Genomic DNA, 110,178 nt, shown 5'->3' with positions numbered 1-110,178 from the left:
GTTTGTGCATATCACCTTGAGCCAGGGCCGCAAGGTTGGCATGTTCGGCTGCCGGACCCAGCGAGGGTTGCGGCCCTGGCTCAAGGTGATCGCGCCGGTGTCAGGCGACGGGATGACCACCCAGCTTCGTTGGGTTCAAAGACAACCGCCGCTTTCAGCGGCCTAGGTAGCCGCCCATCTTCGTGAAGTACTCGGTGGCCGCCAGCTCTGTGCCGTCTTCCAGGCGGACCTGTTCGATGACCAGGCCGTGGTTCTTGCCGAACCTGGCATCCGCGCCGGCGACGATCACCACTCCGTCGCCTTCGGGGATGAAGATCCGGCCGGGTGTGCCGCCGTACCGTCCCTTCGAGACGGACGCCTTGGTGATCCGGATGGTCTGTCCCTTGTGGGTGGTGAAGGCGTTCGGGTACGGGTCGGACTGGGCGCGGACCAGGCGGTCGATGTCCTCGGCAGGCCAGGTCCAGTCGATGCGACTGTCCTCGATGGACCGCTTGTGGAAGAAGCTCGCCTTGGAAAGGTCCTGGGGTACCGGCTCGTAATTTCCTGATTCGAGCTTCGCCAGGGCTTCCGAGACGACCGGTTCGATGAGGTCCACCGTGCGGTGGAACAGGTCCGTCACCGTGTCACGAGGGCCGACCTCGACGGATCGTTGCAGGATGATGTCGCCCGCGTCCAGCTCGTCGTTCATCATGTGCGCGGTCACGCCCACCTCCTTCTCCCCGTTGATCAGCGCCCAGATCAACGGCGAGAAACCGGCGTATGCGGGCAACAGCGAATCGTGCACGTTGAGGGTGCCCCGGGGCGGCAGGTTGAAGATTTCCGGCGGCAGCCAGGTGCGCCAGTTGTTCGCGACGATGATCTCCGGGCCGGCCTCCTTGAGCGCGGCCGTCACGTCGTTGTCGGGGCGGTTGCGTTCGATCACCGGAACACCGTTCTGCCTGGCGAGATCCGCGACCGAGTCGGACCAGATCTTTTCGTAGGCGTGGTCGCTCTTCGGGTGTGTCACGACGAGCACCACCTCGTGACCGGCGTCCAGCAGTGCACGCAGCGTGCGGTGCCCCCACGTCTGGTAGCCGAACATCGCGACCCGCATCGGTCCTCCTCGTTCCGGGATCAACATCACGCCCGAATGTAGTAGTTAAGCCTCCCCTAACTTAGGTTAGGGTTGCCTCGGTTGTACATCTACGGATAGGACGGGCATGCCAGAACCGCAGGAAGTTCCGGTCTACGACCTGGTCGGGGTCGGCTTCGGCCCTTCGAATCTCGCACTGGCGATCGCCGTCACCGAGCACAACGCCGGCGGCGGGGAGGCGGTCACCGCGCACTTCCTCGAGCGTCAGCCGCGGTTCGGCTGGCACCGGGGGATGTTGCTGGACAACGCCACGATGCAGGTGTCGTTCCTCAAGGACCTCGTCACCATGCGCAATCCGGCCAGCGAGTTCAGCTTCCTGTCCTACCTGCACAGTCAGGGGCGCCTCGTCGACTTCATCAACCACAAGAACCTCTTCCCGCTGCGGATCGAGTTCCACGACTACCTGGAGTGGTCGGCGGCGAAGGTCGATGACCTCGTCTCCTACGACCGCGAGGTCGCCGGGATCACGCCGGTTCCGGGCGAGGAATCGTTGTTCGACGTGCGGACCACGGACGGGCAGGTGCTGCGCGCCCGCAACGTCGTGTTCGGCACCGGGCTGCGGCCCAACCTCCCGGAGGGTGTCACGGTCAGTGACCGGATCTGGCACAACCACCAGCTGCTGCACCGCATCGACAAGGTGTCCGACCCCGAGCGGTGCATCGTCGTCGGCGCCGGGCAGAGCGCCGCGGAGGTCACCGCGTTCCTGCACGACAAGTTCCCGCGCGCCGAGGTGTGCTCGGTGTTCGCCCGCTACGGCTACAGCCCGTCGGACGACAGCTCGTTCGCGAACCGGATCTTCGACCCGGAAGCGGTCGACGCGTTCTACACCGCGCCGGAGGACGTCAAGCGCCGCCTGATGGACTACCACGGCAACACCAACTACTCGGCCGTCGACCTCGACCTCATCGACGACCTGTACCGCCGCGTCTACCGCGAGAAGGTGCAGGGCGTCCAGCGGCTGCGGATCTTCAACGCGTGCCGCCCCATCGACGTCACCGAAACCGAGTCCGGCGTCCGGATGGCGATCGAATCCCTGACCACCGGCGAGAAGACCGTGCTGGACGCGGACCTCGTCGTCTACTCCACCGGATACCGTCCGGCCGATCCGACGTCGCTGCTCGGCGAGCTGGCCGCCAAGTGCCGCCGCGACGAGCACGGCCGCCTGCGGATCGAGCGCGACTACCGGCTCGTCACCCCGGACGTGAAGGCCGGGCTCTACCTGCAGGGCGGGACCGAGCACTCGCACGGCATCACCTCGTCCCTGCTCTCGAACACCGCGGTGCGGGTCGGCGAAATCCTGCGCTCGATCCTCGACCGCAGGGAACCGTCGTTGGACTGGCCTGCCGAGTACGCGGTCAGTGGTGTGAAAGCCGAGGAGTGGGCGTGACCGAGTACGACGTCGAGGAAACCGGCTCAGTGGCTGAGCCACTTAGCCTTGTGACCAGACTGGCGCGCGCCGGGTTCGACGACTACGTCGTCTACGAACGCGACGGCGTGTGGACGTTCGCCGGCGGTGCCCTCGCGACGGTGTCGCTCGACGCCGAGCGAGTGCGCATCTCGTACGGCGACGAGGTGACCGATCGTGCGTGGACCGGGTCGCCGGGCGAGGCGATGCGGTCGGCGCTCGCGGAGCTGCCGGTGACGGGGTGGAACGCCTACGGTCGCGTGCACTTCTCGTTCGCCGGGCTGGTGCCGGGGCTCGGGCTGCGCGGCGCCGTGCCGCCGCCCGGTGAGGTGGTGCGGGTGATCGTGCCGCGCACCGAGGTGCGGCTGGACGGGCAGTCGGTCCGCATCCGCGGTGTCGACGCGGGGGAGCGCGCACGGGTGCGGGAGATCCTCGAAGCGTCCATCGAGGCCGACACGCCACGTGCCGCCGAGGTGGACGTCCGCGCGGGCGGCGAGAGCTACCGCGAGCGGGTCGCCCAGGCGGTCAAGGAGATCCGGCAGGGGCAGTACCAGAAGGTGATCCTGTCGCGGGTCGTGCGGATCCCGTTCCCGGCGGACCTGGTCGCGACCTACGAACTGGGGCGGCGCGGCAACACCCCCGCCCGGTCGTTCCTGTTGCGGTTGAACGGCGCCGAGGCGGCCGGGTTCAGCCCGGAGATCGTCGTGTCGGTCGACGGGAGCGGGCGGGTCACGACGCAGCCGCTGGCCGGGACGCGTGCGTTCGGGCGGGGCAGCGAGGCGGACGCGGCCGCGCGGGCCGAGCTCGAATCGGACCCCAAGGAGGTGTTCGAGCACGCCGTGTCCGTGCGGACCGCGCAGGAGGAGATGCGGCGGGTGTGCGTGCCGGAATCGGTGCGGGTCGGGGATTTCATGGGCATCAAGGAGCGGGGCAGCGTGCAGCACCTGGCTTCGCTGGTGAACGGGGACCTCGCGGACGGCCGGTCGGCGTGGGACGCGCTGGAGGCGGTGTTCCCGGCGGTGACGGCGTCCGGCATTCCCAAGCGCGAGTCGCTCGACGCGATCTCCCGGATGGACGACCCGCGCGGGTTGTACAGCGGCGCGGTGATAGCGCTTTCCGAGGACGGATCACTGGACGCGGCGCTGGTGCTGCGGGCGGTGTACCAGGAGGGCGCGCAGGCGTGGCTGCGCGCGGGCGCGGGGATCGTCGCGGACTCCACGCCGGAACGTGAGTTCGAGGAGACGTGCGAGAAGCTGGGCTCGGTGGCGCCGTTCGTGGTGCGAGCCTGAGCTGGTTTTCGACGGCCCCGGGCGGCGCCCGGGGCCGTCGCGCGTTCAGCGGCGGCGCCAGAGGAGCCAGCCGAGGTAGGCGCCACCGAGTGCGGCGGTCGCCACGCCCACCGGGAGCGTCGACGCCCCGGCGACCCGCTGGGCGGCGAAGTCCGCGACCAGCACCAGCAACGCGCCCATCCACGCGGCCGGGAGGATGCCCGCCCCGGCGGCCCGGGTGAGCCGTTTCGCCAGCTGGGGCGCGGTGAGGGACACGAAGGCGATCGGCCCGGCGGCGGCGGTCGCGATGGCGCACGCCGCGGTGCCGACGATCAGCAGGTACACGCGGCTGCGCTCGACCCGCACGCCGAGCGCGGCCGCGGCGTCGTCGCCCATCTCGAGCATGTCGAGGCGGCGGGCGCCCGCGAGCAGCAGCGGGATCAACACGACCAGGGCGATCACCAGCGGCCAGAACTGGGTCCAGCCGAGGTTGTTGAGGCTGCCGGTGAGCCAGACGGTCGCGCGGGCGACGTCGGCGATCTGGGCGTTGACGATCAGGTAGAAGTTGATCGCCTGGAGGATCGCGCTGATGCCGATGCCGACCAGGACCAGCCGGGAGCCGCGGACGCCGCGCTGCCAGGCGAGGACGTACACGGCGATGGCGGTGACCAGCCCGCCGGCGAGCGCGCCGCCGGAGACGGCCAGGGTGCCGCCGCCGGAGAGCAGGATGACCAGCAGGCCGCCGGTGGTGGCGCCGTAGTTGAAGCCGATGATGTCGGGGCTGCCGAGCGGGTTGCGGGACAGGCTCTGGAACACGGCGCCGCTCATGCCGAGCGCGGCGCCGACGGCCAGCGCGATGAGCACCCGGGGCAGCCGGAGGTCGAGCACGGCGAAGTTCGTGATGCGGCTGCCGTTGCCGAGCAGGGTGCGGACGACGTCGAGCGGCGCGACGGAGATCGACCCGGTGCCCAGGGCGAGCACCCCGAAGCCGAGGATCGCGACCGCGAGCCCGACGCAGACGAGCACCGAGCGGCGTGCTGCCGTGCGGGTCCTGGTGAGTGTCTTCGTCATGAGCGGGCCGCCTTCGTGCGGCGCACCAGTGCGATGAACAGCGGCGCCCCGAGCAGGGCGGTCACCACCCCGACGTCGATCTCCTCCTTGGCGATCACCCGTCCCAGCACGTCGGCCAGCAACAGCAGCGCCGGGGCCAGCAGGGCGCAGTAGGGCAGCACCCAACGCTGGTCCGGCCCGGTGATCGCGCGGACCATGTGCGGCACCGCCAGCCCGACGAACACCAGCGGCCCCACCGCCGCCGTCGCGGCGCCGGCCAGCAGCGTGACAGCCAGGAGGGTCAGTCCGCGTGTCCGGCCGAGGTGGGCGCCCAGTGACTTGCCGGCCTCGTCGCCGAGGGCGAGCGCGTTCAGCGGCCGAGCCAGGAACAACGCGAGCACCACGCCGACCGCCAGGAACGGCAGCACCCGCACCAGGGTGCCGCCGTCGGCGCGCTCCAGCGAACCGACCGTCCAGAACCGCATCTGGTCCAGCGTCTGGGTGTCGAGCAGCGTCATCGCCTGGGTCAGACCGGTCAGCGCGGCCGACACCGCGGTCCCGGCGAGCGCGAGCCGCACCGGTGACGTGCCGCCCCGGCCGGCGATCACGTACAACACGAAACCCGCGACGGCCGCGCCCAGGAACGCGAACCAGACGAACGCCCGCAGGTCGGTCACGCCGAGCACGCCAACGGACAACGCGGCCGCCGTCGCCGCGCCCGCGTTGATGCCCAGCAGCCCCGGGTCGGCGAGGGGGTTGCGGGTCAGCGCCTGCATCAGCGCCCCCGCCACGCCGAGCGACGCGCCGACCGCGATGCCGATCAACGTCCGCGGCACCCGGATCGACCAGACCACATAGGACGAATCGGAGCCGTCGCGGTGGAACAACGCGTCGACGACCGTCCCGAGTGGAATGGACCGCGCGCCGACCGCGATGCTCAGCAACGCGATCGCCACGAGGACCACCAGCGCGACGACCAGGCCGGCCGCCCGGGACGGCGCCGCCAGGCGCGGGGCAGGCGCTTGACGGGGCGTCGCCCGGGAGGCGGCTCGGGTGGATCCACCGGTGCTCACGGGTGTTCTCCAGGTGCGGGGCGGGCAAAGTGCTTGTGGCGGCCGGCGCTCACGCGGCGTGGGCCGGCGCCGCAGCTGCTGGTGCGGACCCGGCGGGGGCCGGTGTTGGCGCGGCTGCTGGTGCTGACGTGGTCTGGGTCGGCGTGGGTGCGGCGGCTGCTGGTGCTGGTGCGGTGGGGGCTGGCGTGGGCGGCGCTGGTGATCCGGCGCGGCCGGACCCCGGCGCCGCGATTGCCGGTGCTTGCCGGGTGTGGGTCGGCGTGGGCGGCGTGGCTGCTGGTGCTGGTGCGGTGGGGGTTGGCGTGGGCGGCGCTGGTGATCCGGCGCGGCCGGACCCCAGCACCGCGATTGCCGGTGCTCACCGGGTGTGGGTCGGCGTGGGTGCCGCGGCTGTTGGTTCCCACCAGGCGCGTGCCGCCGTCGGTACCGCTGTCGGCGGTGGTCAGCCGGCGTGGGTGGGCGTCGGCGCCGCGATTGCCGGTGCTCACGCGGCGCGGGTCAACCGCGACACCGCGTTCGCCCGTGCTCACCCGGCGCGGGCCAACCTCGGCACCGCGAACGCCAGCGCTCACCTGGCACGAGTCAACCTCGGCGCCCCGATCGCCAGCGCTCACCCGGCTATCCGCTTGGCGAGCGCGGCCTTCGACACCTTCCCGACCTTCGTCAGCGGGAAGCTGTCCAGCACCTCCAGCCGGTCGGGCAGCTTGTACGCCGCCACGCCTCGCTCCCTCAGGAAGGCCGTCACCTCGCGCAAGGTCGGCGCCTCCCCGCGCACCACCAGGAACGCGCACGTCCGCTCGCCCATCACCTCGTCCGGCATCCCGACCACCGCGGCGTCGTGCACGGCCGGGTGCGCCAGCAGGTGGTTCTCCAGCTCCTCGGCCGGGATCTTCTCGCCACCGCGGTTGATCTGGTCCTTGATCCGCCCCTCGACGACCAGGTGTCCGGACGGCAGCGCACGCACCACATCCCCGCTGCGGTAGAACCCGTCGGGCGTGAACGAGCGCGCGTTGTGCTGCTCCGCCCGGTAGTAGCCACGCAGCGTGTACGGCCCGCGGGTCAGCAGCTCGCCGCTTTCGCCGGGTGCCACCGGGTCGCCCTCCTCGTCGACCACGAGCACTTCGTCCGCCGGGCACAGCGGGCGGCCCTGCGTGGTGATCTTCAGCTCGTCCGGATCGTCCAGCCGGGTGAAGTTCAGCAGTCCCTCGGCCATCCCGAAGACCTGCTGCAGATCGCAGCCGAGCGTCGACCGCACCCGCGAAGCGGGCTCCGCGTTGAACTTCGCGCCACCCACTTGGAGCAATTGCAGGCTGGACAGGTCCTCATCCATGAACTCGGTCGCGTCCATCCACAACAGTGCGACCGGCGGCACCACCGCGGCCACCGTGACGCGCTCCCGCTCGATCAGCTCGAACGCCGTGTCCGCACTGGGATCCGGCGCCAGCACGACCGTGCCACCGGCGGCCATCGCGCCGAGCAGGCCCGGCGAAGCCAGCGCGAAGTTGTGCGCCGCGGGCAACGCCACCAGGTACCGCGTGTCCGCCGAGAACCCGGACACCGAAGCGCTCGCCCGCGCGTTGTAGAGGTAGTCCTGGTGCGTCCGCGGGATCAGCTTGGGCGTGCCGGTCGTCCCGCCGGAGAGCAGGAACAACGCCACGTCGGAAGGATCTGGCGAAGGCAACGGGACCGGCGCGGCGGTCGGCAGCGGCTGGAACTCCGCGGGCTCGCCGACCACGAACACCTGCCGCACCGACGGCACCGCCTTCTGCACTGTCCGCGCCAGCTCGCGGTAGTCGTACCCGGCGTCGTCGGTGTCCGCGACCACGTACGCGACCGCTTCGCTCAGCTCGCACAGCGGCACGATCTCGCTCTCCCGGTGCGCGGGCAGCGCCAGCACCGGCAGCACCCCGGCACGCAGGAAAGCGAAGAACAGAGCCACGAACTCGGGCACGTTCGGCAGCTGCACCACGACGCGCTCGCCGGGCCGCAGCCCCGCCGACACCAGCCCGGCCGCCAGGCGCGAGGCCCACGCGTCGAGTTCGGCGTGGGTCCAGCGCGCGCCATCGGCGGCGACGAGCGCGACCCGGTCGCCGTGCGCCGCGGCGCCCTCGGTCAGCAGGACGTCGAGCGACTGTCCGGTCCAGTAGCCTTCGGCGCGGTACTTCGCCGCCAGTTCCTCGGGCCAGGGCACACAGCCGTGCAACATCGTCAGCTCCCTCGATCGCGCGAACTTAGGTTAGGCTAGCCGACGTTACGAAGGGAAGGTGCTCGTGCGGCTCGGGGAAATGGTCATCGACGTCACGCCGCTACGGAGCGCATCCGCGTACCGGCTCGTCTTCGCCGCGCAGACACTCACCGTGCTGACGACGGCGCTCACCAACGTCGCCATCAACCTGCACGTCTACCAGGTGACCGGGTCGTCGGTCCAGGTCGGACTGGTCAGTCTGGTGTTCGGCATCGCGTTGCTGGGCGGGTTGCTCGCGGGCGGGGTGATGGCCGACCGGGTCGACCGGCGCCGCCTCATCCTCACCACGCGGGCGGTCGTCGCGGTCGTGCTCGGCGGGCTGGCGGTCAACGCCGCGATCCCGCACCCGATGCTGTGGTTCGTCTACGTCGCCGCGATCCTCGCCGGCGCGATCAACGGTCTCGGCGGATCGGCGCTGATGGCGGCGATCCCGTCGCTGGTCAAGCCGGAACACCTGACCGCGGCCGGCGCCCTGATCACGGTCACCAGCCAGTTCGGCGCGATGGTCGGCCCGACGGTCGCCGGTGTGATCGCGGCCGGTCCCGGCGTCGCCGCGTGCTTCGCGATCGACGCGCTCGGCTACGTCGCCGCGGTCCTGCTCATGTGGCGGCTGCCCGAGCTGCGGGCAGGCAAGCCGGACGAGGACCACCAGCACCCGTTCCACGCGATCGCCGAGGGTTTCCGCTTCCTGCGGCACAACGCGGTCGTACGCGGGCTGCTCGTGATCGACCTCTGGGCCATGCTCTTCGCGATGCCGTACGCGCTCTTCCCGCAGATGGGCACGGAAGTCTTCGGCGGCGGCCCGTCCGCGGTCGGCCTGCTCTACACCGCACCCGCCGTCGGCGCGTTCGTCGGCGCGCTGGTCAGCGGCTGGACCGGCCGGATCCGGCACAGCGGCCGCGCGTTGATCGGGTCGGTCCTGTTGTGGGGCTTGGGGGTCACGGCGTTCGGCCTGTCCGGCGAGCTGTGGCTGGGGTTGTTGTTCCTGGCGATCGCGGGCGTCGGCGACACGACCTCGGAGATCCTGCGCCGCGCGCTGCTGCAGCACCACACGCCCGACCACCTGCAGGGCCGGGTCAGCAGCCTGTGGCTCGCGCAGGCCACGACGGGCCCGGCCGTCGGCAACGCCGAAGCGGGCCTGGCCGCGCGGCTGCTCGGTCCGGCGGGCGGAATCGTGGCCGGCGGGATCGTGTGCGTGCTCGGCGTCTGCCTGGTCGCGGTGACCATGCCCGGACTGCGCCGGGCCAGCCTGCAAGGAGAACCATGCCACTCGCCGACGTCAACGGCATGAAGATCAACTACGACGACCTCGGCTCGGGCGATCCGGTGGTGCTGGTGATGGGCACCGCGGCGAACGGCCGGGTGTGGCACCTGCACCAGGTGCCCGCGCTCGTCGACGCCGGCTACCGCGCGATCACCTTCGACAACCGCGGGATCTCACCCGCCGAGCCGGGTTTCACGATCGACGACCTGGTCGCCGACACCGCGGGCCTGATCGAGCACCTCGGCCTCGGCCCGTGCCGCCTGGTCGGCACGTCGATGGGTGCGCAGGTGGTCACCGAGCTGATGCTCGCGCGCCCCGAACTGGTCAGCCAGGCCGTGCTGATGGCCACCCGCGGCCGTCCGGACGCGATGCGCGCGGCGATGGGCGCGGCGGAGAAGGAGTTGCGGGACAGCGAGATCGCGCTGCCCGCGAAGTACGAGGCCGTCACGCGGGCAGTGCAGAATCTCTCACCCCGCACGCTGAACGACGACGCGGCGGTCGCGGACTGGCTGGACATCTTCGAGATGTCGCCGACCCTGTGGACGCCCGGCCTGCGCGCGCAGCTGGACCTCGACATCACCGAGAGCCGCCTGGACGCCTACCGCGCGATCGACGTCCCCTGCCTGGTCATCGGGTTCGCCGACGACCTCCGCCTGCCCGCGTACCTCGCGCGCGAGGTCGCCGACGCGATCCCGTCCGCGCGGTACCTGGAAATCGCGGACGCCGGGCACTACGGATATCTGGAGCGCCCGGACGTGGTCAACGACGCTCTTGTCACCTTTTTCGCCGCTGGACACTCTTAGTATCGCCTTACTAAGGTAAGCCTCAGTTGACCTGACGGTACTGGAGGCTTGTGGTGACGAACCCCTTCGACGACGACAACGGGCGCTTCTACGCGCTGGTCAACGACGAGGGCCAGTACTCGCTGTGGCCCACCTTCGCCGAGGTGCCCGCGGGCTGGCGGATCGTCTTCGGGGAGGACAGCCGCCAGGCGTGCCTGGACCACATCGAGGCCAACTGGACCGACATGCGACCGCGCAGCCTGGTCGAGAGCGAGTCCTGAGGGTGGCGTCGAGCGTCGAGGACGTCCTCCCGCTCACCCCGTTGCAGCAGGGCATGATCTTCCACGCCCTGCTCGACGAGCGTGCGGACGTCTACACGGTGCAAACCGTCCTGCGGCTGGCCGGCGAGGTCGACGGCGAGCGGCTCCGGGAGGCCGCGGAGCAGCTGGTGCGGCGGCACGCCAACCTGCGGGCCGGGTTCCGCACGCAGGCGTCGGGCCAGTTCGTGCAGGTCGTGCGCCGGTCGGTCCAGGTGCCGTGGCGGGTCGTGGACTGCCCTGGCGATGCGGAGTTCCAGCGCCTGCTGGACGACGACCGCGCCGAGCCGTTCGACCTCGCGCGACCGCCGTTGCTGCGGTTCACCTTGGTGCGCCGCGGTTCCGACCACGTGCTCGTGTTGTCGTCGCACCACCTGCTGTGGGACGGCTGGTCGGCGCCGATCCTGGTGCGTGAGCTGCTCTCGTTGTACGGCGGGCAAGCGCTTCCGCCGGTGCGGCCGTTCCGGGACTACCTGACCTGGTTGTCCAAACAGGACACGAAGGCGGCCGAGCGGGCGTGGGCCGGCGCACTCGCCGACCTCGACGGCCCGACGCTCGTGGCTGACGGCTCGTCGGACGGACTGCCGCGGCGTGCTGAGTTCTCGTTGCCGGGACAGCCGTTGACGCAGGCCGCCCGCGAGTACGGCGTGACCGTGAACGCGCTGGTGCAGTCCGCGTGGGCGCTCGTGCTCGCCGGGCTGACCGGCCGGGACGACGTGGTGTTCGGCGCGACGGTGTCCGGCCGGAACCCCGAGGTGCCGGGCGTCGAGTCGATGGTCGGCATGCTGATCAACACCGTGCCGGTGCGGGTGCGCCTCGCGCCGGACGAGCCGCTGGCCGCGCTGGCCGCGCGGGTGCAGAACGAGCAGGCGCGGTTGCTGGAGCACCAGCACCTCGGGCTCGCCGACATCCAGCGCGCCGCCGGGCAGCCCACGCTGTTCGACACGCTCGTGGTCTTCGAAAGCTATCCGGGCACCGACCTGGCCGGCTCGCCGCTGGCCGGGGTCGAGGTGCGGGACGCCACGCACTACCCGCTCGCGTTGCTGGTCGTGCCGGGCGAGGAGTTCGTGCTGCGCATCGACCACGACCCGGCGCGCTTCGACGACGCCGCGGTCGCCCGCATGGCGGAGCGGGTGCAGGACGTGCTCGGCTGGTTCGTCGCCGCGCCGGGCACGCCGGTCGCGCGGCTCGAACCGTTGCCCGCCGACGAGTGGCAGCAGGTCGTGGTGGCGCCCAACGAAACCGCCGCCGAGGTGCCGGAGATGACGCTGCCGGAGCTGTTCGCCGAGCAGGTGGCGCGCACGCCGGATGCGACCGCGGTGGTCTTCGAAGGCGCTGAACTCACGTACGCGGAGCTGGACGCCCGCGCCACTGAGCTGGCGCGGCGGTTGGCGGGCGCGGGGGTGGGGCCGGAGCACATTGTCGGGGTGCGGCAGGACCGTTCGCTGGATCTGATCGTTTCGCTGCTGGCGGTGTTGAAGGCGGGTGGGGCGTATCTGCCGCTGGATCCGTCGTATCCCGCGGAGCGGTTGAGCATGATGATCGAGGATGCTCAGCCCACGGTCGTGCTGCCTGCCGAGCTCCATGATGAAGGGGAGTTGCGGGCGGCGGGGCCGGACAACCCGGCGTACGTCATCTACACCTCGGGTTCGACTGGCCGCCCGAAGGGTGTGGTGGTCTCGCACCGGGCGATCGTGAATCGTCTGTTGTGGATGCAGCACGAGTACGGTCTGACGGCCGAGGATCGGGTGCTGCAGAAGACGCCGTCGAGCTTCGACGTGTCGGTGTGGGAGTTCTTCTGGCCGCTGATCACCGGCGCGACGCTGGTGTTCGCGAAGCCGGGCGGGCACAAGGACCCGCGTTACCTGGCCGAACTGGTCGAACGCGAGCGCATCACCACCGCGCACTTCGTGCCGTCGATGCTGGCGCAGTACGTCGAGACCGGCCGGGGGCCGCAGCGGATCATCTGCAGCGGCGAGGCCCTGCCGCCGGAGCTGGCGCGGCAGGCGGGTGAATTCGCCCAGGTGCACAACCTCTACGGCCCGACCGAGGCCGCCGTCGACGTCACCTACTGGCCGGTGCCTGCGGATGCCACGACCGTCCCCATCGGACGTCCGGTGTGGAACACGCAGACCTACGTGCTGGACCGGTTCCTGCGGCCGGTGGCGCCGGGCGCGCCGGGCGAGCTGTATCTCGGGGGAGTACAGCTCGCCCGGGGGTACCTCAACCGGCCCGGGCTGACCTCCTCGCGGTTCGTCGCCAACCCGTTCGGCGAGCCCGGCTCGCGGCTCTACCGCACCGGCGACGTCGTGCGGTGGAACGCCGACGGTGCCCTGGAGTACCTGGGCCGCGCCGACGACCAGGTCAAGATCCGCGGCTTCCGCGTCGAGCTGGGCGAGGTCGAGGCGGCCCTGCTCGCGCTGGACGGGGTCGCCGCCGCGGCGGCCACCGTGCACGCCGGCCGTCAGCAGCTGGTCGGGTACGTCGTCGGCGACGGGCTGGACCCGGCGGCGCTGCGGCGGAGCCTCGCGGAGTCGGTGCCCGAACAGCTGGTGCCGTCCGCGATCGTCGTGCTGGACGAACTCCCGCTCAGCCCGAGCGGCAAGCTGGACCGGCGGGCGCTACCTGAGCCGCAGCTCGCCGAGACCGGCAGCGCCGAGGCCCGCGACCCGCGTGAGGAGATTCTGGCCGAGCTGTTCGCCGAGGTCCTCGGCGTCGACCGGGTCGGTCGCGACGACGACTTCTTCGCACTCGGCGGGCATTCCCTGCTCGCGACCCGCCTGGCCAGCCGGATCCGCCGCACGTTCGGCGTCGACCTGCAGATCCGGGCGATCTTCGACGCCCCGACGGTGGCACGCCTGGCGCGGCACTTGGACGGCGGTGCCGCACGCCCGCCGCTGACCCGCCGCGACCACGACGGCCTCGTGCCGCTGTCCCCGGCGCAGCGCAGCCTGTGGTTCCTGCACGAGCTGGACGGCCCGTCGCCGGTCTACAACATCCCGTTCGCCGCGCGGCTGACCGGCCCGCTCGACCTGGACGTGCTCGACGCCGCGCTCACCGACGTGGTGAACCGCCACGACACGCTGCGCACCCTGCTCACCGCGGACGGCCAGCACGTGCTGCCGCCGTTCGAGCGGTTCCCCGTGCACCGGCACGACGGCCCGGCCGAGGGGTTCGTGGAACGGGCGAGCCGGTACGCGTTCCGCCTCGGCGAGGAGCCGCCGATCCGGGCCGAAGTGCTGAACACCGGCCAGGACGAGCACCTGTTGGTGCTGGTCGTGCACCACGTCGCGGGCGACGAGTGGTCGGCGCGACCGCTGCTGCGTGACCTGGGCGCGGCCTACGCCGCCCGCCGCGCAGGCCGCGCGCCGGAGTGGACACCGCTGCCGGTCCAATACGCCGACTACACCCAGTGGCTGCAGGACATCCCGGTCGACGACCAGCGCGACTTCTGGCTCAAGCGGCTGGAAGGCCTGCCCGAGGAACTGCCGCTGCCGACGGACCGGCCGCGCCCGCAGCACCCGACGCGCGAGGGCGGCAACGTCACCGTGGAATTCCCCGCCGCGCTGACCGCGTCGCTGGCGAAGCTGGCCCGCAAACTCGGCGTGACGGACCTGATGATCGCCCAGGCCGCGACCGCGGTGCTGCTGTCCCGCCTCGGCGCGGGCGAGGACATCCCGCTCGGCACGCCGGTCGCCGGCCGCACCGACGAAGCCCTCGACGACCTGGTCGGCTACTTCGTCAACACGGTCGTGCTGCGCACCGACCTGTCCGGCAACCCGACGTTCCGCGACCTGCTCGCGCGCGTCCGCGAGGCGAACCTGGACGCCTACTCGAACCAGGACCTGCCGTTCGAGCGGGTCGTCGAGGCGGTCAACCCGCCGCGCTCGCCGGGGCGGCACCCGCTGTTCCAGATCATGGTGTCGCACCGCGATCCGGCGACGGCGGAACTGGACCTGCCGGACGTGGTGGCCGAGCCGCTGGAACCCGGGTTCACCGGCGCGAAGTTCGACCTGGCCTTCCACTTCGGCCCGGAAGACTGCCTGATCAGCTACTCCGCCGACCTGTTCGACGAATCCACTGTGGACACGCTCGCGCGCAGGCTGGTGCGGCTGCTGACCGCGCTGGTCGCGAAGCCGGAGCAGCCGGTCGGCCTCGCCGAGATCCTCGGCGACGACGAGCGCGCCCAGCTCGCGGCCTTCAACGACACCGCCGAGGAGCGGCCGCACACGACCTTGACCGAGATGGTCGAGGAGCAGGCCGCCCGCACCCCGGACGCGGTGGCCGTCGAGTTCCACGACCGCAGCCTCACCTACGCCGAGCTGAACGCGAAGGCGAACCACCTGGCCCGGCGGCTCGTCACGGCCGGGGTCGGGCCGGAGCGCACCGTCGGCATGCACTGGGAGCGGTCGCTCGAACTGGTCGTCGGCCTGCTCGCGGTCGAGAAGGCCGGTGGCGCGTTCGTGCCGCTGGAGCCGTCGTGGCCGGATCGGCGCATCGCCGAGGTGGCGGAGAGCTCCCGGTTCACCGCGATCCTCAGTGGACCGGAGCACGACGGGCCGGTGCGGGATCTGGGTGTGCCGGTCGTGCACGTCGACCTCGCGGGCGAGGACCCGGAGAACCTCGGCGTGCGGGTGCCGCCGGAAGGCCTGGCCTACGTCATCTACACGTCCGGCTCGACCGGCACGCCGAAGGGCGCGATGATCCGGCACCGCGCGATCACGCACCGCCTGCTGTGGCAGCGCGAGATGCTCGGTTTCGGGGCCGGCGACGCGGCGCTGTTCAAGGCGCCGATGGGCTTCGACATCTCGATCAACGAGGTGTTCCTGCCGCTGGTCACCGGCGGCAAGCTGGTGATCGCCGAACCCCGCGGCGAGCGGGACATCGAGTACCTGCTGGGCCTGATCGAGCGGCACCGGGTGACGTTCACCTACCTGCCGTCGTCGATCCTGGACCTGCTGGTCGGCCTCGACGGGTTCGCCGAGCGGGGCCGGTCGCTCAAGCACGTCTGGTGCGGCGGCGAGGTGCTCACACCCGAGCTGTTCGCCCGGTTCCGCGCGGTCAGCGACGCGATCATGTACCACGGGTACGGCCCGGCTGAGGCGACGATCGGCGTCAGCCACGTCGTCTACCGCGACGCGAGCGCGGTCCGCAAGGCCGTCTCGATCGGGCACCCCAACGGCAACACCCGCCTCTACGTGCTGGACCGGCACCTGCGGCAGGTGCCGGTCGGCGTGCCCGGCGAGCTGTACGCCGGTGGCGTCTACCTGGGCCGCGGCTACATCAACGACCCCAAGCGGACGGCGGACCACTTCGTCGCCGACCCGTTTGGCCCGCCCGGTTCCCGGCTCTACCGCACCGGTGACCTGGCCCGCTGGCAGCCGGACGGCACGCTGGAGTTCCTCGGCCGCGCCGACAACCAGGTCAAGATCCGCGGCATGCGGGTCGAGCTGGAGGAGATCGAGGCGGTCCTGGAGCAGCACGAGGGCGTGCGGCGGGCGGTCGTGCTGGTGCGCGACGAGCCGAAACGGCTGGTCGGCTACTGCCTGGGGGCCGAAGTGGACGGTCTGAGCGACTGGCTGCGCACCCGCCTGCCCGAGCACATGGTGCCGCGCCGGTTCGTGTTCCTCGACGAGTTCCCGCTGATGCCCTCGGGCAAGGTGAACCGCAAGGCGCTGCCCGACCCCGGCCCGGAGCCGACGTCCGGCAGCCGCGCGGCGGCGACCGAGGCCGAGCGCATCCTGTGCCGCGTGATGGCCGAGGTGCTGCGGGTGCCCGGGGTCGGCGCGGAGGACAACTTCTTCGGCCTGGGCGGCGACAGCATCCTGTCCATCCGGTTCGTGAGCAAGGTGCGGGCGGCCGGGCTGCGGATCTCGCCGCGGCAGGTGTTCGAGCACCAGACCGCGGCGGCGCTCGCCCGCGCCGTCGACACCGACGTGGTGGTCCCCGACGAGGACCGCGCGCAGGGGGTCGGCGAGGTGCCGCTCACCCCGGTCATGCGGTGGTGGCGGGAAACCGGTGACCGCACAATGGCCCAGGCCGCGTTGCTGCGGGTGCCGCCCGCGGACGGGCCGGAGATCTTCGCCGGGGTGCTGCAGGACGTGCTCGACCACCACGACCTGCTGCGTGCCCGGTTGCGGGGAGACGTGCTCGACGTCCGCCCGCCGGGCGCGGTCACGGACGTCCTCGAACACGTACCCGGGAACACGCCGGTGGCGGAGAAGTACGCCGAGGCGGTCGGCGGGCTCGACCCCGAGGCGGGCGTGCTGGTGCGGGCCGTGTGGTTCGACCACGGGTCCGAGCCCGGCCGGCTGCTGCTCGTGCTGCACCACCTGGTCGTGGACGGGGTGTCGTGGCGCATCCTCGCCGGGGACCTGGCGCAGGCCTGGGAGGCGCGCTCGTCCGGCCACCCGGCCAAGCTCGACCCGGTGCCCACTTCGTTCCGCTGGTGGGCGCGGCACCTGCCGACCGCGAGCACCGAGCAGTGGAAGTCCTTGCCGCGCACCGGATCGGCGGACGTCCGGCCCGCCCGCACGGCCGGCCGCCGGGAGCTGACGCTCGGCGCGGAACTGGTCGCCGAGGTGCCCGGCAAGTTCCGCACCGGCGTGCAGGAGGTGCTGCTCAGCGCGCTCGGGCACGCCTTCGGCGAGCCGCGGCTGGTCGCGCTGGAGGGCCACGGCCGCGAGGAGCACCTGGTGCCCGGCGCGGACCTGTCCCGCACGGTCGGTTGGTTCACCAGCGTCTACCCGGTCGAACTGCCCGCCGCCGCGACTCCGCCGGAGATCCAGGAGCGGCTGCGGGCGGTGCCGGACAACGGCATCGGGTTCGGCATCCTCCGCTGGCTGCATGGCGAGCTCACCGACGCTCCGGAGCCGGAGGTCGGCTTCAACTACCTCGGCCGGTTCGACGTCAGCGAGGGGTTCTGGGTCCCGGACGCGGAGAAGCTGCCGCAGCCGGAGGTCCAGCACCGGCCGCTGGAGATCAATGTCGTGACCGAGGACGGTCCGGACGGCCCGGTGCTGACCGCGACCTGGTCGTGGACCGACCGGTTCACCGAGTCCGAAGTGGACGGCCTGATCGCGAAGTGGCAGGACGCCCTGCGCGACCTCACCGCCGCCGAGGAGCCGGAGGAAGTCCTGCCGCTGTCCCCGCTGCAGCAGGGCATGCTCTTCCACGCGCTCTACGACGAAAGCGCGGACGACGTCTACACCGTCCAGTTCGTGCTGGGCCTGACCGGGGAGGTCGACGCGGCGCGGCTGCGCCGGGCCGCGCAGGGCCTGCTGGATCGGCACCCGAACCTGCGCGCGGCCTTCGTGCACGACGACGAGCCGAAGCAGGTCATCCGCCGCGAGGCCGAGCTGCCATGGGCCGAGCTGACGCTCAGCCACGAGGAGTTCGACGAGTTCCTGGCCAGGGACCGGACCGGGCGGTTCGCGCTCGACGAACCGCCGCTGCTGCGCATGACGCTGGTGAAGCTGGGCGAGCGGGACCACCGGCTGGTCCTGTCCAACCACCACATCCTGCTCGACGGCTGGTCGCTGCCGCTGCTGGTGCGGGACCTGCTCGCGCTCTACGCCGGCACCGAGCCGCCGTCGCCGCGGCCGTACCGCGACTACCTGACCTGGCTCGCCGGGCGGGACCGGGACGCCTCCGCCGAGGCGTGGCTGGCCGCGCTGGACGACGTCGAGGAGCCGACGCTGCTGGCCCCGGCCGCGTCCCGGGTGCCGATGCGCCCCGGCAAGCTGCGCCTCGACCTGCCCGCCGAGATCACGGAACGGCTCTACGCGGTCGCCCGGGAGCACGGCCTGACCGTCAACACGGTCGTTCAGGGGCTGTGGGGTCTCGTGCTGGCCCGGCTGACCGGCCGCGACGACGTCCTGTTCGGCGCCACCGTCTCCGGGCGTCCCGCGGATCTGTCCGGTGTGGACGGCATGGTCGGCCTGTTCATCAACACCGTGCCGGTGCGGGTCCGCCTGCGCGGTTCGCTGCTGGACGTTCTGCGGGGCGTGCAGGACGAGCAGGCGCGGCTGATGGACCACCAGTACCTCGGCCTCACCGACATCCAGCGGGCGGCCGGGCACGGCGATCTGTTCGACACGCTGGTCGTGTTCGAGAGTTACCCGATCGACTCGGACGCGGTGAGCGCGAGCGAGCGGGCCGCCGGGATCACGATCGACCGGGTCGAGGTCGAGGACTCGACGCACTACCCGCTGACCCTGGCGGTCGCCGCCGAGGAGCGGTTGTCAGTCGTCTTCGAGTACCGGCCGGACACGTTCGACGAGGCGTGGGCGGAGTCGCTGAGCGGCTGGTTCCGCCGGGCCGCGGAGGCCTTCGCGGCTGCCCCTGCGCAAAACGTGACGGGCGTCGACCTGCTCGGCGAGGAGACCCTGGCCGAGCTGCGCCGCATCGGCACCGGCAAGGTCCTGGACGCCCCGGCGACGACGCTGCCGGAGGTCCTGCGCGATCAGGCTCGGGCGACGCCGGACGCCGTGGCGATCGTGGCGGGGGAGACCCGGCTGACCTTCGCCGAGTTCAACGCCCGCGCCAACCGGGTCGCGCGGGTGCTCATCGAGCAGGGCGTCGGCCCGGAGGACGTGGTGGCGCTGCGCATGCCGGCCGGGCCGGACATGCTGGTCGCGCTGCTGGCGGTGTTCAAGGCGGGCGGCGCGTACCTGCCGCTCGACCCGGACTGGCCTGCCGAGCGGATCGACTTCATGCTCGCCGACGCCGCCCCGAAGCTGGTCCTGACCGAACTGCCGGAAGCGACGGGCTCGACGGACGACCTGCCGCCGCGGGCGAAACCGCAGCACCCGGCGTACGTCATCTACACGTCCGGCTCGACCGGCACGCCGAAGGCCGTCGTGGTGCCGCACAGCTCGATCGCGAACCTGCTGGTCAGCCACCGCACCGACCTGTTCGACCCGGCACGCGAGCGGGTCGGCCGCCCGCTGCGGGTCGCGCACGCGTGGCCGATGGCGTTCGACGCGTCCTGGCAGCCGATGCTGTGGATGTTCGCCGGGCACGAGCTGCACCTGGTGCCGCCGGACACCCGCCGCGACGCGGACCTGCTGCGGGCGTTCCTGCGGGACCACGAGATCGAGTTCGTCGAGCTGTCCCCGTCGCTGCTCGCGCAGGTCGCGACCGAACCGGGCTGGCGCGGCGCGCTCAAGGTGCTCGGCGTCGGCGGCGAGGCGGTGCCCGCGCAGCTGTGGCGGTCGCTGCGGGACGAGCCGGACCTGGCCGTGTGGAACCTCTACGGCCCGACCGAGTGCACTGTGGACTGCGCGGCGTGCGACTTCGACCGCACCGAGAACCCGTGCATCGGCTCGCCGGTCGGCAACGCGCGCGCCTACATCCTCGACCGGCACCTGCGGCCCTGCCCGCCGGGCGTGGAGGGTGAGCTGTACCTGTCCGGCGCCGGTCTCGCCCGCGGCTACCTGCGGCGGCCGGGCACGACGGCCGAGCGGTTCGTGGCCGACCCGTTCGGCGAGCCCGGCACCCGCATGTACCGGACCGGCGACGTGGCGCGTTGGAACGCCGAGGGGCTGATCGAGCTGCTCGGCCGCGTCGACGACCAGGTCAAGATCCGCGGGTTCCGCATCGAGCCCGGCGAGATCGAGGCCGCGCTGCTGCGGGACGAGCGGGTCGAACGGGCGGTCGTGGTGCCGCGCGAGGACACGCCCGGCGTGAAGCGGCTGGTCGCCTACGTCGTCGCGAGCGGCACGGACGGCCTGCGCGAGCAGGTCGCCGCCGCCCTGCCGGAGTACATGGTCCCGGCCGCGATCGTCGCGGTCGACGGCTTCCCGTTGACGCGCAACGACAAGCTCGACGTCAAGGCGCTGCCCGCGCCGGACTACACGAGCACCACGTCCCGGGCACCCGCGACGGAACTGGAGAAGCGCATCGCCGGCCTGTTCGCCGATGTCCTCGGCCTGCCCGAGGTCGGCGCGGACGACAGCTTCTTCGCGCTCGGCGGCGACAGCATCGTGTCGATGCGGCTGGTCAGCAAGGCCCGTGGCGCCGGGCTGGCGTTCACCCCGCGGGACGTGTTCGAGCAGCGCACGGTCGCGGCGCTGGCGCAGGTCGCCGGGGAGGCCGTGCACCGTGCGGACGCCGACGCGGGCATCGGCGAGGTGCCGCTGACGCCGATGCTCCACTGGCTCAACCGCAACCAGCCGTACGGTCAGCTCAGCCAGGCCCGGATGCTCTGCACCCCGGCCGGGCTCGACCTGGACCGGCTGCGTGAGCTGGTGCAACTCCTGCTGGACCGGCACGACGTGCTGCGCGCGACCTTCGACGGCACGTTCGTCGTCCGCCCGCGCGGGGCGGTGGACGCAAGCGCTTGCGTCACCCGGATCGACGCCGGCGACCTGGCGTACGGGGACATCGCGGAGCGGCTGCCCGACCTGATGCGGGAGATCCGGCTCGACCCGCCGTCCGGCGACATGGTGCGGTTCGTCTGGTTCGACACCGGCCCGGACCGCTCCGGCCGCCTGCTGATCGTGCTGCACCACCTCGTCGTGGACGGTGCGTCGTGGGGCGTGCTGGTGCCCGAGCTGGCCGAGTTGTGGGCTGGCCGCGAGCTGCCGCCGGTCGGCACGTCGTACCGGGAGTGGGCGCAGGCGCTGCCCGAGGTGGCGCGGGCCAAGGCGAGCGAGATGCCGCTGTGGCGGGAGATCCTGTCCGGCCCGGACCCGGTGCTCGGCGCCCGCCGCCTCGACCCGGCCACCGACACCCGCGCATCCATGCGAGCCACGCGGACGTTCCTCGACCCCGCGGTCACCGGCAAGCTCCTCACGGAGGTGCCCGAGCGGCACGGCGTCACGATCAACGACGTCCTGCTGGCCGGGCTCGCGCACGCGGTGTCCCGCTGGCGCGGCGGCGACGACACGTCGCTCCTGCTCGCGCTGGAAGGCCACGGGCGTGAGGAGCAGATCGTCCCCGGCGCGGACCTGTCCGGCACGGTCGGGTGGTTCACCAGCGTGTTCCCGGTCCGCATCGACCCCGGCGACCTCGCGAGCGGCGTGCACCAGGGGCTCACGCGGGTCAGCGAGCAGCTCGCTCTGCCGGACAAGGGCATCGGCCACGGCCTGCTGCGGTACCTCAACCCGGACACCGCCGCCGAGCTGGAAGCGCTGCCCGAGCCGCAGCTGGAGTTCAACTACCTCGGCAGGCTCACGGTGGGCGAGCGCGACGGCGAGCCGTGGTCCGGCGCGCCCGAGGTGGGCGCGATGGGCGGTGGCGTGGACGATGACATGCCCGCGCCGTACTGCCTGGTCCTCAACGTGCTGGTCCGCGGCTCGACGCTGGAGGCCGACTGGCAGTGGCCGTCCGCGTTGTTCACCGAAGACCGCATCCACCAGCTGTCCCGTGAGTGGTTCGCCGCGCTGACCCTGATCGCGCAAGGAGGCCCCTGGTGAGTGACCTCGCCGCCCGCAAGCGTGAGCTGCTGCGCCGACGGCTGGCCCAGGCCGGCCTGGCCAGCACGACGTCGATCCCGAAGCGGGACTCCGACGACGACTTGCCGTTGTCGTACGCCCAGTCCCGCATGTGGTTCCTGCAGCAGCTCGACCCGGCGAGCCCGGCCTACAACGTGTGCCTGGCGATCACGCTGCGCGGCGCGCTGGACAAGGCCGCGCTGCACCGGTCGTTCCAGCGGCTCGTGGAGCGGCACGAGATCCTGCGCACCCGGTACGTGGCCGGGCCGGACGGCGAGCCGCGGCAGATCGTCGACCCGTACGCCGTGGTGACGATGCCGGAGTCGGACCTGCGTGGCCTGTCCGAAGAGGACCGGGACCGGACCGTCCAGCGGGTGGCGCGGGAGGAGTCGGCGCACGCGTTCGACCTCGCCAAGGAGCACTCGCTGCGCCTGCGCCTGCTGCGCCGCGGCGACGACGACCACGTGCTGGTGCTGACCGTGCACCACATCGCGTGGGACGGCTACACGTTCAACACGCTGTCGCGGGACCTGTCCGCCCTGTACCGGGAGGACACCACCGGGCAACCGTCCGGTTTGGACCCGCTGCCGGTGCAGTACGCCGACTTCGCGGTGTGGCAGCGGAAGACGCTGACCGACGAGAAGCTCGCCGGCGATCTCGACTACTGGCGCCGCGAGCTGACCCCGGCGCCGGAGAACCTGCCGCTGCCCACCGACCTGCCGCGCCCGCCCGCGCGGTCGGACCGCGGGGACCGGCGGTTCCACACCTTCGACCGGGCCGTGACCGACCGGATCGGCGAGTTCGCGCAGGCCCGCGGGGTCACGCCGTTCATGGTGGTGTTCGCCGGGTACGCGGCGCTGCTGTCGCGCTGGACCGGTGCGACGGACGTGCCGATCGGGTCGGCGTCGATGAACCGCGACGCCGGCGAGGTCGAGCGGCTGATCGGCAACTTCGGCAACACGCTCGTGCTGCGCGCCGACCTGTCCGGCGACCCGTCGTTCGCCGAGCTGGTGGACCGGGTGCGGCGCGTGTGCACCGACGGCTACGCGCACCAGGACCTCCCGTTCGACCTGCTCGTCGAGCGCCTGCGGCCGCCGCGGGTGCCGGGTCGGTCGGTGCTGTTCGACGTGATGCTGCTGTTCCTGACCCAGGGGTTGCAGGGCTTCGACCTGCCCGGTGTCGAGGCGAGCTGGGAGACGGTGCACAACGACACCACCCAGTTCGACCTGGCGCTGGAGGCGTTCCTGGTCGACGGCGAGATGCGGGTCGAGGCCACGTACTCGACGGAGCTGTTCACCGCCGCGACCGTCGAACGGTTCCTGGCGCACCTGGAATCGCTGCTCGCGGCCGCGGTGGGTGCGCCGGACCGCCCGGTGAGCCGGCTGGAGTTCTTCGAGGACACTGCCCTGATCGGCGACGCGCGCGAGGTGCCGGAGACGACGCTGCCGGAGCTGTTCGCCGAGCAGGTGGCGCGCACGCCGGATGCGACCGCGGTGGTCTACGAGGGCGTGGCCCTGACCTACGCCGAGCTGGACGCCCGCGCCACTGAGCTGGCGCGGCGGTTGGCGGGCGCGGGGGTGGGGCCGGAGCACATTGTCGGGGTGCGGCAGGACCGTTCGCTGGATCTGATCGTTTCGCTGCTGGCGGTGTTGAAGGCGGGTGGGGCGTATCTGCCGCTGGATCCGTCGTATCCCGCGGAGCGGTTGAGCATGATGATCGAGGATGCTCAGCCCACGGTCGTGCTGCCTGCCGAGCTCCATGATGAAGGGGAGTTGCGGGCGGCGGGGCCGGACAACCCGGCGTACGTCATCTACACCTCGGGTTCGACTGGCCGCCCGAAGGGTGTGGTGGTCTCGCACCGGGCGATCGTGAACCGTCTGTTGTGGATGCAGCACGAGTACGGTCTGACGGCCGAGGATCGGGTGCTGCAGAAGACGCCGTCGAGCTTCGACGTGTCGGTGTGGGAGTTCTTCTGGCCGCTGATCACCGGCGCGACGCTGGTGTTCGCCAAGCCGGGCGGGCACAAGGACCCGCGTTACCTGAGCGAACTGATCGCGCGGGAGCGGGTCACCACCGTCCACTTCGTCCCGTCGATGCTGCGGGCGTTCGTCGAGTCGGGCGCGCGGCCGAGCACGCTGCGCCGCGTGATCTGCAGTGGCGAGGCGCTGCCGTCGGACCTCGCGCGCGAACTGCCGCACGTGCACAACCTGTACGGCCCCACCGAAGCCGCGGTCGACGTGAGCCACTGGCCCGTGACCGAGGGCGCCGGCACCGGGACCGTGCCGATCGGGCGGCCGGTGTGGAACACGCAACTGCACGTGCTGGACCGGCACCTGCAGCCGGTCGCGCCCGGCGCCGTCGGCGAGCTGTACCTGGGCGGGGTCCAGCTCGCGCGGGGCTACCTGAACCGGCCCGGGCTCACTGCGTCGCGGTTCGTGGCCGGGCCAAACGGGGAGCGGCTGTACCGCACCGGCGACCTGGTGCGCCGCACCGGCGACGCCCTGGAGTTCCTCGGCCGCGCCGACGACCAGGTCAAGATCCGCGGGTTCCGCGTCGAACTGGGCGAGGTCGAGGCCGCGCTGACCGCGTTGCCCGAGGTCGTCAGCGCCGGTGTGGTCGCGCGGCCGGAGCGGCAGCAGCTCCTCGGCTACGTGGTCGCCAAGCCGGGCACGGACGCGGCCGGCATCCGGCGGCAGCTCGGCGCCACGCTGCCCGAGCACCTGGTGCCGTCGGTCATCACGTTCCTCGACGAGCTGCCGCTGAGCCCGAGCGGCAAGCTGGACCGCAAGGCGCTGCCCGAGCCGGAGGCGGCGACCGCGGTCGCGGAGCCGGAAACCGAGCGCGAGCGGGCGCTCGCCGCGTTGTTCGCGGACTTGCTCGGCGTCGAGCGCGTCGGCCGGGACGACGACTTCTTCGCCCTCGGCGGGCATTCCCTGCTGGCGACCAAGCTCGTCGGCCGCATCCGCGCGGACCTCGGCGTCGACCTGGCGATCGGCACCGTCTTCGACGCGCCGACCGTCGCCCGCCTGGCCACGGCGCTCGACGGCGGCACGCAGAAACGGCCGGCGCTCACGCCGATGCCGCGCCCGCGCCGCATCCCGCTGTCGTCGGCGCAGCAGCGGTTGTGGTTCCTGTACCGGCTGGAAGGCCCGAGCGCGACCTACAACGTGCCGTTCGCGGTGCGCCTGGACGGCCCGCTCGACGTGGACGCGCTGCGGGCCGCGCTCGCCGACGTCGTGAGCAGGCACGAGGTGCTGCGCACGATCTACCCGGAGTTCGAGGGCAAGCCCTACCAGCAGGTCCTCGACACGATCCCGCCGCTGATCGTCGGCGACGGCTCGCCACGCGAGGCCGCGCAACGCGCGTTCGAGCTGGACCGCGAGCCGCCGTTCGAGGCGCGGCTGTTCCGCGACGGCGACTCGCACGTGCTGTCCCTGCTGACGCACCACATCGCGAGCGATGGCTGGTCCGCCGAGCGGCTGCTGGCCGACCTGACCACCGCCTACACCGCCCGCCTGCAGGGCCGCGGCCCCGGGTGGGCGCCGCTGCCGGTGCAGTACGCGGACTACGCGCTCTGGCAGCGGGACCTGCTGGGCAACGACGCCGACCCGAACAGTCTCGCGTCCACCCAGCTCGCCTACTGGACGCGGCAGCTCGCCGACCTGCCGGAGGAGATCAGCCTGCCGGCCGACCGGCCACGTCCGGCCGATCCGTCGTTCCGTGGGGACGCGGTGCGGTTCCAGCTGCCGCCGGAGACGCACCGGGCGCTGGCGGAGCTGGCGCGGCAGACCGGCGCCACGACGTTCATGGTCGTCCAGGCCGCCGTCGCCGCGCTGCTCGGCCAGATGGGCGCGGGGGAGGACGTGCCGATCGGCGCGCCGGTCGCCGGCCGCACCGACGACGCCCTGGACGGCCTGGTCGGGTTCTTCGTCAACAACCTGGTGCTGCGCACGGATCTGACCGGCGACCCGACGTTCCGGCAGCTCGTCGAGCGGGTGCGGCGCACCGACCTGGACGCGTTCGCGCACCAGGACCTGCCGTTCGAGCGGCTGGTCGAGGCGCTGAACCCGGCCCGGTCGATGGGGCGGCACCCGCTGTTCCAGGTCATGCTGGCCTACCAGCGCGCGCCCGGCGGGCCGGTGCCGTTCGGGCACGCGTCGCTGCGCGAGGAGCACGTCGACTTCTACGCGGCGCGGCTCGACCTGTCGTTCCACCTGTTCGAGCAGGACGCGGGCATCGACGGCTGGCTCGTCTACAGCGAAGACCTCTTCGACCGGTCCACTGTGGACGACCTGGTGGCCCGGTTCACGCGGCTGGTCGGCGATCTGCTGGCGGACCCGGACCGGCGGCTCTCGGCCACGTCGGTGCTCACGCCCGAGGACGTGCTCCCGGCCGGTGAGACGCGTGAGGTTCCTCCGGCGACCTTGGCGGAGCTGTTCGCCGCCCAGGTGGCTCGCACGCCGGACGCCACCGCGGTGGTCTTCGAGGGCGAGTCGCTGACCTATGCCGAGCTGGACGCCCGTGCGAGCGCGCTGGCGCGGCGGCTGGCGGGTGCGGGTGTCGGGCCCGAGCACATCGTCGGGGTGCGGCAGGATCGTTCGCTGGACCTGATCGTCTCCCTGCTGGCGGTGCACAAGGCGGGCGGTGCCTACCTGCCGCTGGATCCGTCGTACCCGGCGGAGCGGTTGAGCATGATGATCGAGGACGCCCAGCCCACCGTGGTTCTTCCCGCCTCCTTGGAAGGTGAGCGGGAGCTGCGCCCGGCGGGGCCGGATCACCCGGCCTACGTCATCTACACCTCGGGCTCCACCGGCAGGCCCAAGGGCGTCGTGGTCAGCCACCGCGCGATCGTGAACCGTCTACTGTGGATGCAGCACGAGTACGGTCTCACGCCGGAGGACCGGGTGCTGCAGAAGACTCCGTCGAGCTTCGACGTGTCGGTGTGGGAGTTCTTCTGGCCCCTGATCACCGGTGGGACGCTGGTGTTCGCCAGGCCGGACGGGCACAAGGACCCGGAGCACCTGGCCGGCCTCATCGCCCGCGAGCGGATCACCACCGCGCACTTCGTGCCGTCGATGCTGCGGGCGTTCGTCTCCTCGGGCGGCGACCTGTCGGTGCTGACGCGGGTGATCTGCAGCGGCGAGGCCCTGCCGTCCGATCTGGCGGGCCCGAACGTGCACAACCTCTACGGCCCCACCGAAGCCGCGGTCGACGTCACCTACTGGCCGTGCGCCGACGGCGCGGGCGAGGGCACGGTGCCGATCGGGCGGCCGGTGTGGAACACGCAGGTCCACGTGCTCGACCGGTACCTGCGGCCGGTGCCGCCGGGCGTTACCGGCGAGCTGTACCTGGGCGGCGTCCAGCTTGCCCGCGGCTACCTGAACCGGCCGGGGCTCACGGCTTCCAGGTTCGTGGCCGCGCCGAACGGGGAACGGCTCTACCGGACCGGGGACCTGGTGCGGCACCGCGACGGCGTGCTCGAGTTCCTCGGCCGCGCCGACGACCAGGTCAAGCTGCGGGGGTTCCGGATCGAGCTGGGCGAGGTCGAGGTCGCCCTCACCCGCGCGGGCGCGCGCAGCGCCGTCGCGGTGGTGCGCGACGACCGCCTGATCGCCTACGTCCTCGGCGAGGCCGACGCGAACAGCCTGGCCCGCGAACTGCCCGACCACATGATCCCGTCCGCGATCGTCCAGCTGGACGAGTTCCCGCTGACGCCCAGCGGCAAGCTCGACCGCAAGGCCCTGCCCGCGCCCGACTTCGCCGCGCTGGCGGGCAAGGCCGAGCCCGCGACCGAGCGGGAAGCGTTGCTGTGCAAGCTGTTCGCCGAGGTCCTCGGCCTGGCCGAGGTCGGAGCGCAGGACAGCTTCTTCGCCCTCGGCGGCGACAGCATCGTGTCCGTCCAGCTGGTCAGCCGCGCACGCAAGGCCGGGCTGAACATCACGCCGCGGCAGGTGTTCGAGCAGCGCACCCCGGCCGGGCTCGCCGCGGTCGCCGGAGCCGCCGTCACGGAGGCCGACGACGGCACCGGCCGCATCGAGCCGACGCCGATCATGCGCTGGAGCGAACGCGGCCTCGCGCAGGCGATGCTCCTGGTCGCCCCCGACGGCCTGACCCGCGACGGCCTGGTCCGGGTGGTGCAGGCGATCCTCGACCGGCACGACGTGCTCCGCGCCCGCTGGGACGGCGCGCTGGTGGTCCCGGCCGAATCCTTCGACGCGGCCGAGATCGTCCGGGACGCCACCGGCGAGCTGGACGCGGAGCTGCGGGCCGCGCGTGAGCGGCTGACCGACGAGCGGATGCTGCAGGTGGTCCGCTTCCCCGACCGGGTGCTGATCGTCGCCGACCACCTCGTCGTGGACGGCGTCTCGTGGCGGATCATCATGGACGACCTCGCCGAGGCCTGGGCAGGCAAGGAACTCGTGCGCACCGGCACGTCGTTCCGGCGCTGGAGCGAACTGCTCGCCACGCAGGACCGCAGCGCGGAAACCGGACTGTGGCGCGAAATCCTGGACGGCGCCGACCCGGTGCTCGAACCCGGCGGCGAACGGCACGAGACCGGGTTCACCGTGCCGCTGCCCGAGAGCGCCGAACAGGCCGGGGTGCAGGAGCTGCTGATCAGCGCGTTCGCCGAGGCGCTGGAAACCTGGCGTGGTCGCGGTGACGCGGTGATCGCCGTCGAGGGGCACGGCCGGGAGGAACAGCTCGGGGCCGACCTGTCGGCCACGGTCGGCTGGTTCACGATGATCTTCCCGCTCCGGCTGCGGCCGGGCACGCGGCTGCGGGACGTGCGTGAGCAGCTGGACAGCCTGCCCGACCACGGCCTCGGCTACGGGCTGCTCCGCCCGCTGGGCCTGCCGGAGCCGACGATCGTCGTCAACTACCTCGGCCGCCTGCCGAGCGGGACCGGCGAGCCGTGGTCGGTCGCGCCGGAGGCCCCGATGCTGCGGGTGCCGCCGCGCACTCCGCAGTGGGCGATGGAGGTCAACGCGGTCAGCGTCGACGGGCAGTTGCGCGTCGCGATCACCGGGCCCGCGGTGCCCGAGCTGACCGAGCTGTTCCGCAAGGCGCTGAGCAGCGCGCCGACCGCGGCGGACACCGCGCTCGCGGACGTTTCCGAAGAAGACATCGACGAGTTCGAAGAGGAGCTGGGCACGTGGTGAGTCAGCAGCCGACGGTGGGAGAGCTCCTGCGCGAGGTCACCGACCTGCTGGGGCCCGAGGCGGCGGAGCTGTCCGAGAACGACAGCCTCATCGAGTGGGGCCTCGACTCGATCCAGCTCATGCAGGTCGCGAACAAGTGGCGCAAGCAGGGCATCAAGGTCGGCTTCGCCAAGCTGGCCAAGAACCCGACCCTGGCCGGGTGGCGGGAAATCCTGGCCACCGCGGCCGGGGTCGCGCCCGAGCCCGAGGTGACCGTCGAGGTCGACGAGACCGAGCCGTTTCCGCTCGCGTTGATGCAGCACGCGTACTGGATCGGCCGCGACGAGGAGACCACGCTCGGCTCGGTCGCCGCGCACCTCTACGTCGAGTTCGACGGCCCCGACCTGGACCCGCAACGCCTCGACGTCGCGGTGCGGAAGCTCGTCGCCCGGCACGGTATGCTGCGCGCCGCCTTCCTCGACGACGGCCGCCAACGGATCCTGCCCGAGCGCGCCCAGCCGTCGCTGCTGGTGCACGACCTGCGTGACCTGGACGAAGACGCTGAGCAGCGTCGCCTTGCCGACCTGCGGGACGCGTCTTCGCACGCGCGCTTGGACGTGGCGAACGGCGAGGTGTTCAAGATCCAGCTCAGCCGGCGGCCCGGTGACCGGGCGCGGCTGCACGTCGACGTGGACATGCTCGCCGCGGACGCGTTGAGCTACCGCGTCCTGCTGTCGGACCTCGCGCGGTTCTACGACGAGCCGGACGCCGAGCCGGAGCCGATCAACTACAGCTACCCGCGCTACCTGGCCGAACGCGAGGTGACCCGCCAAGCCGAGCAGGAGAAGGCCCGCGAGTGGTGGCAGCGGCGGATTCCCGAGCTGCCCGGCGCGCCCGACCTGCCGCTGGTGCCGGAAACCGAGCGCGCCGACGCCACCCGCGTCACCCGTCGGCACCACTGGCTGGCGCCGGAGGACCGCAAGCGCCTCGGCGCCCGCGCACACGAACACGGGCTGACCCCGGCGATGGTCGTCGCGGCCGCGTTCGCGGAGACCCTGTCGTCGTGGAGCGCACAGCCGCGGTTCCTGATGAACCTGCCGATGTTCGACCGGCAGAGCACCCACCCGGACGTCGACAAGCTGGTCGGCGACTTCACCAGCTCGGTGCTGCTGGAAGTCGACTTCTCGACCGAGGCGTCCTTCGTGGAGCACGCGAAGGCGTTGCAGGACCGGATGCACGCCGACGCCGAGCACGCCGCGTACTCGGGTGTCGAGGTGCTGCGGGACCTGTCCCGGCACCACGGTGAGCAGGTGCTCGCGCCGGTGGTGTTCACCAGCGCGCTCAACCTGGGCGAGCTGTTCGACGCACGCGTGCGGCGCTGCTTCGGCGAGGCGGTGTGGATCATCTCGCAGGGCCCGCAGGTGCTGCTGGACGCGCAGGTCACCGAGGTCAACGAGGGCCTGCTGATCAACTGGGACGTGCGGGAGAACGCGTTCCCGGCCGGGATGATCGACGCGATGTTCGCCGCGTTCCAGGACCTGATCACGCGGCTCGGGCAGCGGGACGACGCGTGGGAGCAGCCGGTCGGCGGCGCGTTGCCGCGGGAGCAGGCCGAGGTGCGGGCGCGGGTCAACGCGACGCAGGGGCCGCGCAGCGGGCGGTTGCTGCAGGACGGGTTCTTCGAGCGTGCCGTCGCGCAGCCCGACGCGCCGGCGCTGCTGTGGGGCGCCGATGGGGTGCTCAGCTACGGCGCTTTGCGTGACCGCGCGCTGCGGATCGCGAAGTCGTTGCAGGACAAGGGTGTCGTCGCGGGTGATCTGGTCGGGGTGAGCCTGCCGAAGGGCCCGGACCAGATCGCGGCGGTGCTCGGTGTGCTGGCCGCGGGCGCCGGGTACGTGCCGATCGGTGTCGACCAGCCGGCGGCGCGGGCGGAGCGGATCCGGCGGATCGCCGGGTTCTCGCACGTGCTGACGTCCGCGGAGGAGGCGGCCGAGCCGCTCGCCGAGCCGGTGCGGGTGGACGAGGAGCAGATCGCGTACGTGCTGTTCACGTCCGGTTCGACGGGGGAGCCGAAGGGCGTGGAGGTGCCGCACCGGGCGGCGATGAACACGATCGACGACCTCAACGAGCGGTTCTCGGTGGGGGCCGACGACCGGTGCCTCGCGGTGTCCGCGCTGGACTTCGACCTGTCGGTGTACGACGTCTTCGGCCTGCTGTCCGCGGGTGGCGCGGTCGTGCTGGTCGAGGAGGGCGACCGCAAGGAGGCGCGGCAGTGGGTCGAGCTGGCCGCCTCGCGCCGCGTCACGCTGGTCAACTGCGTGCCTGCGTTGCTGGACATGCTGTTGTCCGCGGCCCGGCCGGGGGAGTTGAGCGGGTTGCGGACGGTGCTGCTGGGCGGTGACTGGGTGGGCACGGACCTGCCCGGCCGGGTGGCGGAGCAGGCGCCGCGGTGCCGGTTCGCCGGGCTCGGCGGCACCACGGAGACGGCGATCCATTCGACGGTGTGCGAGGTGCACGGGGTGCCGTCGTCGTGGCGTTCGGTGCCGTACGGGACGCCGCTGCGCAACGTCCTGTGCCGCGTGGTGGACGTGCGCGGCCGGGACTGCCCGGACTGGGTCGCCGGGGAGCTGTGGATCGGCGGCGACGGGGTCGCCCACGGGTACCGGGCGGATCCGGAGCGGACCGCGGACCGGTTCGTGGAGCACGAGGGCCGCCGCTGGTACCGCACGGGCGATTTGGCGCGGTACTGGCCGGACGGCACGCTGGAGTTCCTGGGGCGCCGGGACTTCCAGGTGAAGGTGCGCGGTGTGCGGATCGAGCTGGGCGAGGTCGAGGCGGCGCTGGCCGAGTTCCCCGGGGTGCACCGGGGCGTCGCGGGCGTGGCGGGCAACCAGCTCGTGGCGGCCGTCGGTGGTGCGGTGGACGGCGACGAGGTCCGGGAGTTCGTCCAGACGTTGTTGCCGCCGCACATGGTCCCGGCGCGCGTGGTGGTGCTGGACGCCCTGCCGCTGACGGCGAACGGCAAGGTGGACCGCCGCGCGGTGGCGGTGCACTGGCAGGCGTCGGCGGACAGTTATGTCGCGCCGGAGACTCCGTTGGAGCAGGTGCTGGCCAAGGTGTGGGCCGAGGTGCTCGGAGTGGAACGCGTCGGCCGCGACGACCCGTTCTTCGCGCTCGGCGGAGACTCCGTGCTGGCGACGATGATCGTCGGCCGCCTGCGGGAGGCGCTGGACACGTCGGAAGTGACGGTGCGGACGCTGTTCTCGGCGCTGACGGTGGGCGCGATGGCGGCGCGCCTGGTGGCCGACCAATCGGTGCCCGGGCGGCTGGAGCAGGTGGCGGAGATCTACCTGGAGGTGGACGCACTCTCCGAGGAGGACTTGAACGCGCAGTTGTGATTCGGGCCTGGGCGGCTGGCTGCACGACGTGAGCCGGCAACGCAAAGCACCCACCCGGCCGTCCAGCCCTCCCCCCGCTCCCGATCCACAGCCCAGTTCTGCGGCCGACCAGGGGTTGTCAAGGTACTCTTTCCAGCCTTGACAACCCCTGCTCGGCCGCAGAAACAATGAAAATCGGGGCGGCGGCTCAATCGGGGCGTAGCGAAGCGAAGCCGGCGCCGTTCAAATACCCGCGTAGCGGCAACGCAAAAGGAGCCCTCCCCAAGCAAGTGGGGAGGGCTCCTTCAGGCCAAAATCAACCCAACTTAGCCAACCCGGGCTTCAACTTCTCCAGAACCCAAGGAATGTCCAGCACGGTAGGAGCACGCAGCGCCGAGATCGTCTCCATGTCCACCACCAGGTAGTTGCCGGCCTTGATGGGGGCCACCAGCTGGTTGCTCTCGAACGCCGTCCGGTAGTCGGGCGAGGTGTAGGCGACGATCACCAGGTCCGCGGCGAGCTTGTCGTACTGCTCCGGGGTCAGCGAGCCGGTCGGGCTGCCCGCGTCGGTCTGCGCGGCGTCCGTCACCGTCGGGCTCAGCTTCAGTCCGAGCGACTCCACGAGCTGCACCGCGAAGTCCTTCTGCGACACCAGCGTGAACATCTTGCCCGCGGTGTTGCCGACGGACGCGGTGAATGTCTTGCCGGCCGCGTTCGGGTACTGCGCCTTCAGCTGGTCGATCGCGCCCTGGGTGCTCGTCTCGACCTGCTTGGCGTCGGCGGTCTTGCCGAGCGCCTGCGCGACCACGTTGAGGTGTTCCTGCCAGCTCTGTGAACCCCACTCGGTCGCGTAGCCGACCGTCGGCGCGATCCGGGACAGGTTCGCGTACTCCTCTTCGAGACCGTAGTCCGCGGTCGCCAGGATCAGGTCCGGCGTGAGCGCCCCGACCTGCTCGGCGTTGACACCGCTCGCCGCGTTGACGATCTGCGTCTTGGCCGGGTCGACTTTGCCCTGCAGCCAGGACGGCACACCGTCCATCCCGGACTTGTTGAAGAACGCGACCGGCGTGACGCCGAGCGCGACGGCCGCGTCGAGGTCGTCGGTCGACGTGCCGATCACGACGACGCGCTGCGGCGCCTTCTCGATCGTCGTGGTGCCGAACTTGTGCGTGATGCTCACCGGGAAGGCCGACGCGTCGGCGCTCGCTGAGGACGCCGACTGCGTCGACGAATCCTGCACATTGCCACACGCCACGAGCCCGAGGCCGAGCACACCCGCGACCGAAGCGGCCACGAGTGAGCGGAGTCCGGGCAGGCGAACCCTGCGAGACATGGCAACACCCTTTCGAAGGAACTGCGACAAATTGCGCCAAGTCAAGCAAGGCTAACCTAAGGAATCAACCCCGCAGTGTGCGACGCGGATCACCCCCGAACGCCGTTCACCCAGCTAGACGCAGGTCCCAGCCCTCCGGCAGCCCCCGAACCTTGGCCACTTCGTGATCTGCCTCGACGTGCACGGTCAGCTCACCGAGCCGCAGGTCCGACAACCGCACCCGCCCCCACTGCCCCGGCAGGTGCGGGCGGACCACCAGCCGCTGCTGCGGCACGTGTGGTTCGAGCCCGAGGAACGACCGCACCAGCAGCAACGGCGCCGCGCTCGCCCAGGCCTGCGGCGAACACGACGTCGGGTACGGGATCGGCGGGCTGAACTCCGACCGCGAGAACCCGCAGAACAGCTCGGGCAGCCGCCCGCCGAACGAGGCCGCCGCGTCGAGCAGCCCGGTCGCCAGCCGCTGCGCCAGGTCCACCGCGCCCGGCAGGTGCGCGTACCGCAGCAGCCCGGCCACCGCGATCGCCGTGTCGTGCGGCCACACCGAGCCGTTGTGGTAGCTCATCGGGTTGTACGCGCCCATCGCCGAGGACAGCGTCCGCAGCCCGTAGCCGCTGTCCATCTCCGGGCGGCTGAGCCGCTCGATCAGCACCGCGGCGTGCTCGTCGGTCGCGATGCCCGACCACAGGCAGTGCGCGGTGTTGCTGGTCAGCGCGTCCAGCGGCTGCTTGCGCCCGTCCAGCGCGACGGCGTACCAGCCCTGCTCCGGCAGCCAGAACGCCTCGGCGAACCGCTCCCGCAACCGCTCGGCCCGCTCCCGGCAGCGCGCCGAGGTGGCCGGGTCGTTGAACGCGTCGGCCAGTTCGGCGCGCGCCAGCCAGGCCGCGTAGGCGTAGCCCTGCACCTCGCACAACGCGATCGGCGTGGTCGCCAGCCGCCCGGCCGCGTCGTTGATGCCGTCGAAGCTGTCCTTCCAGCCCTGGTTGAGCAGGCCCCGGTCGGTCGCGCGCCGGTACTCGACGAACCCGTCGCCGTCGCGGTCGCCGTAGCGCTCCAGCCACTCCAGCGCCGCGTCGGCGGCCGGGAGCAGTGCCCGCACCGCCGTCTCGCCCGCGCCCCAGCGCCAGCACTCGGCCAGCAGCATGACGAACAGCGGCGACGCGTCCACCGTGCCGTAGTAGTGGCTGCCGCCGAGCACCTGATCGCTGTCCGGCCCGAGCCGCAGCTCGTGCAGGATCCGGCCGGGTTCCTCCTCGGTCAGCGGGTCGACGCGCTTGCCCTGCAGCTCCGCCAGCGTCTCCAGCGTGCCCAGCGCGAGACCGACGTCCAGTGGCAGCGCCATCCACGCGGTGAGCAGGCTGTCCCGGCCGAACAACGTCATGAACCAGGGCGCGCCCGCCGCGACGAACGGCCGGCCGTCCTGGCTGCTGTCGTGGATCTGCAACGCCCCGAGGTCGCTTTCGGTGCGCTGCAACACCTGCGTGAGCACCGGGTCGTCGGCCGCGATCATCGTGCTCACGTCGCGCCACGCGCGGATCTTGCGCGCCGGGCCGCTCGCCTCGACCTCCTCGCCGCGGTCGAACTGCGGCCGCACCCGCCGGTTCCCGACGGTCGGCTGCACCACGATCTCGGTCGACCACTCGCCGCGGGCGGGCACGACGACCCGCCAGTTCAGCACACCGGGCGCGGCCAGCGGGTCCGCGGTGGCGCTCACCGACAGGCCGCGCGAGCCGTCGGTCCGGTCGCGCAGCAACAGTTCCGAGCCGGCCACGGTGGCGTCCGCCCCACCGTGCGCGGGGCGGCCCTCCTTGACCGCGAACAGGTCCGAGAAGTCCGCGTCGACGTGCAGGGTCAGCGTCGCGACGGTGTTCTCCCGCCCCAGGTTCCGCAGCGTGATCGTCTCCCGCAGGCCGTCGCCGACCAGCCGCTCCCGCACCAGCAGCAGCGTGCTGTCGGCCTGGCCCGGCTTGGGGTTGCGGCGCAGCACGAACTGCGCCGCGAAGGCCTCTGGCGAGATGACCGACAGCGGGTGCGGCGACTGTCCGTCCAGCCGCAGCTCCCACCGCGAGATCAGCCGCGCGTCCCGGAAGAACAGGCCGTGCGAGGTGCCCGGCTGGATGTCGCCGTTCGTGCCGGACAGGCAGAACGTGCTGCCTTCGACGAGCGTGACCGTGCCGCCCGCGCTGGTCACGGGCACCGGCTCGCCCGCGTTGAACGCCTCCGGCGTCATGGCCGTCCTCCGGATGGCTGCAGGGTGGGGCCGTCGTTGTCCATCTGGTCGTAGGCGCGGTCGAGCGCCGAGTCGAGGGCGGCGTAGTCGCGCCGCAGCCTGCTGACCTCGACCGCCCGCCGGTACGCGGCCTCGTAACCGGCGCCCAGCCCGCCGACGTCGAAGTGCTCGGCGACGTGCGCGCGGCACTTGGCCGGGTCGAGGTGGCGGACGTCGTGCAGGGCCTGCACCAGGTCGGCCGGGTCGTCGCGCACCAGGCCGGTGACGCCGTCCACGACGACCTCCGGCACCGCGCCGGACCGCAACGCCACCACCGGCGTGCCGCACGCCATCGCCTCGATCATGACCATGCCGAACGGCTCCTCCCACTGGATGGGGAAGAGCAGGCAGCGGGCCTTGGCGAGCAGCTCACGCTTCGCGGTCGCGTCGGCGACGCCGAACACGTGGTCGTTGTCGGTCAGGCGCGGCCGGACCTCCCGCTCGAAGTACTCCTTCTCGATCGGCTCGGCGCACTTTCCGGCCAGGACCAGCCGCAGCCCGGCCCGGTGCGCGGCCTCCAGCGCCAGGTGCGGCGCCTTGTCCGGGTGGAACCGGCCGAGGAACAACGCGTAGTCGTCCTTTTCGGACTCGAACGGCCAGTCGGCCAGCCGCAGTGCGTTGTGGACGGTGCCGATCCAGTTCAGGCCGGGCGCCAGCTCGCGCTGCCGGTCGCTGATCGCCACCAGGTGCACGTCGTCGCCCAGTTCGGTGTAGTAGCGCGCCATGTCCTCGCCGACCGGGCCGTGCACGGTCACCACGGTCGGCACGCCGTAGGCGGGGGCGTTGAGCGGGCCGGCCAGCGAGTGGTCGTGCACCACGTCGACGCCCTCGGTCGCCGCGAGCCGCTGCACGGCCCGGCGCGCGGCGATGGCGTGCATGACCTCCGGGTAGGGCTCGCCGAGCAGCTCCGGCACGGTGCGGTCCCACACCGGGACGAACCGCGCCTTCGTGCCGGGACGCCCCGCGCCGATCAGGGTGACGTGGTGCCCGCGGTCGACGAGAGCGTCCGCGAGGTCGGCCACCACCGCCTCCACCCCGCCGTAGGCCTTCGGAGGAACGTCGAAGTAGGGCGGGACGACCATCGCCACGCGGAGCGGGCGGTCGGGATCGTCCCGTCGCACGGCGGCGTGCGAAACAGATCGGGCTTTCCACGCGGGGCGGTGCGCGCTGCTCAAGCTGCCTCCTCGGACCGTCTATGCAATTAGCACTCTCCTCCTAAGAGTGCTAATACAGCGGTGATCGCCTCGGCAAGCTCCGGGCGGGGGAGATCTGTGTCACACGGCGATCCGCCGTGCCGCCACGACGCCCGCGAGGCCGAGTGCCGCGGTGCCGGCGAAGACCGCGAGGAACGCCGCCGGTGCCGCGCCTTCGGCGGCGATGAGCGCGCCGCCGAGTCCACTCGCGACAGCGGTGGCGAGGGTCTGCGCCAGCTGGAGCGCCGCGCTGACCGAGCCCTGCTGCCCGTCCGCGGCGCGGCCGAGGGTTTCGGTGGTGGCGGCGTTGAACGCCACACCCATGCCGGCCCCACCGATCACCCAGCCGAGCACCGCGACCAGCCCGGGGCCGACGAGCACGCCGTAGGCCAGCACCGCCACCCCGGCCACCAGGACCGCGAAACCCAGAGCCACCGCCGCCCGCCGGTTGCGGTCCCACTTCGCCTGCGCCGCCGATCCGGCCACCCAGCTCAGCGCCCCGGCCGACAGCCCCAGCCCGGCCTCGAACGCGCTCACGTGCCGCAGTTCGGTCAACCCCAGCGGCAGGAACGCCTCGGTGCCGAAGTACACCGCGCACAGCAGGAACCGCACGACCACCCCGGCAGGCACCCCGCGCCGGACGACGAGCGTCCCGGCCGGGGTGACCTGCCGCAGCGCCAGCACGGCGAGGACGAACCCGGCGGCGGCGAGCGGAACCAGCACCGCGACCGTGTGGAGTTCCAATGCGGCCAACAGGATCGCGGTGCCTGCGGCGAGCGCGACGCTGCTGACGAGCGGCCGCCACCGAGAGGACTCCGAGGTTGTGGCGGCCGGCCGTGCCAGTCCGGGGAGCGTGCACCCTGCCGCGACCCCGGTGAGCGGGATCATGGCGAGGAACACCCACCGCCAGCCTGCCGAGCTCGCCACCGCCGCCGCGACGACCGGCCCGACCAGCGACGGGATCGTCCAGGCCGAGGACAGCAGTGCGAACATGCGGGCGCGCAACCGTTCCGGGTAGACCAGCCCGATCAGCGTGTAGGCCATCGCCATCACCGCGCCGACCCCGAGGCCCTGCGTGAACCGGCTGAGCAGGAACAGCGGCCACGACGGGGCGAGACCGGCCAGCGCGCTGCCCAGCGCGAACGCGACCAGCCCGGCGGCCAGCGGACGGGCCGCTCCACCCCGGTCGGCGGCGTGACCGGCGAGGACGGTGCCGACGATGTTGGCGAGCATCAGCGCGGCCAGCGCCCAGCCGTAGGAGCCGAGGCCGCCGAGCAGGCGGGAGATGTCCGGGAGGATGGTCGCCACCCCGAGGGATTCGAGCGCGACCAGTCCGACGGTGAGCACGATGCCGACGGTGCGGGCCCGGTAGCGGGCCGAGAGCACACCCTCGGCAGCCGAGGAGAGGGTCATGACGGCAATTATGTTCCGTACCGGAACGAAATGGAAGTGCTAGGGTGACGCTGTGACGGGCACCCGGGCCGGACGGCCACGCGACGAGCGCATCGACGGAGCCGTCCGCGAAGTGACGGTGGACCTGCTGAACGAGGTGGGCTACGCGGCGCTCACCCTGGAGGCGGTGGCGAGCAGGGCGGGCACGAGCAAACCCGCGCTACGCCGCCGCTGGCGAGGACGGCAACACTTGGTCGTCGACGCGCTGGTGGCCACGGTGGGCGCGGTACCCACGCCGGACACCGGGTGCACCCGCTGCGATCTGATCGCGGGGATCGGGACGCTCAGCGAGGCCTTCACCACCAGGATCGGACGGCGCGTGCTGCCCGCGCTGGTCGCCGACCTCGCCGACGATCCGGAACTCGCCGAGGTGTTCCTGCGCGACTACTTCCACACGCGACGGACGTCCACCGCAGAGGCGTTGCGCCGGGGCATCGAGCGCGGCGACCTCGACCCGGACCTCGACTTCGACCTCGTGCTCGACATGCTCGCCTCGACCACCTACTACCGGGTCCTCTTCGGACACCTGCCGGTCACCGATCGCCTGGCGGAGCAGGTGGTGGACGTGGTGCTGACCGGAGTCGCCGCGCCGGGGTGGCGCGGCTGCGGTCACCGGCCGGGGTCGCCGGGGCGGACCAGGCCGGACTCGTAGGCGATGTGCACCAGCTGGGCGCGGTCGCGCGCGTCCAGTTTGGACAGCAGGCGGCTCACGTAGGTGCGGGTGGTGGCCGGGCTCAGGAACAGCCGCCCGGCGATCTCGTCGTTGGACCGGCCCGCGGCGACCTCGGCGAGCAGTTCCCGTTCCCGCTCGGTCAGGCGCGCCAGCCGCGCCGGGTCGGTGCGGTGCCCGTGCGCCACCGCCGCCATCACGCGCCGGGTGACCGACGGCGACAGCAGCGCGTCACCGGCGGCGACCGTCCGCACCGCGGCCCGCAGGTCGTCCGGCTCGGTGTTCTTCAGCAGGAACCCCGAGGCGCCGGCGCGGATCGCGTCCAGGATGTGCTCGTCGGTGTCGAAGGTGGTCAGCACGACGACCCGCACGGCGCGCAACCGCGGGTCGGCGACGATGCGCCGCGTGGCCTCGATGCCGTCCACGCCGGGCATGCGGATGTCCATCAGCACGACGTCCGGCCGCGCGGTGAGCGCGAGCGTCACCGCCTCCGCGCCGTCGGCGGCCTCGCCCACGACGGTGATGTCGTCGGCGCGGGCGAGCAGCGCGGACAGGCCGGCCCGCATCAGGTGCTGGTCGTCGGCGAGCGCGACGCGGATCATCGCCGCTCCACGGGCAGGCTCGCGTCGATCCGGAAACCCGCGCCAGGGCGGGACTCCAGCGTCACCGAACCGCCGAGCAGCTCGGCCCGGTCCCGCATGCCGTCCAGGCCGCGGCCACCACGGGCGGGCAGTTCGGCGCCGGCGCCGTCGTCGCAGACCTGGATCCGCAGCCGGCCCGGTTCGAAGCGCAGCCGCACCTCCGCCTTGCTCGCCCGGGCGTGACGGAGGCAGTTGGTCAGCGCCTCCTGCACGATCCGGTACGCCGTGGTGTCCACGGCGGCGGGCAACGCGACCGGCTCGCCCTCGGTCGACACGGTCACCTCCAGACCACTTCGGACGGTGGCGGTCACCAGCGCGTCGAGGTGGCGCAGGCTGCCTGCCGGGGCGCGGCCGGTGTCGTCGGTCAGCAAGCCGAGCGTGGTCCGTAGGTCGTGCACGGCTTCGTCGGCGGCCAGCCGGAGGGTCGCCAGCGCGGACCGGGCCGCGTCCGGGTCGTCGTCGAGGGCCTCGGCGGCGACACTGGCCTGCACCGACACCACCGCCAGCGTGTGCCCGACGGCGTCGTGCAGGTCCCGCGCGATCCGCAGGCGTTCCTCCTCGACCCGCCGCCTGGCCTCCCACTCCCGCTCCACGGCGGCCTGCCGCGCGGTGCGGCGTTGCTCGGCGCGCAACGCCCCCAGCGCGATCGCGCTCAGCATCAGCCCCACTGTCGAGGCGAGCTCGAACCCGAGCAGGTAGTCCGGATCCTCCCCCTGCCGCAACCGGAAGAACGTGCTGACCAGCACCAACCCTGCCGCCGTCACCGCCGCGACGCGTGCCCGGCCGGCTTCGGCCGCGGAGAACAGGGCGGCCGCGACGGGCAGCGCGAGCCCGACCGGCGGGTAGCCGGCCGCGTGGTAGGCGAGCAGCCCGGCCGCGGTCGCGGCCAGCGCCAGCACCGGGAACCGGCGGCGCACGAGCATCAGCGCGCCGAGGCACACCGCGAACAGATACGCCACCGGATCGGGCGCCCGTGCGCCGCCGAGGTCCATCGCGATGGCGACGGCCACCACGGTGGAGGTCGCGACCCCCAGAGCGGCGTCGGCGAGCACCCGCTTTCGCTCGCTCACGTCCCGAGAATAGCCAGGTCCCGGCCCGCGCACAGTCGCCGGATGTTGACTGTGCGATCGCCTGCGGACGGACGACGGGTGGCGCGGACCTGCCTAGTTTCGGCTCGCATGAGAACCCTGGGTGTCGCCATCCTCGGCCTGTTCGCGGGCCTCGCGGTGGGATTTCTGGTCTTCAGCGAACTCGTCGGACGGCTGGCCGCGCGGGACGGCCAGGTCGACGCGCCCTGGACGTTCGTGATCGGGTTCGGGCCGCAACTGCTCGCCGTCGCGGGCGCCGTCGCCGCCGTGTTGATCGACCAGCGGAGGCGGAACCGGTGAACCTGTCCCGGCGTGACCTGTTCCGCGTCACCGCGGCCGGCCTGCTCGTGGCGGGCTGTTCGAGCGGCGGCGCGAACACCGAGACCGAGTCCAGCGCGGGCACCCTGTTGCGCAGCGCGGCGAGACTGCCCGAGCCGTTCACCGTGCCGCTGCCGGTGCCGCCGGTGCTGCGGCCGGTCCGCCCCGGCCACTACGAGATCACCCAGCGCGCCGCCGAGGTGGAGATCCTGCCCGGGCTGCGCACGACGGTCTGGGGGTACGACGGGATCTTCCCCGGCCCCACGATCGAGTCCCGCCGCGGCGAGACCACCGTCGTCCGGCACCGCAACGAGCTCGGCGTGCCGGTGGTGGTGCACCTGCACGGCGGCCGCACCCCGCCCGAGCACGACGGCTACCCGCTCGACCTGGTCGCGCCCGGCGCGGTCCGGGAGTACGTGTACCCGCTGGACCAGCCCGCGGCCACGCTCTGGTACCACGACCACCGGGCCGACTTCACCGGCCCGCAGGTCTACCGCGGTCTGGCGGGGTTCCACCTGGTGCGTGACGACGAGGAGGACGCGCTGCCCCTGCCGCGCGGCGAGCGCGAGGTGCCGTTGATGATCACCGACCGGTCGTTCGCCGCGGACGGCTCGTTCGCCTACCCGTCGGTCGACCCGTCACTGCTCGGGCAGCCGGGCGTGACCAGCGACTTCGTCAGCGGTGTGCTCGGCGACTGCATCCTGGTCAACGGCGCGCCGTGGCCGGTGATGGAGGTCGAGGCCGCGCGTTACCGGTTCCGGATCCTCAACGCCTCCAACGCCCGCCGCTACCGGCTCGCGCTGGACCCGCCGGGGCCCGGGTTCACGCAGATCGGCGGCGACCAGGGGTTGCTGGCCGCGCCGGTCCGGCACGAGCGGATGCAGATCGCGCAGGCCGAACGGTACGACGTGGTGATCGACTTCTCGGCGTACTCGCCCGGCCAGGAGGTGACGCTGGTGAACCGGCTCGGCGACGACGGCACGGCGCGGGTGATGCGGTTCGTGGTGACCCGCCGGGCGCGCGACGACAGCGCCATCCCGGACCGGTTGGCCGACGTGCGGCCGCTGTCCCGCTCGGATGCCGTGGCGGAACGCGAGTTCACGTTCCGCCGCGGCGGGGCCGAGCACCACGGGATGACACTGTGGACGGTCAACGGGATGCCGTTCAGCGCGGACGGCGTCGTGGCCGAGCCGGCCCTGGGCACGGTGGAGCTGTGGCGGTTGCGGGCGCAGAACGTGCCGCACCCGATCCACATCCACCTCGCGCCGTTCCAGGTGCCGGGCACGGCGCACGGCTGGAAGGACACGGTCGACCTGGGCAACGGCGACCAGGCCGAGGTGCTCGTCCGGTTCGAGGGTTATCGCGGGAAGTACGTCCTGCACTGCCACAACCTCGAACACGAGGACATGATGATGATGGCGAACTTCCTGGTGCGGTGAATGTGCTGGTGCGGTGACTCACTCCTCGCCGTCGAACTCGAAGGCCTCTTCCAGCATCTCGCCCATGATCATGCCGCCGACGACACCGGCCGCCGCGCCGGCCACCATGCCGCCGACGCCCATGCCGCGGCCGTGACCGTGGTGGCCGTGGTGGCCCGGGTGGTGGCCGCCGAAGGCCGGGTTGCCGAACGCGGAGTGCCCGCCGCGCTGGGCGGCTTCGGTCAGCCACTGCCCGATGAGCGCGGCCCAGTCGGCGTTCTCCGCGTCCTGGTGCGACATCTGGAAGCGGCCGAACGAGTCGCCGCCGGCCTGCATGAAGCGGCCCCGCCGGTCGGCTTCGAGTACGACGGCGAGATCGTGCGGCCCGGCGACGAAGGTCAGCTCGACCTCGTTGATCCGCCCGGCGAACTCGGCCGGCGGGAAGAACTCGAGCTCCTGGTAGAAGCCCAGCTCCTGGCGCACGCCGTAGAGGCGGCCCGCTTCCACGTCGGCGTTGCGGAACCGGAACCCGAGCTGCCCGAACGCGTCGAGCACCCGGTCCTGGGAGGGCAGCGGGTGCACGTGGACCGGGTCGAGGTCACCCTTGTCGGGCGCGCCCGAGATCACCAGCTCGGTCCGCACGCCGACCGCCATGCCGTGCAGGAGCGAGTCACCGACCGCGGTGATGGGCGTCTCCCACGGCAGGCGCAGCTCGAACGGCACGGTGACCAGCTGACCGGACGGCACCCGCACGCCCTGCTGCACGAGCTGGCGGTGGAACTCCCCGGTGGCCGCGGACTCGTGCCCGCCGTGCTCGATCTCGACCCGCGTGACCAGCGACAGGACGACCTGGTCGATGGCCGCGTCGGCGCTGCCGCCCTGGATCCGGACCTGCCCCGTGACCACCTGACCGGGCGCCGAGTGGCCCGAGTCGAGCACGGTGTCGACCGACGGCCCACCGACGCCGAAGGCGCTGAGCATCCGCTTGAACATGGACAGTTCCTCCTGGGGATCCGGACAAAACAGGCTCAAGATCGAGACTACCGGCAGCAAAACCCCGCTCACCACCAGGAACCCGGCAACGAAAGCCCGTCACCCCCCACGAGCCGCACCGCGCACCCGCCTGAGCGTCATCCGGCAGCGCCCGGAAACGCACCGCGCGAAGCCACCCGTCACCCGACGAGCCGCACCGCCCGCCCGCCCGAGTGTCATCCGGCAGCGCCCGGAAACGCACCGCGCGAAGCCATCCGTCACCCGACGAGTCGCACCGCCCGCCCGCCCGAGCGTCGTCCGGCAGCGCCCGGAAACCCACCGCGCGAAGCCACCCGTCACCCCATGAGTCGCACCGCGCACCCGCGCGAGCGTCATCCGGCAGCGCCCGGAAACCCACCGCGCGAAGCCACCCGTCACCCCCACCCAACAGCCACCCGGCAACCCCACGCACCAACCCCTCCGAGCCACCCCCCTCCCGCAACCCGATCCCCAGCCAAATCGGTTGCCGAGCCACCGGGTCAAGCCACGCTTTCCCGGCTTGACGCGGTGTCTCGGCAACCGAACACTGAAAGATCGGGTTCGGAAGGGGCAGATCCGGGCGTAGCGAAGCGAAGCCGGCGCTTCCAGCCGCGCGCAGCGCAGATACGCGCGTAGCGCCCCCTAAGAGCCCAGATACCGCAAAACAGCCAGCACCCGCCGGCTGTACCCGGAGGTATGACTCAACCGCAGCTTGTCGAAGATCGCGTTCACGTGCTTCTCCACCGCGGACTGCGACACGTACAGCTCGGCCGCGATGCCGGCGTTCGTGTGCCCCTCGGCCATCTTCGCCAGCACCTCGCGTTCCCGGGCGGTCAGCGTCGCGAGCGGGTCGGCGTGCGTGGTGCGCGCCAGCAGCCGCCGGACGACCTCGGGGTCGAACGCCGCCCCGCCGGACCCGACCCGCTCCAGCGCGTCGAGGAACTCGCCGACCTGCATCACCCGGTCCTTGAGCAGGTACCCGACCCGCCCGCCGTCGTCGGTGATCAGTTCCGTCGCGTACCGCTTCTCCACGTACTGCGACAGCACCAGCACCCCGACGTCCGGCCAGCGCCGCCGGATCTCCAGCGCCGCCCGCAGGCCCTCGTCGGTGTGGTCGGGCGGCATCCGGATGTCCGTCACCACCACGTCCGGCTGCTCCCGGGACACCTCGTCGAGCAGCTCCGTCGCGTTGCCGACCGCGGCGAGCACCTCGTGGCCCTCCTCGGCGAGCAGCCGGATCAGGCCTTCCCGCAGCAACGTCGAATCCTCGGCCAGGATCACGCGCACGGCAGCTCCGCCCGCACGACCGTCGGCCCGCCGGCCGGACTGTCCACAGTGAATACGCCATCGGCCGCGCCGACCCGCCTGGCCAAGCCGGACAGCCCGTTGCCCGCGACCCGAGCGCCGCCGACGCCGTCGTCGGTGATCGTCACGCCGACCATCCTGCCCGTCCGCGCCACCGCGATCTCGATGCGGCTCGCCGCCGCGTGCTTGATCGCGTTCGTCACCGCCTCCGACGCCACGAAGTACGCCACCGTCTCGGTCGCCGGATCCAACCGCTCCTCCAGCGTGTACGAGAGCGCGACCGGCAGGCTCGACCGCTCGGCCAGCGCCTCCAGCGCCGTGCCCAGCCCGCCTTCGTCCAGCGCGATCGGGTACACGCGCCACGCCACGTCCCGCAGTTCCTGTAGCGCCAGCTGCGTCTCCTCGTGCGCCTGCCGCAGCAGCGCCTCCGCCCGCTCCGGGTCCTTCGCGCGGCGGGCGCGGCCGAGCAGCATGCCCAGCGACACGATCCGCTGCTGCACCCCGTCGTGGATGTCGCGTTCGATCCGCCGCCGCTCGTCGTTCACCGCCTCGACGACCTCGGCGCGGCTGTGAGTCAGCGCGTCGACCCGCCGCTGCAACCGTTCCTGCTTGGTGGGACCGAAGAAGTGGTGCGCCAGCGTGCGTTCCAGCGCGCCGACCCCGATGAGCCCCTGCACCGCGAGGAACACCAGCAACGCGCCCATCAGCAGCAGCCCGGGCACGTCGTACCAGTCCTGGTCGTCGCCGAGCGGCTGCCCGCTCACCAGCCGCCACACCGTGATCACGGCCGTCGCCAGGCCGAGCCCGATCAACGCGAAGACCCCCGCGCCGAGGCCACCCGCGACGCTGCGGGACGCCAGGTACCGCAGCGCCCGCGAGTCGCGGTAGTCGTCCGAGGTGGGGTAGTCGAGGTAGCGCCGCAGCCGCGACCGTTCCCGCTCGGCGAACCAGCGCGTGGCCCGGAACACGGCGGGGCGCGCGGCGGGCACGGCGAGGGCGAGGGTCGCGAAGACGACGAAGGCCACCTCGGCGAAGGCGCTCAGCGCGCCGAGCGCCAGCCCCGCCGTCACCCGCATCGCGCGGCGCAGGTCCACTGTGGGCACAACCCGAGGTTAGCGGGGTTCCGGCAGGCCGGTACTGAGGTTTTCCGCAGGATGATCGGGTGCCGCGCCCCATGTTTGGACGCCGCCCGAAAACCTAGCTTCGAAGTATGGATCTCCAACTCGCACAGGCCGAACCGCTCGGGGGACTCGCCGGCTGGGCCGTCTCGCTCATGGAATCGCTCGGCGGACCGGGCGCGGCCATCATCGTCGGCCTGGACAACCTCTTCCCGCCCATCCCGAGCGAGCTGGTGCTGCCGCTCGCCGGGTTCTCCGCGGGCCAGGGCACGTTCAGCCTGCTCGAAGCGCTGGCCTGGACCACCTTCGGCTCGGTGGCCGGCGCCGTCGTCGTCTACTGGCTGGGCGCGCTGCTCGGCCGCGACCGGACCCGCGCGCTGCTGCTGCGCATCCCGCTGGTCAAGGCCTCCGACTTCGACCGCACCGAGGCGTGGTTCGCCAAGCACGGCACGAAGGCGGTGTTCTTCGGCCGGATGGTGCCGATCTTCCGCAGCCTGATCTCACTGCCCGCCGGGATCGAGCGGATGCCGTTCGGCCGGTTCCTCGTGCTCACCACGCTGGGCAGCTTGATCTGGAACACGATCTTCGTCGTCGCCGGCTACCTGCTCGGCGCGAACTGGCACGTGGTGGACCGCTACGCCGGCTTCTTCCAGTACGCGGTGATCGGCGCCGTCGCGATCGCGCTCGCCGTGTTCGTCATCACCCGGCTGCGTGACCGCGTCCGGACGTGAACACGGAGCCGCCCTCCCTGGGGGCAGGGGAGGGCGGCTCCGCTCGGGGGCGTCAGGCGGCCTGGGCCACGGGGGTGGTGGCCGGCGCCAGCGCCAGGTCGAGGACCTCACGGACGTTCGACACCGGGTGCACGTCGAGCTGGGCCAGCACGTCCGCGGGGACGTCGTCGAGGTCCGGCTCGTTGCGCTGCGGGATAATCACGGTCTTGATCCCGGCCCGGTGCGCGGCCAGCAGCTTCTGCTTGACCCCGCCGATCGGCAGGACGCGGCCGGTCAGCGACACCTCGCCGGTCATCGCCACGTCGGACCGCACCACGCGGCCGGACAGCAGCGACGCCAGCGCCGTGGTCATCGTGATCCCGGCGCTCGGGCCGTCCTTCGGCACCGCGCCCGCTGGGACGTGGACGTGCACGCCCCGGTCCTTCAGGTCGCCAACCGGGAGTTCCAGCTCGGCGCCGCGGGACCGCAGGTAGGACAGCGCGATCTGCACCGACTCCTTCATCACGTCACCCAGCTGCCCGGTGACCGTGAGCCCGGAGCTGCCCGACTCGGGATCGGCCAGCGACGCCTCGATGTAGAGGACGTCCCCGCCCGCGCCCGTGACGGCCAGGCCGGTCGCCACGCCCGGGGTCGCGGTCCGCTGCGTCGACGCGGGCAGCGCCGACTCCGGCAGGTGCCGCGGACGGCCGAGGTAGCCCTCCAGATCCGCCGCGTCGACGGTCACCGGCAGCGTCGCCTCGTCCAGCGCGACCCTGGTCGCGATCTTGCGCAGCACCTTCGCGATGGTCCGGTTCGCGTTGCGCACGCCCGCCTCGCGGGTGTACTCGGCGGCGATCCGGCTCAGCGCCGCGTCGGTGAACCGCACGTCGTCCCGGCCCAGGCCGGCCCGCTCCAGCTCACGCGGCAGCAGGTGGTCGCGGCCGATGACGACCTTCTCGTGCTCGGTGTAGCCGTCCAGCGTCACCAGCTCCATCCGGTCCAGCAGCGGGCCGGGGATGGTCTCCAGCGCGTTGGCCGTGGCGAGGAACACCACGTCCGACAGGTCCAGCTCCACCTCGAGGTAGTGGTCGCGGAACGTGTGGTTCTGCTCGGGGTCGAGGACCTCCAGCAGCGCCGCGGTCGGGTCGCCGCGGTAGTCGGCGCCCACCTTGTCCACCTCGTCCAGCAGCACGACCGGGTTCATCGAGCCGGCCTCCTTGATGGCGCGGACGATGCGGCCGGGCAGCGCGCCGACGTAGGTGCGCCGGTGGCCGCGGATCTCCGCCTCGTCCCGGACACCGCCGAGCGCGACGCGGACGAACTTCCGGCCCATCGCCTTCGCGACCGACTCGCCGAGCGAGGTCTTGCCCACACCGGGAGGGCCGACCAGCGCCAGCACGGCTCCGGAGTGACGGCCGCCCACCTGCCCCTGGCCGGTCTCGGCGCGACGGGCGCGCACGGCCAGGTACTCGATGATGCGTTCCTTCACGTCGTCCAGGCCCGCGTGGTCGGCGTCGAGCACCGCTCGCGCCGCGGCGATGTCGTGGACGTCGGTGGTCCGGTCGTTCCAGGGGATTTCCAGGACGGTGTCCAGCCAGGTGCGGATCCAGCCGCCCTCCGGCGAGGCGTCGGAGGTGCGCTCCAGCTTGTCCACCTCGGCCAGCGCGGCCGTGCGGACGTGCTCGGGCAGGTCGGCCTGCTCCACGCGGGCGCGGTAGTCGTCCTGGTCGGCGGTGCCGTCGAGCTCACCGAGCTCCTTGCGGATCGCCTCCAGCTGGCGGCGCAGCAGGAACTCCTTCTGCTGCTTCTCCATGCCCTCGGCGACGTCCTTGCGGATGGTGTCGGTCACCTCGAGCTCGGCCAGGTACTCCCGGCTCCACTCCAGCGCCTTCTCCAGCCGCGCCGCGACGTCGAGCGTGGCCAGCAGCTCCAGCTTCTGGTCGGTGCTCAGGAACGGCGAGTTGCCCGCGAGGTCGGCGACCGCGGACGGGTTCTCGACCTGCTGCACCGCGTCGATCATCTGCCAGCCGCCGCGCTGCTGGAGGATCGAGATCACGACGGTCTTGTACTCGGCGGCCAGCGCGCGCGCCTGCTCGCCGACGACTTCGGCGACCGGCTCGGCGTACACCCAGCGGGCGGCGCCGGGGCCGTCGCCGTTCTCGCCGACGCGGGCGCGCCGGGTGGCGCGCAGCAGGACGGCGGCCTTGCCACCGGGGATCCGGCCGACGCGCTCGATGGTCGCGACGGCGCCCAGCTCGGCGTACTCCCCGTGCACCCGCGGGACGATCAGGACTTCGGCCTGCGTGGACGGCAGCGACCGGATGCCCGGGAACGACGGCGTGCTCGGCACTCGTGACGTTCCGCTCTGCGCGGAGTCGACCGCGGCGCGAGTTTCGGCGTCGTCGAGCTCGAGCGGGACGATCATGCCGGGCAGCACGACGTCGTCGTCGAGGGGCAGTACGGGGAGGAGCCTGGTGTCGGTCATCTTGTTGCTCCCTACCTGGTTGAGTCTGCCTAGCTCAACTTTCTGGCGGCCGGGTTTGTTTCCGCAGGTAGTTCGCTTGGAGCGGACGGCTTCCGGGAATAAACCGGGGCACGTCCGGCAGCGGTTCCAGGTGCCGGGACTGAGATGATCGTCGCATTGCCGGGAACGTTTTCCCGGGTGTAACCGGGGAAACCACGCTCAGTCATCGCTTCCGGTAATCCCGATCTCGATTGAATCGCGATCAATGCGGAGGAGTGCAGCGCGACGGCTCGCGGGGAACTCGTCGTAGCCGGGCGTGACGCTTAACGCCGACTACCGGGAGCGATCGCCGGAAAGATCTCGCTCACCCGTAAGTCTCCGCTGGTCACCGTAGTTGGCACGTTGTTAACTATGGGGTGATGTCATGGCGGCCGGAAAGAGGCTGAAGTACGCCCTCCGGGGTACAGTGATCCCCTCATTCGCACCGAGATCACCGTCTCGTGCGCGAGTGGGTGCAGGCGTGCGCGCTGGGGCGAATGGGTGGAAGGAGGTTGCATGCCGGACTCCGATGGCAGGCCCGACGGCCCCATCCCGGCGGCAGCCGCCGGTTCTGGTGGTGCCGAGGCGCGGGCGGACGAGCGCCGCTTCCGGGTCTACACGCTGACCGTGTTCTCCGTCGGCGTGCTGACCGCCGCCGCCGTGTCGCTGTGGCTGCCGTTCCACGGCTCGGCGAAGCTGTGGTGGATCGGCCCGGTGCTGGCCCTGTCGTTCCTGCTCGCCGAGCAGCTCGGCATCAACGTCGACGTCCGGTCCGGCATCTCCTGGACCATCTCGTTCACCGAGATCCCGCTGGTCATCGGCTTCTTCGTGGCGCCGTTCGAAGTGGTGCTCGCGGCGCACCTGGTCGCCGGGATCAGCACGCTCGTGGTCCGCCGCGTCTCCGGGCGCGTGCTCTACAACGCAGGCGCGTTCCTGCTGGAGATCACCAGCGCGTTCGCCGTGGCCGGCCTGGTCGAGCGGATCATGGGCACCACCGAGATGACGTGGCCTGCCGCCCTCGCCGGCACCCTGACCGCGCCGCTGACCAGCACGCTGCTGGCGCTGGCCGCCGTCCGGGTGCTGCGCCGCCGGATGCGGATCGGCACCGCGCTGCGGCTCACCGGCCGCATCCTGGTCGTCGGGTTCGTCAACGCCTCGGTCGGCCTGAGCGGCTACCTGGTGATCGCCGGCACGGCCAACGCGTGGCCGCTGGTGCTCGCCGTCTTCGCCGGGCTGTCCGCGCTCTACTGGGCCTACTCCGACCTGCTGCGCGAGCAGCGGGACATGGAAGCGCTCTCCGACGTCAGCCTGATGGTCGCGCGCTCCGGCCAGCAGGCCGCCGCGCGCCCGGCCAGCGGCGCCGACGACCTCGCCGCAGGCGTGAACGTCAGCGAGTGGGAGACCATCGCCGAGCGGATCAAGGACCAGCTCTCCGCGGGTCGCGTGGTGCTGCGGCTGCGCCTGGAGCCGACCGCGGACATGCGCGCGGTCGTCGCGGGGGAGCCGATGCCGTCGGCCGAACTGCCCGCCGACGACCCGATGCTGCGGCTGCCCGGCTCGCACGTGCGGCACTTCCGCATCACCGAGGCCAACAGCGACATCGCGGGCGGACTGCTCAACCGCGGCGCGCAGGAGGCGCTGGTGGTGCCGCTGCGCAGCGCGAACCAGTTGCTCGGCGTGGTCGAGGCGCACGACCGGCTGTCCCGCTGGCGCGGCTTCGGCAAGTACGACGTCCAGCTGCTCGGCACCATGGCCAGCCACCTGGCGACCGCGCTGGACAACCGCCGCCTGCTCGCCACCCTGCGCCACGACGCCTACCACGACCCGCTCACCGGCCTGCTGAACCGGCCCGGCTTCCGGCAGGTCGCGCGCGAGCCGCTGGCCGAGCACAGCGCCTCCGCCGACGCCGCGGTGCTGCGCATCGACCTGGACGTGTTCTCCGCGGTCAGCGACGCGCTGGGCTACGCGTGGGCGGACCGGATGGTGGTCGCCGCCGGCCGCCGCCTGCGTGACGCGCTCGGCCCGGACGTGCCGCTGGCCCGCCTGGAGGGCGCGTCGTTCGCGGCGCTGCTCACCGGCGTGCGTGGCCAGGGGGTGCACGAAGCGGCCGAGCGGCTGCGCTCGCAGCTGTCCGTGCCGTACCCGGTCGACCGGCTGACGGTCGAGGCGAACGCGATGGTCGGCTACGCCTCCACGGCCGACGACGACACCCTCGACCCGGGCGACGTGGACGCGCTGCTGCAGCGGGCCGACGTCGCCGTGCGGGCCACCCGCGGCGGCGAGGAGGTCCGCGGGTACGTGCCCAGCATGGGCCAGATCTTCCTGCGCCGGTTCCAGATGGTCACCCAGTTCCGGCAGGCCATCGAGGAGGGCCAGGTCAGCGTCCACTACCAGCCGAAGGTGTCGCTGCCGAGCAAGCAGGTCCTCGGCGTGGAGGCGCTGGTGCGCTGGCAGCACCCCGAGTTCGGCCGGCTCGACCCGGACGAGTTCGTGCCCGCGGTCGAGGCCGCCGGCCTGGTCGGCGTGCTGACCGGGTTCGTGCTGGAGCAGTCCCTGATCCGGGTCCGCAAGTGGATGGACGAGGGGCTGCGGATCTCCGTCGCGGTCAACCTGTCGGTGCGCAACCTGGCCGACGAGGACTTCCCGGCGAAGGTCGTGGAGGCGCTGCGGAAGTTCGACGTGCCGCCCGAGCTGCTCACGTTCGAGCTGACCGAGTCCGGCGTGATGGCCGATCCGCAGAAGGCGCTGCCGATCCTGCGCGAGCTGCACGCGCACGGCATCGTGCTGGCGGTCGACGACTTCGGCACCGGCTACTCGTCGCTGGCCTACCTGCGGCAGCTGCCGGTGGACGAGGTCAAGATCGACAAGAGCTTCGTCCTCGGCATGGGCACGGACCTCGGCGACCTGGCGGTCGTCCGGTCGATCGTCGAGCTCGGCCACTCGCTGGGCCTCGCGGTCGTCGCGGAGGGCGTCGAGGAGGACGTCGCGCGGGACCAGCTGGAGGCGATGGGCTGCGACGTCGCCCAGGGCTACCTGATCTCTCGCCCGCTGGCCGAGGACCGCCTGGAGGCCTGGTTGCAGGCCCGGACGGCCCGGTCGGTGGGGCGCAAGATGGAGACGGTGCTGACGCTCCTGACGTAAAAGGGACCCCCCCTGCGCGACCTCTCCGGCGGACGATGTAATCTCTTCGAGGCTTCAACGTTCAGACGTTGGAACTCGCCCCAATAGCTCAGTCGGCAGAGCGTCTCCATGGTAAGGAGAAGGTCTACGGTTCGATTCCGTATTGGGGCTCGGTGGTCAGCAGGCCGCTCCGCTTCGGCGGGGGAGCCTGAAGGCCGGTCAAGGCGGTGTAGCTCAGTCGGTAGAGCAAGCGGCTCATAATCGCTGTGTCGCCGGTTCAAGTCCGGCCACCGCTACGCGGATGGGCGAGCTATGCTCACAGACTGCGTGAGCCGAGTCCGCTTCGCCATTGCACCGGGGGTCGGACCCCCGGACCCCCGCCAGGGGGCTAGCCCCCTGGACCCCCACGCCGGGCGACTTGAGATCTTAAGTCGCCTTTGTGGGGGGTTCGTTGTGTAGAGAAAGGCTTTGCTGTGGCTGCCACCGACGTGCGACCGAAGATCACGCTGGCGTGCGAGGTCTGCAAGCACCGCAACTACATCACCAAGAAGAACCGGCGCAACGACCCGGATCGCCTGGAGATGAAGAAGTTCTGCCCGAACTGCGGTACGCACCGGGTTCACAAGGAAACCCGCTGACGCCAGCACCCCAGGTTTCGACGAAGGCCGCTCCGGTTCGCCGGAGCGGCCTTCGTGCTTTCCGGGGCCCGGCCAGGTAGAGCCCGCCGGACAGCATCACGGCGCCGAAGATCGCGTGCCCCAGCGCCGTCGGCCCGGCGGCAGCGCCGGGTCAGCCAGCTCGACCTCGCGCTGCTCGCGGGTCCTCGACCGGGCTGCTGCGCCAGGTCCAGATCACCGGCGAAGCGGGACTGCGGTCCCTCCGCGAGGAGGTCAGCGGCTGTCCCCTGCCCGACGGCGCGGGGCCGTCACGCACCGGCAACCCGACGGCGCTGTCCACGCTCGCCGGGTGGGTAGGCTGCTCGGGTGCCTTTGGACCCCTCGTTCGTCGGGCGGACGTACCCGCCGGACTCAACCTACGAAGTCGGCCGCGAGAAGATCCGCGAGTTCGCCACCGCGATCGGTGACGCCAACCCGCTCTACACGGACCCGGAGGCGGCCCGCGCGGTCGGCTACCCGGACGTCATCGCGCCGCCCACTTTCCTCACGGTGATCAACCTCGACGCGATCAACGCCATCGCGAACGACCCGGAGCTGGGGCTGGACTACAGCCGGATGGTGCACGGCGACCAGGCCTTCGGCTACACGCGCCCGGTGCACGCCGGCGACCGGCTCCGCATCACCACGACGGTCGAGGACATCATGGCCAGGGCTGGCAACGACTTCCTGACCGTGCGCGGCGAGGTCGTCGACGCCGACGGTCAGCTCGTGTGCACGACGCGCGCGCAGCTCGTCGTGCGGGGAGAGGGGGCCTGATGACGTACGAGAAGGGCACCGAGCTGCCGCCGCTGCAGGTGCACGTCACACGCGACCAGCTGGTCCGGTACGCGGGCGCGTCGCTGGACTTCAACCCGATCCACTGGAACGAGCGGTTCGCCAAGGAGGTCGGGCTCCCGGACGTGATCGCGCACGGGATGCTGACGATGGCGCTGGGCGGCCGGCTCGTCACGGACTGGCTCGGCGACCCGGGCAAGCTGGTCGAGTACAGCGTCCGCTTCACCAGGCCCGTCGTGGTCTCGCCGGAGGGCGCGGACGTCGAGTTCACCGGCAAGGTCGCGGAGGTCCGCGAGGACGGCACCGCCCGCGTGGACATCACGGCCAAGTTCGACGGCAAGACGGTGCTCGGGAAGGCCCAGGCCGTCGTCCGCTGACGTGCATCCCAAACTGGTACCGTAGTGGTATGACGAAGCAGATCGCCGTTCGTCTCCCCGACGACCTGGTGTCCTTCATCGACCACGTGGTGGAGGAGGGCGGCGCCGCGAGCCGTGCCGAGCTGGTGTTCCGCGCCTTGGAGCGGGAGCGCCGGCGCCTGCTCGCGGAGCGCGACATCGCCCTGCTGACGGGCGGCGTGCCGGACGATCTCGCCGGGATCGAGGAGCACGCCGCCCCGCTGGACGACCTGGACTGATGCGCCCGATCCACCTCGCCCGGCTCGACAAGGTCCGGCCGGTGCTGGTGCTGACCCGCGAGCTGGTCCGCCCGCACCTGACCCGCGTCACGATCGCCCCCGTGACGAGCACGATCCGCGGCCTGTCCACCGAGGTGCGGGTCGGCAGCCGCAACGGCCTGGACCACGAAAGCGTCGTCAGCTGCGACAACATCCAGACGATCCGCAAGTCGGCGCTGGGCAAGCAGATCGGCCGCCTGATGCCCGACCAGGAGCGCGAGCTGACGGAAGCGATCCGCCTGGCCTTCGACCTCGACTGAGGCCCGCAGCGCGGCGCCTGAACACGGTAGCTGGGTGGTCATCCCGTCGCCTGCCACCGGAACGATCACTTTGAGCCAGGCCCGCAACCCAGGCCGCCAGCGCGCGGCCGGCAACGCGCCCTTGCGGGCCTGGCTCAAAGTGATAAGCACAAACCGCAGACGACGGGATGACCACCCAGCCACCCACCCAAGGTGAGACGAGGCACCGCTAGGTCGTCCCGGAGCCTGCCCGTCCGGCGAGGACAATCTTTTGATCTTTGAAGCCGCACTCAGGCACACGAGCCGCCGCAGCCGCGTCAATCCACCAGATCCAGCACCACGTCCGCCATCCCACGCTCCCCGACCGCGTTGGGATGCAGCTCCATCGCCGGCGAGGACGGCACCACGTCTTCGACCCACTTGACCCGCGCCTTGGCGCACATGTCCTTCCCCTTGGACGGCGTCGCCGTGTCCGCGTACCCGGCCTGGCCCGCCTTCGCCTCCGCGGCCAGCATCGAGTTCAGCCGGGCGAGCGAGGTCCGCAGGTAGGCCACGTCCTCGGGCCCGATGGGCAGGAACGGCCAGCACCCGTTGCCGTCCGGCAGCGCCGTCGGGTAGCCCACCACGATCACCTGCGCCCGCGGCGCCCGCTCGTGGATCGCGGCCAGCGCGGCCCGCACCTTCGGCGCCGTCGCCTCGATCCGCTCCGCCAGCTGGTCCCGCCCGCCCGCGGTCAGCCGCGGCTTGCACAGCGACACCGTGCGGTTCGTCGTGAGGCAGTCGCGGGCGAGGCTCACCAACCCGATGTCGTTGCCGCCGATTCCGAGCGTCACCAGCGTCGTGTCCGGGGTGACCGCGTCCAGCTGCGGCGGGTTCACCCCGTCCGGCGTGGTCTGCGGCTCCGACAGGTGCTGCGTCGTCGCCCCGCCGCAGCTCACGTCGGCGAACGACACCGGCCGCAGCTCGGCGGCGACGAGGTGCGGGTAGTTGTTGTCCGACCGCCCGCAGCCCGGCGGCGTGCCGGCCGGCGCTCCCGTCCGCGGCGCCGACGTGTAGGAGTCGCCCAGCGCGACGTACCGGCCGGTGCCGGGGCCGATCACCGAACCAGGGGGCTTCGGTGGCGCGGTGGACTCGCCGCGGTCGCTGCGCCAGTACACGACACCGGCGATCGCCGCCCCGACGAGCGCGGCCACCACCACCCCGATCAGCACCTTCTTCCCCACCCGCTACGGCTACCCCGAAAACGCCGAAGCGCCACTTCCGGCATGCGGAAGTGGCGCTTCGGTTGACTCGATCGGGTTACTTCGCCTCGGACAGCAGGGCGGCGATCCGCTCCACGCCCTCCACGAGGTCCGACTCGGCCAGCGCGTAGGAGAACCGGAAGTAGCCCGGCGTGCCGAACGCCTCGCCCGGCACCGCGGCCACGTCGGCCTCGCGCAGCATCAGGTCGGCCAGCTCCAGCGTGTCGGCCGGCTTCTCGCCGCGGATCTCCTTGCCGAGGAGCTCCTTGAACGACGGGTACGCGTAGAACGCGCCCTCCGGGGTCGGGCAGGTGACGCCCGGGATGTCCGACAGCAGCGAGACGATCTTCTTGCGGCGGGCGTCGAACGCGGCGCGCATCTCGGCGACCACGTCCAGCGGCCCCGCGACGGCGGCCAGCGCGGCCCGCTGTGCGACGTTCGACACGTTGCCGCACAGGTGCGACTGGTAGCTCGTCGCGGCCTTGATCACGTCCTTGGGGCCGGCGATCCAGCCGACGCGCCAGCCGGTCATCGAGTAGGTCTTGGCGACGCCGTTGAGCACCAGGGTCCGGTCGGCCAGCTCGGGCACCACGACCGGCATCGAGTGGTTCTGCACGCCGTCGTAGGTCAGGTGCTCGTAGATCTCGTCGGTGATCACCCAGATGCCGTGCTCGAGGGCCCACTTGCCGATGGCCTCGATCTGCTCGCGGCTGTAGACCGCGCCGGTCGGGTTGGACGGCGAGTTGAACAGCAGCACCTTGGTGCGGTCGGTGCGCGCGGCCTCCAGCTGCTCGACGGTGACCCGGTATCCGGTCGACTCGTCGGCCGTGACCTGCACCGGCACACCGCCGGCGAGCTTGATCGACTCGGGGTAGGTGGTCCAGTACGGCGCGAGCAGCAGGACCTCGTCGCCCGGGTCGCACAGCGTGGCGAAGGCGGAGTAGACGGCCTGCTTGCCGCCGTTGGTGACCAGGACCTGGCTGGGCTCGATGGCGAAGCCGGTGTCGCGCAGGGTCTTCGCCGCGATGGCCTCCTTCAGCTCGGGCAGGCCGCCGGCCGCGGTGTAACCGTGGTTGGCCCGGTCGTGGACGGCCTTCGCGGCCGCCTCCACGACGTAGTCGGGGGTGGGGAAGTCCGGCTGCCCCGCACCGAAGCCGATCACCGGGCGGCCCTGCGCCTTCAGCTCCTTCGCCTTCGCGTCCACGGCGAGGGTGGCCGACGGCGTGATGCCGGCGATCCGGGCCGAAATGCGGGAGCTGGCGGTGACGGTTGCGGGTGCGCTCATGGCCTTCATGTTCGCACGTCGCGTGTGTCGAGGAGCACGCGGGAGCCGTTCTGCGCCCCTCGGTTGCGGGCCCCTTCCGGGCTTGCCGTAGACTTCCGAACTTGGAACGTCCGGCGCCTGACCCCGCAGGGCATGCGGGGAGGGTCAAGGGCGTCCAGCGAGCGGCTGGATTGCTCGAAGGGGTGTAGCTCAATTGGCAGAGCAGCGGTCTCCAAAACCGCAGGTTGCAGGTTCAAGTCCTGTCACCCCTGCGTCGATGTAGGTGCCTTAGCGGAGGAGTGGTCGTGAGCGACAACGACGCCGGCGGCAAGGGCCAGGAGCAGGAGCCCAAGCGGGCTGCGCGTCCGGTCACGGCTGCGGCGCGGCGCGAACGTCGCGCCTCCGCGCGCCCTGCCGGCAAGGCGGCCAAGGACGGCGACAAGGCGCGTCCGTCGGGCAAGGCTTCGGCCGCTAGCCCGGTCACCGACGGCAAGGCCAAGGCGGGCGAGGTCAAGAAGGGTCGCGCGACCCCGAAGCGGACTCGCAAGGACAAGAAGCCGTCGCTGTTCGCGAGGCTGGTGCGGTTCATCCGCGAGGTGTGGGCCGAGCTGCGCAAGGTCATCTGGCCGACGCGCAAGCAGATGGTCACCTACACCACGGTCGTGCTGGTCTTCGTGGCCTTCATGGTCGCGCTGGTCTCGTTGCTGGACTTCGCGTTCCGCAAGGGCGTGTTCTGGCTGTTCGGCTGAGCGCGTCCCGCGGGCCGGCACGGACACGACAAGCGATCAAGTGAGAGGACGGAACGTGACCTCCGAGAACGGCGTCGCAGCCGGCGACGAGTACGACGAGCCGGTCGAGGCGGTGGCTGAGGACGAGGCCGTCGAGTCCGACCAGGACGCCGACGGCGCGGTCGCCGAACTCGACGCCGAGCCGGAAGAGGCCGCGGCCGACGACGAGCAGGCGGGCGACGAGGTGGCCGAGCCGGCCGCCGAGGCCGCGCCCGCCGAGGACGACGACGAGGACCCGGTCGAGAAGCTGCGCAAGGAGCTGCGCTCGCTCCCGGGCGACTGGTACGTCGTGCACTCCTACGCCGGGTACGAGAACAAGGTCAAGAACAACCTCGAGACCCGTACCCAGACGCTGGACGTCGAGGACTACATCTTCCAGATCGAGGTCCCGACCGAAGAGGTCACGCAGATCAAGAACGGCCAGCGCAAGGTGGTGCAGCAGAAGGTGCTGCCCGGCTACATCCTGGTCCGGATGGAGCTGAACGACGCCTCGTGGAGCGCGGTGCGCAACACGCCGGGTGTCACCGGGTTCGTCGGCGCGACCTCGAAGCCGTCGCCGCTGAGCATCGACGACGTGCTGAAGTTCCTGGCCCCGAAGGTCGAAAAGCCCGCCCCGGCGAAGGCCAAGGGCGAGGCCGCCTCGGCGGAGGCCGCGCTGGGCGCGCCCGCGGTCGAGGTCGACTTCGAGGTGGGCGAGTCGGTCACCGTCATGGACGGCCCGTTCGCGACGCTGCCCGCGACGATCAGCGAGGTCAACGCGGACGCGCAGAAGTTGAAGGTCCTGGTTTCGATCTTCGGCCGCGAGACGCCGGTCGAGCTGTCGTTCAACCAGGTCTCCAAGATCTGACGACCCAGTACACTGGATCGTTGGCCCTCGCGCGCAGGCAGGCGCGCGGGGTACTCGGTACTGAATAGGAACTAGGAATGCCACCCAAGAAGAAGAAGCTTGCAGCGATCATCAAGCTGCAGATTCAGGCGGGTGCCGCGAACCCGGCTCCGCCGGTCGGCCCCGCGCTGGGTCAGCACGGCGTCAACATCATGGAGTTCTGCAAGGCCTACAACGCCGCGACCGAGTCGCAGCGCGGCAACGTGGTGCCGGTCGAGATCTCCGTGTACGAAGACCGGTCGTTCGACTTCAAGCTGAAGACGCCGCCGGCCGCTCGGCTGCTGCTGAAGGCCGCTGGCATCGACAAGGGTTCGGCCGAGCCGCACAAGACCAAGGTCGCCAAGGTGACCTGGGACCAGGTGCGCGAGATCGCCGAGACCAAGAAGTCGGACCTGAACGCCAACGACATCGAGCAGGCGGCGAAGATCATCGCCGGCACCGCCCGGTCGATGGGCATCACGGTCGAGTAGGTTCCGCACCGCGACTGCCAACGACATCGAGCAGGCGGCACAGTGCTGGTCAAAAGCAGCATCGCCGGCACCGCCCGGTCGATGGGCATCACGGTCGAGTAAATCCGGTTTTCCCGGATGTGGGAGAGCCAGGCGCTGGCTCGTACCACAACTGATCCACTTTCTAGCTAAGGACAGACATGGCAAAGCGCAGCAAGGCTTACCGCCAGACGGCTGAGCAGATCGACCGCGAGCGGCTCTACGCCCCGCTCGAGGCCGTCAAGCTGGCGAAGGAGCTCTCCAAGTCCAAGATGGACGAGACGGTCGAGGTCGCGATGCGCCTCGGCGTCGACCCCCGCAAGGCCGACCAGATGGTCCGCGGCACCGTGAACCTGCCGCACGGTACCGGTAAGACCGTCCGCGTCATCGCGTTCGCCGTCGGCGACAAGGCCGCGCAGGCCGAGGCCGCCGGTGCGGACGCCGTCGGCAGCGACGACCTGATCGAGCGAATCCAGGGTGGCTGGCTCGACTTCGACGCCGCTGTCGCGACGCCGGACCAGATGGCGAAGGTCGGGCGCATCGCCCGCATCCTGGGCCCGCGTGGCCTGATGCCGAACCCGAAGAGCGGCACCGTGACGCCCGACGTGGCGAAGGCGGTCACCGAGATCAAGGGCGGCAAGATCGACTTCCGCGTCGACAAGCAGGCCAACCTGCACCTGGTGATCGGCAAGTCGTCGTTCGACGTCGAGAAGCTGGTGGAGAACTACGCGGCCGCGCTGGACGAGATCCTGCGGGCGAAGCCGTCCGCCGCGAAGGGCCGCTACATCAAGAAGGTGGTCGTCTCGACCACCATGGGGCGCGGCATCCCGGTCGACCCCGCCCGGACGCGCAACCTCCTCGCCGAGGACGCGACCGTCTGACGGTAGTTTCGAGAGAAGGGCCCCGGCGCTGCTGCGCCGGGGCCCTTCTTCTATCGGCTGGTGGGAGTGACCGCCGTGCTCGGCGCGGGGCACACCGTGGGGCCCGGCTCGTGGCCCACGACGAGCCACTGGTTGGTGTTGACCTCCCTGACGACGAAGACACCGAGCGCCGGGCCGCCGGTGATCTCGTATTCGCAGGAGTCGATGCGCACCTCGGTGGCTCCCTGGGGAGGGGCGCCACCGAACGGCAGTGAACTGGCCCAGCTGATCCGGTTCGTCACCTGCTTGTAGATCTCGGCCGACGCCTGCTCACAGGTCGCGTACCCGAGGTCGTTCGCGAACTTCTGACGCACCTCCGGTGCGATCAGGCCGCAGGCGCGGTCCGGCAGGTTCTGACCGATCTGCTGGTAGATCTGGCGAGCCGCTTCGTACGGGTTGGCCGAGTAGAGCACGTTGGTGTGGTACGTGCCACCGCCGGTCTGGGCGGCGGGTAGATCCGGATCGTCCTCGGGGAAGAAGTGGTTGTACGCCAGCTTGCCGGCCACGATCAGGACGATCAGGAACAGCAGTGCGGACAGCAGCTTCCCCGCCAGCCGTTTCGCCCACTTCGGTGCCCTGATCTTCGGGCCGGGCTGGGGGAGAGGCTGGAGCTGGCCGTACGGCGGTGGCGGAACGGGCGGTCCACCGTGCCCAGGCTGTGTGGGCGGGCCGTACCCGGGCGCACTCTGCACCGGCGCGTGCGGGGCCGGGACGTTCTGCACCGGCGCGTTCTGCGTCGGCACCAGGTCTCCGTTGCTCTGCCGCTGCGCCTCGGTGTAGCGGAGGAAGTCCTGGAACTGCTGGAACTGCTGGAACTGCCGCAGCTGCTCCGGATCGAGCTGCGGCTGGGCCGGTTCCACGGCCGAGCCACCCGCCGGCGGCTCGCCGCTGGGGTCCCGGGAAGGCTCGTCGGGCTGTTGGCCTGGTCGCTGCTCCACCACGCGCCCATGATGCCTGCCACCGGGTGGCCGAGTCATCACGGACCGCGTAACCAGGGGGCCGGCAAGCCGCCCGCGCAGGCCAGGTACTATGGACGACGGTTCTACCGAAGACCGCTGGTTCTTCACGCCGTCAGGCGCGAAGCGAAGTGCCCCGGAACAAGGAGGGGCGGCCCGCGCAGGAAGAACGAGGCTGCACACCCCTGGTGTGCCACACGCCCCGTGCTTGCTGCGCGTGGGCGTTTTCTTCTTCCCGGGACTCCTCGCACAAGGCGGTCAAACCAGCCAAGAGAGGAGGCGACCCATGGCGAAGCCGGACAAGGTGGCGGCCGTCGCCGAGATCGCGGACCACTTCCGCAGCAGCTCGGCCACCGTCATCACCCAGTACAACGGCCTCTCCGTGTCCCAGCTCAGCGAGCTGCGCCGCGCTCTCGGCACCAGTGCCAAGTACCGGGTTGCGAAGAACACCCTCGTGCAGCGGGCCGCGGAAGAGGCCGGCATCGAGGGTCTCCAGGATCTCTTCGTCGGCCCGACCGCGATCGCCTTCGTGCAGGGTGAGCCGGTCGACGCCGCGAAGGCCCTGAAGAACTTCGCCAAGGACAACGCCGCCCTGGTCATCAAGGGCGGCTACATGGACGGCCGCCCGCTGTCCGTCGACGAGGTCAACCAGATCGCCGACCTCGACAGCCGCGAGGTTCTCCTCGCCAAGGCGGCAGGCGCGTTCAAGGCCAAGCTGTCCCAGGCCGCGGCTCTGTTCCAGGCCCCGGCGTCCCAGGTCGCCCGCCTTGCGCAGGCCCTCGCGGACAAGCAGCAGGGCGACGAGGCACCCGCCGAGAGCTGAAGTAACCACCCACCCCGTACCACCCGTTAGGAAAGGAACGCCATCATGGCGAAGCTGAGCACCGACGAACTGCTCGACGCGTTCAAGGAGCTGACCCTGCTGGAGCTCTCGGACTTCGTGAAGAAGTTCGAGGAGACCTTCGACGTCACCGCCGCCGCGCCGGTCGCCGTCGCGGCCGCCGCCCCGGGTGCCGCCGCTGCCGGTGCCCCGGCCGAGGAGGAGAAGGACGAGTTCGACGTCATCCTCGAGGGTGCCGGCGACAAGAAGATCCAGGTCATCAAGGTCGTCCGCGAGGTCGTCTCCGGCCTGGGCCTGAAGGAGGCCAAGGAGCTCGTCGAGGGCGCCCCGAAGCCGCTCCTGGAGAAGGTCGACAAGGACGCCGCCAACGCGGCCAAGGAGAAGCTCGAGGCTGCCGGCGCCAAGGTCAGCGTCAAGTAGTCGCGAATTCCGCATCTCGAAAAAGGCGGGTCACCCGGTGGGTGGCCCGCCTTTTTCTCTTCACCTGGATTGTGGCTTGAAAAACTCATGAGTAACCTGCTCGGGACTTGACTCGTTGCACCTTGTTGACGCCGGGCAGGCGTGTGCCAGGGTGTTGATCCACGGCGTCGGAGCTGCGGGAGGTTCGATGGGTGCCGAGGTGGTCATCGAGGGTCTGACCAAGTCCTTCGGGCGGCAGACCATTTGGCGGGACGTGACCTTGACACTGCCTCCGGGTGAGGTGTCGGTCATGCTGGGCCCGTCGGGCACCGGAAAGTCGGTGTTCCTGAAGTCCATGATCGGGCTGCTCAAGCCCGACCGGGGCAGCTGCATGATCAACGGTGTCGACATCGTGCGGTGCAGCGAGCACAAGCTGTACGAAACGCGAAAATTGTTCGGAGTGCTGTTCCAGGACGGCGCGCTGTTCGGTTCCATGAACCTCTACGACAACGTCGCGTTCCCGCTGCGCGAGCACACCAAGAAATCCGAGACCGAGATCCGCCGGATCGTCCTGGAAAAGCTCGAGATGACCGGTCTGGCCGGTGCCGAGAAGAAGCTGCCCGGCGAGATTTCCGGCGGTATGCGCAAGCGCGCCGGCCTGGCCCGCGCCCTGGTGCTGGACCCGGAGATCATCCTGGTCGACGAGCCGGACTCCGGTCTGGACCCGGTCCGCACCACCTACATCTCGCAGCTGTTCATTGACGTGAACGCGCAGATCGACGCGACGTTCCTGATCGTCACGCACAACATCAACCTGGCCCGCACCGTGCCGGACAACCTGGGCATGCTGTTCCGCAAGGAGCTGGTCATGTTCGGCCCCCGCGAGGTGCTGCTGACCAGCGAGGAGCCGGTCGTCAAGCAGTTCCTCAACGGCCGCATGGACGGCCCGATCGGCATGTCCGAGGAGAAGGACACCGCCCAGATGGCCGCCGAGCGCGCCATGTTCGAAGCCGGCCACCACGCGGGCGGTGTCGAGGACGTCACCGGCATCCCGGCGCAGATGCAGCCGACCCCGGGCGTGCCGACCCGGCAGGGCGCGATCCGCCGCAAGGACCGGGTCATGAAGATCCTGCACACGCTGCCGCCCGCCGCGCAGGAGGGGATCATCGAGTCCCTGTCCCCCGAGGAGCAGCGCCACTACGGCGTCACGCCGCGCCGCGCGGTGCACACCGGCAGCCGCCACGCCGCCCCGACCATGCCGCTGCCGACGCACCACCAGGGGCAGCTCTCCGACGAGGAAATCGCGCGCATGCCGCAGTCCGGGTGGCCCAGCAGAACCGAGACCACCGACCGGTTGCGTGGCCCGGGGGCCGGTGAGGCATGAGCTCGACGGCCTCCTCGGCCAAGGTTCCCGGGATCGGAATGCTGCGTGAGACCGGGAAGCTGTTCGCCCTCGGGCTGGACATCATCCGCGGGTTCTTCCAGCGGCCGTTCCAGTTGCGGGAGTTCATCCAGCAGTCGTGGTTCATCGCGAGCGTCACGATCCTGCCTACGGCCCTCGTCGCGATCCCGTTCGGCGCGGTCATCTCGCTGCAGTTCGGGTCCCTCGCGCGCCAGCTCGGCGCGCAGTCCTACACCGGCGCCGGCAGCGTGCTCGCCACCGTGCAGCAGGCCGCCCCGCTGGTGACCGCGCTGCTCGTCGCGGGCGCGGGCGGCAGCGCGATCTGCGCGGACATCGGCGCGCGCACCATCCGCGAGGAGATCGACGCGATGGAGGTGCTCGGCGTCTCCGCGGTGCAGCGGCTGATCGTGCCGCGGGTGCTCGCGTCGATGCTCGTCGCGCTGCTGCTCAACGGCATGGTCAGCGTCATCGGCGTGCTCGGCGGTTACTTCTTCAACGTGGTGCTGCAGGGCGGCACGCCGGGCGCGTACCTGGCGAGCTTCTCGGCGCTGGCGCAGCTGCCCGACCTGTGGGTCGGCGAGATCAAGGCGCTCATCTTCGGCTTCATCGCGGCCGTGGTCGCCGCCTACCGCGGGCTGAACCCCGCGGGCGGCCCGAAGGGCGTGGGTGACGCGGTGAACCAGTCCGTCGTCATCACGTTCCTGCTGCTCTTCGTCGTGAACTTCGTGATCACGCTCATCTACCTGCAGATCGTCCCCGGAAAGCTGAGCTGATCATGGCGAACATCGGTCAGACGGCGAAGCGGATCGCCCACCGTCCACTGGAGATCCTGGACAATTTCGGCGACCAGATGTCGTTCTACATCCGGGCGCTGGCGTGGACGCCACGCACGATCCGCCGCTACACCAAGGAAGTGCTGCGGCTGCTGGCCGAGGTCAGCTTCGGCTCGGGCTCGCTGGCGGTCATCGGCGGCACGGTCGGCGTGATGATCGGCCTCACCCTGTTCACCGGTGTCCTGGTCGGCCTCCAGGGCTACTCGGCCCTGAACTCGATCGGCACGTCGGCGTTCACCGGCTTCCTGACGGCGTTCTTCAACACCCGCGAGATCGCCCCGCTGGTCGCGGGCCTCGCGTTGTCGGCGACCGTCGGCGCCGGGTTCACCGCGCAGCTGGGCGCGATGCGGATCTCGGAGGAGATCGACGCGCTCGAGGTGATGGGCGTGCCGAGCCTGCCGTACCTGGTGACCACCCGGATCATCGCCGGGTTCGTCGCGGTCATCCCGCTGTACGTGATCGGCCTGCTGTCGTCGTACCTGGCGTCACGGCTGGTGGTCATCTACATCTACGGGCAGTCCGAAGGCACGTACGACCACTACTTCAACCTGTTCTTACCTCCCGAGGACGTCTTCTACTCGTTCATCAAGGTGCTGATATTCAGCGTCGTGATCATCCTGACCCACTGCTACTTCGGGTACCGCGCCTCCGGCGGCCCGGCGGGCGTGGGTGTGGCGGTGGGCCGCGCGGTGCGGCTGAGCATCGTCACGGTCGCCATCATCAACTTCTTCATCGGGTTCGCCATCTGGGGGACCTCGGTGACGGTCCGGATCGCGGGGTGACATCACTGTGGTGACCTTGCGCCGCAGGCTGCTCGGCCTGCTCCTGATCGTGGTGCTCGCGGCGGGCGTCACGCTGTCGATCGCCATGTACAACAAGGCGTTCACGCCGACCGTCGAGGTGAAGCTGCAGGCAGGCGAGGTCGGCAACCAGCTGCTGCCGCAGTCCGACGTGAAGGTGCGCGGGCTGATCGTCGGGTCGGTGAAGTCGATCGACGCGAGCGCCGAGGGCGCCACGCTGACGCTCGCGCTGGACCCGGAGTCGGCGAAGCTGATCCCGGAGAACGTGAGCGCCCGGTTCCTGCCGAAGACGTTGTTCGGCGAGCGGTACGTGTCGCTGGAGATCCCGGAGCAGCCGTCGGCGCGCACGATCGCCGCGGGCGACGTGATCCCGGAGGACCGCACGCAGAACGCGGTCCAGCTGTCGCAGGCCCTGGACAACCTGCTGCCGGTGCTGCAGGCCGTGCAGCCGGAGAAGCTGTCCACCACGCTGACCGCGATCTCGACCGCCCTGCAGGGCCGCGGCGAGACGCTCGGGCAGACCCTGTCGGAGCTGGGCACCTACTTCGGCGACCTGAACCCGCACCTGCCGCAGCTGCAGGAGAACCTGCGCGAGCTGGCGAAGTTCTCCGACAACCTCAACGAGGCCGCGCCGGATCTCGTGCAGACGCTGGACAACCTGTCGACCACGACGAAGACGGTGTTCGACGAGCAGCAGAACCTGCAGGCCCTCTACGCCAACGTGACGGCCGCGTCGCAGACCCTGGAATCGTTCGTGAGCGCGAACGCGAGCAACCTGATCAGCCTCGCCGAGAACTCCCGGCCGACGGCCGAGCTGCTGGCGAAGTACGCGCCGGAGTACCCGTGCCTGTTCGGCTCGATGGCCGAGCTGGTGCCCTACGTGGACGAGGCGCTGGGCAAGGGCACGAACCAGCCCGGCCTGCACGCGACGATCGAGATCGTCACCACCCGCGGGCCGTACGTGGCAGGCCGCGACGAGCCGCGCTTCGAGGACAAGCGGGGCCCGCGCTGCTACAACGTCAAGGACTTCCCGCAGCCGTTCCCGCAGTACCCGCCGGAGGGCCCGATCAAGGACGGCGCACAGCCGACGCCGGGCTCGCGTCCGGCCAGTGACGGGCTCCAGCCCGCCAACACCATCGCGGACGCCGGCGGCTACAACGGCGGCGGCGCGGCGGGCGGCAACCCGGCCAACAGCCGGGCCGAGCTCGACTTCCTGTCCCAGCTCGTCGGCCCGCAGGTCGGCCTCGACCCGGCGGCCATGCCAGGCTGGTCCGGCCTGCTCGTGGGCCCGCTCTACCGGGGTGCGGAGGTGACGGTCAAGTGAGGGGACTGGTCGCGCCGCTGGTCAAGCTGACCATCTTCATCGTGATCACCGTGTTGTTCACGGCGATCCTCGGCATCAGCATCGCCAACATCAACACCCAGGACACCACCGGCTACAGCGCCCGCTTCACCGACGCGACGCTGGTGCTGCCCGGCGACGACGTCCGCATCGCGGGCGTGAAGGTCGGGCAGGTCACCGACGTCAAGATCGTCGACCGGCGCCAGGCCCAGATCGACTTCGAGGTCGACCAGGGCCGAACCCTGCCCGCCGGGGTCACGGTGCAGATCAAGTACCGCAACCTGGTCGGCCAGCGGTACCTCTCGCTCGGCCAGGGCGCCGGGGACGACAAGGAGACGCTCAAGCCGGGCAGCACGATCCCGCTGGAGCGCACCACGCCGGCGCTCGACCTGGACGAGCTGTTCAACGGGTTCAAGCCGCTGTTCCGCGCGCTCAACCCGGAGGACGTCAACAAGCTGTCCTACGAGCTGATCCAGGTCCTGCAGGGCGAGGGCGGCACGATCGACAGCCTGCTCGCCCACACCGCGTCGCTGACCACCACGATCGCGCAGAAGGACCAGGTGATCGGCCAGGTGGTGACCAACCTGAACACGGTGCTGGACGCGGTCAACGCGCACACCCCGCAGCTGACCGACCTGATCGACAAGCTGCAGCAGCTCACCACCGGCCTGGCCCAGGACCGCGACTCGATCGGTGACGCGATCGACGCGCTCGGCGGGCTGGCCAACACGACCGCGGGCTTCCTCGACGAGGCACGCGAACCGCTCAAGAACGACATCTCGGCGCTGGGCGGGCTCGCCCAGAACCTCAACGACAGCGAGCCACTGGTGGAGCACTTCATCCAGTTCCTGCCGGAGAAGGTCACGACGCTGGCGCGCACGGCCGACTACGGTTCCTGGTTCAACTTCTACCTCTGCTCGGCGAGCGGGAGCGTGTCGCTGCCGCCGCTGATCAACCAGGAGATCAACCTCCCGATCATGCCGGCGACCCAGGCGCGGTGCGGATCATGAGGAGCTTCCAGTCGCGCAACCCGGTGCCCATCGCGGCCGTCGGCCTCGTGCTGATGCTGCTGGGCTTCATCGCCGCGCTCAACGCCGACGACCTGCCGATCATCGGCGCCGGGACCAGCTACGAGGCGGAGTTCACCGAGGCGGCCGGCCTGAAGGCCGACGACGAGGTGCGCGTGGCAGGCGTGAAGGTCGGCAAGGTCACCGACGTTGCGCTGGACGGCGCGTCGGTGAAGGTCACGTTCAAGGTCAAGGACACCTGGCTCGGTGACAAGACCGCGGCGGCGATCAAGATCAAGACGCTGCTCGGCCAGAAGTACCTCGCGCTCGACCCGGTCGGCGAGAAGGCGCTCGACCCGGGCACGCCGATCCCGAAGGAACGGACGCTGGCGCCCTACGACGTGCTGGACGCGTTCCGGGACCTGTCCTCGACGGTGAACGACATCGACACGGACCAGCTGGCCCAATCCTTCGACGTGCTGTCCCAGACGCTCTCCGGCACCTCCGACAACGTGCGCGGCGCGCTCAACGGCCTGTCGCAGCTGTCCGACACGATCGCCAAGCGGGACACCGAGCTGGCGCAGCTGCTGCAGAACACCAACCAGATCTCGCAGACGCTGGCCGACCGCGACCAGCAGCTCACCCGGCTGCTGCAGGACGGCAACCTCGTCCTGCAGGAGGTCGCGGCGCGTGAGCAGGCGATCTCCACGCTGCTGGCCGGCTCGCAGGAGCTGTCCCGGCAGCTGCAGGGGCTGGTGAGCGACAACGACGCCCAGCTGACGCCGGTGCTGACCTCGCTGGACCAGCTCACCGCGATGCTGCAGCGCAACCAGGACAACCTGGCGCAGGGCATCGCCCGGTTCGCGCCTTACATCCGCGTGTTCACCAACACCGTCGGTAACGGGCACTGGTTCGACAACTACATCTGCGGTCTGATCCTGCCTTCGATCGGCCCCCTGAACGAAGAGGGGTGCAACCAGAAATGACGGAGACCCGCTTCGGCCGATCCCTCGCGCGCGGCGTCGCCGCGGCGTGCGTGCTCGGCCTCGTCGTGGCCGGCGTGCTCTGGTGGACCCTCAAGGACGCCGACAAGAAACACCTCACCGCCTACTTCACCAGCGCGACCGGTCTCTACGTCGGCAACAGCGTGCGGGTGCTCGGCGTGGACATGGGCAAGGTGACCTCGGTCGAGCCGATGGGCGACCGGGTCAAGGTCGTGATGGAGTACGACCGCACGGTGCGGGTGCCCGCCGACGCGCAGGCCGCGATCGTCGCGCCGTCGCTGGTCAGCGACCGGTACGTGCAGCTCGCCCCGGCCTACACCGGCGGCGACGTGATCAGCGAGGGCGCCACCATCCCGCTGGAGAAGACCGCGGTGCCGATCGAGGTCGACCAGCTCTACGAGAGCCTGGACAAGATCAGCCGCTCGCTCGGCCCGAACGGGGTCAACTCCAACGGCTCGCTGTCGGACCTGCTGACCACGCTGGCGCAGAACCTGGACGGCAACGGCCAGGCCCTGCACGACACGATCACCAAGCTGAGCCAGGCGTCGAAGACGTTGTCCGGCAACGAGGACGACCTGTTCGGCACGATCTCCAACCTGGCCGACTTCACCACCACCCTGGCCAACAGCGACAACCAGGTGCGCCAGTTCGAGCAGCGGCTGGCCGACGTCTCCGGCTACCTGGCGGGGGAGAAGGACAACCTGGCCGCCACGGTGCAGCAGCTCGGCACCACGCTCGCCACCGTGCAGCAGTTCATCAACAACCACTCCGACCGGCTGAAGTCCAATGTGGACAAGCTGGCCAGCGTGACCCAGGTGCTGGTGGACCAGCGCAGCGCGCTCGCCGAGATCCTCGACGTCGCGCCGGTCGGCCTGAACAACGTGATCAACGCCTACAACGGCTCGTCGGGCACGCTCGACGCGCGGGCCAACCTCAACGAGCTGACCCAGCCGCCGATCGTGATGATCTGCAACCTGCTCAAGCAGACCCCGTCCGCGCTGGACGCGATCGGCGACCTGTGCAGCTCGGTCGCGCCGCTGCTGGACGGCGCGGTGCCGCTGCCGTCGGTCGCGCAGACGGTGCACGCGCTGCAGAACGGCGAGCTGCCGCCGCTGCCGCTCCCGCTGGCGCAGACGGTCTACGGAACGGGGGCGTCGCGATGAGGAAGACGATCGCGCTCGTCGCCGCCGGCGTGGCCGGCGCGCTGACCCTGTCCAGTTGCTCGTTCGGCGGCATCTACGACGTGCCGCTGCCCGGCGGCGCCGACCTCGGCGACCACCCGTACACGGTCAAGGTCCAGTTCAACGACGTGCTCGACCTCGTGCCGCAGGCTGGCGTCAAGGTCAACGAGGTCCCGGTCGGCCGGGTCGAGGCGATCGGCCTGACGCCGGACGGCTGGCACGCCGAGGTCACCGTGAAGCTCAACGGCGACGTCAAGCTGCCGGCCAACTCGCTCGCCAACATCCGGCAGTCCAGCCTCCTCGGCGAGAAGTACGTCGAGCTGGCCTCGCCCGGCGACGACCTGGCGCAGGGCACGCTCACCGACGGCGCGGAGATCCCGCTGGCGCGCACCAACCGCAGCGTCGAGGTGGAGGAGGTGCTCGGCGCGCTGTCCATGCTGCTCAACGGCGGCGGGGTCGAGCAGCTCAACACCATCACCAAGGAGCTCAACGCCGCCACCGAGGGCCGCGAGCCGGACATCCGGCGCCTGCTGGACAACGCCAACCAGCTGGTGTCCACACTGGACGCCCAGTCCGGCGACATCACCCGCGCGCTGGACGGCCTCAACCGGCTCGCCAGCACGCTGGCCGGGCAGAAGGACCAGATCGTCAACGCCATCGACGACCTCGGCCCCGGCATCGGCGTCCTGGAGCAGCAGCGCACCCAGCTGGTCACCATGCTGCAGGCGCTGCAGAACCTCTCCGGCGTCACCGTCGACACGCTGAACAAGAGCCAGGAGAACCTGGTCGCCGACCTGCGGGCGCTGCTGCCGACGCTGCAGAAGCTCGGCGAGGCCGGCGCCGACCTGCCCAAGTCGCTGGAGATCCTGCTGACCTACCCGTTCACCGACGCGGCGGTCGACGGCGTGAAGGGCGACTACTTCAACCTCTACGCCAAGATCGACCTCAACCTGCAGAACGTGCTGCAGAACCTGAGCCGCAGCAGGCAGAACCCGCTCGGCGGCGTGCTGCCGGACAGCCTGGCCGGGCTCACCGGCGGCGTCGAGGGCGAACAGGCCAACCAGCCGCCGCCGCTGCCGTTGCCGCAGGATCTGGCGCCGCAGAGCACGGCTGCGACCGGCGCGACCGGGGCGCAGCCGCAACAGACCGGGGTCGCGGGCATCTTCGGCCTGCTGGCGGGGGGTGTGTGATGCTGGTCCGCAAGACCAAGATCCAACTGATCGCGTTCCTGGTCATCTCCGTGGTGGCCGTGGTGTACGCGCTGATCCGGTTCGCCGGGCTCGGGCAGGTGTTCGGCCAGACCGGCTACACGGTCAAGCTGGAGCTGACCCAGTCCGGCGGCATCTTCACCGGGGCCGAGGTCACCTACCGCGGCTACAACATCGGCAAGGTCGGCCAGCTGCGGCTCACCGCCGAGGGGCTGGAAGCGGACCTGGAGATCGCGCCGGACACCCCGCAGGTGCCGGCGAACCTGCAGGCCGTCATCGCCAACCGGTCGGCCGTCGGCGAGCAGTTCGTGGACCTGCGGCCGGTCGCCGACGGCGGTCCGTACCTCGCGGGCGGCTCGGTCATCCCGGCCGCGAAGACCCAGGTGCCGATCGGCACCGACCAGATCATCACCGACCTGGACAGCCTGGCGTCCTCGGTGCCGAAGGACGCGCTGCGGACCGTCGTCGACGAGTCCTACGACGCGTTCAACGGCACCGGGCCGGGCCTGCAGCAGCTGCTGGACACCGCGCGCGACTTCACCGCCACCGCGCAGCAGTACCTGCCGCAGACCGTGCAGCTGCTCGACTCCGGCGAGCGGGTGCTGCAGACGCAGAACCAGCAGGCGGGCAACCTGAAGGAGTTCAGCGCCAACCTCAACGAGCTGTCGGCGACGCTGAAGGGCTCCGACGCCGACATCCGGCGACTGATCGAGGTCGCCCCCGGCGCGGCGCAGACGCTCAACCAGTTCGTCACCGACCTCGGGCCCGGTCTCGGTGAGCTGACCGCGAACCTGCTGACCACGTCGAACCTGCTGCTGACCCGGCAGGACGGCATCCAGCAGGTGCTCGTCAGCTACCCGGTGCTGGCGGTCGGCGCCCGCAGCGTGGCGCCCGGTGACGGCACCGCGCACCTCGGGCTCGCGCTCAACCTGTTCGACCCGCCGGTGTGCACCAAGGGCTACATGAGCCCGGAGGAGTACCGCACGGGCGCGGAGACGACCCCGCGCGACCCGAACCTGAACTCGTACTGCGCGGAGCCCGCGGGCAGCCCGATCGGCGTGCGCGGCGCCCAGAACGCGCCGTACAACGGCGTGCCGGTCGCGCCGACGCCGCAGGACGTGCAGCAGAACTCGACCCGCGACGAGGAGCAGCTGGCGTACATGCGGGGCACCCCCGGCGTCGTCGGCTCGCCGGGCGTGTCGATCACCAGCCTGTCCGCCCTGCTGGGGCTGCCCGGCTGACGCCGCCCACACCCGACCTACCTACTCTGGAGTGTTATGAGTTCGGACGAGGCACGGACCGAGGACGCCGGCTTCCCGGAGCCGCCTGCCGCGGACCCGGCGGCCGGGGACAAGCTGGGCCGGTACCTGGTGCTGGGCACGGCCGCGCTGGCCGCGGCGACGCTGATCGTGGCCGGGATCTTCGGCGTCCAGTGGTGGGTCGCCTCCGCCGACGACAACCTGGACCTGGCCCAGGCCCGCGACGACGTGGTCAAGGCGGGCACCACGGCGGTCAAGGCGTACACCGAGCTGGACTACACCAACCCGGACGCCTACTTCGCGCAGCAGAAGGCCGTCTCGACCCAGGAGCTGGTCGACCAGATCACCGCGAGCGAGCAGAACTACCGCCAGGCGATGGCCGACGCCAAGACCAAGGTGACCACCACGGTGCAGGACATCGGCGTGGAGGAGCTGGACCTGCACGGCGGGAAGGCGAGCTTCCTGGCCGCGATCAGCACGCTGGTCACCAAGGAGGGCGCGCAGCCCGCCGCCAAGCCGTTGCGGCTGGAGGTGCAGATGACCCGGGTCGGTGACGAGTGGAAGGTGTCCGGGATCGGGTCGGTGCCGCTCGTGAGCGGGCAGTAGCCGTCGCCCCAGGCGTACGAGGAGAGGACCAGTCATGCCACCGTCTCGCCGGCAGCCGCCGCCGGTGCGCCGCCGCCCCAAGGTCGCAGGCGCCGGGATCCGGCGCCCCTCGCCGAGGCCCCGCGACGAGGAGTACACCGAGACCGACGAGGTCAGCGCGCCCGAGGTCGAGGAGGCTTCGGCGCCGGCCGAGCCCGCTTCGGTTGAGCCCGCTTCGGCTGAGCCCGCATCGGCTGAGGCTGCGGAAGCCCCGGCCGAGCCCCGGCGGCCGAGCCCGCGGCCGAAGGCCCGCGACGCGGGGGAGCCGAAGCCGCGGAGCTACGCCGAGGCCGAGGCCGCCGCGGCGGAGGAGGAGCCCGCGGAGCCCGGCCCGCGGCGCAAGACCAGCCCGTACGTCCTGGCCGGCGCGCTGTTCGGCCTGGCGCTGGTGCTGGCCGGGTTCGCGGTGTGGTTCAAGATCGAGGGCAACCGCGTCGACGCGATGACCTCGAACACCGCCCTGCTGGACACCGCTCGTACCGCGGACGTCAGCAAGGCCGCGTCGAACGCCGTGGAGTCGCTGTTCTCCTACGACTTCAACAACATCGCGAAGACCCAGGACGCGGCCAAGGACCTGCTCCTCAACGACGAGGTGAAGGCCACGTACAACCGCATCTTCGGCGAGGTCGAGCGGCTGGCCCCGCAGCAGAAGATCGTGGTCACGGTGAAGGCGACCCGCAGCGCGGTGATCATGCTGGACGGGGACCGCGCGAAGGTCATGGTGTTCGTCGACCAGACCTCGACGCGCACGGACCAGAACCAGACCGCGAGCGGCAGCGCCCAGCTGTGGCTGAACATGCAGTACGTGGACGGGAAGTGGAAGGTCTCGGCGCTCGACACGTACGCGGCAGACCAGCCGACGCCCACGCCCGCGCCGTCCAGCGCGCCCCCGGCGTCGCCGGCGCCGTCCCGCTGACCCAACGGCACCACGGCCCGCCGAGCCCCCGGCGTCGCCGGCGCCGTCCCGCTGACCCCGACGGCACCACGGCCCGCCGAGCCCCCGGCCCGGCGGGCCGTTCCGCTGTCCGGGCGAGGCCGGCCCGCCGGCGGCAGGGCGCGCGACTGGCCGGTGGCGGCGGTGCCCCCGGTGCCCGCCCGCCGAGGTGCGCCGTTCTGCTTACTGAGGGGAGGCCGGCCCGGCCGCGCGACCGACCGCCGGACGCGGCGCCGCCGCCCGCCCGATCCCGACTCGGGCGGGGGAGTCCGCGGGACGCGGCCACGGCGGAGCCGCCACGGGCACCAGAAGCAGCCGCCGCCCGTTCCAGAGGCCTGCACGCCGCGGCGCACTCACCCCGTCGCCACTCCCCGAGCCGACTCCAGGGCCTACCGGGGCGCGCGACACGACACCCTCCGGCACGTGAAGCGCGCCACTAAAACCAGCCGCGATCGGTCCTCCACGGCGGCCGGACCGGGGCCGCCGCGCCGCTCCGCGGGGCCCCGCCACAACACCCGAGGACGATCTTGGACCGGCGTGAGCCGAGCCGCAACCCCTGGTGACCACAACCGTCCCAGCGCGCCTCCGCGCGCACGAATCCCCAGGTCGAAGCCGTGTACGGACCGCGATGGCGTTGCGCCAACCGGCGGGTTCGCCGCGTGGCATCTTGACTCTTCGGCGCCGGGGGTTCACGCTTATCGCCAACGGCAGCACCCTGCGGGAGGGTCTGCCGGGAGGCGATGCCTGAGGACGTCGTGATCGAGGTGCGGGCCCCATCGAGAGGTCCCCTCGACAGAACGCGTCGTTCGGGCTAGACTGCTTCTTTGCGCTGCCCTCTTTCAGGCTGCCCGGAGACGGAAGCTAGGATAGTGGGCACACGGCACCCTTGACAGTCGCTTTAGCTGTTGCTAACGCGGCTGCGCACCGCTCATTGTCCCCGGAAGGACGCATCTTGGCAGTCTCTCCCGCGAACCAGGCCACTGCTGCGACCACCTCGGCTGTAACGGAGCCGAACCCGACGGGAATTCCCGGAGCCCCCAAGCGGGTCTCGTTCGCGAAGATCCGCGAGCCCCTCCCCACCCCCAACCTGCTGGACGTGCAGATCCAGTCCTTCCAGTGGTTCACCGGTGACGAGAAGTGGTTCGAGCGCCGCGTGAACGAGGGCGAGGAGAACCCCGTCGGCGGCCTCGAAGAGGTCCTCAACGAGATCTCGCCGATCGAGGACTTCTCCGGTTCGATGTCCCTGTCCTTCTCCGACCCGCGCTTCGACGAGGTCAAGGCCTCCGTCGAGGAGTGCAAGGACAAGGACATGACGTACGCGGCCCCGCTGTTCGTGACCGCCGAGTTCGTCAACAACAACACCGGCGAGATCAAGTCCCAGACGGTCTTCATGGGCGACTTCCCCGTGATGACCGAGAAGGGCACCTTCATCATCAACGGCACCGAGCGTGTCGTGGTGTCCCAGCTGGTCCGGTCGCCCGGTGTCTACTTCGACACCAGCGTCGACAAGACCACCGACAAGGACGTCTTCAGCGTCAAGATCATCCCGAGCCGCGGCGCGTGGCTCGAGTTCGACGTGGACAAGCGCGACACCGTCGGCGTCCGCATCGACCGCAAGCGCCGCCAGCCGGTGACCGTGCTGCTGAAGGCCCTCGGCTGGACGACCGAGCAGATCCGCGAGCGGTTCCACTTCTCGGAGACCCTGCTCGCGACGCTCGAGAAGGACCACACGGCAGGCACCGACGAGGCGCTGCTCGACATCTACCGCAAGCTGCGCCCGGGCGAGCCGCCGACCAAGGAGAGCGCCCAGACGCTCCTGGAGAACCTGTTCTTCAAGGAGAAGCGCTACGACCTGGCCAAGGTCGGCCGCTACAAGCTGAACAAGAAGCTGGGCCTGAACCTGCCGTACGAGACCGGCACCCTCACCGAAGAGGACATCGTCTCGACCATCGAGTACCTGGTCCGCCTGCACGCGGGTGAGACCAAGATGGGCGAGGGCGAGAACGAGGTCCCGGTCGAGGTCGACGACATCGACCACTTCGGCAACCGCCGCATCCGCACCGTGGGCGAGCTGATCCAGAACCAGATCCGGGTCGGCCTGTCCCGCATGGAGCGCGTCGTCCGCGAGCGGATGACCACGCAGGACGTCGAGGCGATCACGCCGCAGACCCTGATCAACATCCGCCCGGTCGTGGCGGCGATCAAGGAGTTCTTCGGCACCTCGCAGCTGTCGCAGTTCATGGACCAGAACAACCCGCTGTCGGGCCTGACCCACAAGCGCCGCCTCAACGCGCTGGGCCCGGGTGGTCTGTCCCGTGAGCGCGCCGGCATGGAGGTCCGCGACGTCCACCCGTCGCACTACGGCCGCATGTGCCCGATCGAGACGCCGGAAGGCCCGAACATCGGCCTGATCGGCTCGCTGTGCTCCTACGCGCGGGTCAACCCGTTCGGCTTCATCGAGACGCCGTACCGGAAGGTCGTCGAGGGCCGGGTCACCGACCAGGTCGACTACCTGACCGCCGACGAGGAGGACCGCTACGTCAAGGCGCAGGCCAACGCGCCGCTGACCGAGGACGGTCACTTCGCCGAGGCCCAGGTCCTTGGCCGACGCAAGGGCGGCGAGGTCGAGCTGCTCGACCCGCTGGAGATCGACTACATGGACGTGTCGCCGCGTCAGATGGTGTCGGTCGCCACCGCGATGATCCCGTTCCTCGAGCACGACGACGCCAACCGCGCGCTGATGGGCGCCAACATGCAGCGCCAGGCCGTGCCGCTGCTGCGCGCCGAGTCGCCGCTGGTCGGCACCGGCATGGAGCTGCGTGCCGCGGTCGACGCCGGTGACGTGCTCGTCGCCGAGCAGGCCGGTGTCGTCGAGGAGCTCTCGGCGGACCTCGTGACGATCATGCACGACGACGGCACCCGCAAGAGCTACGGACTGCACAAGTTCCGCCGCACCAACGCGGGCACCTGCTTCAACCACCGCCCGATCGTGTCGGAGGGCGACCGCGTCGAGGCCGGCCAGGTCATCGCCGACGGCCCGTCCACCGACCAGGGCGAGATGGCGCTCGGCAAGAACCTGCTCGTGGCGATCATGCCGTGGGAGGGCCACAACTACGAGGACGCGATCATCCTCTCCGAGCGCCTGGTGCAGGACGACGTGCTCACCTCGATCCACATCGAGGAGCACGAGATCGACGCCCGCGACACCAAGCTCGGCGCCGAGGAGATCACCCGGGACATCCCGAACGTCTCCGAGGAGGTCCTGGCGGACCTGGACGAGCGCGGCATCGTGCGCATCGGCGCGGAGGTCCGCGACGGCGACATCCTGGTCGGGAAGGTCACGCCGAAGGGCGAGACCGAGCTGACCCCGGAGGAGCGCCTGCTCCGCGCGATCTTCGGCGAGAAGGCCCGCGAGGTCCGCGACACGTCGCTGAAGGTGCCGCACGGCGAGACCGGCAAGGTCATCGGCGTCCGCGTGTTCTCCCGCGAGGAGGACGACGAGCTGCCCCCGGGCGTGAACGAGCTCGTCCGCGTCTACGTCGCGCAGAAGCGGAAGATCCAGCCGGGCGACAAGCTCGCCGGCCGCCACGGCAACAAGGGTGTCATCGGCAAGATCCTGCCGGTCGAGGACATGCCGTTCATGGAGGACGGCACCCCGGTCGACATCATCCTGAACACCCACGGTGTGCCGCGACGGATGAACATCGGCCAGATCCTCGAGCTGCACCTGGGCTGGCTCGCCTCGCAGGGCTGGAAGATCGAGGGCAACCCGGAGTGGGCGCAGAACCTCTCCGAGGAGCTCTACGACGTCGAGCCCGGCACGAACACCGCGACCCCGGTGTTCGACGGCGCGCAGGAAGAGGAGCTCACCGGCCTGCTCGCGTCGACCCGGCCCAACCGGGACGGCGAGCGCATGGTCAAGGAGAACGGCAAGGCGACGCTGCTGGACGGCCGTTCCGGCGAGCCGTTCCCGTACCCGGTGGCCGTCGGCTACATGTACATCCTCAAGCTGCACCACCTGGTGGACGACAAGATCCACGCCCGCTCCACCGGCCCGTACTCGATGATCACCCAGCAGCCGCTGGGTGGTAAGGCGCAGTTCGGTGGCCAGCGCTTCGGTGAGATGGAGTGCTGGGCGATGCAGGCCTACGGCGCGGCCTACACGCTGCAGGAGCTGCTGACGATCAAGTCGGACGACGTGGTCGGCCGCGTGAAGGTGTACGAGGCGATCGTCAAGGGCGAGAACATCCCCGACCCGGGCATCCCGGAGTCGTTCAAGGTTCTCCTCAAGGAGCTGCAGTCGCTCTGCCTGAACGTGGAGGTCCTCTCCAGCGACGGCGCGGCGATCGAGATGCGCGACTCCGACGACGAGGACCTGGAGCGCGCCGCCGCCAACCTCGGCATCAACCTGTCCCGCAACGAGTCGCCCTCGGTGGACGACGTCGTGCAATGACGTAGCGACCGGGAGCGGGGCCACCTCCCGCGGCCCCGCTCCCGGTAGCCGACTCCTCTAGCCGAATCAACCCCAAAGGGGATGCAACGACGTGCTGGACGTCAACTTCTTCGATGAGCTCCGGATCGGCCTGGCGACCGCCGATGACATCCGTCAGTGGTCCTTCGGCGAGGTCAAGAAGCCGGAGACCATCAACTACCGCACCCTGAAGCCGGAGAAGGACGGGCTCTTCTGCGAGAAGATCTTCGGCCCCACCCGGGACTGGGAGTGCTACTGCGGTAAGTACAAGCGGGTCCGCTTCAAGGGCATCATCTGCGAGCGCTGTGGCGTCGAGGTGACCCGCGCCAAGGTGCGCCGTGAGCGGATGGGCCACATCGAGCTGGCCGCGCCCGTCACGCACATCTGGTACTTCAAGGGTGTTCCCTCGCGTCTGGGCTACCTGCTCGACCTGGCGCCGAAGGACCTCGAGAAGATCATCTACTTCGCGGCCTACGTGATCACCGGTGTGAACACCGAGCTGCGGCACAACGACCTGCCGACGCTGGAGAACGAGATCAGCGTCGAGCGGAAGAACATCGAGGCGAAGCGCGACGCCGACATCGAGGCGCGCGCGCAGAAGCTCGAGGCCGACCTCGCCCAGCTCGAGGCCGAAGGCGCCAAGTCCGACGTGCGCCGGAAGGTCAAGGAGGGCGGCGAGCGGGAGATGAAGCAGCTCCGCGACCGCGCCCAGCGCGAGCTGGACCGGCTCGAGGAGATCTGGACCACCTTCACCAAGCTCGAGCCGCGTCAGCTGATCGCGGACGAGACCCTGTACCGCGAGCTGTACGACCGCTACGGCGAGTACTTCACCGGCGGCATGGGCGCGGAGGCCATCCAGAAGCTGGCCACCGAGTTCGACGTCAACGCCGAGGCCGAGAAGCTGCGCGACACCATCCGCAACGGCAAGGGGCAGAAGAAGCTCCGCGCCCTGAAGCGGCTCAAGGTCGTCGCGGCCTTCCAGGCCACCGGCAACGACCCGCGCGGCATGGTCCTCGACGCGGTCCCGGTGATCCCGCCGGACCTGCGCCCGATGGTGCAGCTCGACGGTGGCCGCTTCGCCACCTCGGACCTCAACGACCTGTACCGCCGGGTCATCAACCGGAACAACCGCCTCAAGCGGCTGATCGACCTCGGCGCGCCCGAGATCATCGTCAACAACGAGAAGCGGATGCTGCAGGAGGCCGTCGACGCGCTGTTCGACAACGGCCGCCGCGGCCGTCCGGTCACCGGTCCGGGCAACCGGCCGCTGAAGTCGCTGTCCGACCTGCTCAAGGGCAAGCAGGGCCGGTTCCGCCAGAACCTGCTCGGCAAGCGCGTCGACTACTCGGGCCGTTCGGTCATCATCGTCGGCCCGCAGCTGAAGCTGCACCAGTGCGGTCTGCCCAAGGACATGGCGCTGGAGCTGTTCAAGCCGTTCGTCATGAAGCGGCTGGTCGACCTGAACCACGCGCAGAACATCAAGTCCGCGAAGCGGATGGTGGAGCGGGCCCGCCCGCAGGTGTGGGACGTGCTGGAAGAGGTCATCACCGGTCACCCGGTGCTCCTCAACCGTGCGCCGACCCTGCACCGGCTGGGCATCCAGGCCTTCGAGCCGCAGCTGGTCGAGGGCAAGGCCATCCAGCTGCACCCGCTGGTCTGCGAGGCGTTCAACGCGGACTTCGACGGTGACCAGATGGCGGTGCACCTGCCGCTGTCGGCCGAGGCGCAGGCCGAGGCCCGGATCCTGATGCTGTCGGCGAACAACATCCTGTCGCCGGCGTCGGGCCGCCCGCTGGCCATGCCGCGTCTGGACATGGTCACCGGCCTGTTCCACCTGACCCGTCTCGACGAGAACGCGGTCGGCGCAGGCCAGGCGTTCAGCTCGCCGGCCGAGGCCATCATGGCCTTCGACCGCAAGACGCTGGGCCTGCACGCGCCGATCAAGATCCGCGTCAAGGACCGTCAGCCGAACAAGGCCCAGGTCGCCGAGCTCACCGAGAAGGGCTGGGAGCCCGGTCAGCCGTGGCTGGCCGAGACCACCCTGGGCCGGGTGCTGTTCAACGACCTGCTGCCTGCGGACTACCCGTTCATCAACGAGCCGCTGCCGAAGAAGCGCCAGGCGGCGATCGTGAACGACCTCGCCGAGCGGTACTCGATGACGCAGGTCGCGCAGGTCCTGGACCGGCTCAAGGACGCCGGCTTCTACTGGGCCACCCGCTCGGGTGTCACGGTGTCGATGTTCGACGTCATCGTGCCGCCGGAGAAGAAGGAGATCCTCGACCGGTACGAGGCCAAGGCCGCGCAGGTGGAGAAGCGCTACCAGCGTGGTCAGCTCTCGCACGCCGAGCGCAACAACGAGCTGGTCAAGGTGTGGACCCAGGCGACCGACGAGGTCGCGGAGATCATGGAGGACGCCTTCCCCGAGGACAACCCGATCTCGATGATCGTGAAGTCCGGGGCGGCGGGCAACATGACCCAGGTCCGGTCGCTGGCCGGTATGCGTGGTCTGGTGTCGAACCCGAAGGGTGAGTACATCCCGCGGCCGATCAAGTCGAACTTCCGCGAGGGCCTGTCGGTGGCGGAGTACTTCATCGCCACCCACGGTGCGCGGAAGGGTCTGGCCGACACCGCGCTGCGGACCGCCGACTCGGGTTACCTGACCCGTCGTCTGGTGGACGTGTCGCAGGACGTCATCGTCCGGGAGACCGACTGCGGCACCAGCCGCGGCGTGACCCGGCCGATCGGCGAGAAGCAGCCGGACGGCACCGTGCTGCGCGGCGCGCACGTGGAGACCAGCGTGTACGCCCGGACGCTCGCCCAGGACGTCACCGACGAGCAGGGCAACGTCGTGCTCAACGCGGGCGACGACCTGTCCGACCCGGCCATGGAGAAGCTGATCGCCTTCGGCGTCACCAAGGTCAAGGTCCGCTCGGTGCTGACCTGCGAGTCGGCCGTCGGTGTCTGCGCGATGTGCTACGGCCGCTCGATGGCGACCGGCAAGCTGGTCGACGTGGGTGAGGCCGTCGGTATCGTCGCCGCCCAGTCGATCGGTGAGCCGGGCACGCAGCTGACGATGCGTACCTTCCACCAGGGTGGTGTCGCCGGTGACGACATCACGACCGGTCTGCCCCGTGTCACCGAGCTGTTCGAGGCCCGGGTCCCGAAGGGCAAGGCGCCGATCGCCGACGTCGATGGCCGCGTGCGCATCGAGGAGAGCGAGCGGTTCTGGAAGATCACGCTCATCCCGGACGACGGTGGCGAGGAGATCGTCTTCGACAAGCTGTCGAAGCGTCAGCGCCTGGCCAACACGCCGAACGGGCCGCTGCAGGACGGCGACCACGTGAACGTCGGCCAGCTGCTGCTCGAGGGCACGCCGGACCCGCACGAGGTGCTGCGTGTCATGGGCCCGCGCGAGGCGCAGATGCACCTCGTCGAAGAGGTCCAGAAGGTGTACCGGGCCCAGGGTGTGTCGATCCACGACAAGCACATCGAGGTCATCGTCCGGCAGATGCTGCGCCGGGTGACGATCATCGACTCCGGTTCGACGGACTTCCTGCCGGGCGAGCTGCCCGAGCGGACCAAGTTCGAGAGCACGAACCGGTCGGTCGTGGCCGAGGGCGGCGAGCCGGCCTCGGGCCGCCCGGTGCTGATGGGTATCACGAAGGCCTCGCTGACCACGGACTCGTGGCTGTCGGCGGCGTCGTTCCAGGAGACCACGCGTGTCCTGACCGACGCGGCGATCAACGGCCGCAGCGACAAGCTCGTGGGCCTCAAGGAGAACGTGATCATCGGTAAGCTGATCCCGGCGGGCACCGGCATCAACCGGTACCGGAACATCCAGGTGCAGCCGACGGAAGAGGCCCGGGTGGCGGCGTACGCCATCCCGTCCTACGACGACGGCTACTACACTCCGGACGTCTTCGGCACCGGCACCGGCGCCGCGGTTCCGCTGGACGACTACGACTTCGGTCGCGACTTCCGCTGACCTGAGTTGTCCCGAAGCCCCCGGCTCCCTTCGCGGAGCCGGGGGCTTCGTCGTGTCCGCGGCGGGGCGCGGAGGTAGCGTGAGGCGCGAGTTCACACGAGCGACACGAGGAGGGCGTTGTGAACGCAGAGCAGACCCCGGAGGAGGCGCCGTCGAGAGGGCGGCACGCAGCGCCCGAGGGCGCCCCGACGCACCCGGCGATCGACCTGTCGAGGGACCCCAACCCGGGCAAGCCGGACCACGCCAAGCCCGACGAGGACGACTAGGTCTTTGCACGTGAAAGGGGCCCCAGGCGCGTGCCTGGGGCCCCTTTTCGCGCGGCTCAGAAGTCGAGCTTGCCGCTGATCTCGGCGTCGTCCATGTCCGGATCCCCAGCGACGCCCCGCCGCTCGACGGCGTCTTTGAACGGCTGAACGGTCTCGCTGGCCGCCTTGGCGGTGCCCGCCAGGTCCGGGACCTTGATCTCCTCGCCGCGTCCGTCCTTCGCGACGTTGTCGTAGGTCGAGAACACCTTCTCCTTGGCGGCCTCGACCGCCGAGTCCCGGATCGTCTTGCCTGCCCGCTCGCGGATCGCGCCGCCGAGGGTCTCGGTGCCGTCCTTGAGCTTGCCGACGAGTTCGTCGCCGAGCTTCTCGGTCAGCGTGCCGTCGACGAGCTTGCCGACCCGGCTGTCCGCGGTGCCCAGGCCGTCGGCGAGCTTCCGGAACCCGGGGATCTTCGCCAGGAACGCCTGGATCCTGCCGATGAGCTCGTTGAGCTTGTCGATGATCTGCTTGAGCTTGAGGACCCAGCGGTTGGCCTTCATGGTCTCCGTGCCCGCTCGCACGGCGGTGGCTCCCGTCGCCACGGTGAGCGAGCCGCCGAACGTGACGGTGGACGCCGCGAGCGCGGCGAGCCAGGTCACGATCAGCCACTCCACGAAGTCGCTGATGATGCTGGTGATCACGTCCTTGATCACGCTCATCACGGCCGAGCTGACCGCGAGCAGTGTCGCGATCTCGCCGGTGGCGCCCGCGGTGCCCTTGAGCCCGTCCCGGAACTCCGCCAGCCGTTCGCCCGCCGCCGCGGCAGCGGGGCCCTCCCAGCCGGCGAGGCCCTCGACGAGCAGCTTCTCGGTGTCGGCGCACAGCCGCTCGATGTCCCCGCCCAGCGCGTTGAAGGCGTCCGCGCCTGCCTGCAGTGCCTCGGGATCGCCGGTGACCAGTTCGAGCGCCTCGTTGAGCGGCTCGATCCAGCTGATCAGGAAGCTCACGCCGTTGGAGATCAGCCAGCCCAGCGGGTCGGACACGATGCCGGTGATGGTGCCGGCCGCCTCGTCCACGAAGCTCGTGGCGGCACTGAGCGTCTGGAAGCCCTCGCTCGCCAGCGTCTGGAGGTCGCCGTCCTCCATCGCCTGCCGGAGCTTGGACGTGGCGTCGAACGCCTGCTCGCCCTTGTCGTAGAGCTTTCCCGCCGGAGTGTCCGCGAAGCGCTCCAGGTTCGCCTCGGCGTCGTACTCGCCGGCGATGTCGCCGAGGTGGCTGACCAGCGCCTCTTCGTTGGTGGGCACGTCAGACCACCCCCTCGGCTGCCTCGTCGAGGTCTTCGCCGATGTCCCGGAACGCGGCGACTACGCCGTCGTCCATGGCGGCGTACATGTCGGCCGCCTTCGTCAGCTTCGCGCCGATCGCCTGGTAGCCCTCGGCCATCTGGGCCAGGTGGTCCTTCAGCTGGCCCAGCATGTCCCGGTAGACGGTGTGCACGACGGGCTGCCCGAGCAGACCCCACGACGCCGGCGGCACATCGGCGTCCTGCAGCTGCTGCTGCAACGCGCTGACCTGCGAAGTCTGCGCCGCCGCCGCGGCGGCCGTCTTGCGCAGCGCTCCGACGTCGACCGAGAAACCCCCGCTCACCGGCGCTCACCCTCGTCGAACGGGTCCAGGAAGTCGTCGTCCTCGGCGGGCCTGCGGCGGACCTCCGGGCGGGCCGGCCGGGACGGCTGCTGCTCGGCCAGGAAGTCCTCCTCGGCGAAGTCCGCGCCCTGGTCGATGGGCCGCTGCGGCACCACCGGGCGTTCGTCCGCGACCGTCGCCTTCAGCGCGGCCACGCTGGTGCCGAACGCCTCCGCCTGGGTCTGCAGCACCTGCTCCAGCACGTTGCTGGACGGCCCGAGCGCGTCCTGCACGATCGCGGCCTGCCGGCGCGCCGCCGCGGCCACCGCCTCGTGGATCGTCGCCGTGATGGTCGACGACAGCTGGATCGCGCTGCCCTGCAGCGCCTCCTCGCTCACCCGCACCGACTGCACGCTCCCGCCCGGCCCGGCGACGACCGTCACGGCCCGGTCGGGGGAGGACACGGTGACCGACAACTCGCCGATCTCGTCCTTCATCCGGGTGAACGCGGCCTGCCGCTGCTCACCCTGCTGCTTCAGCTCGTCGATCCGGCGCAGCTTCTGCTGCAGCTGCTCGACGAGGTCGCCGTGGCTGCCGTACGCCATGCAGGTCCCTCCCCGTGGTGAATTGCGCACCTTCGGTATCGGATCATGCACCACACGTGTGTGCGGCGGGCGCGCTTCCGGGCAACTCACCGATTCGATTGATCACTTTTCGCCACGCGGGAATTCCGCCGCCAATTCCGGCGTTGTAACACTCGCCGAAGATGCCCCCCGACCTGCTCGAACGCGCAGGCCGACGGTGTCCCGACAGTTGGCGGAAGGGTCCTGCGAGGCCGTCTTTCCGCTAGACTCGCCACACCACCTTCTCGCCGGAGCCGGGGTGTGAGCCCGTTAGGGACCCCCGATGCCACCGCCTGCCACAAGGGCGGGTATCTTTGACGACTGTGCCCGGCATGCGTCGGGCCGCTCTGCGTGCTTTTCGGCCAAGCGGGGATGCTCCGGCATCGTGGCGACGGCCGCGGCGAAGCGGAGCTCCACGGAAATCCGAGGGAACGTTAGCGGTCGAGAGACCCAGACGCGGGCCGACACGCCCGACCTCGGGGGCCGGGGAGACCAAGACGGAACAAGCAAGACGCGACAGAAGGCTGGTCCATTGCCCACGATCCAGCAGCTGGTCCGCAAGGGCCGCCAGGACAAGGCTGCCAAGCAGAAGACCGCGGCCCTCAAGGGGAGTCCGCAGCGGCGTGGCGTGTGCACCCGCGTGTACACCACGACGCCCAAGAAGCCGAACTCGGCGCTGCGCAAGGTCGCGCGTGTCAAGCTGACCAGCGGCATCGAGGTCACCGCCTACATCCCGGGCGAGGGCCACAACCTGCAGGAGCACTCGATGGTGCTCGTGCGCGGTGGTCGTGTGAAGGACCTGCCCGGCGTTCGCTACAAGATCATCCGCGGTTCGCTCGACACCCAGGGTGTGAAGAACCGCAAGCAGGCGCGCAGCCGGTACGGCGCGAAGAAGGAGAAGAGCTAATGCCCCGCAAGGGTCCGGCCCCGAAGCGGCCGCTGATCTCCGACCCGGTCTACGGTTCTCCGCTGGTCACGCAGCTGATCAACAAGGTGCTGACCGACGGCAAGCGCTCGCTGGCCGAGCGCATCGTCTACGGCGCGCTGGAAGGCGCCCGTGAGAAGACCGGCACGGATCCCGTCGTCACGCTGAAACGTGCGCTGGACAACGTGAAGCCGAGCATCGAGGTGAAGAGCCGCCGCGTCGGTGGTGCCACCTACCAGGTGCCGATCGAGGTCAAGCCGGGCCGCTCGACGACCCTTGCGCTGCGGTGGATCGTCAGCTTCTCCCGCGCCCGCCGCGAGAAGACCATGATCGAGCGCCTGCAGAACGAGCTGCTCGATGCGAGCAACGGCCTCGGGGCCAGCGTGAAGCGCCGCGAGGACACCCACAAGATGGCCGAGTCCAACAAGGCGTTCGCCCACTACCGGTGGTGAACGTAGCCCGGCTGCCGAGACAAGCCAGGCCGGGCCCCAAGCTTCGAGACAGGGGAACAGTGCAGTGGCACGCGACGTGCTGACCGACCTGAACAAGGTCCGCAACATCGGCATCATGGCTCACATCGACGCCGGTAAGACCACCACCACCGAGCGGATCCTGTTCTACACCGGGATCAACTACAAGATCGGCGAGGTGCACGACGGCGCCGCGACGATGGACTGGATGGAGGAGGAGCAGAAGCGGGGTATCACCATCACCTCGGCTGCCACCACCACCTTCTGGGCCGACCACCAGATCAACATCATCGACACCCCCGGCCACGTCGACTTCACCGTCGAGGTGGAGCGTTCGCTGCGGGTGCTCGACGGTGCCGTTGCCGTCTTCGACGGCAAGGAGGGTGTCGAGCCCCAGTCCGAGCAGGTCTGGCGCCAGGCCGACAAGTACGAGGTCCCGCGCATCTGCTTCGTCAACAAGATGGACAAGCTGGGCGCGGACTTCTACTTCACCGTCCGCACCATCGAGGAGCGCCTCGGTGCGCGCCCGCTGGTCATCCAGCTGCCGATCGGCGCCGAGAGCGACTTCCAGGGCGTCATCGACCTGGTCCGCATGAAGGCGCTGACCTGGCGGGGCGAGGTCAAGAAGGGCGAGGACTACGAGGTCGAGGAGATCCCGGCCGACCTCGCCGACAAGGCCGCCGAGTACCGCGACAAGCTGATCGAGGCCGTCGCGGAGACCGACGACGCCCTGATGGAGAAGTACTTCGGCGGCGAGGAGCTGTCCGAGGCCGACATCAAGGCCGGCATCCGCAAGCTGACGGTCGCCCGCGAGGCGTACCCGGTGCTGTGCGGCTCCGCGTTCAAGAACAAGGGCGTGCAGCCCATGCTGGACGCGGTGATCGACTACCTGCCGTCGCCGCTGGACGTCCCCGCCGTCGAGGGCACCCTCACCGACGGTGAGACCGCCGCGTCGCGGAAGCCGTCGGTCGACGAGCCGTTCGCGGCTCTCGCGTTCAAGATCGCCGCGCACCCGTTCTTCGGCAAGCTGACCTACGTCCGGGTGTACTCGGGCAAGGTCGCCGCCGGCGCGCAGGTCATCAACTCGACCAAGGAGCGCAAGGAGCGCATCGGGAAGCTCTTCCAGATGCACTCCAACAAGGAGAACCCGGTCGACGAGGCCCAGGCCGGCCACATCTACGCGGTCATCGGCCTGAAGGACACCACGACCGGTGACACCCTGTGCGACCCGCAGAACCCGATCGTCCTCGAGTCGATGACCTTCCCGGAGCCGGTCATCAAGGTGGCCATCGAGCCCAAGACGAAGGCCGACCAGGAGAAGCTGTCGACCGCGATCCAGAAGCTGGCCGAGGAGGACCCCACCTTCCAGGTCCAGCTGGACGAGGAGACCGGTCAGACGATCATCGCGGGCATGGGCGAGCTGCACCTCGAGGTGCTGGTCAACCGCATGAAGTCCGACTACAAGGTCGAGGCGAACATCGGTAAGCCGCAGGTCGCCTACCGCGAGACGATCCGCCGCACGGTCGAGAAGTACGAGTACACGCACAAGAAGCAGACCGGTGGTTCTGGTCAGTTCGCGCGCGTGATCATCAAGCTGGAGCCGCTGTCCACTGGCGACGGCGCCCTCTACGAGTTCGACAACAAGGTCACCGGTGGCCGCGTGCCGCGCGAGTACATCCCGTCGGTGGACGCCGGTGCCCAGGACGCCATGCAGTACGGTGTCCTCGCCGGTTACCCGCTGGTCGGGCTGAAGGTGACCCTGTTGGACGGCGCTTACCACGAGGTCGACTCGTCGGAAATGGCCTTCAAGATCGCCGGTTCCATGGCGCTCAAGGAGGCCGCGCGCCAGGCCAGCCCGGTTCTGCTCGAGCCGGTCATGGCCGTCGAGGTGACCACCCCCGAGGACTACATGGGTGACGTCATCGGCGACCTCAACTCTCGCCGTGGCCAGATCCAGGCCATGGACGAGCGGGCAGGCACCCGAGTCGTGAAGGCACTGGTTCCGCTGTCCGAGATGTTCGGGTACGTCGGCGACCTGCGGTCTCGTACCCAGGGTCGGGCGAACTACTCGATGACGTTCGACTCCTACGCCGAGGTTCCCTCGAACGTCGCGAAGGAGATCATCGCGAAGGCGACGGGGGAGTAAACCCCTCCGCACCCAACGCGGGCGCGCACAGGGGCCTCCCCTAGGGTCCGCACAACCGACCAGATCGATCGCCGTTCGGCTGCCACGCCGTCCGGTGAAGCAAAAGCAAGAGTCCAGGAGGACATTCCAGTGGCGAAGGCGAAGTTCGAGCGGAGCAAGCCGCACGTCAACATCGGGACCATCGGTCACGTCGACCACGGCAAGACCACGCTGACCGCGGCGATCACCAAGGTTCTGCACGACAAGTACCCGGAGCTCAACGAGTCCCGGGCGTTCGACCAGATCGACAACGCGCCGGAAGAGAAGCAGCGCGGCATCACGATCAACATCTCGCACGTCGAGTACCAGACCGAGAAGCGTCACTACGCCCACGTGGACGCCCCCGGTCACGCGGACTACATCAAGAACATGATCACCGGTGCCGCCCAGATGGACGGCGCGATCCTGGTGGTCGCCGCGACCGACGGCCCGATGCCGCAGACCCGTGAGCACGTGCTGCTCGCCCGCCAGGTCGGCGTGCCCTACATCGTGGTGGCCCTGAACAAGGCCGACATGGTGGACGACGAGGAGATCCTCGAGCTGGTCGAGCTGGAGGTCCGCGAGCTGCTGTCCTCGCAGGAGTTCCCCGGCGACGACGCCCCCGTGGTCAAGGTCTCCGGCCTCAAGGCCCTCGAGGGCGACGCCAAGTGGGCCGAGTCGGTTCTCGAGCTCATGCAGGCCGTCGACGACAACGTGCCGGACCCGGTGCGTGACCTCGACAAGCCGTTCCTGATGCCGATCGAGGACGTCTTCACCATCACCGGCCGCGGCACCGTCGTGACCGGTCGCGTGGAGCGCGGCCAGATCAACGTCAACGAAGAGGTCGAGATCGTGGGTATCCGCGAGAAGTCGACCAAGACCACCGTCACCGGTGTCGAGATGTTCCGCAAGCTGCTCGACTCGGGCCAGGCCGGTGACAACGTCGGTCTGCTGCTCCGCGGCATCAAGCGCGAGGACGTCGAGCGCGGCCAGGTCGTCGTGAAGCCCGGCACCACGACTCCGCACACGGAGTTCGAGGGTTCGGTCTACATCCTGTCCAAGGACGAGGGTGGCCGGCACACGCCGTTCTTCAACAACTACCGCCCGCAGTTCTACTTCCGCACGACCGACGTGACCGGTGTCGTCACCCTCCCCGAGGGCACCGAGATGGTCATGCCGGGTGACAACACCGAGATCAAGGTGCAGCTCATCCAGCCGGTCGCCATGGACGAGGGTCTGCGGTTCGCCATCCGTGAGGGTGGCCGGACCGTCGGCGCGGGCCAGGTCACCAAGATCATCAAGTGATTCCATCCGGCCCCGGAGTGCTTATAGCACCCCGGGGCCGGGTTGTGGAACCACGTGTGCGACACTAGTTGAGTTGCTCGTTGCGGGGCGGCCGATATCTCTAGAGAAATCGGCCGCCCCGGCGCGAGCGGCCTTGGTCCGTGGGTTTCCCAGGGGGAGACCGCGGGCGCGACAGATGGCCGGCACGGCCGTCTCGCGGTGAAGACCAACCGGCACGACGACGATCCTCCTACGGGATCAGTCTGCGCAGCGGGCGCGACACGCCCGACCGCGTGGATCGGACGCGAGGGCGTTGACGTGCGGAAACCGGCGCGAATGCGCGGGTAGAGATAGCGGCACAAGACGAAGGAACGAGCTGCGACCATGGCGGGACAGAAGATCCGCATCAGGCTCAAGGCCTACGACCACGAGGCGATCGATGCCAGCGCGCGCAAGATCGTCGAGACGGTGACGCGCACCGGCGCCTCGGTCGTCGGACCTGTGCCGCTGCCCACCGAGAAGAACGTTTACTGCGTCATCCGCTCGCCGCACAAGTACAAGGACTCGCGCGAGCACTTCGAGATGCGCACGCACAAGCGGCTGATCGACATCCTCGACCCGACGCCGAAGACGGTCGACGCGCTCATGCGCATCGACCTCCCGGCGAGCGTCGACGTCAACATCCAGTAAGCGTTGGGCGAGCGGCGGAGATAAGAGACTCATGTCTGACAGGCAAGTAAAGGGCATCCTGGGCACCAAGCTCGGCATGACCCAGGTCTTCGGCGAGGACAACCGGATCGTTCCGGTGACCGTCGTGCAGGCCGGGCCGAACGTGGTGACCCAGATCCGTACCCAGGACAACGACGGCTACCAGGCCGTGCAGCTGGCTTTCGGCGCCGTGGACCCGCGCAAGGTCAACAAGCCGGTGACCGGCCACTTCCAGAAGGCCGGCGTGACGCCGCGGCGTTACCTCGCCGAGCTGCGCACGACCGACGCCGAGAGCTACGAGGTCGGCCAGGAGATCACCGCCGAGGTGTTCCCCGCCGGCTCGCGCGTCGACGTCACGGGCACCAGCAAGGGCAAGGGCTACGCCGGTGTCATGAAGCGCCACGGCTTCAAGGGCCAGGGCGCCAGCCACGGTAACCAGGCGAAGCACCGCGCCCCCGGCTCGATCGGTGGCTGCGCCACCCCGGGCCGCGTCTTCAAGGGCCTGCGGATGGCCGGCCGCATGGGTGGCGTCAAGGTCACCACGCAGGGCCTGACCGTCCACGACGTGCGCGCCGAAGAGGGCCTGCTGCTGATCAAGGGCGCCGTCCCCGGCCCCAAGGGCAGCCTCGTCTTCGTCAAGACCGCCGCGAAGGGTGGTGCTACCGAATGACCAGCGTCGAGCTGAAGACCCCGGCCGGCAGCGCCGAGGGCACCGTCGAGCTCCCCGCCGAGATCTTCGACGTGCAGGCCAACGTGCCGCTGATGCACCAGGTCGTGGTGGCCCAGCAGGCCGCCGCGCGCCAGGGCACGCACGACACGAAGACCCGCGGCGAGGTCTCCGGTGGCGGCAAGAAGCCGTACCGCCAGAAGGGCACCGGCCGCGCCCGCCAGGGTTCGACCCGCGCCCCGCAGTTCGCCGGCGGTGGCACCGTCCACGGCCCCACGCCGCGCGACTACACCCAGCGCACCCCGAAGAAGATGAAGGCCGCCGCCCTGCGTGGCGCCCTCTCCGACCGGGCGCGCGCCGGCCAGGTGCACGTCATCACCGAACTGGTGTCGGGCGAGAAGCCCAGCACCAAGGAGGCGAAGAAGGTCCTCGCCGCCGTGACCCAGGCCAAGCGCCTGCTGGTCGTGCTGCACCGCGAGGACGAGCAGGGCTGGCTGTCGGCCCGCAACCTGCCGAACGTGCACCTGATCAACCCCGACCAGCTCAACACCTACGACGTGCTGGTCAACGACGACGTGGTGTTCACCAAGGCCGCGTACGACGCCTTCATCGCCGGTCCCGTCAAGGGCAAGGCGGCCAAGGCTTCGGCTCGGGCCAGCGAGGTTGAAGGGAGTGAAGCGCAGTGAGCAGCGTTGCCATCCCGGACCCTCGTGACATCGTGCTCGCGCCGGTGATCTCCGAGAAGTCCTACGGGCTCCTCGAGGACCACAAGTACACGTTCGAGGTCCGGCCGGACGCCAACAAGACGCAGATCAAGATCGCCGTCGAGCAGATCTTCGGCGTCAAGGTCGTCAGCGTGAACACGCTGAACCGGCAGGGCAAGCGCAAGCGGACCCGCTACGGCTTCGGCAAGCGCAAGAACGTCAAGCGCGCCGTCGTGACGCTGTCCGCCGAGAGCAAGCCGATCGAGATCTTCGGCGGACCCGCCGCGTAAGGGACGGAAAGCTGTCATGGGTATTCGTAAGTACAAGCCGACGACTCCGGGCCGCCGTGGCTCGAGCGTGTCGGACTTCGCCGAGATCACCCGGTCCGAGCCGGAGAAGTCGCTGCTGCGCCCGCTGAGCAAGTCGGGTGGCCGCAACTCCTCGGGCAAGATCACCACCCGGCACAAGGGTGGCGGCCACAAGCGGGCCTACCGGGTCATCGACTTCCGGCGCAACGACAAGGACGGCATCCCGGCCAAGGTCGCGCACATCGAGTACGACCCCAACCGGACCGCCCGCATCGCGCTGCTGCACTACGCGGACGGCGAGAAGCGCTACATCATCGCGCCGGACAAGCTCAAGCAGGGCGACACGGTGGAAGCCGGCCCGCGCGCCGACATCAAGCCGGGCAACAACCTGCCGCTGCGCAACATCCCGGTCGGCACCGTGGTGCACGCCATCGAGCTGCGTCCCGGTGGCGGCGCGAAGATCGCCCGCTCCGCCGGCGCCCGCGTGCAGCTGGTCGCCAAGGACGGCCCGTACGCCCAGCTGCGGATGCCCTCGGGCGAAATCCGCAACGTGGACGTGCGCAACCGCGCCACCGTCGGCGAGGTCGGCAACTCCGAGCACCAGAACATCAACTGGGGCAAGGCGGGCCGCAACCGCTGGCGCGGCAAGCGCCCGACCGTCCGTGGTGTCGTCATGAACCCGGTCGACCACCCGCACGGTGGTGGTGAGGGCAAGACCTCGGGTGGTCGCCACCCGGTCAACCCGAACGGCAAGCCGGAGGGCCGCACCCGCCGCCGCAAGCCGTCCGACGCACTGATCGTCCGCCGCCGGCGTACCGGCAAGAAGCGCTGAGCAGGGAGGTAAGACAACATGCCGCGTAGCCTGAAGAAGGGCCCGTTCGTGGACGACCACCTGCTCAAGAAGGTGGACGCGCTCAACGAGTCGGGCAAGAAGACCGTGATCAAGACCTGGTCCCGCCGGTCCACGATCATCCCGGACATGCTGGGTCACACCATCGCGGTGCACGACGGCCGCAAGCACGTGCCGGTGTTCGTCAGCGAGGCCATGGTCGGCCACAAGCTTGGCGAGTTCGCTCCGACGCGGACCTTCAAGGGTCACGTCAAGGATGACCGGAAGTCGCGCCGCCGCTGAGCGGGCACACGAGAGTTAGGGAAAGCAAGCGATGACAGCCCCAGAAACCGCTCCGGCCCAGGTGGCCGTGGCGCGGGCTCGCTTCGTCCGGGACTCGCCGACGAAGGTGCGCCGGGTGATCGAGCTGATCAAGGGTCTTAGCGCCGCCGAAGCCCTCGCCGTGCTCCGGTTCTCGCCGTACGCGGCGAGCCAGCCGGTGGCGAAGGTGCTCGCCAGCGCCGTGGCCAACGCCGAGAACAACCTCAACCTGGACCCGGACACGCTGTTCGTGAAGAACGCGTACGCCGACGAGGGCCCGACCCTCAAGCGCATCCAGCCGCGCGCCCAGGGCCGTGCGTACCGGATCCGGAAGCGCACCAGCCACATCACGGTCGAGGTGGAGTCGCGTCCGGAAGCGAAGAAGAGCGGTAAGAAGAAGGCAGGTGGCCGCTAGTGGGCCAGAAGATCAACCCGCACGGCTTCCGGCTGGGGATCACCACCGACTGGAAGTCGCGCTGGTACGCCGACAAGCAGTACGCGGAGTACGTGGCCGAGGACGTCAAGATCCGCAAGCTGCTGTCCACGGGCATGGAGCGCGCCGGCATCTCCAAGGTCGAGATCGAGCGCACCCGTGACCGCGTGCGGGTCGACATCCACACCGCGCGTCCGGGCATCGTGATCGGCCGCCGCGGCGCGGAGGCCGACCGGATCCGCGGCTCGCTGGAGAAGCTGACCGGCAAGCAGGTCCAGCTGAACATCCTCGAGGTCAAGAACCCCGAGGCCGACGCGCAGCTGGTCGCCCAGAGCGTCGCCGAGCAGCTGTCCAACCGCGTGGCGTTCCGCCGCGCGATGCGCAAGGCGATCCAGACGACCATGCGTTCGTCGCAGGTCAAGGGCATCCGCGTGCAGTGCAGCGGCCGCCTCGGCGGTGCCGAGATGTCGCGGTCGGAGCACTACCGCGACGGCCGGGTCCCGCTGCACACGCTGCGCGCGGACATCGACTACGGCTTCTTCGAGGCCCGCACCACCTTCGGCCGCATCGGCGTGAAGGTGTGGATCTACAAGGGTGACCTGGTCGGCGGCCTGAAGGCCAAGGCCGAGCGGGACGCCGCGGCCGCCAACGAGCGTCCGCGCCGGGAGCGTCCGTCGCGCCCGCGCCGTTCCGGCGCCCAGGGCACGACGCCGACCTCGACCGAAGCCGGCCGCGCCGCTGCCGCCGCGAAGGCCGACACGGATGTCGCGACCAGCGAGGCGCCCGCGCAGGGTTCGCCGGACGCGGCCGAGAAGACGGAGGGCTGAGGCGTGCTCGTCCCACGCAAGGTCAAGCACCGCAAGCAGCACTCGCCGAAGCGCGCCGGTGCCGCCAAGGGCGGCACGAAGGTCACCTTCGGTGAGTACGGCATCCAGGCGCTTGAGCACCACTACGTGACCAACCGGCAGATCGAGTCCGCTCGTATCGCCATCACCCGGCACATCAAGCGTGGCGGCAAGGTCTGGATCAACATCTTCCCGGACCGCCCGCTCACCAAGAAGCCGGCCGAAACCCGCATGGGTTCCGGTAAGGGTTCGCCCGAGTGGTGGGTCGCCAACGTGAAGCCGGGCCGCGTCATGTTCGAGCTGAGCTTCCCGAACGAGGCCCAGGCTCGGGAGGCGCTGCGCCGCGCGATCCACAAGCTCCCCATGAAGTGCCGCATCGTGACCCGTGAAGGTGGTGAGTTCTGATGGCGCAGGCAGGTGTCGCCGCCGCAGAGCTGCGTGAGCTCACCAACGAGGAGCTCGTGCTGCGCCTGAAGGAAGCCAAGGAGGAGCTGTTCAACCTCCGCTTCCAGATGGCCACCGGGCAGCTGGACAACAACCGCCGCCTCCGCACCGTCCGTGCCGACATCGCTCGGATCTACACGGTGATGCGGGAGCGTGAGCTCGGCCTGTCCGTTTCCCCCGACGCCGAGAATGAAGAAGGTGCTGCCTGATGAGTGAGCAGACCCCAGAGCTCGCCGCGCAGCCGGTGCAGAGTGCCGAGAGCGGTCGTAACTACCGCAAGGTCCGTGAGGGCTACGTCGTCTCGGACAAGATGGACAAGACGATCGTGGTCGAGCTCGAGGACCGCAAGAAGCACCGCCGCTACGGCAAGGTTCTCCGCTCCACCAGCAAGGTGAAGGCGCACGACGAGGAGAACACCGCCGGCATCGGTGACCGCGTGATCCTCATGGAGACCCGCCCGACCTCGGCCACCAAGCGGTGGCGGCTCGTGCGGATCGTGGAGAAGGCCAAGTAATCGGAGGCCCATCTCGGGCCTCCTCCGTTCCGCCAGGCTCGCCGGAAGGTGAGAACCGGCGCGACATACAGGAGTTGACGTGATCCAGCAGGAGTCGCGGCTGCGAGTCGCCGACAACACGGGTGCCAAGGAGATCCTCTGCATCCGCGTGCTCGGTGGCTCGGGACGGCGCTACGCGGGTATCGGCGACATCATCGTCGCCACCGTCAAGGACGCCATCCCGGCTGCCGGGGTGAAGAAGGGTGACGTGGTCAAGGCCGTCGTCGTCCGCACGACGAAGGAGCGGCGTCGCCCGGACGGCTCCTACATCAAGTTCGACGAGAACGCCGCCGTGCTCATCAAGAACGACAACGAGCCGCGCGGCACCCGCATCTTCGGCCCGGTCGGCCGTGAGCTGCGTGACCGCAAGTTCATGAAGATCATCTCGCTGGCGCCGGAGGTGCTCTGATGAAGGTGAAGAAGGGCGACACGGTCGTCGTCATCGCCGGCAAGGACAAGGGCGCCAAGGGCAAGGTCATCAAGGCCTACCCGGAGCGCCAGCGGGTGCTGGTCGAGGGCGTGAACCGGATCAAGAAGCACACCCGGATCTCCCAGACCCAGCGCGGCGCGCAGTCCGGCGGCATCGTGACGCAGGAGGCCCCGATCCACGTGTCGAACGTGATGGTCGTGGACTCCGACGGCAAGCCGACCCGCGTGGGCTACCGCATCGGCGAGGACGGCAAGAAGGTTCGCATCTCGCGCCGGACCGGTAAGGACATCTGATGACGACCGCAGAGAAGATCGTGCCGCGGTTGAAGACGCGGTACCGCGAAGAGATCAAGGGCGAGCTCCGCAGCGAGTTCGGCTACGAGAACGTCCACCAGATCCCGGGCGTGGTCAAGGTCGTCGTCAACATGGGTGTCGGCGACGCCGCGCGGGACAGCAAGCTGATCGACGGTGCGATCCGCGACCTCGCGGCCATCACCGGTCAGAAGCCCGAGGTGCGCCGGGCGCGCAAGTCCATCGCGCAGTTCAAGCTGCGTGAGGGCCAGCCGATCGGTGCGCGCGTGACGCTGCGCGGCGACCGCATGTGGGAGTTCCTGGACCGGCTGCTGACGATCGCGCTGCCGCGTATCCGCGACTTCCGCGGGCTGTCGGCCAAGCAGTTCGACGGCAACGGCAACTACACCTTCGGTCTCAACGAGCAGTCCATGTTCCACGAGATCGACCCCGACTCCATCGACCGCCCGCGCGGCATGGACGTCACCGTTGTCACCACCGCTACCACCGACGACGAGGGCCGCGCGCTGCTCCGCAAGCTCGGCTTCCCGTTCAAGGAGAACTGATGGCCAAGAAGGCTCTGATCGCCAAGGCGGCCCGCAAGCCGAAGTTCAAGGTGCGTGCCTACACGCGCTGCAACAAGTGCGGCCGGCCCCACTCGGTGTTCCGCAAGTTCGGACTGTGCCGGGTTTGCCTGCGCGAGATGGCGCACGCGGGCGAACTCCCCGGTGTGTCCAAGTCCAGCTGGTAGGAACGACAGAAGCTCCCACTTCGCCACAGGCCCTCTGACTAGGGGGAACCAGGCGAGAAAGGTTGAAGGTCACCATGACGATGACCGACCCCATCGCAGACTTCCTGACACGTCTGCGGAACGCCAACTCGGCGTACCACGACGAGGTCGTGGTGCCGCACTCGAAGCTCAAGGCGAACATCGCCGAGATCCTGAAGCGCGAGGGTTACATCTCGGGCTACCGGGACGAGCCGGGTGAGAAGCACAAGAACCTCATCGTGGAACTGAAGTACGGCCGCAACCGCGAGCGCAGCATCGCCGGTCTGCGCCGCGTGTCCAAGCCGGGTCTGCGGGTGTACGCCAAGTCGACCGAGCTGCCGAGCGTGCTGGGCGGGCTGGGCATCGCGATCATCTCGACGTCGGGCGGCCTTCAGACCGACCGGCAGGCCAAGCGCAACGGTGTGGGCGGGGAAGTCCTCGCCTACGTCTGGTAACGGAAGGGAGAGCAGGCATGTCGCGCATCGGTAAGCAGCCGATCACCGTCCCTTCCGGGGTCGAGGTGACCATCGACGGCCAGAACATTTCGGTGAAGGGTCCCAAGGGCACCCTTTCGCACACTGTCGCCGAGCCGATCACGGTCGAGCGCGGTGAGGACGGCGCGCTGCTGGTCAAGCGCCCGGACGACGAGCGGGAGAGCCGTGCGCTGCACGGTCTGACCCGCACGCTGGTCAACAACCTGGTCGTGGGTGTGACCGAGGGTTACGAGAAGAAGCTCGAGATCCACGGTGTCGGTTACCGCGTCCAGGCCAAGGGCAGCAACCTCGAGTTCGCCCTCGGCTACAGCCACCCCGTGCTGATCGAGGCGCCGGAAGGCATCACCTTCAAGGTCGAGACCCCGACCCGGTTCTCCGTGTCCGGCATCGACAAGCAGAAGGTCGGCCAGATCGCCGCGGTGATCCGCCGGCTCCGCCGTCCGGACCCGTACAAGGGCAAGGGGCTGCGCTACGAGGGTGAGCGCATCCGTCGCAAGGTCGGAAAGACGGGTAAGTGATCATGAGCGAAACGGCAACGAAGAAGCGGAAGCCGGTCGGCAAGGACATCTCGACCCGGCGCCGCGTCGCGAAGGCGCGCCGTCACTTCCGGCTTCGCAAGAAGGTCGGCGGGACCGCCCAGCGGCCCCGGCTGGTCATCCACCGGTCCTCGCGGCACATCACGGTCCAGGTGATCGACGACGTGGCGGGCCACACGGTCGCCTCGGCGTCGAGCCTCGAGGCCGACGTGCGTGCGCTCGAGGGCGACAAGAAGGCCAAGGCCGCCAAGGTCGGCGAGCTCGTGGCCGCCCGTGCCAAGGGTGCGGGCATCTCCAGCGTCGTGTTCGACCGCGGTGGCAACCGCTACCACGGCCGCATCGCCGCGCTGGCCGACGCCGCTCGCGAGGCGGGGTTGGAGTTCTGAGAACCATGCACATGCTCGCGAATGGAAGGAAAGCCTGATGCCGGGACGTACACGGCAGGGCGGTGGACAGGGCGGTCCGGGCGGCAACGACCGCGACCGTCGTGACCGCCGCGACCGCCGCGACGGTGGCCGTGGCGGGGCCGGCCAGGAGAAGACCCCGCACCTCGAGCGCGTCGTCGCGATCAACCGCGTCGCCAAGGTCGTGAAGGGTGGTCGTCGCTTCAGCTTCACCGCCCTGGTGGTCGTCGGTGACGGCGACGGTCAGGTCGGCGTCGGCTACGGCAAGGCCAAGGAAGTTCCCGCGGCCATCGCCAAGGGCGTCGAGGAAGCGAAGAAGAACTTCTTCCGCGTTCCCCGGATCGCCGGCACCATCCCGCACCCGGTCCAGGGTGAGGAGGCCGCCGGTGTGGTCCTGCTCCGCCCGGCCAGCGCCGGTACCGGTGTCATCGCCGGTGGCCCGGTCCGCGCGGTGCTGGAGTGCGCGGGTGTGCACGACGTGCTGTCGAAGTCGCTCGGCTCGGACAACGCGATCAACATCGTGCACGCCACCGTGGCGGCCCTGAAGGGGCTCCAGCGTCCGGAGGAGGTGGCGGCCCGTCGCGGTCTGCCGCTCGAGGACGTCGCGCCGGCCCGGATGCTGCGTCAGCGTGCGGGACAGGGGGTCTGACATGGCTCAGCTCAAGGTGACCCAGGTCAAGAGCAAGATCGGCACCAAGCACAACCACCGGGAGTCCCTGCGGACCCTCGGGCTGCGCAAGATCCGGCAGTCCGTGGTGCGCGAGGACACCCCGGAGGTCCGCGGTCTGATCCACACCGTCCGCCACCTCGTGACTGTTGAGGAGGTCAAGGCATGACGGCCATCAAGATCCACCACCTGCGCCCGGCCCCGGGCGCCAAGCGCGAGAAGATCCGCGTCGGTCGTGGTGAGGGTTCGAAGGGCAAGACCGCCGGTCGCGGTACGAAGGGCACCAAGGCCCGGAAGAACGTGCCCGCCGGTTTCGAGGGTGGGCAGATGCCCATCCACATGCGGCTGCCGAAGCTGCGTGGCTTCAAGAACCGCTTCCGCACCGAGTACCAGCCGGTGAACGTCGGCGACATCGCCCGGGTCTTCCCGGACGGTGGCGACGTCACCAAGGAGCAGCTGGTCGAGCGCGGTCTGGTTCGCAAGAACGAGCTCGTCAAGGTCCTCGGCAACGGCGACCTGAACGGCGTGAAGCTGAACGTCACCGCCGACAAGTTCTCCTCGTCCGCGAAGGAGAAGCTCGAGGCGGCCGGCGGTTCGGCCACCGAGCTCTGAGTTCTGCCTGCGGCAAGGGCCCGCTGGTCTTCGGACCGGCGGGCCCTTTCCTTTGCGTGCTGGTGGTGCCACGATCGGGTGATGTCGTTCCCGGGGGTTCCACCTGGTTACCCGCCGGTGCCGAGCCGTCGACCTGGTTGGCACGGTGGACGTCTGCTGGGCGCCGCGCTGGCGTTGCTCGCCGCCGCGGCCGCCGTCACGGGCTCGTTCTTCGCGTTGTTCGAGGGCGAGCTGCTCTTCCAGGGTGAGCCGCAGCTGTCGCTGACGGTCACCGGGTGGGACCTGACCGCGGAGGCGGCGCAGCCCGGGATCCCGACGAACACCTTCGGCAGCCCGGTCCGCAACGGCTACCTGCTGGCGGCGGCCGGGTTGTTGCTGGTCATCGCGGCGGTGCTGAGCCTGGCCGCGGCGCGCCGCGATTCGTCGCCCGCCCGGAAGTTCGCGGCAGCGCTGGCCACGGCGACCGGCGCGGCCTTCCTCCTCGCGACCGCCGCCGGGATCGTCCTGCAGGGGGTCAGCCTCCACGAGAGCTTCCGCCCGCCGGGCGCCGCGGAGGGCGACGGCGATTTCTCGACGAGCGACCGGCTCGGACTCGGGTTCTGGCTGGTCGCGGGCGCCACCCTGGCGGCGATCGTGGCCGCGGTCCTGGCCGCCGCGCGGGGTCGCCGCGCGCCGCAGGACCTGACGACGCCGCGCTACGGGATCCCCGCGCCGTCCGGGTACCAGCCCGGACCCCAGTTCCCGGCCCCGACGAGGCACTGGCCCGGCGGCGAGCCCTACCCGAGCGCCCCGTCTGCGGGACAGGCCATGCCCCTGCCGCACGCCGGCTACCCACCCGGCCCGAGCACGCCCGGGCAGGGCGTAGGGAGTCAGGGCGAGCCGGGCGCGAACGCGGCGGGCCAGGGACTCTCGGGACAGAGCGGCTGGCGCCCGAACCCGGCAAGCCAGCACCATCCCGCCGAGGCGCAACCGGGGGAGCGCCAAGGGAGCTCGTCGGAAGGCGACCCGCGCGGCGAGGAGCGCCCAAGCTCCTAACGTCCCGCCTATCGGGTAGGTGGCGCTCGCCTCGCCGCCACCCGCCGCGCCGAGGTCCGGCAGCCGTGCCGGAGTGCGGTACCTCGCGATCCGCCGACATGCTGCCGCCGCTCGTGAGCTGCCGTGCCGCCGCCCGCCCCGAAAAATCAGCCGCCGCTCGTCAGCACAGCCAGTACCGTCACGGCGATGACCTGGTTGCTCGTCTTCCTCGGCGCCGCCATGCTCATCGCCCTCACGCCGGGCGCCAACAACCTTCTCGGGCTGCACCACGGCATCCAGCACGGCCTCCCGCGGGCCCTCGCGGGGCTGCTCGGGCGCTTGGCGGCCTTCACGCTCATGATCGGCGCCGTCGCGGCGGGGCTCGGTCAGCTGCTCGCCGCGTCCGAGCCCGCGCTCACCGCTGTCAAGTGGGCCGGTGTCGCCTACCTCGTCTGGCTCGGCGTCCGGCTCCTCCGCAGCAAGCCCCAGCCACCGGCGGAACAACCACCCGGCCCCGTGCTGCGCAAGGAGTTCCTCGTCGCCATCACCAACCCCAAGGCGATCCTCATCTTCACCGCGTTCGTGCCGCAGTTCGTCGATCCCGCGCACGGGTCACCCACCGCGCAGATCGCGATCCTCGGCGGCGTCTACCTCGTCGCCGAGTTCCTCGCCGGCACGGCCTACGCCGCGGTCGGCGCCGCGCTCAAGGCCGTCCGCCTGAGCGTCGAATCCCGGCGGAACCTGGACCGCGGCACCGGAGTGGTCCTGCTCGGCATGGCCGGCACCCTGGCCGCCTCCGGCTCATAACACGGCCTACCTCACAACCCTCCAACGCCCGGCTGTTAGAGTCGGGCGACGCGCTTCGGGGACCGACATGCCCCGGAGCGCTGCTGGCTTGCCAGCGACATGGTGTTCCTGCCGGCCAGCGTGCCGGCCAAGCCGATCGCCGGTGACACCCACCGGCGACGCCGAGGAGGTCCCCCGCGTGCTCAGCGCCTTTCGCTCGGCTCTCGCCACGCCGGACCTGCGCAAGAAGATCCTGTTCACGCTGTTGATCGTGGCCGTGTACCGGATCGGTGCGGTCACCCCGGCGCCCGGGGTCTCCTATCCCAATGTGCAGGCATGCCAGGCCGGTGCCGACCAGTCCGGCATCTACTCCCTGCTGAACCTGTTCAGCGGCGGGGCGCTCCTGCAGCTGTCGATCTTCTCGACCGGCATCATGCCGTACATCACGGCCAGCATCATCATCCAGCTGCTCACCGTCGTCATCCCGCGGTTCGAGGAGCTGAAGAAGGAAGGCCAGGCCGGCCAGGGCAAGCTCACGCAGTACACCCGGTACCTGACGATCGCGCTGGCGATCCTGCAGGCGACCGGTGTGGTGGCGCTCGCCGACCGCGGCCAGCTGTTCCCGGACTGCGCGCAGTCGATCATCCCGGACAACAGCATCTTCTCGCTGGCGCTGATCGTCATCACCATGACGGCGGGCACCGCGGTCATGATGTGGCTGGGCGAGCTCATCACCGAGCGCGGCGTCGGCAACGGCATGTCCGTGCTGATCTTCCTGAACATCGCGGCCCGCATCCCGGCTGAGGGCATGAACATCCTGAACAACCAGGGCGGTCTCGTCTTCGCGCTGGTGTGCCTCTTCGGCCTGGTGATCATCGCCAGCGTCATCTTCGTCGAGCAGGGCCAGCGCCGGATCCCGGTGCAGTACGCCAAGCGGATGATCGGCCGCCGGATGTACGGCGGCACGTCGACCTACCTGCCGATCAAGGTGAACCAGGCCGGTGTCATCCCGGTCATCTTCGCTTCGTCGCTGCTGTACCTGCCGGACCTGATCAGCCGTCTGTTCGGCGACCCGACCAGCGGCTCCGGCTGGCAGGCGTTCCTGCAGACCTACGTGGTCAACCAGTCCAGCTGGGTGCACATCCTGCTGTACTTCGCGCTGATCATCTTCTTCACGTACTTCTACATCACCATCACGTTCAACGTGGATGAGCGCGCGGAGGAGATGAAGAAGTTCGGCGGCTTCATCCCGGGCATCCGCCCCGGTCGGCCGACCGCCGAGTACCTGAGCTTCGTCCTGGGCCGGATCACCTTCCCCGGCTCGCTCTACCTCGGCATCATCGCGATCCTCCCGAACTTCTTCCTGTCCATCACGCAGGAGGGCAACAACCAGAACTTCCCGTTCGGCGGCACCGCCGTGCTGATCATGGTCGGCGTCGGCCTCGACACGGTGAAGCAGATCGAAAGCCAGCTGATGCAGCGGAATTACGAAGGGTTCTTGCGATGACGCGCCTGGTTCTTGTCGGCCCGCCCGGAGCAGGGAAGGGAACTCAGGCGGTAGCGCTGTCGCAGCGGCTCTCCATCCCGCACATCTCCACGGGTGACCTCTTCCGCGCTCACGTGGCGGAGCAGACGCCGCTGGGCGAGGAGGCGAAGCGCTACCTCGACTCGGGCGAGCTGGTCCCGGACAGCGTCACCAACGAGATGGTCCGCGAGCGCCTTGCCGAGTCCGACACCAAGGCCGGCTTCCTGCTGGACGGGTTCCCGCGCAACACCAAGCAGGCCGAGGTCCTCGGCGAGATGCTGGCCGAGTCGGACAGCGCGCTCGACGCGGTCATCCAGCTCGACGTGCCGGAGGACGTCCTGGTCGAGCGCCTGCTGGGCCGCGGCCGCACGGACGACACCGAAGAGGTCATCCGCCGCAGGCAGCAGGTCTACCAGTCGGAGACCGCCCCGCTGCTGGACTACTACCGCGACATCCTGGTCAAGGTGGACGGCGTCGGCGAGGTCGACGAGGTCTCCTCGCGGATCGTGAACGCTCTCGACGCGCGCGCGTGAACCTGGTGCCTTCCGTGCTCCGCCGCCACCGCGGCATCGAGATCAAGACGCCCGGCGAGCTGGACGCGATGCGGGCCGCCGGCATCGTGGTGGCCCGCACCCTCGCGGCCGTCGCCGAGGCCGCCAAGCCCGGCGTCAGCACCGGTGACCTCGACGAGATCGCCGAGCAGACCATCCGCGCGGCCGGCGCGGTGCCCTCGTTCAAGGGCTACCACGGCTTCCCGGCCTCGATCTGCGCGTCGGTGAACGAGCAGGTCGTCCACGGCATCCCGGCGAAGACGACGGTGCTGGCCGAGGGCGACCTGCTGTCCGTGGACTGCGGCGCCATCCTCGACGGCTGGCACGGCGACTCCGCCGTCACCCTCGCCATCGGCGCGGTTTCGGCCGCCGACCAGGCGTTGTCGGCCGCCACCCGCGCCGCGATGCTCGCCGGCATCGAGGCCGCGGTGCCCGGCGCCCGGCTGACCGACATCTCGCACGCCGTGCAGTCCTCCGCCGAGACGTCCTCGGCGGCCGACGGCACCTCCTACGGCCAGATCGTCGAGTACGGCGGGCACGGCATCGGCACCGAGATGCACATGGAGCCGTTCCTGCCCAACGTCGGCAAGCCCGGCAAGGGGCCGAAGCTCAAGCCCGGCATGGCGCTGGCCATCGAGCCGATGCTGACCGGCGGCAGCGCCGAGACAGTCGAGCTCGAGGACGGCTGGACCGTGGTGACCGCGGACGGCTCGCGTGCCGCCCACTGGGAGCACACCGTCGCCATCACCGAGGACGGCCCCCGCGTCCTGACCCTGCCCGAAGGCTCCTGACCTGCGGGTTCACCGCTTCCGGTGTGACTTGGGGTATCGTCGGAGTGACGTTGCCTACCACACATCACCCCGCCTCGCGAGGTGCGACACAGGCTGCGTACACTATCTAGCTGGCGTACTCATCACGCCGGTTCCAACGCGCTCGTCAATGCTCGGGTCCTTGGGGTCGGTGCGGCGTGTCCGCCGAACGCAAGAGTTGCCAATTCGGTGCTCTACCAAGTCACGAAACGCGGAGGACATGGCTAAGAAAGACGGGGCCATCGAGGTCGAAGGTCGGGTCATCGAGCCACTCCCCAACGCGATGTTCCGAGTCGAGTTGGAGAACGGTCACAAGGTCCTGGCACACATCAGCGGCAAGATGCGGCAGCACTACATCCGCATCCTCCCGGAAGACCGGGTTGTCGTCGAGCTGTCGCCGTACGACCTGTCTCGTGGGCGGATCGTCTACCGCTACAAGTGACGCGGTGAGCAACGCATAAGGAAGCAGGAGACGTGAAGGTCCAGCCGAGCGTCAAGAAGATCTGCGACAAGTGCAAGGTGATCCGCCGCCACGGCCGGATCATGGTGATCTGCGAGAACCTGCGGCACAAGCAGCGGCAGGGCTGATCACCGCCTGCACCACGCAGAGCGGACGGACAGCTGTATGACCTCCCCGCACCTGCCGGGCCACACGGCCCGGCCGACCCCCGGACTCCAGGCCGGGGCCGGGACACCGGACACGCAAGTGCTCCGGACGACATGCGAGTCGGTCCCGGAACCGGGCGGGGAGCACACCTGGAGCGACGAACAGCAGAAGGAGCATCAAGCGCCATGGCACGACTCGCCGGCGTAGACCTCCCCCGCGAGAAGCGGTTGGAGATCGCGCTGACCTACATCTACGGCATCGGTCGTACGCGCTCGAAGGAGCTCATCGCGGCCACGTCGCTGAACCCGGACACCCGGGTCCGCGACCTGACCGACGACGACCTCGTCAAGCTGCGCGACCACATCGAAGAGAACTTCAAGGTCGAGGGTGACCTCCGCCGCGAGGTGCAGGCCGACATCCGTCGCAAGATCGAGATCGGCTGCTACGAGGGCCTGCGGTGGCGCCGCGGTCTGCCCGTCCGCGGTCAGCGGACCAAGACCAACGCCCGCACCCGCAAGGGTCCGAAGAAGACGGTCGCCGGCAAGAAGAAGGCTGGCAAGAAGTGAGCGTCCAGGGCAAGAAGGTCGTGCGGATCGGCGCCGGGCAGGTGCGCCGCCGCAACAATTCGTGCGTTTCGCCGAAGGCCCTGTATGCCCGCCCGATGGCGCTTCGCCAGCTCTACACCGACGCCGGTTCGCTGATCCGGCGTGGCCAGCAGGAGGCCCGCGAGGCCGCCGCTGCCGCCGCACAGACCGAGAACTCGCGCTAGGCAGGAGAAACCACCCAACATGCCACCCAAGGCTCGCGCCGGGGCCAAGAAGGTCCGGCGGAAGGAAAAGAAGAACGTGGCCCACGGCCACGCTCACATCAAGAGCACCTTCAACAACACCATCGTGTCGATCACCGACCCGAACGGTGCGGTCATCTCGTGGGCCTCCTCCGGCCACGTCGGTTTCAAGGGCTCCCGCAAGTCCACCCCGTTCGCCGCGCAGATGGCGGCCGAGAACGCGGCCCGCAAGGCCGCGGAGCACGGGATGAAGAAGGTCGACGTGTTCGTCAAGGGCCCGGGTTCCGGCCGGGAGACGGCGATCCGTTCGCTGCAGGCCGCCGGTCTCGAGGTCGGCACCATCCAGGACGTGACCCCGCAGCCTCACAACGGCTGCCGCCCGCCCAAGCGGCGCCGGGTCTGAGGAACGGGGAGGAGTAACAACAGATGGCTCGCTACACCGGCCCCGCGACTCGCATCTCGCGGCGCCTCAAGGTTGACCTCGTCGGCGGCGACCAGGCTTTCGAGCGCCGCCCGTACCCGCCCGGCCAGCACGGCCGCGGCCGGGTCAAGGAGTCCGAGTACCTGCTCCAGCTGCAGGAGAAGCAGAAGGCTCGCTACACGTACGGCGTCCTCGAGCGGCAGTTCAGCCGCTACTACAAGGAGGCCGCGCGGCGCCCCGGCAAGACCGGTGAGAACCTGCTGCAGATCCTCGAGTCGCGCCTCGACAACGTCGTGTACCGCGCCGGCCTGGCCCGTACCCGCCGTCAGGCGCGTCAGCTGGTGGCGCACGGTCACTTCACCGTCAACGGCGTGAAGGTGACGATCCCCAGCTACCAGGTCGAGAAGTTCGACATCATCGACGTGCGGCCGAAGTCGCTCCAGATGCTGCCCTTCGTGGCCGCCAAGGAGTCGTTCGGCGACCGGCCGATCCCCGGCTGGCTGCAGGTCGTGCAGTCCAACCTGCGCATCCTGGTGCACCAGCTCCCCGAGCGGGCGCAGATCGACGTTCCGGTCCAGGAACAGCTGATCGTCGAGTACTACTCGAAGTGATCGGCCGCGGCGGCGCGCACCCGCGCGTCGCCGCTCCGCCATCCCTTTCGGCGTCATATGGCGGGCGCCGGCAGGAAAGGAAGAGAAGAAAGTGCTGATTTCCCAGCGACCGGCCCTCGGCGAAGAGCCGATCAACGAGACCCGGTCCCGGTTCACCATCGAGCCGCTGGAGCCCGGCTTCGGGTACACGCTCGGCAACTCGCTGCGGCGCACGCTGCTGTCGTCCATCCCGGGCGCGGCGGTCACCAGCATCCGCATCGACGGTGTGCTGCACGAGTTCACCACCGTCCCCGGGGTGAAGGAAGACGTCACCGACATCATCCTGAACCTCAAGGAACTGGTCGTGTCGTCCGAGGAGGACGAGCCCGTCACCATGTACCTGCGCAAGCAGGGCCCGGGTGAGGTCACCGCGGCCGACATCGTTCCGCCGGCCGGTGTCACCGTGCACAACCAGGATCTGCACATCGCCTCGCTGAACGGCAAGGGCAAGCTGGAGATCGAACTGGTCGTCGAGCGCGGCCGCGGTTACGTGCCCGCTCAGCAGAACAAGCAGGCTGGTGCCGAGATCGGCCGGATCCCGGTCGACTCGATCTACTCGCCGGTGCTGAAGGTCACCTACAAGGTCGAGGCGACCCGTGTCGAGCAGCGCACCGACTTCGACAAGCTGATCCTGGACGTCGAGACCAAGCCGTCGATCACCCCGCGCGACGCCGTCGCGTCGGCCGGTAAGACGCTGGTCGAGCTGTTCGGCCTGGCCCGGGAGCTCAACGTCGACGCCGAGGGCATCGAGATCGGCCCGTCGCCGCAGGAGGCGGACACCATCGCCGCCTACGCGATGCCGATCGAGGACCTGGACCTCACGGTCCGGTCGTACAACTGCCTCAAGCGCGAGGGCATCCACACGGTCGGCGAACTGGTCTCGCGCAGCGAGGCCGACCTGCTCGACATCCGCAACTTCGGCGCGAAGTCGATCGACGAGGTCAAGATGAAGCTCGTCGGCCTCGGCCTGTCGCTGAAGGACAGCCCGCCCGGGTTCGACCCGACCGCGGCTGCTGCCTCCTACGAGGGCGGCGAGAGCTGGTCCGCCGAGGGTGTCGGCGGTCTGTCGGACAACGGCCACGACGACGGCCAGGACTACGCAGAGACGGAGCAGCTGTAAGGACGGCGGCCCGCCTCGCCGAGTGATTCGTGCGGGGCGGGCGCCGGCCTGAAAGCGGCCGGATTTACGAGGAGAAGCAATGCCCACCCCCACGAAGGGCCCCCGTCTCGGTGGATCCGCGGCCCACGAGCGGCTGATGATGGCGAACCTCGCCACGTCGCTGTTCGAGCACGGCAAGATCACCACGACCGAGGCCAAGGCCCGCCGGATGCGGCCGCTCGCCGAGAAGCTGATCACCAAGGCGAAGCGCGGCGACCTGCACAACCGGCGTCAGATCCAGCGCGTGATCCGCGACAAGGACGTGGTTCACAAGCTGCTCGCCGAGATCGGCCCGTTCTTCGCGGACCGCAACGGCGGTTACACCCGGATCACCAAGACGCTGCCGCGCAAGGGCGACAACGCCCCGATGGCGGTCATCGAGCTGGTGTCCGAGAAGACCGTCACCTCGGAGGCGGAGAAGGCGCGGAAGACCAAGTTCGCGAAGGATGAGGCTGCCGCTCCCGCCGCGACCGAGGCCGAGGAGACCAAGGCCGCTGAGGCGACCGACCAGGACGCTGAGGCGCCCGAGTCGGCCACCACCGAGGCGACCGCCGAGCCGGCCGAAGGTGCCGACGACGCTGCTGCCGAGGCCAAGGACGACGCCAAGAAGGACGAGTCCTGACGGCAGAAGTTTCACGCGACGAGCCCGCTGCTCCCTCCGGGGAGGGCGGGCTCGTTCGTCTGCGCTTGGACGTCAGCTACGACGGCACGCAGTTCTCGGGGTGGGCCCGCCAGCCCGGCCGCCGCACGGTGCAGGGCTTGCTGGAGGAGGCGCTGGCGAAGCAGCCGCCCGGGGCCGCGGTGCCGAAGTCGGTCGTGGTGGCCGGCCGCACGGACGCCGGGGTGCACGCGACCGGGCAGGTCGTGCACGTGGACGTGGTGCCGCTGTCCGGGCCCGCCGGACGGCTGGCGGTGGATGACCGGGGGATTCCCGACCTTGAGCGCATGCGGCACCGCTGGAACCGGTTCCTGCCGGGCGACGTGCGAGTGCTGGACGCCCGGGTCGCGCCGGACGGTTTCGACGCCAGGTTCTCCGCGATCCGCAGGCACTACCGTTACCGGGTCTCGGACGCGCCGTGGGGCGTTGATCCGTTGCGCCGGTTCGACACCCTCGCCTGGGGCCGCCCGCTGTCGCTGACGGCGATGAACGAGGCTTCCGAGGCGCTGTTGGGCCTGCGGGACTTCGCGGCGTTCTGCAAGCAGCGCGAGGGCGGCACGACGATCCGCGAACTCCAGCGGTTCACGTGGCGCCGGATCGATTCGCATGTCGTCGAGGCTGAGGTGTCGGCTGACGCGTTCTGCCACTCGATGGTGCGCAGCCTGGTCGGCGCGATGCTCCTGGTGGGCGACGGCCGTCGCCCGACCGAGTGGCCGACTGAGCTGTTGCGTGGGGGAGTGCGGGACAGCGCCGTGGCCCCAGCACACGGCCTGACGTTGATCGGCGTGGACTACCCGGCCGACGAGGAACTGGCGGCACGGGCCGAACAGACCCGCAACATGCGAGCGGCCTCCGAGGCCAGCTAGTTATCCACAATCCACAGCGGTTATCCACAGGGCAGCACCGGGCGTGAACAGCGCAAAAAAACCGCCGCCCGGCAACGAAAAGTAAGCGACCACCCCAACCAGACCTCCCCCGCCCCCGATCCACAGCCGATCTTTAGTCGC

General features: G+C 70.4%; 98 protein-coding genes and 3 tRNA genes. 80 read left to right on the top strand and 21 right to left on the bottom strand.

Features of this window, described 5'->3' with window-relative positions; genetic code table 11:
• Window positions 1-154 precede the first annotated feature (154 nt).
• The gene (locus L2C96_RS25725) at window positions 155-1,093 is read right to left on the bottom strand and encodes a methionyl-tRNA formyltransferase (protein ID WP_237338087.1); all 939 of its coding nucleotides are present in this window, start codon (window positions 1,091-1,093) and stop codon (window positions 155-157) included.
• A 106-nt stretch (window positions 1,094-1,199) separates the two neighbouring features.
• Between L2C96_RS25725 and L2C96_RS25720 the strand changes: the two genes are divergently transcribed.
• Both L2C96_RS25720 and L2C96_RS25715 read left to right on the top strand, forming a co-directional pair.
• Complete coding sequence (locus L2C96_RS25720; RefSeq protein ID WP_237338086.1) at window positions 1,200-2,519, top strand: lysine N(6)-hydroxylase/L-ornithine N(5)-oxygenase family protein; 1,320 nt, start codon at window positions 1,200-1,202, stop codon at window positions 2,517-2,519.
• Window positions 2,520-2,569: 50 nt separating this feature from the next.
• On the top strand, window positions 2,570-3,826 hold the full coding sequence (locus L2C96_RS25715; RefSeq protein ID WP_237338085.1) for a salicylate synthase: 1,257 nt from the start codon (window positions 2,570-2,572) through the stop codon (window positions 3,824-3,826).
• Window positions 3,827-3,871: 45 nt separating this feature from the next.
• Here L2C96_RS25715 and L2C96_RS25710 read toward each other — a convergent pair whose 3' ends face one another.
• From L2C96_RS25710 to L2C96_RS25695, 4 genes are all read right to left on the bottom strand, one after another.
• Window positions 3,872-4,876 (bottom strand): FecCD family ABC transporter permease, encoded by a 1,005-nt coding sequence (locus L2C96_RS25710; RefSeq protein ID WP_237338084.1) that lies wholly within the window; start codon window positions 4,874-4,876, stop codon window positions 3,872-3,874.
• Window positions 4,873-5,928 carry a FecCD family ABC transporter permease gene (locus tag L2C96_RS25705; protein ID WP_372491266.1) on the bottom strand — a complete coding sequence of 352 codons (1,056 nt, stop codon included), beginning with the start codon at window positions 5,926-5,928 and terminating at the stop codon, window positions 4,873-4,875. Before L2C96_RS25705 ends, L2C96_RS25710 begins: the two co-directional genes overlap by 4 nt.
• Window positions 5,925-6,458, bottom strand: coding sequence for a hypothetical protein (locus L2C96_RS25700; RefSeq protein ID WP_237338083.1), 534 nt, complete (start codon window positions 6,456-6,458; stop codon window positions 5,925-5,927). Before L2C96_RS25700 ends, L2C96_RS25705 begins: the two co-directional genes overlap by 4 nt.
• An 80-nt stretch (window positions 6,459-6,538) precedes the next feature.
• Window positions 6,539-8,134, bottom strand: coding sequence for a (2,3-dihydroxybenzoyl)adenylate synthase (locus tag L2C96_RS25695; RefSeq protein ID WP_237338082.1), 1,596 nt, complete (start codon window positions 8,132-8,134; stop codon window positions 6,539-6,541).
• A 64-nt stretch (window positions 8,135-8,198) separates the two neighbouring features.
• On the opposite strand from L2C96_RS25695, the gene entS reads away from it, so the two are divergent.
• The 6 genes from entS to L2C96_RS25665 are packed head-to-tail and all read left to right on the top strand — an operon-like array spanning window position 8,199 to window position 32,511.
• Window positions 8,199-9,464, top strand: coding sequence for an enterobactin transporter EntS (entS, locus tag L2C96_RS25690; RefSeq protein ID WP_237338081.1), 1,266 nt, complete (start codon window positions 8,199-8,201; stop codon window positions 9,462-9,464).
• Window positions 9,437-10,240: an alpha/beta fold hydrolase gene (locus tag L2C96_RS25685; RefSeq protein ID WP_237338080.1), complete on the top strand. Its 804-nt coding sequence runs from the start codon at window positions 9,437-9,439 to the stop codon at window positions 10,238-10,240. The genes entS and L2C96_RS25685 overlap by 28 nt, the downstream gene beginning before the upstream one ends.
• Before the next feature lie 53 nt (window positions 10,241-10,293).
• On the top strand, window positions 10,294-10,500 hold the full coding sequence (locus tag L2C96_RS25680) for an MbtH family protein (protein ID WP_191245338.1): 207 nt from the start codon (window positions 10,294-10,296) through the stop codon (window positions 10,498-10,500).
• A 2-nt stretch (window positions 10,501-10,502) separates the two neighbouring features.
• Window positions 10,503-21,956: a non-ribosomal peptide synthetase gene (locus L2C96_RS25675; protein ID WP_237338079.1), complete on the top strand. Its 11,454-nt coding sequence runs from the start codon at window positions 10,503-10,505 to the stop codon at window positions 21,954-21,956.
• Window positions 21,953-29,134 (top strand): non-ribosomal peptide synthetase, encoded by a 7,182-nt coding sequence (locus tag L2C96_RS25670; protein ID WP_237338078.1) that lies wholly within the window; start codon window positions 21,953-21,955, stop codon window positions 29,132-29,134. The genes L2C96_RS25675 and L2C96_RS25670 overlap by 4 nt, the downstream gene beginning before the upstream one ends.
• Window positions 29,128-32,511, top strand: a complete 3,384-nt coding sequence (locus tag L2C96_RS25665; protein WP_237338077.1) for a non-ribosomal peptide synthetase — start codon at window positions 29,128-29,130, stop codon at window positions 32,509-32,511. The genes L2C96_RS25670 and L2C96_RS25665 overlap by 7 nt, the downstream gene beginning before the upstream one ends.
• A 295-nt stretch (window positions 32,512-32,806) precedes the next feature.
• On the opposite strand, the gene L2C96_RS25660 is transcribed toward L2C96_RS25665, so the two are convergent.
• The 4 genes from L2C96_RS25660 to L2C96_RS25645 form a co-directional block, all read right to left on the bottom strand.
• A complete protein-coding gene (locus tag L2C96_RS25660; protein ID WP_235716095.1) occupies window positions 32,807-33,823 on the bottom strand; it encodes an ABC transporter substrate-binding protein in 1,017 nt (338 codons plus the stop codon).
• 106 nt (window positions 33,824-33,929) lie between these two features.
• A complete protein-coding gene (locus L2C96_RS25655) occupies window positions 33,930-36,050 on the bottom strand; it encodes an amylo-alpha-1,6-glucosidase (protein WP_237338076.1) in 2,121 nt (706 codons plus the stop codon).
• Window positions 36,047-37,210 (bottom strand): glycosyltransferase family 4 protein, encoded by a 1,164-nt coding sequence (locus L2C96_RS25650; protein ID WP_237338089.1) that lies wholly within the window; start codon window positions 37,208-37,210, stop codon window positions 36,047-36,049. The genes L2C96_RS25655 and L2C96_RS25650 overlap by 4 nt, the downstream gene beginning before the upstream one ends.
• A 153-nt stretch (window positions 37,211-37,363) precedes the next feature.
• Entirely contained in the window at window positions 37,364-38,695 is a 1,332-nt protein-coding gene (locus L2C96_RS25645; RefSeq protein ID WP_237338075.1) for an MFS transporter, read from the bottom strand.
• A 52-nt stretch (window positions 38,696-38,747) separates the two neighbouring features.
• Between L2C96_RS25645 and L2C96_RS25640 the strand changes: the two genes are divergently transcribed.
• A complete protein-coding gene (locus L2C96_RS25640) occupies window positions 38,748-39,386 on the top strand; it encodes a TetR/AcrR family transcriptional regulator (RefSeq protein ID WP_237338074.1) in 639 nt (212 codons plus the stop codon).
• On the opposite strand, the gene L2C96_RS25635 is transcribed toward L2C96_RS25640, so the two are convergent.
• Together L2C96_RS25635 and L2C96_RS25630 are read right to left on the bottom strand one after the other, a co-directional pair.
• Window positions 39,344-40,006: a response regulator gene (locus L2C96_RS25635; RefSeq protein WP_237338073.1), complete on the bottom strand. Its 663-nt coding sequence runs from the start codon at window positions 40,004-40,006 to the stop codon at window positions 39,344-39,346. The two genes, L2C96_RS25640 and L2C96_RS25635, sit on opposite strands and share 43 nt — an antisense overlap.
• The gene (locus L2C96_RS25630) at window positions 40,003-41,115 is read right to left on the bottom strand and encodes a sensor histidine kinase (RefSeq protein ID WP_237338072.1); all 1,113 of its coding nucleotides are present in this window, start codon (window positions 41,113-41,115) and stop codon (window positions 40,003-40,005) included. Before L2C96_RS25630 ends, L2C96_RS25635 begins: the two co-directional genes overlap by 4 nt.
• A gap of 108 nt (window positions 41,116-41,223) precedes the next feature.
• Between L2C96_RS25630 and L2C96_RS25625 the strand changes: the two genes are divergently transcribed.
• Together L2C96_RS25625 and L2C96_RS25620 are read left to right on the top strand one after the other, a co-directional pair.
• Complete coding sequence (locus tag L2C96_RS25625; RefSeq protein WP_020417526.1) at window positions 41,224-41,433, top strand: DUF5957 family protein; 210 nt, start codon at window positions 41,224-41,226, stop codon at window positions 41,431-41,433.
• The gene (locus L2C96_RS25620; RefSeq protein ID WP_237338071.1) at window positions 41,430-42,890 is read left to right on the top strand and encodes a multicopper oxidase family protein; all 1,461 of its coding nucleotides are present in this window, start codon (window positions 41,430-41,432) and stop codon (window positions 42,888-42,890) included. The genes L2C96_RS25625 and L2C96_RS25620 overlap by 4 nt, the downstream gene beginning before the upstream one ends.
• An 18-nt stretch (window positions 42,891-42,908) precedes the next feature.
• On the opposite strand, the gene L2C96_RS25615 is transcribed toward L2C96_RS25620, so the two are convergent.
• The 3 genes from L2C96_RS25615 to L2C96_RS25605 all read right to left on the bottom strand — a co-directional run bounded on the left by L2C96_RS25615 (window position 42,909) and on the right by L2C96_RS25605 (window position 46,279).
• A complete protein-coding gene (locus L2C96_RS25615; protein WP_237338070.1) occupies window positions 42,909-43,862 on the bottom strand; it encodes a sporulation protein in 954 nt (317 codons plus the stop codon).
• A 660-nt stretch (window positions 43,863-44,522) separates the two neighbouring features.
• Complete coding sequence (locus L2C96_RS25610) at window positions 44,523-45,167, bottom strand: response regulator transcription factor (protein WP_237338069.1); 645 nt, start codon at window positions 45,165-45,167, stop codon at window positions 44,523-44,525.
• Complete coding sequence (locus L2C96_RS25605; RefSeq protein ID WP_237338088.1) at window positions 45,158-46,279, bottom strand: sensor histidine kinase; 1,122 nt, start codon at window positions 46,277-46,279, stop codon at window positions 45,158-45,160. Before L2C96_RS25605 ends, L2C96_RS25610 begins: the two co-directional genes overlap by 10 nt.
• 116 nt (window positions 46,280-46,395) lie before the next feature.
• Here L2C96_RS25605 and L2C96_RS25600 point away from each other — a divergent pair, with 116 nt between their 5' ends.
• A complete protein-coding gene (locus L2C96_RS25600) occupies window positions 46,396-47,034 on the top strand; it encodes a DedA family protein (protein ID WP_237338068.1) in 639 nt (212 codons plus the stop codon).
• 52 nt (window positions 47,035-47,086) lie between these two features.
• Here the strand turns inward: L2C96_RS25600 and lon are convergent, their stop codons facing one another.
• The gene (gene lon / locus L2C96_RS25595; protein WP_237338067.1) at window positions 47,087-49,498 is read right to left on the bottom strand and encodes an endopeptidase La; all 2,412 of its coding nucleotides are present in this window, start codon (window positions 49,496-49,498) and stop codon (window positions 47,087-47,089) included.
• Window positions 49,499-50,032: 534 nt separating this feature from the next.
• Between lon and L2C96_RS25590 the strand changes: the two genes are divergently transcribed.
• The 8 genes from L2C96_RS25590 (at window position 50,033) to L2C96_RS25555 (ending at window position 55,020) form a co-directional block, all read left to right on the top strand.
• Window positions 50,033-52,657: a putative bifunctional diguanylate cyclase/phosphodiesterase gene (locus tag L2C96_RS25590; RefSeq protein WP_020417533.1), complete on the top strand. Its 2,625-nt coding sequence runs from the start codon at window positions 50,033-50,035 to the stop codon at window positions 52,655-52,657.
• Window positions 52,658-52,734: 77 nt separating this feature from the next.
• Window positions 52,735-52,807: transfer RNA gene (locus L2C96_RS25585), tRNA-Thr, on the top strand.
• 52 nt (window positions 52,808-52,859) lie between these two features.
• Window positions 52,860-52,932, top strand: a tRNA-Met gene (locus L2C96_RS25580).
• A gap of 177 nt (window positions 52,933-53,109) precedes the next feature.
• A complete protein-coding gene (gene rpmG / locus L2C96_RS25575) occupies window positions 53,110-53,274 on the top strand; it encodes a 50S ribosomal protein L33 (protein ID WP_005453176.1) in 165 nt (54 codons plus the stop codon).
• A 345-nt stretch (window positions 53,275-53,619) separates the two neighbouring features.
• Window positions 53,620-54,069, top strand: coding sequence for a MaoC family dehydratase N-terminal domain-containing protein (locus tag L2C96_RS25570; RefSeq protein ID WP_237338066.1), 450 nt, complete (start codon window positions 53,620-53,622; stop codon window positions 54,067-54,069).
• On the top strand, window positions 54,069-54,464 hold the full coding sequence (locus L2C96_RS25565; protein ID WP_237338065.1) for a MaoC family dehydratase: 396 nt from the start codon (window positions 54,069-54,071) through the stop codon (window positions 54,462-54,464). The genes L2C96_RS25570 and L2C96_RS25565 overlap by 1 nt, the downstream gene beginning before the upstream one ends.
• Before the next feature lie 29 nt (window positions 54,465-54,493).
• The gene (locus L2C96_RS25560; protein ID WP_020417536.1) at window positions 54,494-54,721 is read left to right on the top strand and encodes a ribbon-helix-helix domain-containing protein; all 228 of its coding nucleotides are present in this window, start codon (window positions 54,494-54,496) and stop codon (window positions 54,719-54,721) included.
• A complete protein-coding gene (locus tag L2C96_RS25555) occupies window positions 54,721-55,020 on the top strand; it encodes a type II toxin-antitoxin system PemK/MazF family toxin (RefSeq protein WP_020417537.1) in 300 nt (99 codons plus the stop codon). Before L2C96_RS25560 ends, L2C96_RS25555 begins: the two co-directional genes overlap by 1 nt.
• A 296-nt stretch (window positions 55,021-55,316) precedes the next feature.
• Here the strand turns inward: L2C96_RS25555 and L2C96_RS25550 are convergent, their stop codons facing one another.
• Window positions 55,317-56,222, bottom strand: a complete 906-nt coding sequence (locus L2C96_RS25550) for an SGNH/GDSL hydrolase family protein (protein ID WP_020417538.1) — start codon at window positions 56,220-56,222, stop codon at window positions 55,317-55,319.
• Window positions 56,223-56,298: 76 nt separating this feature from the next.
• Complete coding sequence (locus L2C96_RS25545; RefSeq protein ID WP_020417539.1) at window positions 56,299-57,525, bottom strand: pyridoxal phosphate-dependent aminotransferase; 1,227 nt, start codon at window positions 57,523-57,525, stop codon at window positions 56,299-56,301.
• A 178-nt stretch (window positions 57,526-57,703) separates the two neighbouring features.
• Here L2C96_RS25545 and L2C96_RS25540 point away from each other — a divergent pair.
• From L2C96_RS25540 to rplA, 5 genes are all read left to right on the top strand, one after another.
• Window positions 57,704-57,776 (top strand) — tRNA-Trp (locus tag L2C96_RS25540).
• 27 nt (window positions 57,777-57,803) lie between these two features.
• On the top strand, window positions 57,804-58,253 hold the full coding sequence (secE, locus tag L2C96_RS25535; protein ID WP_020417540.1) for a preprotein translocase subunit SecE: 450 nt from the start codon (window positions 57,804-57,806) through the stop codon (window positions 58,251-58,253).
• A gap of 55 nt (window positions 58,254-58,308) precedes the next feature.
• Entirely contained in the window at window positions 58,309-59,139 is an 831-nt protein-coding gene (gene nusG, locus L2C96_RS25530; protein WP_020417541.1) for a transcription termination/antitermination protein NusG, read from the top strand.
• A gap of 77 nt (window positions 59,140-59,216) precedes the next feature.
• Window positions 59,217-59,648 carry a 50S ribosomal protein L11 gene (gene rplK, locus L2C96_RS25525; RefSeq protein WP_017986580.1) on the top strand — a complete coding sequence of 144 codons (432 nt, stop codon included), beginning with the start codon at window positions 59,217-59,219 and terminating at the stop codon, window positions 59,646-59,648.
• Window positions 59,649-59,827: 179 nt separating this feature from the next.
• Window positions 59,828-60,547 (top strand): 50S ribosomal protein L1, encoded by a 720-nt coding sequence (gene rplA, locus L2C96_RS25520; protein WP_020417543.1) that lies wholly within the window; start codon window positions 59,828-59,830, stop codon window positions 60,545-60,547.
• A gap of 50 nt (window positions 60,548-60,597) precedes the next feature.
• On the opposite strand, the gene L2C96_RS25515 is transcribed toward rplA, so the two are convergent.
• Window positions 60,598-61,446, bottom strand: coding sequence for a hypothetical protein (locus L2C96_RS25515; RefSeq protein WP_020417544.1), 849 nt, complete (start codon window positions 61,444-61,446; stop codon window positions 60,598-60,600).
• A gap of 382 nt (window positions 61,447-61,828) precedes the next feature.
• On the opposite strand from L2C96_RS25515, the gene rplJ reads away from it, so the two are divergent.
• From rplJ to L2C96_RS25435, 16 genes are all read left to right on the top strand, one after another.
• Window positions 61,829-62,365 (top strand): 50S ribosomal protein L10, encoded by a 537-nt coding sequence (gene rplJ, locus L2C96_RS25510; protein ID WP_017986583.1) that lies wholly within the window; start codon window positions 61,829-61,831, stop codon window positions 62,363-62,365.
• Window positions 62,366-62,410: 45 nt separating this feature from the next.
• Window positions 62,411-62,803, top strand: a complete 393-nt coding sequence (gene rplL, locus L2C96_RS25505; RefSeq protein WP_017986584.1) for a 50S ribosomal protein L7/L12 — start codon at window positions 62,411-62,413, stop codon at window positions 62,801-62,803.
• 187 nt (window positions 62,804-62,990) lie between these two features.
• The gene (locus L2C96_RS25500; RefSeq protein WP_237338064.1) at window positions 62,991-64,166 is read left to right on the top strand and encodes an ABC transporter ATP-binding protein; all 1,176 of its coding nucleotides are present in this window, start codon (window positions 62,991-62,993) and stop codon (window positions 64,164-64,166) included.
• Window positions 64,163-64,957: an MlaE family ABC transporter permease gene (locus L2C96_RS25495; protein ID WP_017986586.1), complete on the top strand. Its 795-nt coding sequence runs from the start codon at window positions 64,163-64,165 to the stop codon at window positions 64,955-64,957. The genes L2C96_RS25500 and L2C96_RS25495 overlap by 4 nt, the downstream gene beginning before the upstream one ends.
• A gap of 2 nt (window positions 64,958-64,959) precedes the next feature.
• Window positions 64,960-65,799, top strand: a complete 840-nt coding sequence (locus tag L2C96_RS25490) for an MlaE family ABC transporter permease (protein ID WP_020417547.1) — start codon at window positions 64,960-64,962, stop codon at window positions 65,797-65,799.
• Between the two features lie 7 nt (window positions 65,800-65,806).
• Window positions 65,807-67,141, top strand: coding sequence for an MCE family protein (locus L2C96_RS25485; RefSeq protein WP_027935787.1), 1,335 nt, complete (start codon window positions 65,807-65,809; stop codon window positions 67,139-67,141).
• Window positions 67,138-68,169 carry an MCE family protein gene (locus L2C96_RS25480; protein ID WP_237338063.1) on the top strand — a complete coding sequence of 344 codons (1,032 nt, stop codon included), beginning with the start codon at window positions 67,138-67,140 and terminating at the stop codon, window positions 68,167-68,169. Before L2C96_RS25485 ends, L2C96_RS25480 begins: the two co-directional genes overlap by 4 nt.
• Complete coding sequence (locus L2C96_RS25475; RefSeq protein WP_237338062.1) at window positions 68,166-69,152, top strand: MCE family protein; 987 nt, start codon at window positions 68,166-68,168, stop codon at window positions 69,150-69,152. Before L2C96_RS25480 ends, L2C96_RS25475 begins: the two co-directional genes overlap by 4 nt.
• Window positions 69,149-70,333: an MCE family protein gene (locus tag L2C96_RS25470; protein WP_237338061.1), complete on the top strand. Its 1,185-nt coding sequence runs from the start codon at window positions 69,149-69,151 to the stop codon at window positions 70,331-70,333. Before L2C96_RS25475 ends, L2C96_RS25470 begins: the two co-directional genes overlap by 4 nt.
• The gene (locus L2C96_RS25465; RefSeq protein WP_020417552.1) at window positions 70,330-71,541 is read left to right on the top strand and encodes an MCE family protein; all 1,212 of its coding nucleotides are present in this window, start codon (window positions 70,330-70,332) and stop codon (window positions 71,539-71,541) included. Before L2C96_RS25470 ends, L2C96_RS25465 begins: the two co-directional genes overlap by 4 nt.
• Entirely contained in the window at window positions 71,541-72,800 is a 1,260-nt protein-coding gene (locus tag L2C96_RS25460) for an MCE family protein (protein ID WP_020417553.1), read from the top strand. The genes L2C96_RS25465 and L2C96_RS25460 overlap by 1 nt, the downstream gene beginning before the upstream one ends.
• A gap of 36 nt (window positions 72,801-72,836) precedes the next feature.
• Window positions 72,837-73,424: a hypothetical protein gene (locus tag L2C96_RS25455; RefSeq protein WP_237338060.1), complete on the top strand. Its 588-nt coding sequence runs from the start codon at window positions 72,837-72,839 to the stop codon at window positions 73,422-73,424.
• Between the two features lie 34 nt (window positions 73,425-73,458).
• Window positions 73,459-74,379, top strand: a complete 921-nt coding sequence (locus L2C96_RS25450) for a hypothetical protein (protein ID WP_237338059.1) — start codon at window positions 73,459-73,461, stop codon at window positions 74,377-74,379.
• Window positions 74,380-75,349: 970 nt separating this feature from the next.
• Entirely contained in the window at window positions 75,350-78,850 is a 3,501-nt protein-coding gene (rpoB, locus tag L2C96_RS25445) for a DNA-directed RNA polymerase subunit beta (RefSeq protein ID WP_027935789.1), read from the top strand.
• A gap of 91 nt (window positions 78,851-78,941) precedes the next feature.
• Window positions 78,942-82,853: a DNA-directed RNA polymerase subunit beta' gene (locus L2C96_RS25440; RefSeq protein WP_020417557.1), complete on the top strand. Its 3,912-nt coding sequence runs from the start codon at window positions 78,942-78,944 to the stop codon at window positions 82,851-82,853.
• Window positions 82,854-82,972: 119 nt separating this feature from the next.
• The gene (locus L2C96_RS25435) at window positions 82,973-83,119 is read left to right on the top strand and encodes a hypothetical protein (protein ID WP_020417558.1); all 147 of its coding nucleotides are present in this window, start codon (window positions 82,973-82,975) and stop codon (window positions 83,117-83,119) included.
• 56 nt (window positions 83,120-83,175) lie between these two features.
• Here L2C96_RS25435 and L2C96_RS25430 read toward each other — a convergent pair whose 3' ends face one another.
• Genes L2C96_RS25430 through L2C96_RS25420 form a run of 3 tightly spaced genes read right to left on the bottom strand, consistent with a single transcriptional unit; the run spans window position 83,176 to window position 85,329 of the window.
• Window positions 83,176-84,402, bottom strand: a complete 1,227-nt coding sequence (locus L2C96_RS25430) for a WXG100 family type VII secretion target (RefSeq protein ID WP_237338058.1) — start codon at window positions 84,400-84,402, stop codon at window positions 83,176-83,178.
• A 1-nt stretch (window position 84,403) separates the two neighbouring features.
• Window positions 84,404-84,745, bottom strand: a complete 342-nt coding sequence (locus tag L2C96_RS25425; protein WP_020417560.1) for a DUF6317 family protein — start codon at window positions 84,743-84,745, stop codon at window positions 84,404-84,406.
• Window positions 84,742-85,329, bottom strand: a complete 588-nt coding sequence (locus L2C96_RS25420) for a YbaB/EbfC family nucleoid-associated protein (RefSeq protein WP_020417561.1) — start codon at window positions 85,327-85,329, stop codon at window positions 84,742-84,744. The genes L2C96_RS25425 and L2C96_RS25420 overlap by 4 nt, the downstream gene beginning before the upstream one ends.
• A gap of 550 nt (window positions 85,330-85,879) precedes the next feature.
• Here L2C96_RS25420 and rpsL point away from each other — a divergent pair.
• The 39 genes from rpsL (at window position 85,880) to truA (ending at window position 110,037) form a co-directional block, all read left to right on the top strand.
• Window positions 85,880-86,254 (top strand): 30S ribosomal protein S12, encoded by a 375-nt coding sequence (rpsL, locus tag L2C96_RS25415; RefSeq protein WP_003102113.1) that lies wholly within the window; start codon window positions 85,880-85,882, stop codon window positions 86,252-86,254.
• Window positions 86,254-86,724 carry a 30S ribosomal protein S7 gene (gene rpsG / locus L2C96_RS25410; protein WP_017986602.1) on the top strand — a complete coding sequence of 157 codons (471 nt, stop codon included), beginning with the start codon at window positions 86,254-86,256 and terminating at the stop codon, window positions 86,722-86,724. The genes rpsL and rpsG overlap by 1 nt, the downstream gene beginning before the upstream one ends.
• Window positions 86,725-86,788: 64 nt before the next feature.
• On the top strand, window positions 86,789-88,888 hold the full coding sequence (fusA, locus tag L2C96_RS25405; protein WP_020417562.1) for an elongation factor G: 2,100 nt from the start codon (window positions 86,789-86,791) through the stop codon (window positions 88,886-88,888).
• 129 nt (window positions 88,889-89,017) lie between these two features.
• Window positions 89,018-90,211, top strand: a complete 1,194-nt coding sequence (gene tuf, locus L2C96_RS25400; protein WP_017986604.1) for an elongation factor Tu — start codon at window positions 89,018-89,020, stop codon at window positions 90,209-90,211.
• A 363-nt stretch (window positions 90,212-90,574) separates the two neighbouring features.
• Window positions 90,575-90,880: a 30S ribosomal protein S10 gene (gene rpsJ, locus L2C96_RS25395; protein ID WP_003883485.1), complete on the top strand. Its 306-nt coding sequence runs from the start codon at window positions 90,575-90,577 to the stop codon at window positions 90,878-90,880.
• Between the two features lie 31 nt (window positions 90,881-90,911).
• Entirely contained in the window at window positions 90,912-91,568 is a 657-nt protein-coding gene (gene rplC / locus L2C96_RS25390; RefSeq protein ID WP_017986605.1) for a 50S ribosomal protein L3, read from the top strand.
• Entirely contained in the window at window positions 91,565-92,251 is a 687-nt protein-coding gene (gene rplD / locus L2C96_RS25385) for a 50S ribosomal protein L4 (RefSeq protein WP_017986606.1), read from the top strand. The genes rplC and rplD overlap by 4 nt, the downstream gene beginning before the upstream one ends.
• Window positions 92,248-92,559, top strand: coding sequence for a 50S ribosomal protein L23 (rplW, locus tag L2C96_RS25380; RefSeq protein WP_017986607.1), 312 nt, complete (start codon window positions 92,248-92,250; stop codon window positions 92,557-92,559). Before rplD ends, rplW begins: the two co-directional genes overlap by 4 nt.
• Before the next feature lie 16 nt (window positions 92,560-92,575).
• Window positions 92,576-93,409 (top strand): 50S ribosomal protein L2, encoded by an 834-nt coding sequence (rplB, locus tag L2C96_RS25375; protein ID WP_026153757.1) that lies wholly within the window; start codon window positions 92,576-92,578, stop codon window positions 93,407-93,409.
• Between the two features lie 18 nt (window positions 93,410-93,427).
• The gene (rpsS, locus tag L2C96_RS25370) at window positions 93,428-93,709 is read left to right on the top strand and encodes a 30S ribosomal protein S19 (protein ID WP_017986609.1); all 282 of its coding nucleotides are present in this window, start codon (window positions 93,428-93,430) and stop codon (window positions 93,707-93,709) included.
• A 31-nt stretch (window positions 93,710-93,740) separates the two neighbouring features.
• Window positions 93,741-94,142 carry a 50S ribosomal protein L22 gene (gene rplV, locus L2C96_RS25365; RefSeq protein ID WP_026153758.1) on the top strand — a complete coding sequence of 134 codons (402 nt, stop codon included), beginning with the start codon at window positions 93,741-93,743 and terminating at the stop codon, window positions 94,140-94,142.
• On the top strand, window positions 94,142-94,987 hold the full coding sequence (rpsC, locus tag L2C96_RS25360) for a 30S ribosomal protein S3 (RefSeq protein ID WP_017986611.1): 846 nt from the start codon (window positions 94,142-94,144) through the stop codon (window positions 94,985-94,987). Before rplV ends, rpsC begins: the two co-directional genes overlap by 1 nt.
• A gap of 3 nt (window positions 94,988-94,990) precedes the next feature.
• On the top strand, window positions 94,991-95,410 hold the full coding sequence (rplP, locus tag L2C96_RS25355) for a 50S ribosomal protein L16 (protein WP_017986612.1): 420 nt from the start codon (window positions 94,991-94,993) through the stop codon (window positions 95,408-95,410).
• Window positions 95,410-95,658, top strand: coding sequence for a 50S ribosomal protein L29 (gene rpmC, locus L2C96_RS25350; protein ID WP_017986613.1), 249 nt, complete (start codon window positions 95,410-95,412; stop codon window positions 95,656-95,658). The genes rplP and rpmC overlap by 1 nt, the downstream gene beginning before the upstream one ends.
• The gene (gene rpsQ / locus L2C96_RS25345) at window positions 95,658-95,963 is read left to right on the top strand and encodes a 30S ribosomal protein S17 (RefSeq protein ID WP_020417563.1); all 306 of its coding nucleotides are present in this window, start codon (window positions 95,658-95,660) and stop codon (window positions 95,961-95,963) included. The genes rpmC and rpsQ overlap by 1 nt, the downstream gene beginning before the upstream one ends.
• 79 nt (window positions 95,964-96,042) lie before the next feature.
• Window positions 96,043-96,411 carry a 50S ribosomal protein L14 gene (rplN, locus tag L2C96_RS25340; RefSeq protein WP_017986615.1) on the top strand — a complete coding sequence of 123 codons (369 nt, stop codon included), beginning with the start codon at window positions 96,043-96,045 and terminating at the stop codon, window positions 96,409-96,411.
• Entirely contained in the window at window positions 96,411-96,725 is a 315-nt protein-coding gene (gene rplX / locus L2C96_RS25335) for a 50S ribosomal protein L24 (RefSeq protein WP_017986616.1), read from the top strand. Before rplN ends, rplX begins: the two co-directional genes overlap by 1 nt.
• Complete coding sequence (rplE, locus tag L2C96_RS25330; protein ID WP_017986617.1) at window positions 96,725-97,288, top strand: 50S ribosomal protein L5; 564 nt, start codon at window positions 96,725-96,727, stop codon at window positions 97,286-97,288. The genes rplX and rplE overlap by 1 nt, the downstream gene beginning before the upstream one ends.
• On the top strand, window positions 97,288-97,473 hold the full coding sequence (locus tag L2C96_RS25325; protein ID WP_017986618.1) for a type Z 30S ribosomal protein S14: 186 nt from the start codon (window positions 97,288-97,290) through the stop codon (window positions 97,471-97,473). Before rplE ends, L2C96_RS25325 begins: the two co-directional genes overlap by 1 nt.
• A 74-nt stretch (window positions 97,474-97,547) precedes the next feature.
• Window positions 97,548-97,946: a 30S ribosomal protein S8 gene (rpsH, locus tag L2C96_RS25320; RefSeq protein ID WP_020417564.1), complete on the top strand. Its 399-nt coding sequence runs from the start codon at window positions 97,548-97,550 to the stop codon at window positions 97,944-97,946.
• Window positions 97,947-97,963: 17 nt separating this feature from the next.
• On the top strand, window positions 97,964-98,503 hold the full coding sequence (gene rplF, locus L2C96_RS25315; protein WP_017986620.1) for a 50S ribosomal protein L6: 540 nt from the start codon (window positions 97,964-97,966) through the stop codon (window positions 98,501-98,503).
• Window positions 98,504-98,505: 2 nt separating this feature from the next.
• Complete coding sequence (gene rplR, locus L2C96_RS25310) at window positions 98,506-98,907, top strand: 50S ribosomal protein L18 (RefSeq protein ID WP_027932626.1); 402 nt, start codon at window positions 98,506-98,508, stop codon at window positions 98,905-98,907.
• 37 nt (window positions 98,908-98,944) lie between these two features.
• Window positions 98,945-99,574 carry a 30S ribosomal protein S5 gene (gene rpsE, locus L2C96_RS25305; protein WP_017986622.1) on the top strand — a complete coding sequence of 210 codons (630 nt, stop codon included), beginning with the start codon at window positions 98,945-98,947 and terminating at the stop codon, window positions 99,572-99,574.
• Window position 99,575: 1 nt separating this feature from the next.
• Window positions 99,576-99,761, top strand: coding sequence for a 50S ribosomal protein L30 (gene rpmD / locus L2C96_RS25300; protein ID WP_020417566.1), 186 nt, complete (start codon window positions 99,576-99,578; stop codon window positions 99,759-99,761).
• On the top strand, window positions 99,758-100,204 hold the full coding sequence (gene rplO, locus L2C96_RS25295) for a 50S ribosomal protein L15 (protein ID WP_020417567.1): 447 nt from the start codon (window positions 99,758-99,760) through the stop codon (window positions 100,202-100,204). Before rpmD ends, rplO begins: the two co-directional genes overlap by 4 nt.
• A gap of 81 nt (window positions 100,205-100,285) precedes the next feature.
• Window positions 100,286-101,239 (top strand): hypothetical protein, encoded by a 954-nt coding sequence (locus L2C96_RS25290; protein WP_237338057.1) that lies wholly within the window; start codon window positions 100,286-100,288, stop codon window positions 101,237-101,239.
• Window positions 101,240-101,425: 186 nt separating this feature from the next.
• A complete protein-coding gene (locus L2C96_RS25285; protein WP_237338056.1) occupies window positions 101,426-102,025 on the top strand; it encodes a LysE family translocator in 600 nt (199 codons plus the stop codon).
• A gap of 178 nt (window positions 102,026-102,203) precedes the next feature.
• Entirely contained in the window at window positions 102,204-103,511 is a 1,308-nt protein-coding gene (secY, locus tag L2C96_RS25280) for a preprotein translocase subunit SecY (protein ID WP_027935791.1), read from the top strand.
• A complete protein-coding gene (locus L2C96_RS25275) occupies window positions 103,508-104,062 on the top strand; it encodes an adenylate kinase (RefSeq protein WP_026153762.1) in 555 nt (184 codons plus the stop codon). The genes secY and L2C96_RS25275 overlap by 4 nt, the downstream gene beginning before the upstream one ends.
• On the top strand, window positions 104,059-104,871 hold the full coding sequence (map, locus tag L2C96_RS25270) for a type I methionyl aminopeptidase (protein ID WP_020417570.1): 813 nt from the start codon (window positions 104,059-104,061) through the stop codon (window positions 104,869-104,871). The genes L2C96_RS25275 and map overlap by 4 nt, the downstream gene beginning before the upstream one ends.
• A 238-nt stretch (window positions 104,872-105,109) precedes the next feature.
• A complete protein-coding gene (gene infA, locus L2C96_RS25265; RefSeq protein WP_005443304.1) occupies window positions 105,110-105,331 on the top strand; it encodes a translation initiation factor IF-1 in 222 nt (73 codons plus the stop codon).
• A gap of 32 nt (window positions 105,332-105,363) precedes the next feature.
• Window positions 105,364-105,477, top strand: coding sequence for a 50S ribosomal protein L36 (gene rpmJ / locus L2C96_RS25260; RefSeq protein WP_004558882.1), 114 nt, complete (start codon window positions 105,364-105,366; stop codon window positions 105,475-105,477).
• Window positions 105,478-105,681: 204 nt separating this feature from the next.
• Window positions 105,682-106,062: a 30S ribosomal protein S13 gene (gene rpsM / locus L2C96_RS25255; RefSeq protein ID WP_017986631.1), complete on the top strand. Its 381-nt coding sequence runs from the start codon at window positions 105,682-105,684 to the stop codon at window positions 106,060-106,062.
• The gene (locus L2C96_RS25250) at window positions 106,059-106,265 is read left to right on the top strand and encodes a hypothetical protein (RefSeq protein WP_017986632.1); all 207 of its coding nucleotides are present in this window, start codon (window positions 106,059-106,061) and stop codon (window positions 106,263-106,265) included. The genes rpsM and L2C96_RS25250 overlap by 4 nt, the downstream gene beginning before the upstream one ends.
• Window positions 106,266-106,284: 19 nt before the next feature.
• Window positions 106,285-106,686, top strand: coding sequence for a 30S ribosomal protein S11 (gene rpsK / locus L2C96_RS25245; protein ID WP_017986633.1), 402 nt, complete (start codon window positions 106,285-106,287; stop codon window positions 106,684-106,686).
• 23 nt (window positions 106,687-106,709) lie between these two features.
• The gene (gene rpsD / locus L2C96_RS25240) at window positions 106,710-107,315 is read left to right on the top strand and encodes a 30S ribosomal protein S4 (RefSeq protein ID WP_020417571.1); all 606 of its coding nucleotides are present in this window, start codon (window positions 106,710-106,712) and stop codon (window positions 107,313-107,315) included.
• A gap of 91 nt (window positions 107,316-107,406) precedes the next feature.
• Window positions 107,407-108,474, top strand: a complete 1,068-nt coding sequence (locus L2C96_RS25235; RefSeq protein WP_017986635.1) for a DNA-directed RNA polymerase subunit alpha — start codon at window positions 107,407-107,409, stop codon at window positions 108,472-108,474.
• Between the two features lie 79 nt (window positions 108,475-108,553).
• Window positions 108,554-109,135: a 50S ribosomal protein L17 gene (rplQ, locus tag L2C96_RS25230; protein WP_027935793.1), complete on the top strand. Its 582-nt coding sequence runs from the start codon at window positions 108,554-108,556 to the stop codon at window positions 109,133-109,135.
• A gap of 65 nt (window positions 109,136-109,200) precedes the next feature.
• On the top strand, window positions 109,201-110,037 hold the full coding sequence (gene truA / locus L2C96_RS25225) for a tRNA pseudouridine(38-40) synthase TruA (protein ID WP_237338055.1): 837 nt from the start codon (window positions 109,201-109,203) through the stop codon (window positions 110,035-110,037).
• Window positions 110,038-110,178: the final 141 nt, after the last annotated feature.

The sequence above is a fragment of the Amycolatopsis tucumanensis genome (assembly GCF_021654135.1).
Taxonomy (GTDB): domain Bacteria; phylum Actinomycetota; class Actinomycetes; order Mycobacteriales; family Pseudonocardiaceae; genus Amycolatopsis_E; species Amycolatopsis_E tucumanensis.
This window is presented reverse-complemented; position numbering and strand designations above follow the sequence as displayed.

What these genes read in the sequence shown, in the direction of transcription:
- L2C96_RS25725 (WP_237338087.1), bottom strand. Translation starts at nt 1,093, where the DNA reads ATGCGGGTCGCGATGTTCGGCTACCAGACGTGGGGGCACCGCACGCTG.
- L2C96_RS25720 (WP_237338086.1), top strand. Translation starts at nt 1,200, where the DNA reads ATGCCAGAACCGCAGGAAGTTCCGGTCTACGACCTGGTCGGGGTCGGC.
- L2C96_RS25710 (WP_237338084.1), bottom strand. Translation starts at nt 4,876, where the DNA reads ATGACGAAGACACTCACCAGGACCCGCACGGCAGCACGCCGCTCGGTG.
- L2C96_RS25695 (WP_237338082.1), bottom strand. Translation starts at nt 8,134, where the DNA reads ATGTTGCACGGCTGTGTGCCCTGGCCCGAGGAACTGGCGGCGAAGTAC.
- L2C96_RS25685 (WP_237338080.1), top strand. Translation starts at nt 9,437, where the DNA reads ATGCCACTCGCCGACGTCAACGGCATGAAGATCAACTACGACGACCTC.
- L2C96_RS25660 (WP_235716095.1), bottom strand. Translation starts at nt 33,823, where the DNA reads ATGTCTCGCAGGGTTCGCCTGCCCGGACTCCGCTCACTCGTGGCCGCT.
- L2C96_RS25655 (WP_237338076.1), bottom strand. Translation starts at nt 36,050, where the DNA reads ATGACGCCGGAGGCGTTCAACGCGGGCGAGCCGGTGCCCGTGACCAGC.
- L2C96_RS25645 (WP_237338075.1), bottom strand. Translation starts at nt 38,695, where the DNA reads ATGACCCTCTCCTCGGCTGCCGAGGGTGTGCTCTCGGCCCGCTACCGG.
- L2C96_RS25635 (WP_237338073.1), bottom strand. Translation starts at nt 40,006, where the DNA reads ATGATCCGCGTCGCGCTCGCCGACGACCAGCACCTGATGCGGGCCGGC.
- L2C96_RS25625 (WP_020417526.1), top strand. Translation starts at nt 41,224, where the DNA reads ATGAGAACCCTGGGTGTCGCCATCCTCGGCCTGTTCGCGGGCCTCGCG.
- L2C96_RS25615 (WP_237338070.1), bottom strand. Translation starts at nt 43,862, where the DNA reads ATGTTCAAGCGGATGCTCAGCGCCTTCGGCGTCGGTGGGCCGTCGGTC.
- L2C96_RS25600 (WP_237338068.1), top strand. Translation starts at nt 46,396, where the DNA reads ATGGATCTCCAACTCGCACAGGCCGAACCGCTCGGGGGACTCGCCGGC.
- lon (WP_237338067.1), bottom strand. Translation starts at nt 49,498, where the DNA reads ATGACCGACACCAGGCTCCTCCCCGTACTGCCCCTCGACGACGACGTC.
- L2C96_RS25590 (WP_020417533.1), top strand. Translation starts at nt 50,033, where the DNA reads ATGCCGGACTCCGATGGCAGGCCCGACGGCCCCATCCCGGCGGCAGCC.
- L2C96_RS25565 (WP_237338065.1), top strand. Translation starts at nt 54,069, where the DNA reads ATGACGTACGAGAAGGGCACCGAGCTGCCGCCGCTGCAGGTGCACGTC.
- L2C96_RS25560 (WP_020417536.1), top strand. Translation starts at nt 54,494, where the DNA reads ATGACGAAGCAGATCGCCGTTCGTCTCCCCGACGACCTGGTGTCCTTC.
- L2C96_RS25555 (WP_020417537.1), top strand. Translation starts at nt 54,721, where the DNA reads ATGCGCCCGATCCACCTCGCCCGGCTCGACAAGGTCCGGCCGGTGCTG.
- L2C96_RS25545 (WP_020417539.1), bottom strand. Translation starts at nt 57,525, where the DNA reads ATGAGCGCACCCGCAACCGTCACCGCCAGCTCCCGCATTTCGGCCCGG.
- rplK (WP_017986580.1), top strand. Translation starts at nt 59,217, where the DNA reads ATGCCACCCAAGAAGAAGAAGCTTGCAGCGATCATCAAGCTGCAGATT.
- rplA (WP_020417543.1), top strand. Translation starts at nt 59,828, where the DNA reads ATGGCAAAGCGCAGCAAGGCTTACCGCCAGACGGCTGAGCAGATCGAC.
- rplJ (WP_017986583.1), top strand. Translation starts at nt 61,829, where the DNA reads ATGGCGAAGCCGGACAAGGTGGCGGCCGTCGCCGAGATCGCGGACCAC.
- rplL (WP_017986584.1), top strand. Translation starts at nt 62,411, where the DNA reads ATGGCGAAGCTGAGCACCGACGAACTGCTCGACGCGTTCAAGGAGCTG.
- L2C96_RS25500 (WP_237338064.1), top strand. Translation starts at nt 62,991, where the DNA reads ATGGGTGCCGAGGTGGTCATCGAGGGTCTGACCAAGTCCTTCGGGCGG.
- L2C96_RS25495 (WP_017986586.1), top strand. Translation starts at nt 64,163, where the DNA reads ATGAGCTCGACGGCCTCCTCGGCCAAGGTTCCCGGGATCGGAATGCTG.
- L2C96_RS25490 (WP_020417547.1), top strand. Translation starts at nt 64,960, where the DNA reads ATGGCGAACATCGGTCAGACGGCGAAGCGGATCGCCCACCGTCCACTG.
- L2C96_RS25475 (WP_237338062.1), top strand. Translation starts at nt 68,166, where the DNA reads ATGAGGAGCTTCCAGTCGCGCAACCCGGTGCCCATCGCGGCCGTCGGC.
- L2C96_RS25470 (WP_237338061.1), top strand. Translation starts at nt 69,149, where the DNA reads ATGACGGAGACCCGCTTCGGCCGATCCCTCGCGCGCGGCGTCGCCGCG.
- L2C96_RS25465 (WP_020417552.1), top strand. Translation starts at nt 70,330, where the DNA reads ATGAGGAAGACGATCGCGCTCGTCGCCGCCGGCGTGGCCGGCGCGCTG.
- L2C96_RS25460 (WP_020417553.1), top strand. Translation starts at nt 71,541, where the DNA reads ATGCTGGTCCGCAAGACCAAGATCCAACTGATCGCGTTCCTGGTCATC.
- L2C96_RS25455 (WP_237338060.1), top strand. Translation starts at nt 72,837, where the DNA reads ATGAGTTCGGACGAGGCACGGACCGAGGACGCCGGCTTCCCGGAGCCG.
- L2C96_RS25450 (WP_237338059.1), top strand. Translation starts at nt 73,459, where the DNA reads ATGCCACCGTCTCGCCGGCAGCCGCCGCCGGTGCGCCGCCGCCCCAAG.
- L2C96_RS25420 (WP_020417561.1), bottom strand. Translation starts at nt 85,329, where the DNA reads ATGGCGTACGGCAGCCACGGCGACCTCGTCGAGCAGCTGCAGCAGAAG.
- rpsG (WP_017986602.1), top strand. Translation starts at nt 86,254, where the DNA reads ATGCCCCGCAAGGGTCCGGCCCCGAAGCGGCCGCTGATCTCCGACCCG.
- rpsJ (WP_003883485.1), top strand. Translation starts at nt 90,575, where the DNA reads ATGGCGGGACAGAAGATCCGCATCAGGCTCAAGGCCTACGACCACGAG.
- rplC (WP_017986605.1), top strand. Translation starts at nt 90,912, where the DNA reads ATGTCTGACAGGCAAGTAAAGGGCATCCTGGGCACCAAGCTCGGCATG.
- rplD (WP_017986606.1), top strand. Translation starts at nt 91,565, where the DNA reads ATGACCAGCGTCGAGCTGAAGACCCCGGCCGGCAGCGCCGAGGGCACC.
- rplB (WP_026153757.1), top strand. Translation starts at nt 92,576, where the DNA reads ATGGGTATTCGTAAGTACAAGCCGACGACTCCGGGCCGCCGTGGCTCG.
- rpsS (WP_017986609.1), top strand. Translation starts at nt 93,428, where the DNA reads ATGCCGCGTAGCCTGAAGAAGGGCCCGTTCGTGGACGACCACCTGCTC.
- rplV (WP_026153758.1), top strand. Translation starts at nt 93,741, where the DNA reads ATGACAGCCCCAGAAACCGCTCCGGCCCAGGTGGCCGTGGCGCGGGCT.
- rpmC (WP_017986613.1), top strand. Translation starts at nt 95,410, where the DNA reads ATGGCGCAGGCAGGTGTCGCCGCCGCAGAGCTGCGTGAGCTCACCAAC.
- rpsQ (WP_020417563.1), top strand. Translation starts at nt 95,658, where the DNA reads ATGAGTGAGCAGACCCCAGAGCTCGCCGCGCAGCCGGTGCAGAGTGCC.
- rplX (WP_017986616.1), top strand. Translation starts at nt 96,411, where the DNA reads ATGAAGGTGAAGAAGGGCGACACGGTCGTCGTCATCGCCGGCAAGGAC.
- rplE (WP_017986617.1), top strand. Translation starts at nt 96,725, where the DNA reads ATGACGACCGCAGAGAAGATCGTGCCGCGGTTGAAGACGCGGTACCGC.
- L2C96_RS25325 (WP_017986618.1), top strand. Translation starts at nt 97,288, where the DNA reads ATGGCCAAGAAGGCTCTGATCGCCAAGGCGGCCCGCAAGCCGAAGTTC.
- rpsH (WP_020417564.1), top strand. Translation starts at nt 97,548, where the DNA reads ATGACGATGACCGACCCCATCGCAGACTTCCTGACACGTCTGCGGAAC.
- rplF (WP_017986620.1), top strand. Translation starts at nt 97,964, where the DNA reads ATGTCGCGCATCGGTAAGCAGCCGATCACCGTCCCTTCCGGGGTCGAG.
- rplR (WP_027932626.1), top strand. Translation starts at nt 98,506, where the DNA reads ATGAGCGAAACGGCAACGAAGAAGCGGAAGCCGGTCGGCAAGGACATC.
- rpsE (WP_017986622.1), top strand. Translation starts at nt 98,945, where the DNA reads ATGCCGGGACGTACACGGCAGGGCGGTGGACAGGGCGGTCCGGGCGGC.
- rpmD (WP_020417566.1), top strand. Translation starts at nt 99,576, where the DNA reads ATGGCTCAGCTCAAGGTGACCCAGGTCAAGAGCAAGATCGGCACCAAG.
- rplO (WP_020417567.1), top strand. Translation starts at nt 99,758, where the DNA reads ATGACGGCCATCAAGATCCACCACCTGCGCCCGGCCCCGGGCGCCAAG.
- L2C96_RS25290 (WP_237338057.1), top strand. Translation starts at nt 100,286, where the DNA reads ATGTCGTTCCCGGGGGTTCCACCTGGTTACCCGCCGGTGCCGAGCCGT.
- L2C96_RS25285 (WP_237338056.1), top strand. Translation starts at nt 101,426, where the DNA reads ATGACCTGGTTGCTCGTCTTCCTCGGCGCCGCCATGCTCATCGCCCTC.
- L2C96_RS25275 (WP_026153762.1), top strand. Translation starts at nt 103,508, where the DNA reads ATGACGCGCCTGGTTCTTGTCGGCCCGCCCGGAGCAGGGAAGGGAACT.
- infA (WP_005443304.1), top strand. Translation starts at nt 105,110, where the DNA reads ATGGCTAAGAAAGACGGGGCCATCGAGGTCGAAGGTCGGGTCATCGAG.
- rpsM (WP_017986631.1), top strand. Translation starts at nt 105,682, where the DNA reads ATGGCACGACTCGCCGGCGTAGACCTCCCCCGCGAGAAGCGGTTGGAG.
- rpsK (WP_017986633.1), top strand. Translation starts at nt 106,285, where the DNA reads ATGCCACCCAAGGCTCGCGCCGGGGCCAAGAAGGTCCGGCGGAAGGAA.
- rpsD (WP_020417571.1), top strand. Translation starts at nt 106,710, where the DNA reads ATGGCTCGCTACACCGGCCCCGCGACTCGCATCTCGCGGCGCCTCAAG.
- rplQ (WP_027935793.1), top strand. Translation starts at nt 108,554, where the DNA reads ATGCCCACCCCCACGAAGGGCCCCCGTCTCGGTGGATCCGCGGCCCAC.